Source organism: Sutcliffiella deserti (assembly GCF_020037475.1).
In the GTDB taxonomy this organism is placed as follows: Bacteria; Bacillota; Bacilli; order Bacillales; family Bacillaceae_I; genus Sutcliffiella_A; species Sutcliffiella_A deserti.
Genome location: NZ_JAIQDB010000001.1, coordinates 806,706 through 922,048, shown reverse-complemented (window position 1 = coordinate 922,048; position 115,343 = coordinate 806,706). Strand labels below are relative to the sequence as shown.

At 38.4% G+C, this 115,343-nt stretch carries 97 protein-coding genes and 1 pseudogene (2 of these 98 cut by a window edge); 67 read left to right on the top strand and 31 right to left on the bottom strand.

Features of this window, described 5'->3' with window-relative positions:
* Both hemY and K9B36_RS04450 read left to right on the top strand, forming a co-directional pair.
* Positions 1 to 1,251, top strand: partial view of a protoporphyrinogen oxidase gene (hemY, locus tag K9B36_RS04455; RefSeq protein WP_223700784.1) — the 3' portion only. The gene continues 177 nt to the left of window position 1, outside the view; 1,251 of the gene's 1,428 nt are visible here — the last part of the coding sequence; its start codon lies beyond the left edge, outside the window; its stop codon occupies positions 1,249 to 1,251.
* 280 nt (positions 1,252 to 1,531) lie between these two features.
* On the top strand, positions 1,532 to 2,542 hold the full coding sequence (locus K9B36_RS04450) for a LacI family DNA-binding transcriptional regulator (protein WP_223700783.1): 1,011 nt from the start codon (positions 1,532 to 1,534) through the stop codon (positions 2,540 to 2,542).
* A 156-nt stretch (positions 2,543 to 2,698) separates the two neighbouring features.
* Here K9B36_RS04450 and K9B36_RS04445 read toward each other — a convergent pair whose 3' ends face one another.
* The gene (locus K9B36_RS04445) at positions 2,699 to 4,435 is read right to left on the bottom strand and encodes an ABC transporter ATP-binding protein (RefSeq protein ID WP_223700782.1); all 1,737 of its coding nucleotides are present in this window, start codon (positions 4,433 to 4,435) and stop codon (positions 2,699 to 2,701) included.
* 703 nt (positions 4,436 to 5,138) lie between these two features.
* On the bottom strand, positions 5,139 to 5,273 hold the full coding sequence (yhfH, locus tag K9B36_RS04440) for a protein YhfH (protein ID WP_223700781.1): 135 nt from the start codon (positions 5,271 to 5,273) through the stop codon (positions 5,139 to 5,141).
* 147 nt (positions 5,274 to 5,420) lie between these two features.
* Between yhfH and K9B36_RS04435 the strand changes: the two genes are divergently transcribed.
* The 9 genes from K9B36_RS04435 to aceA all read left to right on the top strand — a co-directional run bounded on the left by K9B36_RS04435 (position 5,421) and on the right by aceA (position 15,767).
* Complete coding sequence (locus K9B36_RS04435; protein WP_223700780.1) at positions 5,421 to 6,164, top strand: MBL fold metallo-hydrolase; 744 nt, start codon at positions 5,421 to 5,423, stop codon at positions 6,162 to 6,164.
* Entirely contained in the window at positions 6,164 to 7,150 is a 987-nt protein-coding gene (locus tag K9B36_RS04430) for a lipoate--protein ligase (RefSeq protein WP_223700997.1), read from the top strand. Before K9B36_RS04435 ends, K9B36_RS04430 begins: the two co-directional genes overlap by 1 nt.
* A gap of 575 nt (positions 7,151 to 7,725) precedes the next feature.
* Entirely contained in the window at positions 7,726 to 9,276 is a 1,551-nt protein-coding gene (locus K9B36_RS04425; protein WP_223700779.1) for a fatty acid--CoA ligase family protein, read from the top strand.
* Between the two features lie 77 nt (positions 9,277 to 9,353).
* Positions 9,354 to 10,133 (top strand): enoyl-CoA hydratase-related protein, encoded by a 780-nt coding sequence (locus tag K9B36_RS04420; RefSeq protein ID WP_223700778.1) that lies wholly within the window; start codon positions 9,354 to 9,356, stop codon positions 10,131 to 10,133.
* Positions 10,134 to 10,264: 131 nt separating this feature from the next.
* Positions 10,265 to 10,996, top strand: coding sequence for an AzlC family ABC transporter permease (locus tag K9B36_RS04415; protein ID WP_223700777.1), 732 nt, complete (start codon positions 10,265 to 10,267; stop codon positions 10,994 to 10,996).
* Entirely contained in the window at positions 10,986 to 11,297 is a 312-nt protein-coding gene (locus tag K9B36_RS04410) for an AzlD domain-containing protein (RefSeq protein ID WP_223700776.1), read from the top strand. The genes K9B36_RS04415 and K9B36_RS04410 overlap by 11 nt, the downstream gene beginning before the upstream one ends.
* Positions 11,298 to 11,420: 123 nt before the next feature.
* On the top strand, positions 11,421 to 12,695 hold the full coding sequence (locus K9B36_RS04405) for a M48 family metallopeptidase (protein WP_223700775.1): 1,275 nt from the start codon (positions 11,421 to 11,423) through the stop codon (positions 12,693 to 12,695).
* A gap of 171 nt (positions 12,696 to 12,866) precedes the next feature.
* Positions 12,867 to 14,462, top strand: a complete 1,596-nt coding sequence (gene aceB, locus K9B36_RS04400) for a malate synthase A (RefSeq protein ID WP_223700774.1) — start codon at positions 12,867 to 12,869, stop codon at positions 14,460 to 14,462.
* 30 nt (positions 14,463 to 14,492) lie between these two features.
* Complete coding sequence (gene aceA / locus K9B36_RS04395; RefSeq protein WP_223700773.1) at positions 14,493 to 15,767, top strand: isocitrate lyase; 1,275 nt, start codon at positions 14,493 to 14,495, stop codon at positions 15,765 to 15,767.
* Between the two features lie 145 nt (positions 15,768 to 15,912).
* Here aceA and K9B36_RS04390 read toward each other — a convergent pair whose 3' ends face one another.
* Complete coding sequence (locus tag K9B36_RS04390; RefSeq protein ID WP_223700772.1) at positions 15,913 to 16,152, bottom strand: IDEAL domain-containing protein; 240 nt, start codon at positions 16,150 to 16,152, stop codon at positions 15,913 to 15,915.
* 199 nt (positions 16,153 to 16,351) lie between these two features.
* Between K9B36_RS04390 and K9B36_RS04385 the strand changes: the two genes are divergently transcribed.
* Positions 16,352 to 16,837: a competence protein ComK gene (locus K9B36_RS04385; protein ID WP_223700771.1), complete on the top strand. Its 486-nt coding sequence runs from the start codon at positions 16,352 to 16,354 to the stop codon at positions 16,835 to 16,837.
* Between the two features lie 368 nt (positions 16,838 to 17,205).
* Positions 17,206 to 17,928 (top strand): DUF421 domain-containing protein, encoded by a 723-nt coding sequence (locus K9B36_RS04380; protein WP_223700770.1) that lies wholly within the window; start codon positions 17,206 to 17,208, stop codon positions 17,926 to 17,928.
* On the opposite strand, the gene K9B36_RS04375 is transcribed toward K9B36_RS04380, so the two are convergent.
* Entirely contained in the window at positions 17,925 to 18,293 is a 369-nt protein-coding gene (locus K9B36_RS04375; RefSeq protein ID WP_399201297.1) for a hypothetical protein, read from the bottom strand. The two genes, K9B36_RS04380 and K9B36_RS04375, sit on opposite strands and share 4 nt — an antisense overlap.
* 513 nt (positions 18,294 to 18,806) lie before the next feature.
* On the opposite strand from K9B36_RS04375, the gene K9B36_RS04370 reads away from it, so the two are divergent.
* From K9B36_RS04370 to K9B36_RS04265, 22 genes and pseudogenes are all read left to right on the top strand, one after another.
* Complete coding sequence (locus K9B36_RS04370; RefSeq protein WP_223700769.1) at positions 18,807 to 20,804, top strand: S9 family peptidase; 1,998 nt, start codon at positions 18,807 to 18,809, stop codon at positions 20,802 to 20,804.
* A gap of 180 nt (positions 20,805 to 20,984) precedes the next feature.
* A pseudogene (locus K9B36_RS04365) lies at positions 20,985 to 22,018 on the top strand (RNA-guided endonuclease TnpB family protein).
* A gap of 812 nt (positions 22,019 to 22,830) precedes the next feature.
* On the top strand, positions 22,831 to 23,436 hold the full coding sequence (locus K9B36_RS04360; RefSeq protein WP_223700768.1) for a TVP38/TMEM64 family protein: 606 nt from the start codon (positions 22,831 to 22,833) through the stop codon (positions 23,434 to 23,436).
* An 83-nt stretch (positions 23,437 to 23,519) separates the two neighbouring features.
* Positions 23,520 to 24,083 (top strand): signal peptidase I, encoded by a 564-nt coding sequence (gene lepB / locus K9B36_RS04355; RefSeq protein ID WP_399201294.1) that lies wholly within the window; start codon positions 23,520 to 23,522, stop codon positions 24,081 to 24,083.
* 249 nt (positions 24,084 to 24,332) lie between these two features.
* Entirely contained in the window at positions 24,333 to 27,557 is a 3,225-nt protein-coding gene (locus tag K9B36_RS04350; protein ID WP_223700767.1) for a BTAD domain-containing putative transcriptional regulator, read from the top strand.
* Positions 27,558 to 27,892: 335 nt separating this feature from the next.
* On the top strand, positions 27,893 to 29,107 hold the full coding sequence (locus K9B36_RS04345; RefSeq protein ID WP_223700766.1) for a substrate-binding domain-containing protein: 1,215 nt from the start codon (positions 27,893 to 27,895) through the stop codon (positions 29,105 to 29,107).
* Between the two features lie 80 nt (positions 29,108 to 29,187).
* Positions 29,188 to 29,955, top strand: coding sequence for an ABC transporter ATP-binding protein (locus K9B36_RS04340; RefSeq protein WP_223700765.1), 768 nt, complete (start codon positions 29,188 to 29,190; stop codon positions 29,953 to 29,955).
* Positions 29,939 to 30,646 carry an ABC transporter ATP-binding protein gene (locus K9B36_RS04335; protein WP_223700994.1) on the top strand — a complete coding sequence of 236 codons (708 nt, stop codon included), beginning with the start codon at positions 29,939 to 29,941 and terminating at the stop codon, positions 30,644 to 30,646. Before K9B36_RS04340 ends, K9B36_RS04335 begins: the two co-directional genes overlap by 17 nt.
* Before the next feature lie 13 nt (positions 30,647 to 30,659).
* A complete protein-coding gene (locus tag K9B36_RS04330; protein WP_223700764.1) occupies positions 30,660 to 31,520 on the top strand; it encodes a branched-chain amino acid ABC transporter permease in 861 nt (286 codons plus the stop codon).
* A gap of 4 nt (positions 31,521 to 31,524) precedes the next feature.
* Positions 31,525 to 32,526, top strand: a complete 1,002-nt coding sequence (locus K9B36_RS04325) for a branched-chain amino acid ABC transporter permease (protein ID WP_223700763.1) — start codon at positions 31,525 to 31,527, stop codon at positions 32,524 to 32,526.
* A gap of 11 nt (positions 32,527 to 32,537) precedes the next feature.
* Positions 32,538 to 32,714, top strand: coding sequence for a hypothetical protein (locus K9B36_RS04320; RefSeq protein WP_223700762.1), 177 nt, complete (start codon positions 32,538 to 32,540; stop codon positions 32,712 to 32,714).
* A 4-nt stretch (positions 32,715 to 32,718) separates the two neighbouring features.
* Complete coding sequence (locus K9B36_RS04315) at positions 32,719 to 33,726, top strand: 3-oxoacyl-ACP synthase (RefSeq protein ID WP_223700761.1); 1,008 nt, start codon at positions 32,719 to 32,721, stop codon at positions 33,724 to 33,726.
* 21 nt (positions 33,727 to 33,747) lie between these two features.
* Positions 33,748 to 34,674: an intracellular short-chain-length polyhydroxyalkanoate depolymerase gene (gene phaZ / locus K9B36_RS04310; RefSeq protein WP_223700760.1), complete on the top strand. Its 927-nt coding sequence runs from the start codon at positions 33,748 to 33,750 to the stop codon at positions 34,672 to 34,674.
* On the top strand, positions 34,658 to 35,395 hold the full coding sequence (locus tag K9B36_RS04305) for an SDR family NAD(P)-dependent oxidoreductase (RefSeq protein WP_223700759.1): 738 nt from the start codon (positions 34,658 to 34,660) through the stop codon (positions 35,393 to 35,395). Before phaZ ends, K9B36_RS04305 begins: the two co-directional genes overlap by 17 nt.
* A gap of 25 nt (positions 35,396 to 35,420) precedes the next feature.
* Positions 35,421 to 36,593: a thiolase family protein gene (locus K9B36_RS04300; RefSeq protein WP_223700758.1), complete on the top strand. Its 1,173-nt coding sequence runs from the start codon at positions 35,421 to 35,423 to the stop codon at positions 36,591 to 36,593.
* A gap of 225 nt (positions 36,594 to 36,818) precedes the next feature.
* Positions 36,819 to 39,872, top strand: coding sequence for an efflux RND transporter permease subunit (locus K9B36_RS04295; protein ID WP_223700757.1), 3,054 nt, complete (start codon positions 36,819 to 36,821; stop codon positions 39,870 to 39,872).
* Between the two features lie 249 nt (positions 39,873 to 40,121).
* On the top strand, positions 40,122 to 41,627 hold the full coding sequence (locus K9B36_RS04290; RefSeq protein WP_223700756.1) for an acyl-CoA synthetase: 1,506 nt from the start codon (positions 40,122 to 40,124) through the stop codon (positions 41,625 to 41,627).
* Between the two features lie 811 nt (positions 41,628 to 42,438).
* Positions 42,439 to 45,948, top strand: coding sequence for a helicase-exonuclease AddAB subunit AddB (addB, locus tag K9B36_RS04285; RefSeq protein ID WP_223700755.1), 3,510 nt, complete (start codon positions 42,439 to 42,441; stop codon positions 45,946 to 45,948).
* Positions 45,949 to 49,722 (top strand): helicase-exonuclease AddAB subunit AddA, encoded by a 3,774-nt coding sequence (gene addA / locus K9B36_RS04280; protein ID WP_223700754.1) that lies wholly within the window; start codon positions 45,949 to 45,951, stop codon positions 49,720 to 49,722.
* Positions 49,723 to 49,800: 78 nt separating this feature from the next.
* Positions 49,801 to 50,979, top strand: coding sequence for an exonuclease SbcCD subunit D (locus K9B36_RS04275; protein ID WP_223700753.1), 1,179 nt, complete (start codon positions 49,801 to 49,803; stop codon positions 50,977 to 50,979).
* Positions 50,976 to 54,401 carry an AAA family ATPase gene (locus tag K9B36_RS04270; RefSeq protein ID WP_223700752.1) on the top strand — a complete coding sequence of 1,142 codons (3,426 nt, stop codon included), beginning with the start codon at positions 50,976 to 50,978 and terminating at the stop codon, positions 54,399 to 54,401. Before K9B36_RS04275 ends, K9B36_RS04270 begins: the two co-directional genes overlap by 4 nt.
* 47 nt (positions 54,402 to 54,448) lie before the next feature.
* Positions 54,449 to 54,757, top strand: a complete 309-nt coding sequence (locus K9B36_RS04265; protein ID WP_223700751.1) for an HNH endonuclease — start codon at positions 54,449 to 54,451, stop codon at positions 54,755 to 54,757.
* A gap of 177 nt (positions 54,758 to 54,934) precedes the next feature.
* Here the strand turns inward: K9B36_RS04265 and K9B36_RS04260 are convergent, their stop codons facing one another.
* From K9B36_RS04260 to K9B36_RS04230, 7 genes are all read right to left on the bottom strand, one after another.
* Complete coding sequence (locus tag K9B36_RS04260; protein WP_223700750.1) at positions 54,935 to 55,153, bottom strand: spore germination protein; 219 nt, start codon at positions 55,151 to 55,153, stop codon at positions 54,935 to 54,937.
* Between the two features lie 64 nt (positions 55,154 to 55,217).
* Complete coding sequence (locus K9B36_RS04255; RefSeq protein ID WP_223700749.1) at positions 55,218 to 55,436, bottom strand: spore germination protein; 219 nt, start codon at positions 55,434 to 55,436, stop codon at positions 55,218 to 55,220.
* A 3-nt stretch (positions 55,437 to 55,439) separates the two neighbouring features.
* Entirely contained in the window at positions 55,440 to 55,841 is a 402-nt protein-coding gene (locus K9B36_RS04250; protein ID WP_223700748.1) for a spore germination protein GerPE, read from the bottom strand.
* A gap of 4 nt (positions 55,842 to 55,845) precedes the next feature.
* Positions 55,846 to 56,022, bottom strand: coding sequence for a spore gernimation protein GerPD (locus K9B36_RS04245; protein WP_223700747.1), 177 nt, complete (start codon positions 56,020 to 56,022; stop codon positions 55,846 to 55,848).
* 15 nt (positions 56,023 to 56,037) lie between these two features.
* Positions 56,038 to 56,664, bottom strand: coding sequence for a spore germination protein GerPC (gene gerPC / locus K9B36_RS04240; RefSeq protein ID WP_223700746.1), 627 nt, complete (start codon positions 56,662 to 56,664; stop codon positions 56,038 to 56,040).
* 107 nt (positions 56,665 to 56,771) lie between these two features.
* The gene (locus K9B36_RS04235; RefSeq protein ID WP_223700745.1) at positions 56,772 to 57,002 is read right to left on the bottom strand and encodes a spore germination protein GerPB; all 231 of its coding nucleotides are present in this window, start codon (positions 57,000 to 57,002) and stop codon (positions 56,772 to 56,774) included.
* A 32-nt stretch (positions 57,003 to 57,034) separates the two neighbouring features.
* Positions 57,035 to 57,256 (bottom strand): spore germination protein, encoded by a 222-nt coding sequence (locus K9B36_RS04230; RefSeq protein WP_223700744.1) that lies wholly within the window; start codon positions 57,254 to 57,256, stop codon positions 57,035 to 57,037.
* Positions 57,257 to 57,448: 192 nt separating this feature from the next.
* Between K9B36_RS04230 and K9B36_RS04225 the strand changes: the two genes are divergently transcribed.
* Positions 57,449 to 58,624 (top strand): DUF418 domain-containing protein, encoded by a 1,176-nt coding sequence (locus K9B36_RS04225; RefSeq protein ID WP_223700743.1) that lies wholly within the window; start codon positions 57,449 to 57,451, stop codon positions 58,622 to 58,624.
* An 83-nt stretch (positions 58,625 to 58,707) separates the two neighbouring features.
* Here K9B36_RS04225 and K9B36_RS04220 read toward each other — a convergent pair whose 3' ends face one another.
* Complete coding sequence (locus tag K9B36_RS04220) at positions 58,708 to 58,884, bottom strand: aspartyl-phosphate phosphatase Spo0E family protein (protein ID WP_223700742.1); 177 nt, start codon at positions 58,882 to 58,884, stop codon at positions 58,708 to 58,710.
* A 143-nt stretch (positions 58,885 to 59,027) separates the two neighbouring features.
* Here K9B36_RS04220 and K9B36_RS04215 point away from each other — a divergent pair, with 143 nt between their 5' ends.
* Complete coding sequence (locus K9B36_RS04215; RefSeq protein ID WP_223700741.1) at positions 59,028 to 59,933, top strand: fumarylacetoacetate hydrolase family protein; 906 nt, start codon at positions 59,028 to 59,030, stop codon at positions 59,931 to 59,933.
* Positions 59,934 to 60,432: 499 nt separating this feature from the next.
* Here K9B36_RS04215 and K9B36_RS04210 read toward each other — a convergent pair whose 3' ends face one another.
* A complete protein-coding gene (locus K9B36_RS04210; RefSeq protein WP_223700740.1) occupies positions 60,433 to 61,629 on the bottom strand; it encodes an ornithine--oxo-acid transaminase in 1,197 nt (398 codons plus the stop codon).
* Between the two features lie 168 nt (positions 61,630 to 61,797).
* Here K9B36_RS04210 and K9B36_RS04205 point away from each other — a divergent pair, with 168 nt between their 5' ends.
* Together K9B36_RS04205 and K9B36_RS04200 are read left to right on the top strand one after the other, a co-directional pair.
* On the top strand, positions 61,798 to 62,151 hold the full coding sequence (locus tag K9B36_RS04205; protein WP_223700739.1) for a YisL family protein: 354 nt from the start codon (positions 61,798 to 61,800) through the stop codon (positions 62,149 to 62,151).
* Positions 62,152 to 62,676: 525 nt separating this feature from the next.
* A complete protein-coding gene (locus tag K9B36_RS04200; RefSeq protein ID WP_223700738.1) occupies positions 62,677 to 65,589 on the top strand; it encodes a bifunctional diguanylate cyclase/phosphodiesterase in 2,913 nt (970 codons plus the stop codon).
* A 254-nt stretch (positions 65,590 to 65,843) separates the two neighbouring features.
* Here the strand turns inward: K9B36_RS04200 and K9B36_RS04195 are convergent, their stop codons facing one another.
* Positions 65,844 to 66,419, bottom strand: a complete 576-nt coding sequence (locus K9B36_RS04195; RefSeq protein WP_223700737.1) for a DUF2777 family protein — start codon at positions 66,417 to 66,419, stop codon at positions 65,844 to 65,846.
* Positions 66,420 to 66,663: 244 nt separating this feature from the next.
* Between K9B36_RS04195 and asnB the strand changes: the two genes are divergently transcribed.
* The 4 genes from asnB (at position 66,664) to K9B36_RS04175 (ending at position 72,722) form a co-directional block, all read left to right on the top strand.
* Positions 66,664 to 68,511: an asparagine synthase (glutamine-hydrolyzing) gene (gene asnB, locus K9B36_RS04190; RefSeq protein WP_223700736.1), complete on the top strand. Its 1,848-nt coding sequence runs from the start codon at positions 66,664 to 66,666 to the stop codon at positions 68,509 to 68,511.
* Between the two features lie 389 nt (positions 68,512 to 68,900).
* Positions 68,901 to 70,427, top strand: a complete 1,527-nt coding sequence (locus K9B36_RS04185; protein WP_223700735.1) for a phytoene desaturase family protein — start codon at positions 68,901 to 68,903, stop codon at positions 70,425 to 70,427.
* Positions 70,424 to 71,923 (top strand): phytoene desaturase family protein, encoded by a 1,500-nt coding sequence (locus tag K9B36_RS04180; RefSeq protein ID WP_223700734.1) that lies wholly within the window; start codon positions 70,424 to 70,426, stop codon positions 71,921 to 71,923. Before K9B36_RS04185 ends, K9B36_RS04180 begins: the two co-directional genes overlap by 4 nt.
* Positions 71,889 to 72,722: a phytoene/squalene synthase family protein gene (locus K9B36_RS04175; protein ID WP_223700733.1), complete on the top strand. Its 834-nt coding sequence runs from the start codon at positions 71,889 to 71,891 to the stop codon at positions 72,720 to 72,722. Before K9B36_RS04180 ends, K9B36_RS04175 begins: the two co-directional genes overlap by 35 nt.
* 523 nt (positions 72,723 to 73,245) lie before the next feature.
* Here the strand turns inward: K9B36_RS04175 and K9B36_RS04170 are convergent.
* The 7 genes from K9B36_RS04170 to K9B36_RS04140 form a co-directional block, all read right to left on the bottom strand.
* Entirely contained in the window at positions 73,246 to 74,736 is a 1,491-nt protein-coding gene (locus K9B36_RS04170) for a phytoene desaturase family protein (RefSeq protein WP_223700732.1), read from the bottom strand.
* A complete protein-coding gene (locus K9B36_RS04165) occupies positions 74,733 to 75,842 on the bottom strand; it encodes a glycosyltransferase (protein WP_223700731.1) in 1,110 nt (369 codons plus the stop codon). Before K9B36_RS04165 ends, K9B36_RS04170 begins: the two co-directional genes overlap by 4 nt.
* An 18-nt stretch (positions 75,843 to 75,860) precedes the next feature.
* Positions 75,861 to 76,529, bottom strand: coding sequence for a lysophospholipid acyltransferase family protein (locus K9B36_RS04160; RefSeq protein WP_223700730.1), 669 nt, complete (start codon positions 76,527 to 76,529; stop codon positions 75,861 to 75,863).
* The gene (locus tag K9B36_RS04155) at positions 76,498 to 77,289 is read right to left on the bottom strand and encodes a carotenoid biosynthesis protein (RefSeq protein WP_223700729.1); all 792 of its coding nucleotides are present in this window, start codon (positions 77,287 to 77,289) and stop codon (positions 76,498 to 76,500) included. The genes K9B36_RS04160 and K9B36_RS04155 overlap by 32 nt, the downstream gene beginning before the upstream one ends.
* Positions 77,290 to 77,397: 108 nt before the next feature.
* Positions 77,398 to 78,774 (bottom strand): ammonium transporter, encoded by a 1,377-nt coding sequence (locus K9B36_RS04150; protein ID WP_223700728.1) that lies wholly within the window; start codon positions 78,772 to 78,774, stop codon positions 77,398 to 77,400.
* A gap of 22 nt (positions 78,775 to 78,796) precedes the next feature.
* Positions 78,797 to 79,138, bottom strand: a complete 342-nt coding sequence (locus tag K9B36_RS04145) for a P-II family nitrogen regulator (protein ID WP_223700727.1) — start codon at positions 79,136 to 79,138, stop codon at positions 78,797 to 78,799.
* A 345-nt stretch (positions 79,139 to 79,483) separates the two neighbouring features.
* Entirely contained in the window at positions 79,484 to 80,848 is a 1,365-nt protein-coding gene (locus K9B36_RS04140; RefSeq protein WP_223700726.1) for an MATE family efflux transporter, read from the bottom strand.
* A gap of 128 nt (positions 80,849 to 80,976) precedes the next feature.
* Between K9B36_RS04140 and K9B36_RS04135 the strand changes: the two genes are divergently transcribed.
* Positions 80,977 to 81,849 carry a helix-turn-helix domain-containing protein gene (locus tag K9B36_RS04135; protein ID WP_223700725.1) on the top strand — a complete coding sequence of 291 codons (873 nt, stop codon included), beginning with the start codon at positions 80,977 to 80,979 and terminating at the stop codon, positions 81,847 to 81,849.
* A gap of 115 nt (positions 81,850 to 81,964) precedes the next feature.
* Here the strand turns inward: K9B36_RS04135 and K9B36_RS04130 are convergent, their stop codons facing one another.
* Complete coding sequence (locus tag K9B36_RS04130) at positions 81,965 to 83,722, bottom strand: alpha-glycosidase (protein WP_223700724.1); 1,758 nt, start codon at positions 83,720 to 83,722, stop codon at positions 81,965 to 81,967.
* Between the two features lie 433 nt (positions 83,723 to 84,155).
* Between K9B36_RS04130 and K9B36_RS04125 the strand changes: the two genes are divergently transcribed.
* The 5 genes from K9B36_RS04125 to K9B36_RS04105 all read left to right on the top strand — a co-directional run bounded on the left by K9B36_RS04125 (position 84,156) and on the right by K9B36_RS04105 (position 90,433).
* Positions 84,156 to 85,451, top strand: coding sequence for a sugar ABC transporter substrate-binding protein (locus K9B36_RS04125; protein WP_223700723.1), 1,296 nt, complete (start codon positions 84,156 to 84,158; stop codon positions 85,449 to 85,451).
* A gap of 81 nt (positions 85,452 to 85,532) precedes the next feature.
* The gene (locus K9B36_RS04120) at positions 85,533 to 86,825 is read left to right on the top strand and encodes a sugar ABC transporter permease (protein ID WP_223700722.1); all 1,293 of its coding nucleotides are present in this window, start codon (positions 85,533 to 85,535) and stop codon (positions 86,823 to 86,825) included.
* Positions 86,825 to 87,667: a sugar ABC transporter permease gene (locus K9B36_RS04115; protein ID WP_223700721.1), complete on the top strand. Its 843-nt coding sequence runs from the start codon at positions 86,825 to 86,827 to the stop codon at positions 87,665 to 87,667. Before K9B36_RS04120 ends, K9B36_RS04115 begins: the two co-directional genes overlap by 1 nt.
* Before the next feature lie 92 nt (positions 87,668 to 87,759).
* Positions 87,760 to 89,310, top strand: a complete 1,551-nt coding sequence (locus K9B36_RS04110) for an alpha-amylase family glycosyl hydrolase (RefSeq protein ID WP_223700993.1) — start codon at positions 87,760 to 87,762, stop codon at positions 89,308 to 89,310.
* A gap of 82 nt (positions 89,311 to 89,392) precedes the next feature.
* Positions 89,393 to 90,433, top strand: a complete 1,041-nt coding sequence (locus K9B36_RS04105; RefSeq protein ID WP_223700720.1) for a LacI family DNA-binding transcriptional regulator — start codon at positions 89,393 to 89,395, stop codon at positions 90,431 to 90,433.
* Positions 90,434 to 91,159: 726 nt separating this feature from the next.
* Here K9B36_RS04105 and K9B36_RS04100 read toward each other — a convergent pair.
* Entirely contained in the window at positions 91,160 to 92,023 is an 864-nt protein-coding gene (locus K9B36_RS04100) for an SDR family oxidoreductase (protein ID WP_223700719.1), read from the bottom strand.
* A gap of 92 nt (positions 92,024 to 92,115) precedes the next feature.
* Here K9B36_RS04100 and K9B36_RS04095 point away from each other — a divergent pair, with 92 nt between their 5' ends.
* On the top strand, positions 92,116 to 92,628 hold the full coding sequence (locus K9B36_RS04095) for a GNAT family N-acetyltransferase (protein ID WP_223700718.1): 513 nt from the start codon (positions 92,116 to 92,118) through the stop codon (positions 92,626 to 92,628).
* Positions 92,629 to 92,689: 61 nt separating this feature from the next.
* On the opposite strand, the gene K9B36_RS04090 is transcribed toward K9B36_RS04095, so the two are convergent.
* Entirely contained in the window at positions 92,690 to 93,181 is a 492-nt protein-coding gene (locus K9B36_RS04090) for a YajQ family cyclic di-GMP-binding protein (RefSeq protein WP_223700717.1), read from the bottom strand.
* A 349-nt stretch (positions 93,182 to 93,530) separates the two neighbouring features.
* On the opposite strand from K9B36_RS04090, the gene K9B36_RS04085 reads away from it, so the two are divergent.
* Positions 93,531 to 94,391 (top strand): CvfB family protein, encoded by an 861-nt coding sequence (locus K9B36_RS04085; RefSeq protein WP_223700992.1) that lies wholly within the window; start codon positions 93,531 to 93,533, stop codon positions 94,389 to 94,391.
* A 57-nt stretch (positions 94,392 to 94,448) separates the two neighbouring features.
* Here K9B36_RS04085 and K9B36_RS04080 read toward each other — a convergent pair whose 3' ends face one another.
* Both K9B36_RS04080 and K9B36_RS04075 read right to left on the bottom strand, forming a co-directional pair.
* Positions 94,449 to 94,580, bottom strand: coding sequence for a DUF3941 domain-containing protein (locus K9B36_RS04080; protein WP_223700716.1), 132 nt, complete (start codon positions 94,578 to 94,580; stop codon positions 94,449 to 94,451).
* A gap of 90 nt (positions 94,581 to 94,670) precedes the next feature.
* Positions 94,671 to 95,534 (bottom strand): DegV family protein, encoded by an 864-nt coding sequence (locus tag K9B36_RS04075; protein WP_223700715.1) that lies wholly within the window; start codon positions 95,532 to 95,534, stop codon positions 94,671 to 94,673.
* A gap of 194 nt (positions 95,535 to 95,728) precedes the next feature.
* Between K9B36_RS04075 and K9B36_RS04070 the strand changes: the two genes are divergently transcribed.
* A complete protein-coding gene (locus K9B36_RS04070) occupies positions 95,729 to 96,574 on the top strand; it encodes a YitT family protein (protein WP_223700714.1) in 846 nt (281 codons plus the stop codon).
* A gap of 127 nt (positions 96,575 to 96,701) precedes the next feature.
* Here K9B36_RS04070 and K9B36_RS04065 read toward each other — a convergent pair whose 3' ends face one another.
* From K9B36_RS04065 to K9B36_RS04055, 3 genes are all read right to left on the bottom strand, one after another.
* Positions 96,702 to 96,893, bottom strand: a complete 192-nt coding sequence (locus tag K9B36_RS04065; protein WP_223700713.1) for a DUF3813 domain-containing protein — start codon at positions 96,891 to 96,893, stop codon at positions 96,702 to 96,704.
* A gap of 3 nt (positions 96,894 to 96,896) precedes the next feature.
* Positions 96,897 to 97,049, bottom strand: coding sequence for a hypothetical protein (locus K9B36_RS04060; protein ID WP_223700712.1), 153 nt, complete (start codon positions 97,047 to 97,049; stop codon positions 96,897 to 96,899).
* Between the two features lie 283 nt (positions 97,050 to 97,332).
* On the bottom strand, positions 97,333 to 98,139 hold the full coding sequence (locus tag K9B36_RS04055; RefSeq protein ID WP_223700711.1) for a Cof-type HAD-IIB family hydrolase: 807 nt from the start codon (positions 98,137 to 98,139) through the stop codon (positions 97,333 to 97,335).
* 134 nt (positions 98,140 to 98,273) lie between these two features.
* On the opposite strand from K9B36_RS04055, the gene K9B36_RS04050 reads away from it, so the two are divergent.
* From K9B36_RS04050 to clpB, 4 genes are all read left to right on the top strand, one after another.
* Positions 98,274 to 99,065, top strand: coding sequence for a prolyl oligopeptidase family serine peptidase (locus K9B36_RS04050; RefSeq protein ID WP_223700710.1), 792 nt, complete (start codon positions 98,274 to 98,276; stop codon positions 99,063 to 99,065).
* Between the two features lie 79 nt (positions 99,066 to 99,144).
* Positions 99,145 to 99,456 (top strand): metal-sulfur cluster assembly factor, encoded by a 312-nt coding sequence (locus tag K9B36_RS04045; protein ID WP_223700709.1) that lies wholly within the window; start codon positions 99,145 to 99,147, stop codon positions 99,454 to 99,456.
* Positions 99,457 to 99,615: 159 nt separating this feature from the next.
* Positions 99,616 to 99,795, top strand: a complete 180-nt coding sequence (locus tag K9B36_RS04040; protein WP_223700708.1) for a YjzC family protein — start codon at positions 99,616 to 99,618, stop codon at positions 99,793 to 99,795.
* A 156-nt stretch (positions 99,796 to 99,951) separates the two neighbouring features.
* On the top strand, positions 99,952 to 102,543 hold the full coding sequence (clpB, locus tag K9B36_RS04035; RefSeq protein ID WP_223700707.1) for an ATP-dependent chaperone ClpB: 2,592 nt from the start codon (positions 99,952 to 99,954) through the stop codon (positions 102,541 to 102,543).
* A 65-nt stretch (positions 102,544 to 102,608) separates the two neighbouring features.
* Here the strand turns inward: clpB and K9B36_RS04030 are convergent, their stop codons facing one another.
* The gene (locus tag K9B36_RS04030) at positions 102,609 to 102,791 is read right to left on the bottom strand and encodes a YjzD family protein (protein WP_223700706.1); all 183 of its coding nucleotides are present in this window, start codon (positions 102,789 to 102,791) and stop codon (positions 102,609 to 102,611) included.
* A 193-nt stretch (positions 102,792 to 102,984) separates the two neighbouring features.
* Here K9B36_RS04030 and K9B36_RS04025 point away from each other — a divergent pair, with 193 nt between their 5' ends.
* The 5 genes from K9B36_RS04025 to K9B36_RS04005 all read left to right on the top strand — a co-directional run bounded on the left by K9B36_RS04025 (position 102,985) and on the right by K9B36_RS04005 (position 107,180).
* The gene (locus tag K9B36_RS04025) at positions 102,985 to 103,122 is read left to right on the top strand and encodes a hypothetical protein (RefSeq protein WP_223700705.1); all 138 of its coding nucleotides are present in this window, start codon (positions 102,985 to 102,987) and stop codon (positions 103,120 to 103,122) included.
* 1,070 nt (positions 103,123 to 104,192) lie between these two features.
* Positions 104,193 to 104,930 (top strand): alpha/beta fold hydrolase, encoded by a 738-nt coding sequence (locus K9B36_RS04020; protein ID WP_223700704.1) that lies wholly within the window; start codon positions 104,193 to 104,195, stop codon positions 104,928 to 104,930.
* Between the two features lie 94 nt (positions 104,931 to 105,024).
* A complete protein-coding gene (locus K9B36_RS04015; protein ID WP_223700703.1) occupies positions 105,025 to 105,807 on the top strand; it encodes a hypothetical protein in 783 nt (260 codons plus the stop codon).
* A 216-nt stretch (positions 105,808 to 106,023) separates the two neighbouring features.
* Positions 106,024 to 106,974 (top strand): BMP family ABC transporter substrate-binding protein, encoded by a 951-nt coding sequence (locus tag K9B36_RS04010; protein ID WP_223700702.1) that lies wholly within the window; start codon positions 106,024 to 106,026, stop codon positions 106,972 to 106,974.
* Positions 106,975 to 106,991: 17 nt separating this feature from the next.
* Positions 106,992 to 107,180, top strand: coding sequence for a ComZ family protein (locus tag K9B36_RS04005; RefSeq protein ID WP_060665200.1), 189 nt, complete (start codon positions 106,992 to 106,994; stop codon positions 107,178 to 107,180).
* 40 nt (positions 107,181 to 107,220) lie between these two features.
* Here the strand turns inward: K9B36_RS04005 and K9B36_RS04000 are convergent, their stop codons facing one another.
* Positions 107,221 to 107,469, bottom strand: coding sequence for a hypothetical protein (locus K9B36_RS04000; protein ID WP_223700701.1), 249 nt, complete (start codon positions 107,467 to 107,469; stop codon positions 107,221 to 107,223).
* A 346-nt stretch (positions 107,470 to 107,815) separates the two neighbouring features.
* Between K9B36_RS04000 and K9B36_RS03995 the strand changes: the two genes are divergently transcribed.
* The 6 genes from K9B36_RS03995 to K9B36_RS03970 form a co-directional block, all read left to right on the top strand.
* Entirely contained in the window at positions 107,816 to 108,748 is a 933-nt protein-coding gene (locus K9B36_RS03995; protein WP_223700700.1) for a beta-ketoacyl-ACP synthase III, read from the top strand.
* A 38-nt stretch (positions 108,749 to 108,786) separates the two neighbouring features.
* Positions 108,787 to 110,028 carry a beta-ketoacyl-ACP synthase II gene (fabF, locus tag K9B36_RS03990; RefSeq protein WP_223700699.1) on the top strand — a complete coding sequence of 414 codons (1,242 nt, stop codon included), beginning with the start codon at positions 108,787 to 108,789 and terminating at the stop codon, positions 110,026 to 110,028.
* Positions 110,029 to 110,613: 585 nt separating this feature from the next.
* Positions 110,614 to 111,396, top strand: a complete 783-nt coding sequence (locus K9B36_RS03985) for a DUF2268 domain-containing protein (protein WP_223700698.1) — start codon at positions 110,614 to 110,616, stop codon at positions 111,394 to 111,396.
* Positions 111,397 to 111,830: 434 nt separating this feature from the next.
* Positions 111,831 to 112,814: an ABC transporter ATP-binding protein gene (locus K9B36_RS03980; protein WP_223700697.1), complete on the top strand. Its 984-nt coding sequence runs from the start codon at positions 111,831 to 111,833 to the stop codon at positions 112,812 to 112,814.
* Positions 112,811 to 113,836 (top strand): ABC transporter ATP-binding protein, encoded by a 1,026-nt coding sequence (locus tag K9B36_RS03975; protein ID WP_223700696.1) that lies wholly within the window; start codon positions 112,811 to 112,813, stop codon positions 113,834 to 113,836. Before K9B36_RS03980 ends, K9B36_RS03975 begins: the two co-directional genes overlap by 4 nt.
* 111 nt (positions 113,837 to 113,947) lie before the next feature.
* On the top strand, positions 113,948 to 115,343 hold the 5' portion of the coding sequence (locus K9B36_RS03970) for a peptide-binding protein (protein ID WP_223700695.1). Its footprint extends 287 nt past the window's final position; 1,396 of the gene's 1,683 nt are visible here — the first part of the coding sequence; it begins with the start codon at positions 113,948 to 113,950; its stop codon lies off the right edge, out of view.

The window sequence follows — 115,343 nt, the reverse complement described above, 5'->3', positions numbered from 1 at the left end:
ATTGAGCGAGGACCAGATTCGTTTCTTGAAAGAAAGACGAGTGCCGCAAAATTAGCCAAAGATGTTGGGCTTGAAAGCCAGCTTACCAATAATGCTACAGGTCAAGCCTACATTCTTTTAAAAGGCCAGCTATACCCTATGCCAGAGGGTGCAGTAATGGGAATTCCTACAAAACTGTCTCCCTTTGTAACAACAGGTTTATTTTCTCCCATGGGGAAAATGAGAGCAGCAGCAGATTTGATTCTACCAGCAAGTGGAAATAAAGATGACCAATCTCTTGGATCCTTCTTCCGTAGAAGATTAGGTGATGAAGTGGTGGAAAACTTAATTGAACCATTGTTATCCGGTATATACGCAGGTGATATTGATAAGTTAAGCTTACAGGCTACCTTTCCCCAATTTCAACAGGTAGAGCAAAAATACCGTAGCCTTATTTTAGGTATGAAACAAACAACCCCAAAGAAACCTGCAGACGCACCTAAGTTAAAAAAGGGGATGTTCCTTACCCTTACAGGAGGGCTACAGTCCTTAGTAGATGCGATGGAAGAGCAGTTAGTTGGAGTAAAGGTACTAAAAGCTGTGAAAGTCGATCACATCGAGAAGTATGGAGATTATAGCTATGGAATTTCTTTAAGTAATGGAGAGATAATGACCGCTGATAATATCATTATTACTACTCCCCATTTTGCAACAGCCAGCATGCTACAAAATTTCAAAGCTGTAGCACCTCTTGAAAAGATGAAGTCCACAACGGTTGCAACCGTTGCTATGGCATTTGACAAATCTGCTATTACAGAAGAGATAGAAGGTACTGGCTTTGTTGTTTCTCGTAATAGTGACTACACCATTACTGCTTGTACATGGACTCATAAAAAATGGCTTCATACTACTCCAAATGGTAAAGTCCTCTTACGCTGCTATGTGGGGAGAGTTGGAGAAGAAGCAATTGTTGAGCAAAGTGATGAAGAAATCAAACAGGTTGTATTGGACGATCTAAATAAAATAATGAACATCAGTGCGTTACCAGAATTCACTATCATTACTCGCTGGAAGCAGGCAATGCCACAGTACGCTGTCGGGCATAAAAAAATGCTAGATGATATAAAGGACCGTTTAACAGAAGAAATGCCAGGAGTTTTCCTTGCAGGAAGTTCTTTTGAAGGAGTCGGTATCCCTGATTGCATCGACCAAGGAGTAGCGGCAGTAACGAAAGTTATAGAACAATACAACAAGCAAATGATCCGTGTCTAAAAAAGGAAGGGGCTTACCTGAAAAAGGTGAGCCCCTATTTATGAGTTTGTGTTTAACAACTCCGGGGTTTTCCCTTGACGGGTTAGTTGACCTTAACAAACTAGTACTTTTTCCATAGAAATATAAAATTCCTATTGAAAACACTTACATTACCTTTTATACTAGTAGTTATGAAAACGATTTCATTATAAGACTATTAATAAGGCTTTTCGTAAAAATGTTGATATAAGACGTAATTAACTTATAAAACAAGAAATCCTAGTAAAAGGTGGGAAGACTCGTGGCGACTATTGAAGACGTAGCAAAATTAGCAGGCTTATCAAGAACGACTGTTTCCCGTGTCATTAATAACCACCCATATGTTTCGGAAAAGAAACGCTCGCTTGTAATGAATGCAATGAGTGAACTGGGGTATGTTCCCAACTCATCTGCTAGAAGTTTACGTAGTCAAAAGACAGAGATGGTTGCATTATTGATTCCTCGTGTAATGAATCCATTCTTTAGTGAACTTATTGAAAGAATGGAAATGGCCGCGGCGGAGAACGGATACCAGCTTATTATTTGTCAGACTAAATATTCGAAGAAAAAGGAACTTGACTACTTGAATTTGTTGAAAACGAAACAAGTGGATGGTATTATTCTTTCTTCTATTCAAAACGATTGGAATGTTATCGAACCATTCTTAGAGTTCGGACCAATTGTACTTTGCAATGAGTTTGAGGAGGATGCTCATGTGCCTTCCGTTCGTTTAGATCAAACTTATGGTGGATATATTTCAACGAAGCACCTCCTTGATCTTGGTCATCGTAAAATTGCTTATTGTACAGGTGGATACAAAAGCAATGTTGCTAAAAGCAGAGAAATAGGGTTTCTCAAAGCATTAGAAGAGTTCGAGGTTTCCTTCCAAGAAGAGTTTTCTTTTCGGAATGCCTTTACAATTGAGGATGGCAGGGAAATCCTACGAGAAATTATCACTCTAAAGGACAGGCCTACAGCCATTTTTACTGGTGGAGATGAAGTAGCAGCCGGCATTATTACAGAGGCCAAGCGTCATGGGATAAAGGTTCCAGAAGATCTTGCTGTGGTTGGATTTGACAATCAAGCAATCACAGAATTGGTCGAACCTTCCATAACAACTGTCTATCAGCCTATTGAAGAAATGGCGCGTAAGACATTTCAAATTATGATGGAAAAAGTAAACTCCAAACGCTATCGTCAAAAAGAAATAGTTGAATATGATTTGGAGCTTATTGTACGAGAATCAACGGTCAAACAAGGGGTTTTAATATAAAGTTAGAAAGAGCACTGTGGGGATGGTGCTCTTTTGTTATGTTTTTATTTTAGTTGTTTTCGCATTAATTGTTGCGTTTACCTAAGTGGGGACCACATTATTCAACAACTGCTCAAGCTGAATAAGTATCGGAACTCTTTATACCCAAAAACTTAATTATGTCAATTGCTGCTCGGCAAATTCGTGATACAATGCGTGGGTTTCAACAAGTTCATGGTGTGTCCCGATACCGGTTATCTCGCCTTTTTCAATAAACACAATCTTATCGGCATGTACAATCGTAGACAAACGGTGTGCTATGACAAAGGTGGTGCGACCTTCCATCAGTCGTGTTAGTGCTTGTTGTACAATGCTTTCAGATTGACTGTCCAGGCTTGCTGTTGCTTCATCCATCATTAAGATCCTAGGGTCTCTTAGAAATGCTCTTGCAATCGCGATGCGCTGTTTTTGGCCACCAGATAGCTTTACTCCACGCTCCCCGACTTCTGTATCTAATTTCATTGGGAACTCCTCGATAAATTGATCTGCATAAGCCATTTTAGCTACTTCCCATAGACGGTCATCCGCAATACTCTCCGGGTGTTTTAGTCCGTAGGTTAGGTTTTCTCGAATAGTACCGGCCATCATCGGACTGTCCTGGGAAACATAACCGATCTGATTTCTCCAGGATTCCATTGATAGATCTTTGATTGACGTGTTTCCTACTAAAATATCGCCTGAGGTTGGTTCATAAAACCTTTCGATAAGACCAAATAATGTAGATTTTCCCCCACCGCTCGGTCCTGCAAAAGCAACCATTGTACCTGGTTGAGCATCAAAAGAAACATTTTTTATTACAGCTTCTTCCTCACTATAGGCAAAAGATACATCTTTCACTCGAACAGGTTGATTAGAAATGTCCATATCTAATCCTTCCTGTCCCTCCTCGACGTGAAGGTCCAGAATATCAATAATTCTTTCGGTAGCTCCCTTCGCTTTTTGAAGTTGAGTAAAGAACATTGTAAAAGAAGTAATCGGAAAAATAATCTGAAATAGATAGAGCAAGAAAGCTACAAGGGCACCAGTGGACATGGAACCTTCAGCTACACGTATCCCTCCATAGCCAATTATTATTACAATTACCACCATTACAATGAGATACATTAAAGGACCTATCAGTGCAATAATACGCGATTCTTTTAAACCAAAGGATAATAGATTGTTAATGCCTGAAGAGCCTTTTTGAGCCTCTGCTTTTTCTGCAGTTGAAGCTTTCATTAAGCGAATTTCACTTAATGTTTGCTGGATGCTGCCGGTAAATGTTGCGGTTTCATCTTGTAACCCACGCGATATCTTAGCCATCTTTCTCCCGAGTGGAACCATGATAATAATTGTAATTGGGACAGAAACTAACATAAGCATGGTCATTTTCCAGTCCATAATTAGCAAGATAATGACTGCTCCGATAATAGAAATAACTCCTGTGATAAATTGTGGAAAGTGCTGTGAAATTAAATCTTTCACAATTCCAGTATCGTTTACAACGCGGCTCACAGACTCTCCACTCTTTTGCTTGTCAAAATAGCTAACTGGCAATCGAATGAGTTTGAACCACATAATCTCACGTAACCTGGATACGATTTTTTGTCCCACGTATGCTAATAAATATGTAGAAAACCCATCAATTAAAGCTTGAACGATGAAAACAACACCGATCGTTAGGATAAGTGCGATACTTATTGACTCTACAGAGAAGCCATCAACCAGTTCTTTTGTTAACAAAGGGATGGCAAGTCCCACTAGGGTAGTTAGTACGCTTCCAATCAATCCTATTGTTAATGCTAGTTTAGGGATTTTTGTAGAAAGAATAAGGTTAAGAAAAGGTTTTAAAGTATTTTTTTGATTTTGTTCCATGTTTGCTTGCTCCTTTTTAGCTATCTTTAGGGGTCTTTTCTTAGAGATTGTTGCTATAAGTCCGTAAAGTTCGACACTCAAGCAGCCTTCTTTAAAGATATAGTTGCATTAAGAAATAATGCTATTATGTAATATCTATTATAGAGCACTTGAATATTCCTGGCATCTTTTGAGGTAGATTCATTTCTGATTTGGTATTTAATAAGCAGGAAGGAGTGCGTTGGGCAGATTGTTAGATAGTTTGGACGGTTTGTAGGTTGAATTGAGGATTTTGTTAGATGGCTTAAGAAGAGTGTTAGATAAATCGTTGTAGTTGTTAGATAATTTTGCGAAGTTGTTAGATGAATTAAGAAAATTGTTAGATAGCTTGGACAAAGTTGTTAGATGAATTCCACTAAGTTGTTAGATAGATTACGGAAAGTGGTTAATAAGAGAACTAAATTCATCCTTTAGATGGCTTAGGAAGGAAAAAAAACAGCTTTAATTTGTCACCTGTCATAAAAAAAACAATCTTCCTATTAAAAAGTCAAAAACACAAAGAAAATCATCTGAAATCTCAATTGCGTTCAAAATAGAGCGGCCCCCGTTCCTCTTGCGGTACCCACCACATGTTTATCCTAGCAAAACATGCTTCAGTGGCTACCCTGATGGACAAATCTAAAAAAGCAGAATCCGAATTGGGCGGATTCTGCTCAATAAAAATTTATTTAAGTTCATTTGACATACAATCCGTACATTGGTTACCGTAGCATTCATGCTGCTCATCCATAGTTTTTTTGCATTCTACACATTTTTTAGGTGGTAAATTTCTGAAAAATTCTGTACTTTTAATCAACATCTTATCACCCTCCGTTTTGTTATTTGTTTTATTGTATTATAACAGAGCTTGTACTGTCAACAACTGTTTTAAAACAACAGGTAAAATAGGAAGTTAAGTTTTTTTATGATATTCTAGAGAGGAAGATTAGGATAAGGAGATGAAGCGATGAAGCTTACTGTAATTGGGTTTTGGGGAGGCTATCCTGCTGTAAATAGTGCAACCTCTGGATATTTAGTTGAACATAATGATTTTCGATTACTAATTGATTGCGGAAGTGGTGTATTAGCACAGCTTCAAAATTACATAGAAGTCACTAATCTTGATGCGGTTATCCTATCTCATTACCACCACGATCACATAGCAGACATTGGTCCTTTGCAGTTTGCAAGGTTAATTTCCTTTTATATGGGTAAATCTGTTAGTCAGCTGCCGATTTATGGTCATCAAGAAGATGAAACTGGTTTTGCAAGTTTGACCCATAAAGAATATACAAAAGGAATAGCTTACGATCCAACGCAAATTTTACAAGTTGGACCCTTCACGATTGAATTCCTGAAAACGAAACATCCAGTCCCCTGCTACGCCATGAAAGTAACAACAGAGGATGGATCATTTGTTTATACAGCAGATACGAGCTATCAGGAATCTTTTATTCCATTTACAGAAGGCACAGATCTATTGATAAGCGAATGCAATTTATATGCACATCAAAATGGACAGGCTGCAGGACATATGAATAGTCATGATGTGGCTAAATTAGCCAAAGGTGCTGGTGTACCAAGGGTATTGCTTACGCATTTACCTCATTTCGGTAAGGTTGAACAGTTGGTAGAGGAATGTTCTGCCATATATAATGGTGAGATAAGGATAGCGCATAAAGGATATACATGGGAGAGTGGGAAACAATGATGCTTTTTATAGATAATAAAGGAATTACAGATCCTAGAATTAATTTAGCCATTGAAGAGTATGCTCTGAAAAAACTGGATATTGAAGATACTTACCTATTGTTTTACATAAACGAACCTTCTATTATTATTGGGAAGAATCAAAACAGTGTAGAAGAGATTAATACAAAGTATGTGGAGGACCAAGGTATACATGTTGTTCGTCGTCTTTCTGGCGGAGGCGCGGTGTACCATGATCATGGTAATTTGAACTTTAGTTTTATTACTAAGGATGATGGAGAGAGTTTTCATAACTTTAAAAAGTTTACAGCGCCTGTTGTAGAAGCATTAGATAGTCTAGGTGTAAAAGCAGAATTGAGTGGCCGCAACGATATAATTGCAGAAGGCAGAAAAATTAGTGGAAATGCACAATTTTCCACAAAGGGCCGTATGTTCAGTCATGGAACTCTATTATTTGATTCGGAAATTGAACATGTGGTATCTGCCTTAAATGTGAAGAAGGATAAAATTGAATCAAAGGGCATTAAATCTATTCGTAGTCGTGTTGCGAACATTAAGGAATTTTTGACAGAAGAAATAACGATTGAACAGTTTCGTCAATTACTATTAGAAGCGATCTTTAAAACGAAAGATATTCCGACATATGAGCTTACGGAAGAGGATTGGAATAATATTCATGAACTTTCAAAAGAGCGTTATCAAAATTGGGATTGGAATTATGGGAAATCTCCTAAGTTTAACCTCCAGCACTCCCATCGTTTTCCAGTTGGACAAATCGATATCCGTTTAAATGTGAACAAAGGTTTGATAGAGGAATGTAAGATTTATGGCGATTTCTTTGGCGTTGGGAACGTGGAAGAGATTGAAAACCTGCTTAAGGGTGTAAGATACGAAAAAGCGGAAGTGGCTAATGCACTTGAAGAAATCGATGTGAAACATTATTTTGGAAATATTACCAAAGATGAATTATTGGAGTTGATATATTAATTAGGTAGATTCTATACCATGTTAAGTTATCAAACAAAGTATAAGTCAGAAAGGCTCTCGTGGAGGAGAAGGTCACTCCTGGGTGCGCGGAGGCCACTGAAAAACTGAAAACATATAGTTTTGGGTGGCTTCTAGCTGTGGATTGGAGCAAATGGCGTAGACGCAAGCGTCGGAGTAGCGACAAGCTTGAGACCCCGCAGGGCATAGCCCGAGGAGGCTCAAGGTCGCCCTCTGGATAAGCGAAGCCATTTGCGGAAAGTAACAGCGGTGATTAACCCAAACCTACTATTATGTACTTCTTCAGTGGCCTCGGTGCGCGCTTAGGGGGTTCCTTGCTGGCCCACAGGAAGCAAAAGACAAGCATAGATTTCGATAGAGGTATCTTGTATAGCTAAAATAAAAATGTGAAGTAAATTACTTCACATTTTTATTTTAGTATACCTTATCTGAATATTTTAATTTTATTGACATAATTTAATGACAGATTCTGCTCAATCTACTATAATTATAATGGGAGATTAATGAATGGTGATTCATTCAATTTTTATCAATTCTAGTAAAGGGGCGATGTACTTTTGAATATTTCTTCACAATTGGCACTGACAGCCAAAATGAACCCAATGAAAGAGGCATATGTGTTTGAAGGGGAATCCAAAACATATACAGAATTAAACGCTGCAATTAACGCTTTTGCTTCAGGATTAGAGGCAATGGGAATTAAAAAGGGAGACCATCTAGCACTAGTAGTCGGGAACTCACCTTATTTTATTATTGGGATGTACGGAGCGGCTCGTTTAGGTGCAACGGTTATTCCAATTAACCCGATATATACACCAGATGAACTAAGCTATATTTTAAAAGATGGTGACGTAAAAGCGATAATTACTTTAGATTTACTTGTGCCACTTTTTGAGAAGCTTCATCCACATTTGTCTGATACAGAAACTTATATCATTTGTGAAACACCGGATGGCAAAGCAAAATCACAAGACTTTCCGATAGAGAAGCTATCAATCTACCCTAAAATGAAATCGTTTACAAGCATAATGGCTGCTGGTACTTTTACATACTCTGGTCCTGAATTACTTGAAGATGATGTGGCGGTTATTCTTTACACTTCCGGTACAACAGGAAAACCTAAGGGTGCCATGCTTACTCATAAAAATCTTTATCGCAATGCGAAGGACGCTGCTGACTTTTTGAAGATCAATGAATCAGACAAAGTTGTTGCAACTCTACCAATGTTTCATGTGTTCTGTTTGACGGTTGCACTGAATGCCCCATTAATGAATGGAGCAACAGTAATTATAGTTCCTAGATTCAGTCCTCAGGTAATTTTTGATATCGTAAAAGAATATGAAGCAACTGTATTTGCCGGTGTGCCAACGATGTATAATTTCTTACTTCAAGCTCAAGGGGAAGTAGAAGACTTAAAGTCATTGCGTTTGTGTATTTCAGGTGGTGCCTCTATGCCGGTCGCATTGCTTCAAAGCTTTGAAAATAAATACAATGTAATTGTTTCAGAAGGTTATGGTTTATCAGAAGCGTCTCCTGTTACATGTTTTAATCCGTTAGATAGACCAAGAAAAGCAGGGTCTATTGGCACAAATATCGTTAATGTTGAAAATAAGGTAGTAAATGAACTTGGAGAAGAAGTTGCTCCTGGTGAGGTTGGGGAACTAGTTGTCCGCGGACCGAATGTGATGAAAGGTTATTATAAAATGCCGGAAGAAACTGCAGCGACCATTAAAGACAACTGGCTTCATACAGGCGACCTTGCGAAAATGGATGAGGAAGGCTACTTTTACATTGTAGATCGCAAAAAAGATATGATCTTAGTTGGAGGATACAATGTTTATCCTCGCGAAGTAGAAGAGGTTCTGTATAACCATGAAAATGTTTCGGAAGTAGCAGTACTAGGCGTGCCTGACCCTCAAGTCGGAGAAGCGGTAAAGTGTTTTGTTGTGGTTAAGGAGAAAGTTTCGGAAGCGGAATTAATTGCATATTGTGCAGAGCACTTAGCAAAATATAAGGTTCCTTCTTCAATCGAGTTCTTAGAAGAGCTCCCGAAAAACACAACAGGAAAAATATTACGAAGAGCCCTTAAAGAAAAGCTTGGAGTTTAAAGGAATTTCAGACTCCTTAGAGAATCTATAAAAATAGCGAATTTTGTAACCGCTAACAATCTCGTGGGAGGTAACAGATGAATTATATTGAGGTAGATATAAAGGACTTTATTGCGACAGTGACACTTAAGCGCCCTGAAGCGATGAATGCGTTTAATTACGATATGCTAGTAGAACTGGGGAATGTCGCGGAGGAACTTCGTACAAATGCGGATGTTCGGGTAGTTGTTGTAACAGCAGCAGGTGATAAAGCTTTCAGTGTAGGAGCGGATCTCAAAGAAAGAAGAGGTTTAACCGAGCAGCAGGTTCGTCGAAATGTATATAAAATTGGAGATGTTTTTAACCGCATCGCAGATCTCCCTCAACCAACGATCGCAGCCATCAATGGCTATGCTTTCGGAGGGGGAATGGAGTTACTGTTAGCCTGCGACTTCCGTGTAACATCACGCCAAACAAAAATGGGTTTGACTGAAACGAGCTTGGCAATTATTCCTGGTGCAGGTGGCACGCAGCGTTTGCCACGAATAATCGGGGAAGCGAAGGCGATGGAATTGATTCTTACCGCTAAACGATTTACTGGTGAAGAGGCCGACAGGTTCGGTTTAATTACCAGATTAGTAGAGGATAGTTCCCAAGTTGTAGACGGTGCGAAAGAGCTTGCTCATGAAATGCTCAAGAATGGGCCAGTTGCCATTCAACAAGCTAAATTTGCTATAAGGCAGGGAATGAGTGTCGATATGCAGACTGGCTTGCAAATAGAGCGCAAAGCATATGAAGTTATTATACCAACAGAAGATCGAGTGGAAGCGCTCGTTGCATTTCAAGAAAAACGAGCACCTGAGTTTAAAGGGAAGTAATATAAAAGTAGTGCCGCTCCTTAATAATGGGGCGGCACTTTTTTTATATGAAAATATCTACCCTTTACAATTGATTATAAAAATTAGTATATTAAGAGATAACTAAAACGCAGGTATGGGAGAAATGCAGTGTGGCATCATCAATTGCAGCAAGAAAAAGTTCGTCCTTTCAAAATGGACTACAAGCAGGAGTTAGTATTGCCATTGGATATATTCCGATCGCCATAACTTTTGGGTTATTAGCTAAATCGGCAGGGCTCACCGTATCAGAAACCGTCTTAATGAGCCTTCTTGTATTTGCAGGAGCAGCGCAATACATGTCCTTGAACATGATTGTGTTAGGCTCAGGGGTGTTTGAAATCGTAATGACCACGTTTATTCTAAATATCCGTCATTTTTTGATGAGTGCATCACTGAATGAAAAAGTTGAGGAACAAAAACTCTGGAAAAAATCCCTTTTTTCATTCGGTATTACTGATGAAACTTTTTCTGTAGCTGCCATCAAAGAGGGCACCCTTCAAACAGGCTATATGTTTGGGGTTATACTAATTTCATATTCAAGCTGGGTTATCAGTTCTGGTGTTGGCTATCTTATAGGAAGCAGCCTGCCTTCCTCTTTACAAGAAAGTATGGCTGTCGCTTTGTATGCTATGTTCGTGGGCTTACTGATACCATCCTTGAAAAAACACCGAAAAGTAGTATTTCTTGCAGTTGTAGCTGCGATTCTTAATACATTATTCACCTCTGTGATTGGAATTGCCCCAGGGTGGTCGATTGTTCTAGCAACAATTATGAGTGCTGTAGGAATAGAGCTTCTCTTTAGAAGTAGTGGAGTAAGGGAGGAAGAAAATAATGGGTCATAATATGATACTCATCATGATTATCGGGATGGCGGTAGTGACTTATTTACCTAGATTAATCCCTTTTGTTATGTTCCAGGGCAAGGAGCTTCCTCCCTTTTTACAATCTGTTTTAAAGAATGTTCCCTATGCTACGCTTGGTGCATTAATCGTACCCGGGATTTTCTTGATTAATGAAGACATTATGTATGGAGTCATAGGTGGCGGGGTAGCTTTGCTTGTTGCTTATTTAGGTGCCAATGTCATTTTAGTTGTCATCAGTTCCATTGCTGCTTTAAGTGTATATTCTTGGATGTTTGGCTAAATCGGTGAAAAGAGCTTAAGAGAATGAGCTCTTTTTTTCATGGAATAATAATAAAGTTATCCTTTTCATACAATAGTGGAATGGAAAGTAATTGAAAAGTACGGAGCAGAGGAGGGAAGGTTGATGAAAAAGCTTGTAGGATGGACGGTGATAGGCTATGTCTTATACGCACTGGCTATGTCCTGTTACATCTGGATTGTAGTCGATACAGCATTGCCATCACACCTGGTTGGTACAAAAGCGGATCCTCACACCTTTTTATCTGTACAAGAAGTAATGCTGGTAGAGGAATATTCGAAAATCCGGAATTTCTTGTACTTTCTTGCCCTTCCATTCGATTGGATTGTATTTTTTTTGTTGCTCCTGTTGGGCGGCGCCAGGGCTATAGAGCGGTGGGCTGAAAATGTAACAAAATATAAATGGCTACAAAGTGGCATTTATGTTTTTTGGCTAACACTTATCATGACGATTGTCAGTTTTCCCTTAAGCTACCTAAGATTTACGTTATCAAGAAGTTATAATATCACCGTTCAAACTTTTGAAAATTGGATGCGGGATCATGTAGTAAGTTTTTGGGAAGAAACACTGCTTATGTGGCTTGTAGTGGCGGTTCTCTATGTTCTCATACGCCAGTTTAAGAAAATGTGGTGGGCAATCTCATGGGTGTTATTTATACCATTTGTCTTTTTCCTCATGTATATCCAACCTGTAGTAATTGATCCTTTGTACAATGACTTTACAGAGCTGCAGGATAAAGAGCTGGAAGAAAAAATACTTGGGTTAGCGGCTATAGCTGAAATCCCTGCCAACAGGGTATACCAAGTGAATATGTCCGAAAAAACGAATAGCATTAACGCCTATGTAACAGGGGTAGGGGCCAATTCACGTATCGTGTTATGGGACACTTTATTAACAACGCTAGATGAGGATGAAATTTTATTTATCATGGCTCATGAAATGGGGCATTTTGTATTAAATCATATTGTAGTTGGGATAACTGGCTATATTGCTTTTTCCTTTTTTGCCTTTTATTTTATCCATTGGAGTGCGACGAGAATTATCAGGAGGTGGGGAACTACTTTTCGAATTACAAACTTAGGTCAATTAGCCTCAATGCCGTTACTGTTGGCCCTATTGTCTTTCGTATTATTCTTGGCAAGCCCCCTAACCAATGCGGTCTCAAGGTACCAAGAACATACTGCAGATCAGTATGCCATTGAATTGACAGGAGAGGTAGACCCGGCCATCGGAGCTTTTCAACAGATAACGAAGTCGAGTTTAAGTGAAGTAAATCCCCCGCTGTTAGTGAAATTCCTTCGATACACTCACCCTCCTATGGTCGATCGTATTTCCTATCTTGAGAATTTTTTGGAGGAAGAAAAGCAGGCAGGTGAATAATCGCCTGCTTTTTGTTTTGTCATCTATAGCTAGTAATAACGTGACTATCATTCTCTTGTCGAAAAAAATTAGTAAAGAAATCCAAAAAAGGGCTTTTTATTTTATAAACTCTGTTATATAATACAAAACAAATAGATTAACTGTTTCATAACAAAGGAGGTATAAGAAAAAGTGAACACAGGCATATCAAGTATTGCGGTAACAGGAGAAATGAAAAATGGCTATGAAACTGTACTAACACAAGGAGCTCTTTCTTTTATAGAAAAACTTCACAATAAGTTTAATCAAGAAAGAAAAGCTCTTTTGGAAACACGGCTTGAAAAACAAAAGCAAATCGATGCAGGAGCAAAACTCAACTTTTTAGAAAACACAGAATCTATTCGAAAGGAAAGCTGGAAGATTAATCCTGTACCGGATGATCTAAGGGATAGAAGAGTAGAAATTACTGGTCCAGTTGACCGAAAGATGATTATTCACGCGCTCAACTCTGGTGCGAAAATATTTATGGCGGACTTTGAAGACGCCACTTCTCCAACTTGGTGTAATATTATGGATGGTCAGATTAACTTAAGAGATGCGAATAAAAGAACAATCGATTTTCAAGGTCCAAATGGCAAAGAATATAAGTTAAAAGAAGATATTGCCACATTACTTGTACGCCCTCGAGGCTGGCATTTAGAAGAAAAGAATGTAACCGTCAATAACGAATCAGTATCAGCTAGTCTGTATGACTTCGGTTTATACTTTTATCACAATGCTGTACAACTGATGGAAAATGGAAGCGGTCCATATTTCTATCTTCCAAAGCTAGAAAATCATTTGGAGGCTAGATTATGGAACAATGTATTTATTTTTGCACAAAAAGAGCTTGGCATTAACCAGGGCACGATCAAAGCAACCGTCCTTATTGAAACGATAACTGCTGCGTTTGAAATGGATGAAATTTTATATGAATTGAAGAACCATGCAGCAGGATTAAATTGCGGCAGATGGGATTATATTTTTAGCTTTATCAAGAAATTCAGAAATGATCCTAGCTATCTACTACCGGACAGAAGCCAAATTACGATGACCGTCCCTTTTATGAGAGCGTATACACAACTGGTGATCCAGACATGTCATAAGCGCGGAGCCCATGCAATAGGGGGTATGGCTGCTCAAATACCGGTGAAAAATGATGAACGTGCAAACGAACTAGCCTTTTCTAAAGTGAGAGAGGATAAACTTCGTGAAGTGAAAGACGGTCATGATGGAACGTGGGTTGCGCATCCAGCCCTGGTGCCAGTCGCATTGGAAGTATTTGATGAACATATGCAAGGTCAAAATCAGTTAACTATAAAAAGAGAAGACGTTATAGCGGATGCTGCAGAATTGGTAAAACTTCCTGAAGGAACAATAACAGAAGAGGGGCTTCGGAAAAATATTCATGTGGGGATTGAATATCTTACTGCCTGGCTTGACGGAAATGGAGCGGTACCAATTTTCAACTTAATGGAGGATGCTGCTACCGCAGAAATTTCTCGTTCTCAAATATGGCAATGGGTGAGGCATCCAGATGCAAAGGTAGAAAATGGAACAGAAATCTCGCTCGAGTTTGTAAAAGAACTTATTGTTGAAGAAAAGCAGGCTATATTGGAAAAAGTAGGGCCGACTCGGTACACCACTGGAAAAATCGATCAAGCTGCAGAACTTTTTAAGAAACTGATTGTAGATGATGAATTTGTAGAGTTTTTAACACTTCCTGCATACAGATTGTTGGAAGATTAATAGATATCAAAATACGAGGAGGAGAAAAGGATGAACAGAGAAGAACGAGTAGCACAGTTAGAAGAAAGTTGGGAACTTGAGCAAAGATGGAATGGAGTGGTTCGATCTTATTGTGCAGAGGAAGTGGTTCGACTTCGGGGATCAATAGACGTGGAGCACACTTTGGCCAAAAGAGGGGCACAAAAACTATGGAACCTTCTGACAAATGAAGAGTATGTGCATGCACTTGGCGCACTGACAGGAAACCAAGCCATTCAGCAAGTAAAAGCAGGCTTAAAGGCTATCTATTTAAGCGGTTGGCAAGTAGCGGCGGATGCAAACCTTTCAGGAAACATGTATCCTGACCAAAGCCTATATCCCGCAAATAGTGTCCCACATGTTGTAAAGCGAATTAATCAGGCCTTACAGCGTGCAGATCAAATTCAGTTCCTTGAAGGAAAAGAAGAAGTGGATTATTTTGCCCCAATCATCGCTGACGCTGAAGCAGGATTTGGTGGACAGTTAAATGTTTATGAACTCATGAAAGGAATGATTGAATCAGGTGCGGCTGGTGTTCACTTTGAGGATCAATTATCCTCTGAAAAGAAATGTGGTCACTTGGGCGGCAAAGTGCTTCTACCAACTCAAGTGGCTGTGAAAAATTTAATTTCTGCCCGCTTAGCATCAGATGTGATGGGCGTTTCTACTGTGTTAATTGCAAGAACAGACGCTGATGCTGCAGATCTGATTACAAGTGATATTGATCAACAGGATCATCAATTTTTAACAGGAGAACGGACAGCAGAAGGGTTTTTTCGAACAAAGCCTGGCCTTGATCAAGCTATTGCTCGCGGGCTTGCCTATGCGCCATATGCAGATGTAATCTGGTGTGAAACGTCAGAACCGAACCTCGAGCAGGCTAGAGCCTTTGCTGATGCCATTCATGAGAAATTTCCTGGCAAACTGCTTGCCTATAATTGCTCTCCTTCGTTTAACTGGAAGTCTAAATTGGATGATGAAACAATTGAGACCTTTCAGCAGCAAATTGCACAGTTCGGCTATAAGTTCCAGTTTGTCACACTTGCTGGTTTTCATGCGCTAAACCATAGCATGTTTGAGCTGGCAAGAGGCTACCGTGATCGTGGAATGGGTGCCTATTCAGAGTTGCAGCAGGCGGAATTTGAAAGTGAACAATATGGCTATACTGCTACACGTCATCAGCGAGAAGTGGGAACTGGTTACTTTGATGAAGTGGCAAAGATCGTTTCTGGTGGGACTTCCTCTACGACCGCATTGACCGGATCAACGGAAGAAGCACAATTTTAAATAAATGATTTGTTAAAGGTTAATTTTAATAACAGCGGCTTTTAACATAGCCTAAAATATAAAAAGAACTAGAGAAGAGCTATTAAGTTGCTCTTCTCTTATTTAATGTTCGCGTTTTAGAGTACTTAACTTTTTCAATAGCTTTTCAAGCACCCCAATCTAAAAGGAATTTTTTGTATTTGTCACATAAGACATTAAACAGGACAGGGTTATGGGTATCGATGGCATAATCAATTTTTTCTTGGAGGAGTTTTTGGTGGTAGTGGAAGAGCGATTCATCAATAATCATTTGTACATAAATATTCATCATATAGGCTTCAACGGAGATCTTTTTGTTCATTTTGCTAGCCTTCATCAGTTCCGTATAAGATTTCTCATTCTTCATGAGTTTTTCACCTCGAGCCTTTTTAATAGTATATTTAGGAATCACGAGAAAATCAACAATAAAAAAAATAATTTTAAAAATTTAATAAAGTATTGCAATTTTTCAAATTTTTTGTAAAATAATACATAAATAGACATTTTTTTAGTTCTTTCGTGCTATTTTAACAAAAATTTTATTTATCTAGGAAAGGGTGAAACAGTTGGAGAAAGTTGTCACATTAGAAAAGGAATATGAGATTAATCGAAACACAATGGCAATTATACCTATGGAAAGCGAAGGGAGGATTTATTCTAAAGTTTTAGAGTTAAAGGGGGTATTATATGTAGACTTGACACCATTAATGATTTTAGAAAATAGTTGCAGTTATTATGGCGCAAGCTTAGAAGGAAGGAGACAGGGAACCAAAGTGATCTCTAGTATCACACATAAACCACCGATTGCTATTGATCCTATGAGTGACCTTTATTTTTTCCCAACTACTTCACCTAAACGGAGCGAATGTATATGGATTTCTCTTCATCATGTTTTAGATTATAATTCAACTTCCATCTCGAACACTCTCGTGATCTTCACCAATAAACAAGAAATGGAATTCCCAATATCTCCAAGTTCCTTTAAGACACAAATCTTGCGAACCTCCTATTTCAGAACAAAGCTACTACAACGGATAAATAGGAAATCCTAGCATAAAGCATGGATAAGATGTTTTTCTGAATCTTCCTGTTTTCAAAGAACTTTCCTTTACGCACAAGACCAAGAGTACTTTTTATAGCACAACTGAAAGTGAGCACAAAAGCAACGATTGGAACGGGTTGTATCAACCTCCGTAAAAGTAACAATCAATGCGATAACAGCTTTTCAAGAATAGTTGTTTAAGGAGAGTATTGTGGAGGCAGGTTAGATTAAAATTAAAATTAATTTTGGACACTGCCCTTTTCAATTATTAGGTGGTGTCTTTTTTTTGATCACTTTTCATGAAAACAAAGTGCTTATTCTATGTATACGATTCTCTTTTTGAAAAACGATAAGATTATGGAAAAAGGAGAGGTGTATATGGAAATTTTTATAGATGTATTTAAGGTGTTAGCAAGAGTGATTACTATTTTGCCTTTAATGCTCATTATTACCCTATTTATGGGGAAGCGGTCTATCGGAGAATTACCTGTATTTGATTTTCTAGTCATTTTGACTCTAGGTTCTGTTGTTGGTGCCGATATTGCTGATCCGGAGATTCATCATTTACCGACTGTAGGAGCTATCATTGCCATAGCCCTTCTTCAAAAGCTGATTGCATGGTGGAAAATAAAGAATCGTAAATTAGGTAGGCTTTTATCTTTTGAACCGACTCTTGTCATTTATGAAGGACAATTTCATATTCAAAACATGCGCAAAATTAGTTACTCAATCGACAACCTTTTGCAGATGCTACGACAGAAGGATGTGTTTCGGGTGGAAGATGTTCACTTTGCATTAGTAGAGGCGAATGGAGAACTTTCCGTAAAACTAAAACCGGAAAAGGAAATAGCTAAAGTTGAACATGTACATACCGCTCCAAAGCCCAATGCTGTAGAGTTCACGGTAATCATTGACGGACAAATACAATTCGAGGCGCTTTCTTATAAGGGATTAAATGAAGCCTGGCTACGTGAAGAACTTTTGAGAAAAAACATTACTAATATTCAGGATGTTTTTTATGCAGCAATTAACGAGCAGAACAAGCTTTATGTAACTTTATGTAAGCCAGGACATACTCAAACAATCCCTATTTTTCATTAAGCAGTATTGTTTTTATTGACTAAATAGTGAATCAGCAATTCATTCACTTTGTTTCTTAGGCGAGGATTAAAATAATTGTGATGTTCTTCATAGCCATTGAACAGAAAGGCGTACATTGTAAAGGATTCATCCTGCTTTAACTTGTGAAGCTTCATCTTTTGCTGCTTCATTTCTATTTTTACTTGTTTGAGCTGGAGCTGAATCTTTTTCATTACTTCATCAATGAGTGTTACATACGGATCTTTTAATTTAATGTTACTTTCCTGTATGATAATTGTATCTTTTTCCAGCACAATAAGTAATAAAGGAAGGTAGATAGCTTTTTCAAACAGTTGTATTTGTTCTTTTGAAAGTCTTGTCATCATTTAATCCTCCCTTATTAAAGGCTGCGTTAAACAACACTGTTGATTTCCTCAAAAGACTACGCTTTCTGCGGGGAAGGAGCCGTCTCGGCCGTGCCTCGGTTACTCCGGCCTACCGCTACTTCCACCTGAGCCTACGCCTTTTGCTCCAATCATCAGCTGGGGAAGTACTTTTATCAACACTCATTTTTAACAAATTCTTTTTTAAACCTGTTTTTACAAAGTTATTGATATTTCATCTTTAGAAGCAGCCTGTTACAATCGTTGGTGTCGGTAGAGATATCGCAAGAACATCTGTTCGTATTTATTTTATACTATTTCGTTAAAAATATGCAAGCAACATTTTTAAGTTCGAAAAATTTTTCGAGCTTTTCTTATTTATGGCTATGTTAACACGCTATTCATTTATGCATGGGGCAGCGACCCGATGAGCGGCGGCGTTGCCATTTTTAAAGGTAATTCCTTTCTATTATCGAAATAGAAAGGAAAGAATCTATACGTAAGGGAGAGTTCATAATGGTAAAACGTAAAATTAAAGCCACTGACTTGTTTCAATTGTCATCTTTAACAGATCCGCAATGGGATAAACATTCTCGTAAATATGCCTTTGTGGAAACTAAGATAAACGAGGAAGAAAATGATTACAGATCCACCATCTTTGTGGGCAGACTTGAAAAAGAAGCTAAGCCTTTTGTGGCTGGAAAAGGAAGAGCGACAAGTCCAAGATGGTCTCCTGATGGCAAGAGGCTGGCGTTTGTTTCCACTCGTAATGATAAAGCTCAAATCTATATTATCCCTGTGGATGGTGGAGAATCGGAGCAGGTAACCTTCTGTAAAAATGGTGCAAGAGGTCCGGTTTGGTCACCTTGTGGAAAAAAGATTCTATTTAGCACTTCCGTGGAATCCGAGGAAGACCTGCAACAGGGGGTGCACGAAGATTCAAATAACCAAAAGCCAGAGCCCGTGGTAGTAGAAAAACTACGTTATAAATCGGATGCAAAAGGCTTTTTGGATGATAAAAATGATCATTTAGCTATTTTAGATATAGATACAAAAAAAATGACACTTTTAACAGAGGGTGATCGAGATTACGGCAACCCATCTTGGTCACCGGATGGTAAGAGTATCGCTTTTGTTACCAATCTGGAGGAAAATCCAGACCTAACGTTAGTTTCTGACGTCTATATTATGAAGCTAGAAACGAAAGAAATGAAAAAAATCACACATAGTAATGGTTTCTTTTCTACGATAACCTGGTCACCAGATGGAAGATATTTAGGTTTTTTAGGACATCAGAAGGAATTTCATAGTGCTACACTAACACGTGTGTGGGCATATGCGTTGCAAACAGAAGAATTGCAATGCCTAACACAAGACTTCGATATTGAGGTAGGCGATGTAGCCATTGGAGATTTGCATTCTGGCAATGTGAATCCCGGATTAATGTGGACAGAAGACAGTGAAGGATTTTATTTTCTCATCAGCGATCAAGGAGGGACTGGCATCTACTATGGTTCTCTTGAAGGTGCCATGTATCCAATCGTACTTCCGGATGAGCATGTGTATGCTATTTCTATGCTGACAGGTACACATGAGGCTATTGTAGGGATAAGCACTATAACAGATCCAGGTGAGCTTTATCACCTTGATTTCAAAACACAGACAAAAAAACAGCTTACAAATGTCAATGGGACATGGAAAGAGGAAGTAGAAATTAGTACAGCGGAGCCAATCAGTTTTAAAGCTCCAGACGGATGGGAAGTACATGGCTGGATTATGAAGCCGACCGGTTTTGAAGAAGGTAAGAAATACCCGACAATACTAGAAGTTCACGGGGGACCTCATGCGATGTATGCCAATTCCTATTTTCATGAATTCCAAACATTGAGTGCACAGGGATTTGCTGTAATGTTCACCAATCCTCGTGGCAGTCATGGATATGGTCAGGAGTTCGTCGATGCCGTACGTGGTGATTATGGAGGAAAGGACTATATAGATGTGATGAGTGCAATGGATTACGCGTTGGAAACTTTTGATTTTATCGATGAAAAGAATCTCGGAATCACAGGGGGCAGTTATGGAGGATTTATGACAAACTGGGTTGTCAGCCATTCCGATCGTTTTAAAGCAGCAGTGACGCAGCGTTCCATTTCCAACTGGCTAAGCTTCTATGGAGTAAGTGATATAGGCTACTTTTTCTCCGAATGGGAGGTAAAAGGAAACATGGAGGATAAGATGGAAAAGCTTTGGGAGCACTCTCCAATTAAATATGTTTCCAATGTGAACACTCCTTTGCTGATTTTGCACGGGGAAAAAGATTATCGCTGTCCGATCGAACAGGGAGAGCAACTATTTGTAGCTTTGAAAAAACAAGGCAAGATAACAAAATTTGTCCGTTTTCCTGATTCCAATCATGAGCTTTCCAGAAGTGGAAATCCTGCATTGAGAGTGCATCGTTTAGATCAGATAAAGAATTGGTTTGTGGAGTATTTGAAAGGAACAAATAAGAAATAAGAAGTTTGTTGATAGAAGTATACATCGGTTCAAAAGAAATCCTTAGGAGGAAAATATAGATATGATTGAAGGTATTGAGCATCTTCACCAGCACTTTCTGAAGGTCAAGGAGAACGGACTCAATCCCAGTGGATTGTCAAAGCGGCAGTGAAGACGTTACCCCAACCGGTCACAAAAAACATGTACAAAAAAATGACGGAAATTAATACTTCTTTTGCTAATTGGCTGCTAGATTTCAGCGAACTTAAGAAGGCGACATCGAAACATTTTAAGTTATTTTCGACTTTAAAATTCGCCTCTGCCGTTAGCAATCAAACCATTCGAGAGGTTAAATCCAAGAAAAAGAACCAAAAAGCAAAACTTTTCCGGTCTTTTTGGTGTGGATTTAATAATCAAAATTTAAAAATCGAAAAAGAAAATGGACTATATAAGGTTTCTTTTCCAACCCTCGAAAAACGTGTTGGAGTCCCTGTTGTGGCTGAAATCTATCAACAACATTGGTTGGATAAAATACTGAAAGGGGAAGCGAAGCAAGGAAAAACGGAACTTTATGAGAAGAATGGACGTTGGTTTGTATCCGTTTCGCTTTCCTTTGTGCCAAGCAAACCGAAGGCTCAACCGAATAAATCTACAACAAAATGGGGATCGATAATGGGTTAAACTATCTTGCAGTTTGTTCTATTGGTACCACTTCTTTGTTCTTTAGGGGGAATGAGGCAGCTTTTGTTCGTCGTAAATTCGCGTCAAGACGGCGTTCTTTAGGACAAAACAAAAAAATTTATGCGATTAAAAAATCAAAAGATAAAGAATCTCGATGGATGAAGAATATGAACCACAAAATAAGCCGTCAAATCGTAGACTTCGCGTTAGAGAACGGTGTTCGTTTAATTCGAATGTAAGATCTGACTGGCATTAGGTATACAGCAAAATCTAAAAAAGAAGCAGGCAGAAACCTACATTCTTGGGCACACTATCAACTTCAACAGTTTATCGAGTATAAAGCAAAAATGGCAGGGATGGAAGTTCAGTATGTAAATCCTCAGAATACATCGAAGACGTGTAAGTGCGGTCATGCTGAAAAAAGCAATCGAAACAGATATAAATTCAAATGTAAAAAGTGTGCATACGTAAGCCATGCTGATTTAAACGCAGGAATCAACATATCTAAAGCTGTAAGTGGCTTATCCAAGAAAAAGAATAAAAAAGCAGCTTAAACTAGTCTTAAGTTAACAGTAACACCGCCTGTTACGAACATGTCTACCGAACGAATATAGAACGAAACAGGACTGGCTGATGACAACGCACTTAACGGAAGGCTAGTTCAAAACAGAAATGGACTGCGACCGCTTTAGCACTTCAGAATCCCATTGCTTTAGCTGTGGGAGTGTCAAGCAACGGGGATAAAGTGCATAATAGTATATAAGAAGCCCGTCTGCTTTAACTAGATGGGCTTTTCTTAGTATAGAAAATATTATCCAACTTCCCTCCATCAAATTGCAAGCGCTCTTCGTATCATTTGGAGCGAACAAAGTACATGAAAAGCAGGGAAATTAGAGAATGATGTATCTTTAGGAGCGAACAAAGTACATGAAGAGCAGGGAACCCAAAAGATGATGTACTAACCCGATCGAACAAAGTACATAAAGAGCAGGAACCCGATGAAGGATGTATCGGACTTTGCGGCTAACACTACAATTGCCCCAATGGTTTCACCAAGCAAAACAGAGGTTTAGTACAAACCAGCAAATTTCTCATCAATATCCTCTTTTGAAATCATATACATCCCAAAAAACCTTTAAACACTTAAACTAATAAAGAAGAGGACGTTTTGCCCGGCTTTTCTATGTGAATAATAGTGATAATTACATAAAAGATTTAATAAGAAAATAATAGGGTATAGAATTATCTTCCCCTCATCTCCTTATATAGATTTTTTCTAAATTTTCATGTAAATTATTCTGTAAATATAGAAATAACTAGTACAATAAGAGATGATAGATATGGAAAGAAGCGGAGATAAAAATATATGGAAATCATAGATTCATTAAAAGAATTTCTTACAGTAGATAATTTATTAGAAATATTGGAGAGTTATAAATCCTTTGGTCCATTACCGGGCTTCTTGCTCGTTGTCTTAGAAGCATTTCTACCATTTTTACCATTAATCGTAATTGTAATGGCGAATGCTGCAGCCTTTGGATTATGGATGGGGTTTTTGATTTCTTGGTCTGGGGCAGTTGTAGGTGCGGCTATCGTATTTCTATTAGTTTCAAAGCTAAAGAAGTACAAGTGGGTACAAAAGCAGCTTCAAAAAGAAAGTGTGCGAAAGACGTTGTCCTGGATTGAAAGGCACGGCTTTGGTCCAATCTTTTTCATGCTTTGCTTTCCGTTTACACCATCTTTCTTAATTAACGTAGTAGCAGGCCTATCAAAGGTTACGTTTTATCAATTTTTTCTTGCACTGACTGCAGGGAAAATGGTGATGATTTTTACAATTAGTTATATAGGTTACGATATAGTATCCTTTATTAAAGCACCAATCAAAACTGCGATTGCACTAACGATAATGCTTGTTTTATGGTATATTGGAAAAAAAGTAGAGTTACGATTACAACTATCAGGAGAAAAGTGAGCACATCGGAATAAAGTCAGTTTATTGTGAAAAAAAGAACAAATTGGTACAATAGACCTAACAGAGACCTCGGGGGTAATGATTTGAAAGAAAAGAAAGCGAGAATAAAGCGTAAATCAATGCTGAAATGGTTAATTGTCTCTTTCCTTTTGGTTATAATGATTCGTGCCCTTTTCTTTTCTAACTACATGGTAGAAGGTCACTCAATGAATCCGACGCTACAAGAAGGAAACTACCTGATGGTAAACAAAATCATCTATACTTTTTCTAAGCCGGAACGCTTTGATGTCATTGTTTTTCATCAAGGGAATGGAGAGGCCGATTATGTTAAAAGGGTTATTGGACTGCCTGGCGAGAAAGTAGAATATAAAAAGGACATGCTCTATATCAATGATACATTTGTTTTAGAACCTTTTATACAATCCGACCACTTAAGAGTATTCGGCGGTAATTTTACTGGTGACTTTTCACTTTCTGAATTAACAGGGGAGGAAACGGTACCTGAAGGCCACTTGTTTGTTATTGGAGATAACCGTCTTAGCAGCTTTGATAGCCGACATTTCGGTTTTATTAGAATTGAAGATATTGTAGGTAAAGTTGACGTAAGGTACTGGCCCGTTGAAGAATTCGGTACAACTTTTAAGTAAGTTCTTTTTGTAAGGCTGTTTTTACATTCTTTGTTGCTTCTGCAACTTGTAACCATTATTGTCGTTGTGCTCTTTTCCTTAGAATACCTTAGAAGCTGTTCGCCTTTTCGGGAAAATTAGTCAGTGAAAAATTCAGATGCACCAAGGAAGTTAATACAGCCTTTTAATTGAAAAGAGTTATAAAATATCTTTCCTATCCATTATAATAGAATAAAAAGAGTTAATATTCAGAATAAAGGAGGGTGGATAATGGCTCCATCTGATACTAGCACAATCCTCCAAACTAAAATCACCCCACCGATTGTAAAGGATAATGTGTTGCGCAGGGCTAAAGTTGCCAGAAAAATGAAAGCGGTTACTAGTTATAGTGTAACAATTGTCCATTCTGGTCCTGGTTTTGGAAAAAGCACCATATTAGCTTCCTTTGTGCCAACATTTGATGCTCCAACTTATTGGTATTCTGCGACACCATTTGATGATGAGCTTATTCCATTTCTCCGGTATATGATACATGCCATACGAAATGAGAGAAGCAATTTTGGCGATAAAATTCTTTCTTACTTGGAAAGAATGGATCGATATATACGTGATGAGGAAATTCAAGATTTATGTTCGTTGTTTATTAATGAGATTTCAATGATTCAATCGCCTATTATTTTTGTTATTGATGACTTTCATCTTGTTCAGTCAAATCCGGAAATAATTATATGGTTCCATTGGCTGCTTCAGCATATCCCCACAAATTTTCATGTTGTTTTAATCACCCGTGAATGCCCGAGTTGGGATGTTCTTACTGCCATGAAAGTGAAAAATGAACTACTAGAGTTTACAGAAGTAGACTTGAAATTTTCTAAAGAAGAAGTAGAGGTTCTCCTTCAGGATATTTACATGTTGGATGTGACCGAAGAACAGGTGCAGCAGATTTTCGATCTATCCGAAGGCTGGGTAATGGCAATAGGGTTACTGAGTCAGAGACTTTTGGAGCAGTCTGTAACGAAAGAAATTGAAACCACTCAAGGAACATTAGATGATCTATTTAAATATCTAGCAACAGAAGTATTTAATAAACAAACACCAATGGTGCAGCAATTTCTTGAACAGACCTCTATATTAGATATGATGTCGGGGGAGATGTGCGATGAAATATTAGGCATAAATGGATCAAATTACATGTTAAAATCTCTGGCTGAACGCCATGTTTTTATAACAGCCACAGGGGAAAACCAATTCCGGTATCATGCTCTATTTAAAGAATTCCTTGAGAGAAGATTGAAAAACCAGCCAGAACAATATATTCTGCTTCAGAAACGGTGTGCTAAGTGGTATATGAAGCAGCGAGAAATACTCTCTGCTATTTCTCATTTTGAAGTAATGAAGGATTATGCCTCGATTGCATCTTTAATACATGAATATGGGTTTAGACTAATTGAACAAGGTCAACTGTCTTACATTTTAGAAAAATTATTGTTAATAAATGATCAGCTTAAAGAAAAATTTTATATGCTTTGGTACATTCAAGGCGAAATCTACCGCTATCGCTGTCAGTATGAAGAAGCAGAAAAAGCGTATAGATTATCTTTGGAAGCATCAAAGGATTCTAAAGATACCCTTGCCTCCATTCGCACTATTATAGGCATTGCGAGGATTTATTTAGATACCATCCAACCAATCAAAGCCGAAAGACTCCTCTCAGAAGCAACTCACTTAATGACAACAACCACTCTCGGAATAAAAGAACAAAATCAACTCTATTCTATCATGGCGGAGAATCTATTAAATGCAGGTCATGCAACAAAGGCCCTGGCTTGGTTTGATAAGGTAGAAACTTCCTACAAAGAGACGGCAGAGATTAATTTGGAACCAAGAATTCTACTCCGTTCAGGAAAATTACAAGCTGCCAAAAAGCTGCTTCTCTCTAACAGAAAAGAGCATGCAGAGGGGATTCTTCCTCAGTCTCATCGGGAAACAGATCTTTTGCTATCCCTTGTGGAAGCTTTTATGGGTAATGCCGATCAGTCTAAAAAGTTGGCAGATGCCGGCATTAAGCAGGGAATTAAATTACAGGCTCCTTTTGTAGAAGCATGCGGCTGGATTCGTATGGGACATGCGGTTCAATTAATGGAGATGTATGATCCAATCCTTGCAAAGCAGTGTTATGAGACAGCACTTACCATAATGGAAGAGTTAAACATTTCAAGGGGCAAAGCGGAAGCGAATATGGGGCTTTGTCTTTTATATGCACATCAAGGAGCATATGAAAAGGCGATTTTATGCGGTAAAGAGGCTCTCAACGAGACTGAAGAAGTAAAGGATAACTGGCTATCCGGACTTATCTATTTAAGTATGCAAATAGCCTCCATAGTTAATAAAAAATGGGATAGAGTCGAGCACTACGGTGTCCGTGCTTCTACACTACTTAACAATTGCGGGGATGCATACGGAGAATTGCTCTTATACTTTTGGCAGTCCATTTATTTTTATGAAAAAGAAGAATGGTCCTCACTTGAAGAGTCGCTTACCCGTTTTTTTACGTTTTTACAAACAGGAAATTATGAATATGTATTGTTTAATAGAACCACATTTGGGCCAAAAGATATTCAAAAATTCACCCCGCTTTTACTGGAAGCACAACAAAGAGATATTCATCGTTCATACGTAACTTCCATTTTAAATGAGTTAGGTCTTTCCAATGCTCAAAATCATCCGGGATATACATTAAAAATCCAAACATTAGGAGCCTTTAGAGTCTGGTTAGGGGATCGAGAACTGGAATCAAAAGACTGGCAGAGGATAAAGGCAAAGGAACTACTGGAGTTCTTTGTAACCAAACGCCAAAAACTATTAGTTAAGGATGAAATCTTTGCAGCACTTTGGCCTAACATGCCTGAAAAATCGATGACAAGGGATTTTAAGGTTGCTTTGAATGCATTAAACAATGCGCTAGAACCAGACCGGAAGGCAAGGATGGAGCCTTTCTTTATTCAGCGAAACGGAAGTTCCTATGGATTAAATCCAAGTAGCGGCTATTCAATAGACTGTATGGAATTCGAGACTTTAGCAAATATTGGTTTAGAAGAAAAAGAGCCAACGAAAGCTTTAGCATTATTAGAAAAGGCCTTGTCCTTGTATAAGGGAGATTTTCTACCCGAACAGAAGTATGCTGATTGGTGTTTAAATGAGAGAGAACGTCTTTTAGTCTACTATTTACGCTGTAGTGAAAAGTTGGCACAGTTGCTAGTGGCTAAAAGGGAATTCGATCAGGTTATCTTGCTTTGCGAAAAAGTAATTGATAAAGATCCAACATGGGAAGAGGCCTATCGTTTGTTGATGTTTTGCTATTATCAAAAAAACAACCGACCACAAGCGATGAAGTGGTATGCAAGATGTACAAGTTATTTGGAAAGTGAACTGGGTGTAGAGCCGATGACGACCACAAAGCAGATGTATCAAATGGTGCTCGGGAAAGCGAACTAATTATAGTATCTCCGTCAAGGACAAGTTTGGCGGAGTTTTTTATGGTTTAGGAAGCTATAAAATGTTTTAGTTTCTTTACTCAGCGTTTAACCATGACCAGCTCCAGAGAGACTATCAAACTTCCCTCGCTTTCTTACGATACGCTTGGATATCGAATCACTAGAGCTCTGTTTTCTTTATCTCATAATAACTCACTCTATTTTTTTACGTTTCTAAGCGGGCGAGTTACGCTTTTGTTTTTGGTTGGTCGCTTTTATTCTTGTAACTCATTTGTAACCCCACCCACTTACGATAAGGGTACAACTTTTACAAATCAAGTTTTAGGGGGAAGGTCAATGAAAAAGTGGAAAACAGGATTTCTGCTTCTTAGTATGATTTTGTTGGTGCTTGCTGGCTGTAACAACAATGCAGGAACAGATTCATCAAGTGAAAACGAAGATGATAAGAAGGTAATCAAAGTAGGGGTGCTTGCTTCTCTAACAGGTGCTTTAGAGACTTACGGTAAACAAACTGTACAAGGTTTTGAACTAGGATTAGACTATGCAACAGATGGAACAATGGAGGTAAACGGTCAGAAGATTGAATTTATAGTAGAAGATACTGAAACAAAACCGGAAATTGCCATTCAGAAAGCTACTAAACTATTAGAAGAGGATGAAGTTGATTTCTTGGTGGGATCATCCAGTTCAGGAGATACGCTGGCAGTTTTACCTTTAGCTGAAGAATACGAAAAAGTAATGATTGTTGAACCGGCAGTAGCAGACAGCATTACCGGTGCAGACTGGAATAAATATATCTTCCGTACTGCAAGAAATTCCTCCCAGGATGCAGTAGCAGGAGCAGCAGCGATTGGAGGAGAGGGTGTGAAAATAGCAACACTGGCACCTGATTATTCCTTTGGTCATGACGGAGTAGCTGCATTTAAAGAAGCCGCGGTTGCACTCGGATCAGAGATTGTACTAGAAGAGTATGCCGATCCAGCAGCAACGGATTTTACTTCCAATATTCAAAAAATATTAGATGCGGACCCAGACTATTTATTTGTAGTATGGGCGGGTGCAAACTCCCCATGGAACCAGATTTCTGACATGAAAGTGCAAGACAGAGGAATTAAGATTTCAACAGGTGCACCTGATATTGCCGCTCTTTACACGATGGAGCAATTAATAGGCATGGAAGGGTTCACTGTGTACCATCATACTTTACCTGATAACCCAATTAATGATTGGTTAGTAGAGAAACATAAAGAGAAATTTGATGGGGAAGTTCCAGATCTATTCACTCCTGGCGGGATGAGTGCCGCCCTCGCCATCGTGGAAGCCTTAAAGAAAACTGATGGAAAAACAGAAGCAGATTTAATCATTGAAACAATGGAAGGTATGACATTTGATACACCAAAAGGTCAAATGACATTCCGTGCTGAAGATCATCAGGCCATGCAGACTTTATACGCTATTCGTTTAGAAAAAATGGATGGATTCGATTATCCTGTTCCAGTATTAATCAGGGAGCTCTCTCCTGAAGAAACAGCTCCTCCAGTTCGAAATTAGTTGTACAGAAGAGGAACTTTGGGGCTGAGCTCTAAAGTTCCTTCGTTCTATATTTTAAACATATAAAGGAGGGAAGCGCTATGAATCCCATATTAGAAACGAAAGACTTAACAATAGCATTTGGCGGGCATGTTGCCGTAGATAGAGTGAACTTCACTGTTGAACCTAATCATTTTAAATCAATTATCGGTCCCAATGGCGCTGGGAAAACAACTTTTTTTAATCTGTTAAGTGGACAGTTGAAACCTACAAAAGGTCAAGTTTTTTTAAAAGGGCAAGATATCACCAAGCTATCCCCCATGATTCGAACAAGAAAAGGAATTGGCCGATCTTTTCAAATTACAAATGTCTTTCCGAACCTTACTGTTCTAGAAAACGTCAGAATTGCGGTGCAATCACAACAAGGAGTAAGGTATAACATGTTTTCTCACTTTTTACATTTTAAACAATTTGAGAAAAAATCCTTAGAGCTTCTTTCAACGGTATTACTAGAAAAGAAAGCGTATTCTCTTGCCAAAAACTTGGCTCATGGAGAAAAACGTAAATTGGAGATAGCTATGCTGCTTGCATTGGACACAGAAATATTACTCCTAGATGAACCAACTGCCGGGATGTCGATTGAGGAGGTACCAGCCATTTTAGAGGTGATTAAACTGATAAAAGACAAGGGAGAACGCACGATTATTTTAATAGAACACAAAATGGATATGATTCTGGATTTATCTGATTCGGTTACCGTACTATTCAATGGAAGATTGTTGGCAGATGGTACTCCAGAGGAAATTATGAAAAATGAAACCGTGCAGTCTGCATATTTAGGAGGTTTGTATGATGACAACGCTTCTTAAAGTTGAGGGCATTCAGACTTATATAGAACAATATCATATTTTGCATGGAGTTAATTTTGAAGCAAGACAAGGGGAAGTGACTGTCCTATTGGGGAGAAATGGAGGAGGGAAAACCACTACTCTCCGAAGTGTAATGGGATTAAATCCACCACAAAAAGGCAGTATTACCTTTGATGGCAAAGATATTACAGGACGCCCTACCTATGAGATTGCTAATCAAGGGATAGGTTATGTACCTGAAGACCAAGGCGTATTCGGAGAACTGACGGTAGAGGAAAACATGAAGGTTGCGATGAGAAAACATGATGATACATCGATGGCTCGTTTAGACTGGATACTTGAACTTTTTCCAGATCTAAAGACATTTTGGAAAAAGCAGGGTGGAAACTTAAGCGGGGGACAAAAACAAATGCTTGCCATATCCCGTGCCTATGTGAACAACAGTAAGCTGCTTCTTATAGATGAACCAAGTAAAGGGTTAGCCCCTATTATGGTCGAAAAAGTGATGAACTCCATACAACAGATGAAAAAGGAAACAACAATCATTCTGGTTGAACAAAACTTTTATATGGCAAGCACCATAGGGGATTGCTTTTATATTTTGGATGATGGAAGAACCGTGCACCAGGGACTGATGCAAGAACTTAAAGAGAATGAAGAGATAAGAAGGCAATACTTAGGGATAGCGTAAAGGGGGGAGCAAAGTGGAAGTTTTCATTAACCTTGCTGTAAATGGATTAGCAACTGGAATGCTGATTTTCTTATTGGCTGCTGGTTTAACTTTAATATTTGGACTAATGGATGTTCTTAATTTTGCCCATGGCGGCTTGTTTGCATGGGGTGCCTTTTCAGGGGTTTGGGTTTATAGCACTACTGGCAGTTTTATACTTGGAATAATGGCAGCGATCTGTACTGGATTGATTCTGGGGTTTGCTTTAGAGAGGTTTATTATTCAACCCGTGTATGGCAACCATGTTCAACAAATTTTGATAACACTAGGCGTGATGCTGGTACTGAGCGAAACAATTAAAGTTGTATTTGGACCAAACCAGTTAAGTGCAAAAACGCCATCATACTTTAGTGGAAGTTGGGAATTTGGAGACATTATCATCATCAAATACCGTTTGTTCATCATCCTGGTAGGTGCTCTAATCTTTGCGGCAATTTATTATGTTTTAAAGAATACGAAGATTGGACTTATTGTTCGTGCAGGGGTTATTAATAAAGAAATGGTTCAGGCATTAGGAATTAATATTAAAAAAGTCTTTATGCTGGTTTTTATGGTAGGTGCAGCGATGGCAGCACTAGGCGGGATGCTTCTCGGACCCTATTCTGGAGTGATTTATGCTGAAATGGGATTGGAGTTTGGGATCCTGGCATTCATTGTTGTAGTTATTGGAGGGATGGGAAGCATCACCGGGTCTGTCTTAGCGGCGATACTGGTGGGATTAAGCGGTTCCTTTATGGCCTACTATGTACCGGATCTGACTTTGGCTGTAAATATGATTTTAATGGCAGTTGTGTTAATATTCCGTCCTCAAGGACTATTCGGTGTAAAGGGGTGAGAGAATGAATAGATATATGACCAAACCAAATATTGTGTATTTACTAATATTTATCATGCTCCTGCTCATTCCATTTATCACTGATTCTCGAACTCTATTAATTATTTTCACTCAAGTTTTCCTTTTTGCGATCTTTGCAATGAGTTATGATATTTTGCTTGGTTACACTGGGATTGTTTCCTTTGGTCATGCGATGTTTTTTGGAATTGGCGCCTACTCTACCGGAGTAATGCTAAAGCAATTTGATAGCACCATACCAACGCTTCTATTAGCGGTTGTGGTGGGGGCTATAATAGCAGCCTTCATCAGTTATCTTGTGGGGATGCTCTCCTTAAGATTAAAAAGTCATTTTTACGCGATGCTGACCCTAGCATTCTCAGGACTTTTTCTAGTGCTTGCAGAAAAATGGAGATCGCTTACCTATGGAAATGATGGTTTTACCTTTTCGATTCCTGAACCGTTAAAGGATCGGTTGACGTTATATCTTCTTGCCCTAATTTTGATGGGGGCTATTTTCCTCTTATTAAGAAGATTCATATCCTCTCCTTTAGGGCGTGTGCTTCAGGCAATTCGCGAGAATGAAAACCGTACAGAATCTCTTGGCTATAATGTCCTTCATTATAAAGTGATTGCAAGTGTCGTAGCAGGAGTAGTTGCAAGCATTGCTGGAAGTTTATATGTATTAACATTGAGATTTGTAAATACCTCCGTTTTTGCAGTAGATGTTACATTGGACGCATTATTAATGACAATTATTGGAGGAGTAGGAACGTTAATTGGAGCAATTATAGGTGCAGGATTAATTGAATTTGCTCATCATTGGATATCGGGACTTTCAAAGGTTCATTGGATTTTTGAGCGATGGATTATACTTTTCGGTGTGCTTTATATCCTTGTCGTCATGTTCTTTCCACAAGGCATTGTTGGAACTGCTAGAGTCTGGTGGGGAAATAGAAAAGAATCAAAAAGAAGCGCAATAAAGAATGATAATAATCTATCAGGATAGGAGGCAATAAGATGATCACTCAGCCCCAAGTTGCATCCTTTGTCGTTCGATGTGCGAGCTCAGTCGATATCAATCAAACAGAGCCCATTTGGAGAATTACTGTTAGCCATGTTCAGGGTGAGGAAGACATAACTGTTACCTCACTTGAGGATGTCTACGAATATATGAAAGGTATATTAAGCAGGTGAGTTCATGAAAAAAATAGGAATTGTAAGTACCGGAATTTATATTCCAGAAAATTTCATGACCAGCAAGGAGATTGCAGAAAAATCTGGAATACCTATATATGTGGTAGAAGAAAAAATGGGGATTAAAAGAAAGCCTATCGCATCGAACGAGGACCATACTTGTGAGATGGGAATAACAGCTGCCAAAAAAGCGCTTGAAAAAGCACAAATTGCTCCTGAAGAGATTGATTTAATTATTTATATAGGAGAGGAGCACAAGGAATATCCGTTATGGACAGCTGCTCTTTATATGCAAGAAAAGCTAGGGGCAATAAATGCAATTGGCTTTGATATGGCCTTGCGCTGCGGAACAACCATCATGGCATTAAAGATAGCGAAAGATATGATGAGTTCAGATGAATCATTAAATACGGTATTACTTGCAGGCGGTTATCGTAATGAAGACTTTATCGATTATGAAAATCCACGAACACGCTTTATGTTCAATTTAGCAGCCGGTGGGGGAGCAATCCTTCTAAAAAAAGACTATGAGAAAAATGAATTACTGTCTTCGCATCTTATTACAGATGGCTCTTTTTCAAAAGATGTTGTAGTGGTGGCTGGAGGTACGAAGCATCCAATCTCGGTGGAAGCTCTCGAAAAAGGCCTAAACAAACTAGATGTCTTGGATCCGGACGGGATGAAAAAAAGACTTGAAGAGAAATCTATGGAAAATTTCTTAAAGGCAATTCGCGGGTCATTACGCAGCAGTGGGTTAAGGGAGAAGGATGTGGATTATCTTGCTATCCTTCATATGAAAAAGTCTGCACATGATTACGTCCTAGGAGAACTCGGTTTATCTGAAGACCAATCCATTTACTTAGAGGACTATGGTCATATTGGTCAAATTGACCAAATTTTATCATTAGAACTTGCCTTAAACAAAGGGAAAATTAAAGATGGTGATATCGCAGTACTTGTTAGTGCAGGAATAGGTTATGCATGGGGAGCAACAACTATTAAATGGGGATAAGCCAATATGGGAGGTTGTATAATGAAAAGAATCGTACAGAAAAAAGTTAAACTTTCCAATGGAGAGGAGCTAGGTTACAGAGAACGCGAAGGCCAAGGCGAAACCATCTTACTTGTTCATGGAAATATGACTTCCTCTAAGCACTGGGACCTTGTCATGGAGAATATCGACCCGTCCTTTCATTTAATTGCTATGGATATGAGAGGGTTTGGAGAGTCTACCTATCATGAAAAATTTTATTCTATTAAAGAGCTCGCTTCCGATGTGAAACTTTTTGTTGATAGTTTAGCTTTGAAGGATTTCATCTTTATTGGTTGGTCAACCGGTGGAGCGGTAGGAATGCAATTTGCAGCTGATTACCCTGAATATTGTAAAAAGCTGATTTTACTTGCTTCTGCATCAACAAGAGGATTTCCAATCTTTCAAACAGATGAAACAGGAAAGCCGGACTTGACGAAAAGACTAACCGATTATGAAGAGATACTACAGGACAAAGCAAGAACTATCACCGTTACACAAGCCTATGAGACTAAAAACAAACCAATTTTGAGGATGATTTGGGATTATGCAATCTACAAGGACAATAAGCCGGAAGAAAGCCGCTATGAACAGTATTTGGAAGATATGATGACGCAGCGTAACTACCCGGAGATTTTACATGCGCTTAATACGTTTAACATAAGCAATCAATCGAATGGTCTACTAGATGGGACTGGAGATGTTACCAAGATAAACATTCCCGTATTGGTTCTGGCAGGGGAAAAAGATCTTGTTATCCCCGAACAAATGACACAAGAGATTGTTGAAGATTTAGGAGAAAAAGCAACACTCATTAAATTAAAAGGGTGCGGACACTCCCCATTAGTAGATGATCTTCCACAATTATTAGAAAGAATTACCGCATTTGTACGAAAACAGGAGGAACAGACAAATGAGACTAGCAGGTAAAGTAGCAATTATTACAGGAGCAGCGAATGGTTTAGGACTTGAAGCTGCAAGAGTATTTTTACGAGAAGGTGCGAAAGTCGCTCTTGTTGATTATGATGCAACAGCAGGAGAACAGCGTACTGCAGAATTGCAATCAGAGGGAGAAGTTGCCTTCTATCAAGTGGATGTCTCCAACCAGGCTCAGGTAGTGGAAATGGTAGGTATGGTAAAGGAAAGATTTGGAAAGATCGATATTTTAATAAATAATGCAGGCATCACTAGAGACAATATGCTTCTTAAAATGAGCAGTGAAGATTTCCAGAAAGTCATGGACATTAATGTGAACGGGGTCTTTAACTGCACACAAGCAGTGGTTCCACATATGCTTGAAAACGGTAAAGGAAAAATCATCAGCACCTCTTCTGTTTCTGGTGTGTATGGAAATGTAGGTCAGACAAACTATGCTGCTTCCAAAGCTGCGGTGGTAGGGATGACAAAATCTTGGGCAAAGGAGTTTGGACGCAAAGGAATCAATGTTAATGCTGTCGTACCAGGTTTTGTGGAAACAAGCATGGTTGCTACTGTTCCTGAAAAAGTGATTCAAGGTTTGCTACAGGTTATCCCGTTACAACGCTTAGGAAAGCCAAGTGATATTGCGAATGCCTATCTATATTTAGCTTCAGATGAGTCGGATTATGTTAATGGAACTGCCTTACATGTTGACGGTGGAATAATGATGTAATTTTTGAGGAGGTGGACTTAAAATCATGAGAAACGTCGTGATTACAGCAGCATTAAGAACGCCAGTGGGTACTTTTGGTGGAGCATACAAAGATCTTCTACCAACGGATTTAATCGTCCCTGTGATAGAAGCTGTTCTAAATGAAAGTTACCTAAAACCAAATGATGTGAACGAAGTGATCTTAGGTCAATGTATTCAGCGAACTGATCAGCCGAACACGGCAAGGACCGCTGCGTTAATGGCGGGACTAGCAGCAGAAACAACCGGTTATACGATTCAACGCCAATGTGCATCAGGTATGCAAGCAATTATTTCCGGTGCAATGCAGGTGCAAACAGGATTATCGGATATAGTCATTGCAGGTGGAGTCGAAGCGATGAGCTCAAGTCCTTACATATTAAAACAGCAAAGGTGGGGTTCACGCCTCCAACATTCTCAAGTCTATGATAGTGTTTGGGAAGTATTAGAGGATCCTCTACATCATGTGATGATGGGGGAAACAGCCGAAAACCTAGCAGATAAATTTGAAATTACAAGAGCGGAACAAGATGAACTCGCATTGTTAAGTCATGAGCGGGCAGTACGAGCAATAAAAGAAGGCTATTTTCAATCACAGATTGTTCCTGTGACCATCAAAAAGAGGAGAAGCGAGGTGGTTATCAGTGAGGATGAAGGTCCAAAACCTGATCTAAGCCTTGCTAAGCTTAGTAGTCTGCGACCGGCATTCCGAGATGACGGGACTGTAACTGCAGGGAATGCATCGAGCCTAAATGATGGAGCAGCGTGTGTCGTATTAATGGCCGAAGAAGTAGCAAAAGAGCGTGGTATCGTGCCGTTAGCTACAATTAAAGGCTATAGCGTAGCTGGAGTAGAGCCTCTGCTGATGGGGAGAGGCCCTGTCCCAGCCATTCAAAAAGGGATGGCTACTACAGGTTGGAGTATGGAGGAAATTGACTTAATGGAAATCAATGAAGCCTTTGCTGCCCAATATCTAGCGGTTGAGAAGGAGCTTGGTTTAGATCGTGAAATCGTGAATGTGAATGGCAGTGGTATAAGTATCGGCCATCCTGTAGGGTGCACTGGAGCCAGACTTGTCGTGAGTTTGGTCCACGAATTGCGAAGAAGAAAGAAATCCCGTGGCTTGGCATCTTTGTGTGTCGGAGGAGGTATGGGAGCTTCGATATTTGTGGAAGTTTAATAGAAAACGGGGATGATCAGATCACACCGGGTGCTTATCGGTAGCACTTGGTGTGTTTTTCTGTTTTCGTGAATTTTGGCTTGGTTAAACCAAAAAAATGTGATCAAATGAATAACCTTCACAAAAAACATATTCAAGCTTGCAGAGACTATCGTTCTACCATTATGATGGAATAATGTAAGCTATATAGTCAAATTTGAATAACATGCATAGGAGGACATCGCCTTGTTTAATGCACTTATAAAAAAACCAAAAGTTACCCTCATTTTTTTACTTTTATTAATTGTGATTGGAGCTATTACTTATTTCCAAATCCCTAAAAGAGAGATTCCAGAAATTTCTCTTAATGTTGGCACCATAACCACCGTTTACCCTGGTGCCGCTCCAAATGTCATAGAAAGAGACATTACGACCCCTCTGGAAAATGAGCTTCTAGATATAAAGGGATTGGATAGTGTAACAAGTGTATCAGGAGTGGGGATATCCAATATTGTATTAGAACTCACAGACAGTGCAGATCGTGATCAAGTTTTTTCCCTTGTTCGTCAAGCAGTATCTGATGTAAGCAGGGAATTTCCGGAAGAGGCAATGGAGCCTATCGTTAACTCAGATATACAAATGGGTGCAATTTCCTCTTACCATTTACTAAATGAAGATCGATCAATCTTATTAGAACAAAAAGAATTAATCAATGACTGGATTCCACAAATTGAAAATATTGAAGGAGTACGTAAGGTTTCAGTTAAAGGTTTAGCAGAATCGAATTATCTTTTAGAGATGAATATGGAAAGAATGCAGCAAAATGACGTTAGATTGCCTGATGTAATTACAGCCATCCAAAATGAGCTAGAAATTACGCCGCTTGGCAGCCAGCAAGAAGGCAATCAAGTTTCCCAGCTAACAATCGAGCATATTCAAAATATAGAAGAGGTAGAAAAAGTATTTGTAAAGAAAAATCAAGATGGCGAATCGATATATATTGGGGATTTTGCAACTCTAACGCAAATATCAACAGACCAAGAGGACTTTATTTCCTTTAATGGAACCCCAGCCCTTTCTCTTACCATTATGCAAGAAAAAGGAGTAGATATACCCGCACTACAAGCAAAGGTCGACACAGAAATGGAGCGACTCTCAAGCGACTTACCAGCAGAAGTGGAATTAAATCTGTACTACACACAAAATGAGATTGTCGGAAAAATATTTACAGATTTAGGATTATCCTTTTTAATCTCCATTTTAGCAGTAGTTTTAATTACTTTCTTTGGGCTAAACGCAGTTTCCGCTCTACTTGTAGCAATCTCTATTCCAATATCGATTGCACTTGGGTTAATTCCATTACCATATGCTTCGGTGGATTTAAACCAGATATCTATTATAGGAATCATTATTGCACTCGGAATATTAGTTGATGATGCGATTGTTGTGAATGATAATATTCAACGACGCTACCAGCTAGGTGATAAGCCGTTGGAAGGTGCTTTAACAGGGACTAAAGAGGTGAGAGTTTCCATTATCACATCGACTCTTGCCATTGTCTTTACTTTTCTTCCTTTGACGTTTATTTCCGGCCCTAATGGCGCCTTTATATCAGCTTTACCGACTATACTTATCTCCACGATCATTGGATCGACTATTGTGGCATTGACCATCGTTCCAATATTCCTGGCATGGCGTCGAAAAAAGAGCAGCAAGAAGTCGAGGGATGGACTATTAGGCAAACAGTTTGAAAACTTAAGTGACTGGTATAGTAAGAAAGTTCTAACCAAGATTGTAAAAAAACCTCTAGTAACAGGGTTTGCTGTCCTTATTTTTTGTACGGCAACTTATGCCCTTGTTCCTTTTATTCCAGTTGTATTTTTTCCAAGTGCTGACAGAGAAGAAGTAACAGTAACAGTGACTCTCCCAGCAGGAACGCCGTTGGAAGAAACCGAAGCAAGACTGCAATTAATCGAAGACAGCTTAAAAGAAGAAGAGGCCATCTATGAAACCACCATTTTTGCTGGAAGTGGAGAGCCAGGGATTTTTGGAAGTACATTATCCAACTCTGGAGAAAATACCGGTCAAATAGTAGTTAGGGTTAACAGGGAAGAACAATCAGCTGCAGCAACGATTGAAGAATGGCAACCAAAGTTGCGAGAAGAATATCCTGATGCAGTTATTATGCTATCAACCATCGAAGCAGGTCCACCTGTGGGTGCACCTATTGCACTTTCTGTTGTGGGTGAAAAAATCGATGAGTTGATGGATACCGTAAATAGGTTAAAAGAAGATATCCAAGGCTTAAAAGGCAGTGGTGCTGTGATTGATGATGTTGGTACACCTTTACCAACCATCCAATATGTTCCCGTTCGTGAGGTAATGGAGGAACATGGAATCACCGCTCAGGAAATAAGCAATCAAATTAGGCTTGTCACAGAAGGTATACCTGTAGGTTCCTATGAAGCTGGTATGGAAAGGGAAACCTTGACAATCTCACAGGATTTCGTAGAGGATGGAGAAACTCTTGAACTAAGTCAACTAGAGCTGCCAAGCAAATATGAAACAACGGAATTTGGTGCTCCGGTTCTTGTTCCGTTATCTGAGCTTGTGACTGTAGAGGAAACGGAAGCATTGCCTTTGATTCCTCATAAAGATGGAGAAAGAACGATTACAGTTAGGGTCTATCCAGGAGAAGAAGACAAACAAAAGCTTGAAGGGGAAGTAATGGAAATTGCTGAGTCTTTAGAAACTGCCACTACGTCTATTTCAGTTGGTGGAGAATCTTCAGCAAGAAGCGATTTCTTTATAGAAATAGGAAAGCTGTTCCTGATTGTCATATTTCTGATTTATATTTTGATGGTCGTACTGTTTAATTCATTAAGATTGCCACTATTAATTATGAGCTCTGTGTATCTGGCCATTTCAGGGGCTTTAATAGGATTATTCCTAACACAAACAGGGCTTGGATTTATGGCGATGATGGGGATTGTATCGTTGGCAGGTATCGTGGTTCGAAATGCGACTGTGTTTATAGAGTTTATGGAACAACGACTACAGAATGGATCATCTTTAAGTGAAGCAGTCATAGATTCAGGGAAAGCAAGACTTAGACCTGTTGTACTTACTGCTTTTACATCCATTGCTGCCTTATTACCGATAGCGTTTAGCGGGGATGTCTTGTTTACACCGCTTGCTATCTCAATTATCTCGGGAATATTCTTCTCGACTTTCTTTACTTTATTGTTTGTACCAGCGTTTTATATTGTGATTAAGAAAAAGCAAGTGAAGGAATTTTGATGAGGCACCGCAAGTTAATATTAGATTTGTAACAATGTAGAAAAGCTCGAGGACATTAAAAGTGCACTTTTTAAAGAGTGTCTTTTAATACTTTCCTCGAGCTTTTTTGTTATTCTAGTAACTAATTTTCAGTTCACTACAACTATGCTATGTGGTTCAAGGACTAGTTTGATGATGACTCTGTAACCCGCTTGTAACCCGACACTCTTATAGTAAATATAACTTGTAATGTGTAAGGGAGAGATGGAAGTGGCTATAGATTGTTCATGGTTGCAGAAACGATCACAACTGTCTCCAAGTAAAGTCGCAGTAATTGATGGCGAATCTGGAGAACGATGGAATTATCAACAATTGTATGCTCGTACGATAGATATGAAAAATAGACTACATTCACTTGGAATAAAAAAAGGGGATAGTGTTGCACTTTTATCTCCGAATGAGATGGTGTATTTTGATTTACTCTTTGCTTGTGGAGAGCTTGGCGCAATTTTTGTTCCATTAAACTGGCGCTTGTCAAACGATGAATTGGTCTATATTTTGCAAGACTGTGATGCAAAGTATTTGCTTGTGCATCCCACTATGATAGGGAAAGTTAGAATAGGACCATGCCCCATAATTTCTATAGATGATTTACCACAGCCAGCTGACTCTCAACAGAATAGGGTGTCTGTTGATTTAAATAATCCTGCTGCAATCATTTACACTGGAGGTACTACTGGTAAGCCAAAAGGTGTAATTCTTACTCATGAGAATATTATAAGCAATGCAATAAATACGATTATAAGCTGGGGACTATCTGAGGATGATGCGACCCTTACATGTTTGCCAATGTTCCATACTGGTGGTTTAAATGCCTTATCATCGCCACTTTTAATGGCAGGCGGGACGGTTGTATTAATGCAAGACTTTGAAGTGGAAAAGGTGATCGATTTTTTATGCATGTACCAATGCACAGTCGTTTTGATGGTTCCGACGATGTACCACATACTAATTGAGCATCCACGGTTTCAGAAAGAAAGCTTTCCTTCTATGAAAACGTTTCTCTCAGGGGGGGCGCCTTGCCCCATTGAAATTTATGAAGCCTTTTACAAAAAAGGTAAACTTTTTAAAGAAGGGTATGGTCTTACAGAGGCGGGCCCAAATAATTTCTATATTGATCCCAAAGAGGCATACGGAAAAAAAGGATCAGTCGGTAAACCGATGATGTTCAACGAAGTGAAGATTATGAAAAATAAGAACGAAGAAGCTTCAGTAAATGAAGTAGGAGAGATCTATTTAAAAGGGCGACATGTTTTTAGAGAATATTGGCTCAAGCCGGAAGAAACGCAAAAAGTGAAGGTTGATGGCTGGCTATGTACTGGTGATTTAGGGCGAATGGACGAGGAGGGGTATTTTTATATCGTTGGAAGGGTAAAGGATATGATTATTTCAGGTGGAGAGAATGTGTATCCATCCGAGGTAGAACAGACGCTTGCAGAGCATACTGCAGTCAAAGAGGTATGCGTTGTAGGAATACCTCATCCGAAATGGGGCGAAGGGGTGTTAGCGGTGGTCTCATTGAAAAGTCCTGCTTCTGAAAAGGAGCTAACTACCTTCTGTTCTCAAAAATTAGGAAAGTATAAAATACCGAAAAAATTTGCTTTTGTGAAAGATATCCCCAAAACGACAGTAGGAAAATTTGATAAAAAAAGCATCATTCAAACCTACAAAGAAATTTTCAAGCTACCTGAAGAAATTCAAGAAATGAAAAATTAACAAAAAGATACACCTAGTTTTTCTGCTTCACTAGGTGTATCTTTTTAATATACAGAAATAGTTAATATGAATCTTTTAGATTGGTTCTTTTCTTACAGATTGTTGCTATAAGTCCTTAATAAATCGGCAATGTACCTTAATGTTTCAAGTATCACTCCTTCTCTCAAGCAACAAAGAACATCCAATAATTAAAACACTTGAATGACTTTAATGGTTCAAGTGTTTTTTGGCTTTATTATAGTTATTACTCAAATAGTAAACAAATGGAGGCCCATGCTAAAATATCTGCTAACTAGTCTGCTTGTGTTATTAAAACATTCACTGGAACCAATCGGTAATACAGAGGAACCAGTATATAGCGATTGCACACAACAAACTACCCCAATAAAGTTAACAGAGTGACAGTAAAATAGTGGTTTTTACAGTATAGCATCCTTTGATCCCCTACCTTACCTACCATATGCAGAGGCAGATTAACTGGTGCCCATCCACTTGAAATATGTGTCTATCAAGTTGGCAATCTGCTCACATTTTCAGTACAATATAAGAGGAACATAGGTACGTATTATGATGAAAGATCTTAATTGAAGTACCGCGAACGCTGCGTCTTTTGCGGAAATTATCAGCGGTGTTTAACATAGCCGTTTGGTATTAGCTGATTGCTTATGCGAAATGGCAATAAGTTGTGAGAAAATGTAACTTGTTGTTTTACAGTGTTCTATATAAAACTCACATGGATATTAAACTTTGAAAAACAGAACGCTACCTGCATTTAAGGTAGTCTAAAAATAAGTAGTTTGGGGGAAATGCTGTGTCGATTCGTTTTTTAATAGGCAGAACAGGCAGTGGAAAAACACAATGGTGTTATGAGCAAATCCTTCAAAAACTGGAGGATAACCCGAAAGGTTCGCCGATTGTATATCTGGTTCCTGAACAAATGACCTTCCAATCAGAATACAAGATTGTCCAATCAAAGGCTGTTCAAGGTATGATTCGGGCACAAGTATTCAGCTTTACCCGTTTGGCATGGCGAATTTTGCAAGAAGTAGGTGGAATAAGCCGTTTTCATATAGATCAATCTGGCATTCATATGCTGCTTAGAAAAGTAATTGAAGAGCATAAAGCACAGTTCCAAGTGTTTGGACGGTCAGCGGAACAGTTTGGCTTTATTGAGCAAATGGAGGGCATGGTAACCGAGTTTAAACGCTATTGTGTTACACCTGATAGTTTGCAAGAGGAAATCATTCGGATTAGCGAGGACGATACAATCTCTGATCATGAAAAGATGCTTTCCAAAAAGTTAACCGATATATTGGTCGTATACCGTCAGCTAGAGCAATTATTAGAAGGGAAATATGTGGATGGAGAGGACTATTTACAGCTTCTAGCTGAAAAGATACCGCACTCTTCCTATATAAAAGAAGCTGATATTTATATTGATGGCTTTCATAGCTATACACCTCAAGAACAGCTTGTTCTCAAAAGGCTAATGGTCCATTCAAAATCAGTAACGATAGCACTTACACTGGACAAGCCATATAACGAAGAAGCACCGTATGATTTGCATCTTTTTAGAGCAACAGGAATCACCTATCAGAAGCTTCGTAAAATGGCTCTTGAAGAAGGGTGTCAGATAGAAGCACCAATTGTGCTTGAAGATGCTAGTCGGTTCTCGAAATCAGATTCCTTATGCCATTTAGAGAAATACTTCGATGTTAGACCAACCGTGGCTTACCCTAATAAAGGGGAAGTAGCGCTGCTTCAAGCAGTGAATAGAAGGGCTGAGATTGAAGGAATTGCAAGAGAGGTTATCTCCCTCGTTCGGGAACAGGGAAATCGGTATAAAGATATAGCGCTGATTGTGAGAAATGCAGAATCCTATATTGACTTGGTAAACACGGTTTTCAAAGACTATGACATACCTTTTTTTGTAGATCAAAAAAGGACAATGCTTCATCATCCTTTAATCGAGCTGTTACGTTCTAGCCTCGAGGTTGTAACCAAAAACTGGCGCTATGAGTCAGTGTTTCGCTGTGTGAAAACAGATTTCTTTTATTCTGTTGCTCAGGATACAGATGAAATGAGGGAGAAAACGGACAAACTAGAGAACTATTGTCTGTCCTATGGAGTACAAGGAAACAAGTGGACTTCTGAGGAACCATGGAAATATCGCCGCTTTTTTACTATTGATTCGGAAGGACCTTATGTACAAACAGATGATGAAATAGCCTATGAAGCTGAAATTAACGAATTAAGAGAGTTGATTGTCACTCCATTGCAAAAGCTCCAAAAACGCTGGAAGCGATCTAATTCAATTGAAGATTACTGTAAAGCGTTGTATCACTATTTGGAAGACCTTGAGATTCCAAAAAAGCTGGAGCTCCGGATGAAAAAGGCGGAAGAGCAAGGAAACTTAACACAGTCTAAAGAAAACGAACAGGTTTGGAAAGCGACTATTGGTCTATTAGATCAGATGGTCGAACTTATTGGAGATCAGCCTATCACTTTAAGTATGTTTACAAAGATGTTGGAAAGTGGATTAGAAAGTTTAAGGTTTAGCCTTGTTCCCCCTGCCATTGATCAGGTTATTGTCGCCAATTTTGATCTCTCCCGCTTAACAGACATTAAACATAGCTTTGTTATCGGAGTAAACGAAGGAGTTATCCCTGCGAAAATAAAGGATGAAGGCTTTGTTTCGGAAGAAGAACGGGAGCTTCTTTCCTCTTACGGTATGGAGCTCGCGCCTACAAGCCTAGAAAGATTACTAGATGATCATTTTCTGGTATATTCTGCATTTTTAAGTCCATCACAGCAACTCTATATTAGCTATGCTTTGGCTGATGAAGAAGGGAAATCCTTATTACCTTCCTCGTATATTAAACGGATAAAAGAAATGTTTCCAGAAATAAAGGAAAAGCTGCTGCTTAATGAACCTTCAGAGCTTCCACAATCGGAACAGTTGAAGTACGTGCATACACCTTCTACTACACTGTCCAACTTAGCTGTACAGCTGCAAACATGGATCAAAAAATATCCAGTAGATCCTATTTGGTGGGACGTCTATAACACACTGTTAGACCATGAAGAATGGCATGACAGAACAGAACAGGTTCTCAAAAGCCTCTTTTATAAAAATGAAGCAAACAAGCTTAAAGGACATGTGAGCAGACAGCTTTATGGTGAGCATATGGAAGCAAGTGTTTCCCGTATGGAGAAATTTAGTGCCTGTGCCTTCTCCCATTTTGCTTCTCATGGATTAAAGCTGAAGGACCGAAAAATTTACCGCTTGGAAGCCCCTGATATTGGACAACTTTTTCATGCAGCTCTTAAACATATTTCCGATACCTTGCGCCAACAGGGAAGTGATTGGAAGTCCTTAACTAAACAGGAGTGTGAAAACCTTGCGAAAGAGGCGGTGAATGTCCTTGCACCTAAGCTGCAAGGGGAGATTCTGCTTAGTTCCAATCGGTTTCAATATATTAAGAGAAAGCTAGAAACAATTATCACAAGAGCATCCCAGATTTTGAGTGAACACTCAAGAGCGAGTAAGTTTACGCCAATCGGACTTGAACTTGGTTTTGGACAAAAAGAAGAGATTCCACCGATAAGGATAGATCTCCCAAATGGTGTGAAAATGGAGCTTGTTGGGCGAATTGACCGTGTAGATAAAGCAGAGGGCAGCAATGGATTATTGCTACGAATTATTGACTATAAATCTAGCAATAAGGCGTTAGATTTAACGGAAGTATATTATGGATTAGCACTGCAGATGTTAACTTACTTAGATCTGGTAATAACCCATTCTAAAGAATGGCTTGGCTCAGAAGCCACACCTGCAGGAGTTCTATATTTTCATGTTCATAATCCAATGATTAAAACAAATGGAATGACCCCGGAAGATCTAATTGAAGAAGAAATTTTTAAAAGCTTCAAAATGAAAGGTCTTCTGTTAGGAGAAGAGGAATCAGTTCGATTTATGGATCAGACGCTTGAGACAGGGCATTCTCAAATCGTATCGGCTGCATTAAAAAAGAATGGTGAATTTCATTCCAATTCATCGGTAGCAAGCGAGCAGGAATTTTCTCACTTAAGAGCTTATGTTAGGAAAACCTTTGAGAATATCGGAATGCAGATCACTGATGGAGAAACTAGTATTGCTCCATACAAGCTGAAAAACCAGACACCTTGTACATTTTGTTCCTTTAAATCGTTTTGTCAATTTGATACTTCCCTTGACGAAAATGATTATAGAAACCTATCGGCATTGCCGAAGAATGAAATTATCGAGTCAATGAAACGGAAAATGGAAGGAGGAGACTAAATGGGGATGGAAATACTACCTAAACCAACAGACGCTCAATGGACAGATGATCAGTGGAAAGCTATTGTTTCAAGCGGAAAGGATATTTTAGTTGCAGCAGCAGCCGGCTCAGGAAAAACGGCGGTTCTCGTGGAGCGGATGATACACAAGATCATTGAAGAGCAAGTAGATGTTGATCGCCTGCTCGTTGTAACCTTTACCAATGCCTCTGCAGCTGAAATGAGACATCGAATTGCTGAAGCGTTAGAGAAACAATTAGAAAAAAGACCAGCCTCTCTTCATTTGCGCAGGCAGTTAAGCCTTTTAAATAGAGCTTCAATCTCCACCATTCACTCCTTTTGTTTAGACGTAGTACGCAAATACTATTATTTAATTGATATTGATCCAAGCTTTCGTATTGCCGACACAACAGAGATACAATTAATGCAAGAGGAAATATTAGAAGCCGTCTTTGAAGAAGAGTATGGGACAGAGGGTAACGACGCATTTTTCGAACTAGTGGATCGTTACACCAATGATCGAACAGATGGGGCACTTCAAAAGCTCGTACTAGACCTGCATGAGTTTTCTAGAGCAAATCCTTCGCCAGAACAATGGCTTGAAGAGATTGTTGAGTTTTATGAGAGTACAAGTCAATCAAACATGGATGACCTTCCATTTATTCCGATGTTAAAGAAGGAAATGGAATTGCAGTTTCTGGGCGCAAAAAGCTTGCTGCAAAAGGCGATGGATATCACGATGGAGCCAGGTGGCCCTGCACCCCGCTCGGTCAATGTTGAACAGGATATGGAACAGCTAGCGAAACTGCAAAGCTCCCTTTATGATAGTTGGGAAGTACTCTATCAAGAAATGCAGAAGGTGGATTTTCCAAGAGCAAAAACGTGTCGTGGTGAGGAGTATGACAAGAACCTGATTGAAAGCTGGACAAAGGCACGTAATAAAGCGAAAGCAATGGTCCAAGGAATTAAGGACGAACTTTTCAGCAGGCGACCGGAGTCTTTTCTAAAAGATCTAGAAGAGCTGGCTCCTGTTATGAAAACCTTGATACATGTTGTAAAAAAATATGGAAACCAGTTTAGCGCTCTGAAACAAGAAAAAGGATTAGTGGACTTTTCCGATTTAGAGCATCTTTGTCTAAGTATTCTTCAACAGCCAACATCATATGGTTTTGAAAGATCAGATGCAGCTTTAAAATACCAATCCACCTTTAAAGAGGTATTAGTGGATGAGTACCAAGATACAAATATGGTGCAGGAAGCTATTCTAAAGCTTGTGACAAAACAATCAGAGAACAGCGGAAATATGTTTATGGTAGGGGATGTAAAACAGTCCATTTACCGTTTCCGTTTAGCAGAACCTTTTCTTTTCTTAAGTAAATATAAGCGGTATGACAAGGATGGTACTGGAGATGGCCTTCGCATCGACTTGAACCGAAACTTCAGGTCTAGAACTGAAGTGTTGGACGCAACCAATTTTATCTTTCAACAAATTATGGGTGAAGCTGTTGGAGAGATAGACTATGATGAAGCAGCAGAGCTGAAGTTCGGAGCAGCCAACTATCCGGATGCTGCAGACCGAGAGACAGAATTATTGGTAATTGATCGTAGTGACAGCAGTAATTCAGCAGATAGTTTCAATGAATATGACACCGAGGAAACTAACTCTACCGGGTTTGATAAAGCTGAGCTTGAAACCGCACAAGTGGAAGCGAAAATGATATCACAAAAAATAAAAAATCTTATTCAATCCGGATACGAAATCTATGACAAAGATGAAAAGCGTATGAGACCTATTACCTACCGCGATTGTGTAATACTTATGCGTTCTATGCCGTGGGCCCCTCAGTTTATCGAAGAGTTTAAGCAAGAAGGGATACCACTGTATGCCAATCTGAGCACTGGTTATTTTGAGGCCACAGAAGTAGCGATTCTCTTGTCCTTATTGAAAATAATCGACAATCCCTATCAGGACGTCCCATTGGCTTCCGTCCTAAGGTCCCCTATAGTTGGATTGGATTCAAATGATTTAGCTTCTATACGAATTCAGCAGAGAAAAGGATCTTATTTTGAGGCATTACTTGCATTTTTACAAAAAACTCCAGATAGCATCGAAGAAAAAGAATTACTGATTAAAGTTAAAAGGTTTTACGATATGCTACAACTATGGCGGACCGCTGCAAGAGAAGGGGCATTATCTGAATTAATATGGCAAATCTACCAGGATACCCATTTTTATGATTTTGTAGGTGGCATGCCAGGAGGAAAGCAACGTCAAGCAAATTTACGAGCACTTTATGATAGAGCAAGGCAATATGAAGCAACGTCCTTCCGTGGGCTGTTCCGCTTTTTGAGGTTTATAGAAAGGATGCAGGATCGCGGCGAAGATTTAGGGGCGGCAAGGGCTCTAGGAGAACAGGAGGATGTTGTTCGTCTAATGACCATTCACTCCAGTAAAGGATTAGAGTTTCCTATTGTGTTTGTTGCAGGCCTATCCAAACAGTTTAATATGATGGACTTAAACAGTAGTTATCTCTTAGACAAAGAGCTTGGCTTTGGACCGAAGTATGTAAATGCACGCTTACGTATAACCTATCCTACGATCCTTCAGCTTGCATTAAAAAGAAAAGCAAAAGCACAGCTCATAGCCGAAGAAATGCGGGTACTTTATGTTGCTTTAACTAGAGCAAAAGAAAAGCTGTATTTAGTTGGCACTGTAAAGGACTTTGAAAAAGCACAGGCGGATTGGAAGGAGCATGCTTCAGTCGAAAATTGGTTACTTCCTAATTACACAAGGGCATCTGCGAAGTCTTATATGGACTGGGTAGCACCAGCTTTGATACGACACAAAACCGCGGAGATATTGCAGGGTGGAGAGTTATCACCACATGTTCCAGAAGAAATAACCAATCATCCGGCTAAATGGAAGATTTCAGTCACAAAGGTCCAGACATTATTAGAAGAAATGACAGCCGCCAAGGAAGAAGAAAATCTTCTGCTTGAGCAAGTGAAGCAAGGTGTGACGGTAGAAATCGAAAGCACACTAAAAGAGGAAGTAAGAAAACAACTTTATTGGCAGTATCCATATAAAGAAGCAAGTAAGCACCGCTCTAAGCAATCTGTTTCCGAAATAAAGAGAATGAGGGAGCAACAGGACCCGTATGCCGATCAGTCGATGATTCAGACAGAACGCAAGTACTTTTTAGATCGCCCTGCTTTTCTACAAAAAAAGGGATTGTCACCATCTGAGATTGGGACTGCCATGCATACGGTAATGCAGAATATTAATTTAGCACAGAAAAGTCTTGATAGAGAAGAAATACAAGCTCAGATTTTGCAAATGGTAACAAATGAACTTCTTACGAGTGAACAGGCAGAAGTTATTCACATCGATGCAATCGAAAGATTTTTCTTGTCTGAAATAGGGCAGCGAATGCTACATGCCGATAAATTATACCGAGAAATTCCTTTTAGTTTTGCGTTACAAGGTAGTGAAATAGGAAATAATACAGAGCTAGCCGATGAAACAGTGCTAATACAAGGTGTTATCGATTGTTTAGTAGAAGATGCGGAAGGACTCGTATTAATTGATTACAAGACGGATACCATCACAACAAGGTTTCCGAATGGATTTGCTGAAGCAGAGCCTGTGCTGATAAACAGGTATCAAGAGCAAATATCCCTGTACGGCAAGGCGGTAGAACAGATTTGGAAGAAAGAGCTTACTGAAAAATATCTTTATTTTTTTGATGGAAGCCATTTATTAAAAATTGATTAATAATTAGATAACACGCAGGCTCAGGCGAAACTTTTTATGAGAGTTTCTGCTTGAGTTTGTTGATATTAGGGGGAAAATATGCGAATTTTACATACTGCTGATTGGCATTTAGGTAAAACGTTAGAAGGACGTAGTAGATTACCAGAACAGGCACAATTTCTAGAAGAGCTTTCGAGAATTGTAGAAGATGAAAAGGTAGATGTCATCTTAATGGCGGGTGATGTCTATGATACGGTGAATCCACCTGCACAGGCTGAGGTGTTATTCTATGAATCTTTACAAAAGCTCTCCAACAAAGGACAGCGACCGGTAGCAGTTATAGCAGGAAATCATGACAATCCAGATCGTTTGTCCGCTTCTCAACCGCTTGCCACCAATCAACATATCTCCTTATTGGGCTATCCGACCATGGATGTTCAAAATATTTATATTCCTACAACCAATGAAACACTTAAGCTCGCATCTTTACCTTATCCTTCCGAATCACGGTTAAATGAGATTTTATCCGACCAATTTGAGGAAAGGGTAATACGGGATCATTATGATGCGCGTATTCGACAACTTTTTGATAAAATGTGTGAACAATTTACCTCTGATACTGTTAATGTCGCAATGAGTCATCTGTTCGTGGCAGGGGGAAGTTCTTCGGATTCTGAGAGGCCGATAGAAGTAGGAGGAGCTTTCACTGTTGCTGCCGAAAGCTTACCAGCTCAAGCTCAATATGTCGCGCTTGGCCATCTGCACCGTCCACAGACAATTAAAAGAGCCAAAACGGCGGCTCGTTATTCTGGCTCTCCTTTAGCCTATAGTTTTTCAGAAGCAGGATATACAAAGAGTGTGACCATTATTGATGCAGAGCCAGGCAAGGAAGTGCAAACGAAAGAAATATTTTTAGCCAGTGGAAAGCCTTTAGTGAAATGGAAAGCAACAGAAGGTATTCAGCAAGTATATAGCTGGTTAGAGGAGAAAAAAGATAAAAGAGCATGGGTAGATTTAGAGATTTATGTAACAAATGCCTTGTCCATGGAAGAAATACATCGGATTCGAAAGCAACATGAAGGAATTTTGCATATCCGCCCAATTTTTCCTGAAATGGCAATAGAGAGAGAAGCTGTGAAAATGGATAGCATGCCAATTGAAGAGTTATTTGTTAAATTTTACGAAAAGCAATCAGGCGGGGCGCAGCCTGAAGAAGAGCTTGTGAATTTATTTTTATCCTTATTAAATGAAGAGTCAGGAAAGGAGGGGGAAGAATGAAACCGATTGAATTAACGGTTGGTGGCTTGCATAGTTTTCGCGAAAAGCAGGTGATTGATTTTGAAGCCTTATGTCAAGGTGGCGTGTTCGGGATCTTTGGACCAACGGGAAGCGGAAAATCCTCTATTTTAGATGCCATGACATTGGCGTTGTATGGAAAAGTAGAGCGGGCCTCCAATAATACACAAGGAATTATGAATCATGCAGAAAATGTGGTAGAAGTCTCTTATATATTTGAATTAGAGAATGCTAAAGGAAAACAACGGTATAAAGTAGAGCGTACCTTTAAGCGTACCGATCCTATTCGCGTGAAATCAGGGATCTGCCGACTAACTGAAATAAAAGAGGAAGAAAATCTGGTACTTGCAGATAAAGCAGGTGAAGTTAATGCGGCCATTCAGGAGATTATTGGGTTAACAATCGATGATTTCACTCGTGCTGTTGTACTGCCTCAAGGGAAGTTTGCGGAATTTCTTTCGTTAAAAGGGGCAGATCGAAGGCAAATGCTCCAACGCTTATTTCAGTTAGAAAAGTATGGCGATGAATTGTCCAGAAAAATAAAAGATGAGTTGCAACAGAAAACGCGCAAACTTGCTGAGATACATGCCGAACAACTTGGGCTTGGAGATGCCTCTGATACAGCGGTCAAAGAAGCTGCATCACAGTATAAGGCAATAGCTGAAACTGTGGAAAAATCAGAAAAGGCATTACAGCAACTAGAACGTATATTTGAGGAAAAAAAGAGAAAATGGGAATGGCAGTCTGAAAGAAAACAAGTGGAAAGATCCCTCCTTCATTATAAAGAAAATGAATCGGAGATAAAGCAACTTGAAGTGAACATCGCACTTGGAGAACAAGCGGAGGTTTTAAAGCCTATTCTTTTGGATCTAACAGAGATAGAAAGCACACTTAAACGTTGGACAGTTAAGCATAAAGAAGATATAAAAAGATTTGAAAGTGCAAAAGAAAAGCTGAAAGAGGCTAAAGCAGTTTATGAAACAGCAAAAAAAGAGAAGGAAACAAATCATCCAGTTCTTCTTTCAAAAAAAGAAAAACTGGAACGCGCCCTTAGGCTAGAAGAAGGAATGAAAGCACATCAAAATAAATTAACCCAGTATGATGTTGCTCTGACGGCTAACAATAAACAATTAAGCATTGCAAAGCAACAAGAAAAACAGATTTTGGAAATTTACGAAAAGGCAATCTCGAAGCAAAAAAGCTTGAAGGATCAATTGGCTCAGAAAACACAAGCGCAAGATCATTTAGAAAAACTCCAATCAGCTTATGATAAAAAACAAGAAGTAAAGTTACTAGAAAAGAACTTAGCGGAAACTAATAAGGAAACTCAAAAGTTACAGGAAAAAGTGCAGCTCTATAAGAGGGAAAACCTAAAAGCAGAAAATGAGCTCGCTACAGTAAAAAAAGAAATTATAGTCTATTTCAACCATACCGAAAAGTATTATACAAAAGCCGCTGAGCTAACACTACAACTTGATTGGTTAGGATCCCAGGTGGATTTATTTCTGCAAGAAGAAAAAAGATTAGCAGAGGATTTAAAACTTCATCAACTTGCATTGGAATTGGCAAAATCGCTTAAAGAAGGGGAAGCTTGTCCTGTTTGTGGATCAACCCACCATCCAAGTCAACCTGTTCATGAAAGCATGAGTGAAATCGCAAGTAGTCGAGAACAAAACGGCATGGAAAAGCTAATTTCATCTGTACAACAAGAAAAACAAGAAAATGTCACCATTAAACTAAAGTTAGAACAGCTAGCTTCTGAGATTTTCCGTGAAATCAACAAAGAACAGTCCGTGCCAAACCCAACTCCATCGACTGAAAAGGTTGATCAGTGGGAAAAGGAATACCATCAAAGTAAGGAAAAACCTGCACTGCTAATTGAAAAATATCATCTCATTGAAACAGAGCAAAAAGCTCTTGTTCAAGATTATATCCACATACAAGAGAAGAAGCTGGAATTTAATCAAACACTTAAAACATGGGAAACTAGACTTAATGAGTCAGAAAAGTTAATGCAGAGCTATGAAGATCAATGGTCTACATGGAATGCAAGGCTTTCAGAAACAAGAGCTGAGCTAGAAGAAAAGCAGAGTTTGTGGAAGAGCGATTTTCCAGAAATCACATATGAGAGTATAGAAGAAGATTTCTATAATGCAAAAGAAGTGGAAAAGCAAAAAAAAGAACTACAAGAACGAATTAACACAAGTGTGGATTTTATAGAAAGAAAAGAGAAAGAATTAAAAAGAGCGCAAGAACTTTTATTAGCAGAAGAAAAAGTTATCTTCCAAAATAACTTAGAACGAGAGCAAGTGTGCTCACGAATCGAAGAGACGAAAGCAGAAATAAAAAACATCACCGAAGAAAACTCGGTTGTGGAAGGTTTAAAAACATTGGGAAAGGAATTAACGAAGCTTCATGAGCAGGAGACGAAGTCTTATCAGGACTGGACAGAGGCTCAAAATCACTTTCATGAAACCGATAAAAACTTGAAGCAAAGTGAGCATATGCTGGATGAAACGACTTCGCGTCAGGAAAGCCTTGGGGATAGATGGAATCTTGCTCTAGAGAAAACCTCATTTTCTTCTAAGGATGAAGTAGAACAAGCCATTAACTTTATAGGACATAAAGATGGTTGGAAAGAGAAAGTGAAGAACTATTGGGAAACTCTTAAATCAATGGAGAATGATTGGAACAGATTAAACTCGTTGATTGGACAAGAAGTATTAGAACAGTCCGATTGGCTGGAACTTCAAGAGCGATTGAACGATAAAAGACAAAAACTTCGGGAAGAAATAGAAGCAAAAAGTGCTTCCTTTCAACATCTGTCCTCCATCAAAGATCGTAACGAAAGGTACAGAGCCTTGGAAGAACATAAAGAAAAACTCTCAAGTGAAATTCAGCAATATCAAAAGCTACAAGCAGTATTTAAAGGAAATGGCTTTGTAGAATATTTGGCAGAAGAACAGCTGCTTCAAATTAGCAGAGATGCCTCAGAGAGACTAGGACATCTTACTCGTCAAAGATATGCGTTAGAAATGGATTCACAAGGTGGTTTTATTATTCGTGATGATGCAAATGGTGGAGTAAGGAGGCCCGTGTCTAGCCTATCTGGTGGTGAGACTTTCTTGACCTCGCTTGCCCTTGCGTTATCATTGTCTGCTCAGATACAGCTAAGAGGGGAATATCCTCTACAGTTCTTCTTCTTGGATGAAGGATTCGGGACTTTGGACCATGAACTGTTAGATGGGGTCGTTACAGCACTTGAAAAACTGCAATCCAATCACTTGGCTGTTGGTGTCATCAGTCATGTTCAGGAATTAAGAGCACGCTTGCCTAGAAGGTTAATGGTAACACCAGCACAATCATCTGGAAAAGGATCGGTTGTCACACTTGAAGATTTATAAGCATGTCCACATTAGAAGATAATACAGTGTAAAAGGAGAGTAGAGGGGTGGCGAAAAAGAGAGTATCTTTCGGTGAGTGTGAACTATGCAACAGAAACGATGTGGAAACAACCGTGCATCATCTTACACCAAAGGAAGTGGGCGGTACATTTCTTCCAACAGCAATGCTATGTATTCCCTGTCATAAGCAAATTCACGCTCTTTACACAAATGACGAACTCGGTCTTCGTTTAAACACTATCCTTCTTTTGCAAGATGATACTAAGGTAGCGTCCTTTATAAAATGGATTCAAAAACAGCCTTCCTCCAAAATACCAGTCACAAGAAAGTCAAACGCACGAAAAAAGAAAAGATAAAATACCATATACCATATTATTATTAAAAAGAGGCCTTGGCTCCGGTGGGAGCCAAGGCCTCTTGCTTCTTAGGATTTGTCCGTATGACGCCTAAGATATAATTCCTGCCGGGGTCTGGCCCCAAACAGAAAAAATATATTTGTAACACCACTGTAATATGAATTGGGTAAGGTTGGTTTAGTTGTTTGCGACGATATCTTGGTCGTTGATGTCAGGGTCGATGGTATTTGTGGCGCTTAATCCATTATTGGTGATGATGAAGTTTCCGGTATTAAAGGAACCGGAGCCTGCTGAGGTCTTAGAGGCACTTTTAGGAGAAATGTAAAACGAATCTCCAAAATTTACAACTCCACCACCTACACTGTTAATTGCTACGGGACCGACTATCGCTGGCATGGAAGACATCCTTTAACTTTGTGATAGTACACTATATGTGGGGAAGGAAAATGTGTTAATATCACTATTCATTCCCAACGACAGTCTGGTCATTGACATCAGGATCAATTGTATTAGTGGCGCTGAGGCCGTTATTAGCATTAATGAAATTTCCGGTATTGAATGCACCGGAACCTGCATGGCTTTTTCCAGTCTCTTTTGGACTGATGTAGAAGGAGTCACCAAAATTAATGGTTCCTCCTCCTACACTATTTACTTGCACCGGTCCTACAATGGCTGGCATGTGTTATTCCTCCTTTTTTTGTGATGTTGGGAAGGATGGTGGAACTTTTCCGATAAGCTGCCGAATATGCTTCACTCGAGCCTCTGCATAGATAGATTGAGAAGAACCGATTTGTAGCACAGAAGAGGAGGATACCCCATTAACGGTTATGTTATCAACACAAATATTTGGATTAGGGTTTTTCACACTCATACAAAGAGGTTCATCGATGACTGTCATAGGTGAAGCGATGGAAAAGATAGAGTAGGCATCAAAACTCCCTTCGTTTCCATAATACCGTGGAAATTCTCTTTTTACTGCCAGTGCTTTGTTCTTGGCATTAATGTGAAAAGAATCCCCAATATGCAAATACGAACTAAATGCTAAAGATAATACATTCACTTCATTAACCCGTGATATTCTCATTAAACTATTCCGTTGTCAGAGGTACAAATGGACCGATTATTAAAGACTCTGGAGGAGTATCAAAATACGAAGTTAAACAAATCGTTTGAGTGTCTCCTACAAGAAGAACAGAAGAGGATGAAACACCTAACACATCTATATTTTGTACTTGAAGACCATGATTAACAACATTAAAATTCATAAAATTCCACCACACTTATTTAGAGTTTGGGAGTGTCTGAATAAAAGCTGTAAAAGCATTCTTCATATCCTCCTGTAATTTCATAACCGTTATTTCTTTTATCTTTTCATCACTATAACCATGTTGAATGGCTTCTGTGGTAAATTGATTTAATGTTTGTTCAATCCGTTTTGGAAGTTGTTTACTAACATCCTGAATCATAAAGTCATAATAATGCTCTTCTATTGACCGATTGTTCCTTTGTGCAATTTCTTTGATGGTATTATGACCGTTTTTGGTTAAATGATCTCTTAGTTCTGTTTCAATCTCCTTGCTGAGCTGCTGATTCCGCTTGGGAACAGGAACCTCTAAATTATTTTTGGTAACAACGAAGTCTTCAATATCGCCCTGGGTACCTGGTCCTGGTGTTAAGCCAATGTTCAGTGTACCTTCTAAAGTTTCTACCTTCAGCTGGTCGAATTTATATTCAATCTTTTCTATATTCATGCTCGGTTTCTCTTTCATCTGGATGATCTCCTGCTGCATTTGCTTGATCATTTCTTCTAATGCTGTAATCTGTTTTGCTTGTTTATCAACAATTTCATTTAGCTTTAACATTTGCTGCTGGGATTCATAAAAATATTGCTGAAAGTTATAGTACATATGATCACCCCTTTCATGAGCACTATTTCCGCTACATTCTTAGACAATGTAATGTATGCAAATAATGTTAGTTGGGTGAATGCCTATATTTTTACATTGAGACCGGTTTATTTTAAAGGTACAAATGGTCCGGTAAAAGAGCTGGTGGAGGTTTGCTCTGATTCCAACTCTGCACTAGACTCAGGAGCGGGGCCAGTAAAGCCTCCTGTGTTGTTTAAGGTCGAGATCGCTTTTATTACTCCGGCACTTCCTATTTGGAAAACAGAGGAGTTAGTGACCCCTCCTATTTTTATCTGATGGATGACAATGTTCTGGTTAACAAAATAATTGGTAGACATTTTTCTACCCCCATATGAATTAAGAAAAATCCTTACATATTCAAAGCTATAGGTTGATCGTTAACATCCTGATCATAGGTATTTGTCTGGCTATTTGAATTGCTTATCGAGATGCGATCGCCGGTATTAAAGCTTCCAGATCCGGCAAATGTTTTGGCGGCACTGTAAGGGGACATCTGAAAAACATCACCAATATGGAAGATACCAGAATTCCCTATACTGTTAACATTTACAGCTCCGACTATAGCAGGCATAACGGTAACTCCTTTAATTTGAAATTTAAAGATTATAAAACTACGCTTTGGTATAGTCATATTCTATGACAATCGCCTGGTATTGTGAGTGTATGAATCCATTATATTAAATATCTGACCGGTATCGATTATAGGAATATTAAGGGAAATAAGCTATAATAAATAGCAGAGAAAATAAAAGGGGGAAGTGGAATGCATGCAGCACCAACCAAGGAAAAAGATAGAATTGTAGCATTAGATATAATTAGAGGGATTGCGATACTGGGAATATTTTTAGTGAATATACCTTCCTTCTTCTCACCAGTGCTGTATATTGAACAACACACTTACTGGTCTAAGACTCTTGATCTATGGACAATAAGTTTTGTTGATATAATAGCTCAGGCAAGCTTCTATACCTTATTCTCCTTTTTATTTGGTTATGGCTTTATCCTTTTTACGAAACGATTAGAAGAGAAAAATCTGTCTGTACCTAAGTACTTTTCAAAAAGATTATTTTTGTTATTAATTTTCGGGTGTTTGCATGCTTTCCTGATATGGCATGGAGATATCTTAATTACATATGCTATTACCGGATTTATTTTATTAATAATGAGAAATATATCTTCAAAAGCGATGGTTTGGACTGGAATTCTCCTAATCGTTCTTCCAACACTTGGACTGACACTTATCCTACTTATGTTGTTGGCTGTAATGGATGGAGATTTGCAAATGTATGAAGAATTGCAGCTCTATGCGATTCAATCGTTGGAAATTTATGCACATGGGTCTTTTATGGACATCACAAAGCAGCGAGTGCAAGATTGGTCGTTTGTTAACCTTGGCAATGGGGTGTTTATCATCTTATCTGTATTGCCCATGTTTTTATTTGGTGCAGCAGCGGCTAAGGGAAACTGGTTACGGAAGGTTGAAGAGAAACTGGGGCTTCTTAAAAAATTGTGGATCGTCACTCTCCTGTTGACTTTAGTATTTAAACTTTTACCATATTACACTGATAAAAATCTCGTTACAGAGTATATTCAGGATTCACTTGGAGGACCTGCAAGTGCCATCTTCTATTTCTTGACGGTAGTGTTAGCTACAAGAAAAGAAATTGGCTTAAGAATTTTGGCTCCATTTAAATACGTAGGTAAGATGAGTTTAACGAATTACATATTCCAGTCAGTAGTATGTACCTTGCTTTTTTATAGCTATGGTTTTGGATTATATGGAGATTTTAATCCGTTCAATGGCTTGATACTAGTATTGGCCGTTTTTGTAGCCCAAATATTATTAAGCAAATGGTGGCTTTCTCATTTTCATTACGGTCCGCTTGAATGGTTATGGAGAATCGGGACCTATGGTAAACGATCTACCTTTAAAAAATAAGGCAGTATTAAACACCGTTGTTGAGCTGCGGCATTAAGATCCAAAACAGAGCAAAAAGAGATGTAAGTCGTATGACTCACATCTCAAGGCGTATAAAAATAATGATTGGTTTGTGAAAGTGGATTTAGTTCTTTCCATTGTTTGTTAAGAAGTGTATCAAGCTCTTGGCTGCATTTTATCGTTTTATAGGAAGTGAATCCATATTTATTAGCATATTGTATCATTTGTTTTCTTTTTACTTCGATTCTTAAAGATAACATGATAATCTTCTCCAATTTATTAGGATGCAATCGTTTGCTTCATTATGCCACGCTGTCGAAGATAAAAAAAGCACTTCGATAAAACAAGTCAAAATACAACAAAATACAACAAACTACTACAGTAAAAGAAGGGGGCATATTCTATGTATTTTGTCACAGGAATCTTCAAAGGAGAAACTTTTATTGGTATAACAGATGAGGCACAACAGTTTATTCTTGATTTACACAAAGCGGCGGAAATGGTAGGGGAGATGATGAATATCCCCAAAACGTTATTAGAATGTATTCAATTAGAAGATAAATTCATAGAAATTTGTATCAATTTACGAAATTGGGTTCAAAAGCAAAATAATTCTTCCCGTTATTTATATAAAATTGAGGATGTAACCTTGCTCGCACCAATTCCTCGGCCAAGTAAAAATGTTCTATGTGTAGGGAAGAATTATAAAGACCATGTGCTTGAAATGGGTAGTGTTGATGATATCCCTGAACATATTATGATTTTCACAAAAGCGCCTACATCTGTAATTGGTGATCAAGAAAATATTCTTCTTCATGCAGATCTAACAAATCAACTTGATTATGAAGGCGAACTGGCAGTGATTATTGGAAAACAAGGTAAAAGCATTAAGGCAGATAATGCAATGGATTATGTGTTTGGATACACAATACTAAATGATATTACCGCAAGAGACCTACAAGCAAAACATAAACAATTTTTTCTAGGAAAAAGCTTGGATGCTTCTTGCCCAATGGGACCGTTCATCGTTCATAAATCAGTTATTACTGATCCGCATAAACTTACAATTAGCACAAAAGTAAATGGGGAAATTAGACAAAAGGCCAATACCGGTTTAATGATTTACCAAATTCCTGAAATTATTGCTACACTCTCTAAAGGAATGACCTTGGAGCCAGGGGACATTATAGCAACAGGAACACCAGCAGGCGTTGGGAAAGGATTTCTACCTCCAAGGTTTTTGAAAAAAGGGGACGTTGTTGAAGTAGAAGTGGAACAGATCGGGCGGTTGGTTAATAGCGTGGAATAGTAAACAGCAAAAAGGCCAGGCACTTTATTGGTGCCTGGCCTTAGACTGTAGATAAACTCGAGGTATTCCGAGGTTGTCTACAGTATTTTTGCATAGTTGTATAATAAAGCCTGTTGATTTCCGTATTTTAGGTTTGGGTTAAACACCGCTGTTACTTTCCGCAAAGGCTTCGCTTTCCGCGGGGCGACCTTGAGCCTCCTCGGGCAATGCCCTGCGGGGTCTCAAGTTTGTCGCTACTCCCCCGCTGGAGTCTACGCCATTTGCTCCAATCCACAGCTAGAAGCCACCCAAAACTATATGTTTTCAGTTTTTCAGTGGCCCCCCTTCACGTGCCTTCCACTCCAATCAACTCAGTTTTCTAAATATTTTGTGGAACTTTGACCAGCTAATAAAATTCTGAAATACTCACCACAACTAAAGTTATAATTTCGAAACCATTTTTTCTATAAACTAAGGCCAGGCACCTATTGGTGCCTGGCCTTAGCGTCCTACAGATATTCTAAACCGATAAAACCTTTTTCACTTTTTCAATGGCCCAATCCAAGTCTTCTTTTGATATAACAAGAGGTGGGGCAAAACGGATAACTGTTTCATGCGTTTCTTTACATAAAAGTCCTTCTTCTTTTAACTTTTCACAGTATGGGCGGGCTGCCTCGGTTAATTCTAAGCCGATAAACAGACCTCTGCCACGGATATCTTTTATAATTGGATTTTTGATTAACCGTAGCTGCTCTTGCATATAGTTTCCTAGCTCATAGGACTTTTCTACAAGATTTTCTTCTTCAATTACCTCCAAAGAGGCGATGGAAACTGCACATGCTAACGGATTGCCGCCGAATGTAGAACCGTGAGATCCTGGATTAAAGACTCCAAGAATTTCCTTGTTTGCCGCAACACAAGAGATAGGAAATACTCCTCCACCAAGTGCTTTACCTAATATGTACATATCAGGTTCGACATTTTCCCAGTCACAAGCGAATAATTTACCTGAGCGCCCTAAGCCTGCTTGGATTTCGTCTGCAACATAGAGAACATTGTTAGCTCTACAGACTTCTAAGGCTTCTTTCAAGAAGCCTTCTTCTGGGATATTAATACCAGCTTCGCCTTGAATAGGTTCGAAAATAAAAGCAGCAGTATTGGGTGTTATAGCATCCTTCAGGGCTTCAATGCTTCCAAATGGAATAACCTTGATGCCAGGTAGCATCGGTCCAAAGCCTTCCTGATATTCTTCACTAGAAGACATTGAAACGGCTGTCATAGTCCGACCATGAAAGTTATCCTCACATACAATGATTTCTGCTTGATTGACAGGTACTTTTTTAACGTCATATGCCCAGCGCCGAACAGCTTTCACGGCAGTTTCGACTGCTTCAGCCCCCGTATTCATCGGTAGAACCATGTCTTTATTTGTTAAACTTGCTACTTTTTCATACCAAGGTCCAAGCTGATCATTATGAAATGCACGAGATGTAAGCGTGATTTTATCAGCTTGCTCTTTTAATGCCTCAATGATCTTCGGGTGTCGATGACCTTGGTTTACGGCTGAATATGCACTTAACATATCCATGTATTTCGTTCCTTCAGGGTCTTCCACCCAAACACCTTCCGCCTTTGAAATAACTATAGGGAGCGGATGATAATTGTTTGCACCAAATTTTTCAGTCTGGCTAATGATATCATGTGTTTTTGTTGTCATATTGAAATACCTCCATCTAATCAATGTTATGGTTTTCAATAAATATTATATCATTGTTAAAATTCAAAATCTTATATAAAGCCCTAAAAGAAGTTTTGTTTAGGTTTTCTAGAGAAACATGGTATGATAATAGTATTGTATTATACATGAAATTAAGGGGGAAAAGACATGACACATGCTCATATTACTACCTGGGCAATCGCACTTATTTTATTTTTAGTTGTCCTTGCTTTGCATAAAAGCGGAAAAGCAAAAGGCGCCAAAATAGTTAGCATGACTCTAAGACTGTTCTACATACTAATTGTTGCTACAGGCATTCTTCTTTTACTAGAAATCAATATCAACGGAGCTTATCTATGGAAGGCACTCGTCGGGATTGTTGTCATTGGTCTAATGGAGATGATTACCGTTCGAACAAGAAAAGCGAAATCCACAACAGTATTTTGGGTACTATTTGTTCTTGCACTTGTATATGTTATCTATTTAGGGTTTAGCATGTCTATGGGTTTTAAGTTTTTTTAATAGGACTCTTTTCATAAGGATTGTTTACTAATCTCTCGTAAAAGATCGGCAATTAGATTTTTTACTGTCCTACCCATGTAAAATTAAAAGTAACTTTTATAATTTAAATAGGAAAAGAGCACGACAAGGACAGTGTTTACAGAGTATATCCAGCAAATGTAAAAGCAACATAAGATGCGAAAACAACCTATAAAGCATACGTTTAGAAGCCTGATTATTGATAAAATGATCAGGCTTTTTTAATTTTTCTGTCTTTTTACTGCGCCAGTCTTCACTTTCTGCAGGCTGTGGGGGCCACACAAGAACTTATAGCTAAAGCAGAAAACAACAGGGAGTGGAACGGAGTACAGCCTATTATCAGGTTGGAGTATTTGTTTGGGTGAAATTCACCACCTATATTCTTCTACGAATGTTTTCATCTTTCCATGTTTTCCACACTATAACTATGGTAAAGTTAAATTAAACAAATTGTCCATAAAACACTTAATATGTAAAAAGATGTAGAACTTATAGGAGCTATTACTTATGAAAATGTACAATCTCGTCTGCTCACATCTAAATGATATAGGTCGATTTATCCAGAAGCATCAAATTGATGATTCTTCTTCGGTGTTTATTCAAATGTATACTAGAATAAAAGACAATGACTTGCTACATGCATGGATAACTGAAATCATTTGCAAGCTCCCACATGCTCATCTTGTAGGTGCAAATACGACCGGAGAGATATGCAACGGAAAGATTTCAACCAATGAAGTTGCGCTATCTTTTGTAGTGTTTGAAAAAACAAGTTTACATACCACCTTCTTTCCTATAGAAGATATTTCACATGGGAGCATGAGAAAAGACATGCTGCATCAATTGTTTACAGATTCTACGAAACTTGTAATCTTTTTAGGAAATGGACTTCATCATGAATATGATCCGATAATAAAAAGTCTGGCAGAACATTCTAGCGGAACTTATATTTTCGGAGCCATAATGGGCGTTGATTCTACCTCTGGAGAAACACTTATGTGGCTCAACGATTACATAATAAGTCGTACAGGACTGATTGCAATAACCTTTGAAAGTGATGAATTAAATGTATATCCTTTTACAAGCAACAGTTGGAAAGAAATTGGTACCTCCTTCTCCATAACTAAATCAACAGGCAACATAATTAAAGAAATAAATAATAAAAAGCCCCTCGATTTTCTAAGAAAATACTTAGGTGAGCATGTTGTGAAAGGTTTGCCGTCCAGTGGTTCATTATTCCCGTTAATGGCAACAAGAAACGGTAAAAAAACACCGCTATTTATTATAAGTGTATTAGAGGATGGTTTGATACAAGTAGACCGAGAAGTGTTCCAAGGGGAAACATTTACTTTTTCATATGCTGATTACCAAGGGATAATTGACAATTCTACAAAGTATGTAAAAAAACTTCAAAACAAACCTGTTGAATCCATATTCACTATTACTAGCATGGCGAGAGCGCGTTATTTTAATGATTTTGTTCAAAAAGAAATAGATATCTACCAACAAATAGCTCCGACATTTGGTTTCTTTTCCTACGGAGAAATTATTAATCCTTCAAGAGGAGAAATTGATTATGTGAGCTTTTCATCCATTCATATTGCTCTTAGTGAATCAAGTGATGTAGGAGTAATTCCTGCTTTAGATATCGATTTCGATATTACGGGTGCTTCTAATGCTGTTCTTGGTCTTTCCCATTTAATCGATGCGTCCTCGCAAGACGTTGTGGAGCTTAATAAAAGCATGGAAAGATCAGAGCAAAGGTATAAATCCTTATTTGATCACAATACAGATATTGTCTTTTCCATAGATCTATTCGGCAGAATTTTGAGTGTGAATCCAAGATTTTCAGAGATATTTGGCTTTACAGAAAAACAACTTTTGAGAAAAAGCGCCCTATCATTTTTAAAACCAAATGACGTAGAACGTGTTACCAATCATTTCTATAAAGCACTGCAAGGTATTGAGCAGACCTATGAAGTAAAACTAGTAGAAAGAGATGGTCAAGAAAGTACGTATTTAATAAAGCATATTCCGATAATTGTGGATGGGCAGAAAGCGGGAATCTATGGTATAGGACGAGATATTACTGCCCAAAAGAAAGCAGAAGAACGAGTAGCATATCTAGCCTATTATGATCCTGAAACAGCTCTTCCAAACAGACAAAATTTCAGTGAACGGTTGTGTAATGAGCTAAGAGAGATTAAATTAAAAAAAGTAAAGCAAAAAATAGCGATTCTATTTATTGATTTTGATCGATTTAAACTTATTAATGATAGCTTGGGGCATTATGTTGGAGATGAATTACTAAAATTAATTATTGAAAGAATGCAAAAGACTATCCCGGCATCAAGCTATTTAGGACGCTTTGGAGGAGACAAATTCACCCTTTTACTCGCTTCAATCAAGTCTATTGACGAAGTAATAAATGTGGCACAAGGGCTTCTGAATGTTATAAAAAAACCGATAGTATATAATGACCAAGAATTTTATGTAACAGCTAGTATCGGCGTGAGTATGTACCCAAATGACGGGATTGATGACGATAGCCTTCTGAAAAATGCGGATGCCGCAATGAACCAAGCAAAAAAGATTGGCGGCAATCGAATCAAATTTTATTCTACCGATATGAACAACCAGGCACTCTATAGAATTGAATTAGAGAGCTATTTAAGAAAAGCTTTGGAGAAAAAAGAGTTTTTCTTATGTTACCAACCGTTTGTTGATATTCAATCAGATAAGGTCATTGGTGCAGAAGCACTTATTCGTTGGAATCATCCGAAGTTAGGGCTTGTTTCTCCTGCAGAATTCATCCCATTAGCAGAGGAAACAGGACTTATTACGGAAATCGGAGCTTGGGTATTGATGACTGCTTGTCAAGATGCTAAAAGATGGCAAGAGAAAGGCCTTGGTTATCTAACCATCTCCGTAAATGTATCAGCACATCAATTTCAACAGTCTTCTTTTATCGACGAGGTAAAGAAAGCTTTGGGAGCGAGTGGACTTGCTCCTTCTTATTTGCAGCTTGAATTAACTGAAAGTGTAATGCTGCGGAATGCAACGTATAGTATTGCTTTAATGCAAGAATTGCAAAATCTTGGTGTGCAAATTTCAGTAGACGACTTTGGAACTGGTTATTCTTCCTTGAGTTACTTAAGGGATTTACCAATTAACAATTTAAAGATTGATCGTTCCTTTATTAAAAATTTACGTTTCGATACGAAGGATGTTGCTATTGTAAACGCAATTGTTACTATGGGAAAAGGTTTGAATTTAAAAGTCATTGCAGAGGGTATTGAAACAGAAGAGCAGTTGCACTTGCTTGATAATCTTTCTTGTGATGTCGCTCAAGGATTTTACTTGTCCAAACCGTGTAAAGTTGATGACTTTGAACATTTTATCGAGAGTCGATTTTATTAGTTTTAAGGTTGTGTTCGCTTTTATGTTGATTTTACGTAAGTTGGTACCACACCACCATTACAATCGTTGCTGTCGTGCTCTTTTTCTGTAAAATTAAAAAAATTACTCTTCATTTTAAGTGAGTTGGGCTTCGAAAAACCCAAATACCGTTTTTAAAAGCTTATAGCAACAACCTTTTAGAAATGCGCCAAATTAAAAAAGCCGCTAATCACTTTGCAAAAAAGCGCAAGGGATTGACGGCTTTTTTTTTGCTATTATTCTGCTTTACGTTGTTCGAGATTTGCAATCATATAGCGTTTCCCTGTTTGAAGGGTATATTCAAATCGGTCGGCACCGTGCTTTTCCCTAGAAAAGTGATGCTGAACACTGCAGATGAGAGTTCCGTTGTCGTAGACCAAGAAATTAACGCCTCTTTGGTTCTTCTCTTCAAGAAATTGCATGGTATTATGGCAGTAAATGCAATCATATAAAGATATTTCATTTGAGTTCAATAGTTTAGTAAACCGATAAAATGCCTCTTCTGGGAGCTCCTCAAGTAATTCCATGTAAGGGTACGGCAGACGCTTCCTTACTCTTACTGCATCCCCATTGTTCAATTCATAAAGGTGTTGTGTTTGCAGCAAAATTTCCCCAGTCTCTAAAAAGACACCAGGCACCCATTCGTTAGAAAGAAGAATTTCAATACCATTTTCCGTTAGTTCCTCAAGTAAAAAGGCTTCATCATCTTCCGCTTCAAAAAAAATCCACTGTTCATTAATATTTTCAACTGTTCCACATGTATAGGAACGTTTTTGACTGTATATGATGTTTCGTCTTTTTTGAAGATTCACAGGTATTCCTCCAGTGATGAACGTATAGTAATGCTTTATCCTTATTCCCAAATTCTGCCCTTCTTTTTATCTCTTTAAACAAAAAATTCCGCTCATAAACCTGGTTTAGATTAACATTAGGCCCAAAAGAAATGGTTGAGAGGAGGACTAACACGGAAAAAGGGATTGAAGCATTCTAAAAATTCATGGTATAAGCCTTATTTGCATAGTATAAAAAAGCCTTGATTAAGGAGTGGATATTTATATGTGTGGAATAACAGGGTGGGTAGACTACCAAAAATCAATAAAGCATGAAGAGCCTATCGTGAAGAAAATGGCAGAAACATTATCACATAGAGGCCCTGATGATACAAATATTTGGCTGGATGATCATGCAGCATTCGGACATAAGCGTCTAGTGGTGGTAGATCCCAAGGGTGGGGTACAACCAATGACAAGAGAGAAAGATGGATATCAGTATACCATCTGCTATAATGGGGAGCTCTATAATACGGAGGATATAAGAAAAGAGTTAGTACAAAAAGGATATACCTTCCAAGGACATTCCGATACAGAGGTTTTACTTACTTCTTATATAGAGTGGAAGGAAGAATGCCTGGATCATTTAAACGGAATTTTTGCTTTTGCTATTTGGGATTCACAAAGAGAACAATTATTTGTCGCAAGAGACCGGCTTGGAGTAAAGCCATTATTTTATCATGAAAAAAATGGAAAGCTTTTATTTGGATCAGAACTTAAAGCCATTCTGGCGCATCCGTCGATTACAAGTGAGGTTTCCTATGATGGCTTAGCGGAAATATTCGGATTAGGTCCATCCAGATCACCAGGGCATGGCTTGTTTAAAGATATCAATGAACTTCGTCCGGCACATCTTTTAATCTATTCGCGTAATGGTTTACGAATAAAACGGTATTGGAATGTAACTAGTAAACCACATACGGATAGTTTTGATGAGACAGTGGAAAAGGTTCGATATTTATTTACAGATGCTGTAACAAGACAATTAGTATCAGATGTACCTGTTTGTACATTTCTCTCTGGAGGTCTTGATTCAAGTGCAATAGCAGCAGTAGCCGCTAATTTCTTTAAAAAGGAAGGAAAATCACCTCTACACACATATTCAATTGATTATGAGGAGAATAATCTATATTTTAAAGCAAATGAATTTCAGCCTAACTCAGATGAGAAATGGATTAGAAAAATGACAGAAACATTTGGAACAGTCCATCACTATTCAGTTATATCTCAGGAAAGTCTTGCTGCCAATTTAAAAGAAGCAGTACTAGTAAGGGACCAACCAGGAATGGCAGATATTGACTCGTCTTTGTTATGGTTCTGTCGTGAGATAAAACAAAATTATGTTGTTGGTTTGTCTGGTGAATGTGCAGATGAAATATTTGGTGGCTATCCATGGTTTCACCGTCCTGAAGATTTGGCTTCAAGAAATTTTCCTTGGATGCGTTCTACAGAAGCGAGGATGGATCTTCTTCGGCCTGAATGGAAGCAGAAATTACAATTGGATGATTATATAACTGCAAGATTTGAAGAAACGATTGCAGAGACTCCCCGTTTAGATGGAGAAAGCAAAAAAGAAGCACATAGAAGAGAGCTTTTTTATCTGAACATGATATGGTTTATGACAACATTGCTTGATCGAAAAGACAGAATGAGCATGGGAGCCAGTTTGGAAGTGCGTGTACCATTTGCCGATCATCGGCTTGTGGAATATGTCTGGAATATCCCTTGGGAAATGAAAATGCATGGTAATCAGGAAAAGGGTATTTTACGTAAAGCTTTAGAGGGTGTTCTACCAGATGAAGTTCTTTATCGAAAAAAGAGTCCTTATCCTAAAACGCATCATCCAGTGTACACAAAACTGGTGAAAAATTGGCTGCAGGAAATCTTGCAAGACAAAAATACTCCGTTGTTGGAATTTTTACAAAAAGAGAAACTGCAGGAGATTGTAAATTCAGAAGGCAAGGCATTTCAAGTTCCGTGGTTTGGGCAACTTATGACCGGCCCACAACTGCTAGCACATCTTGCTCAAATTCACGTATGGTTTACAGAGTATGGTGTTACGATAAAAGAATAGATTGCTATGTTAAGGGTTGGCTTAGCCATGGGTGTTAGGTCGATTCCTTGAGTTATGACTGCGGGGTTTCCTGTCTACGGTGGTAGGGCATTGTAGAGGGGGAACTTTTTTAGTCTATTTAAAGACAAGCTTAGTATACTAGTGGATATTATCTCATAGAAACAAAGTAAGTACATGAAAAGAGGATGAGGCTGCGGATGATGTACGTTCCCGGGCAAAGTAAGTACATGAAAAGAGGCGTTGGAGCAGGATGATGTACATTCCCGAGCAAAGTAAGTACATGAAATACAATAATTCTTGTATCATATAATCATGTTGTGTATAATATTTGTATAATGTTTGTTTAGTTAGAAGGCCAGTTTCTAAAATGCAGATGCGGGGGCATAGGGATGAGTAAAAAAATAATTATAATAGGGGCGGGCCCAGGTGGATTGGCGGCCGCGATGATGCTATCTGCAAATGGATATAACGTGACAGTACTTGAAAAACAATCTTATGTTGGGGGAAGAAACTCTTCCATAAAGTTAGGTGAATTTATCTTTGATATGGGTCCGACTTTCCTAAGTATGCCCCACATTGCAGAAGAAATATTTCATGAATCTAATAGAGATCTTCATGACTACATAAAATTAATAGAACTAAAGGATATGTATGAACTAGTATTTCCGGATAAATCTTTTATGGTTACACGAGATCAGGAAGCTATGATCAATACCATCGAAAAGTATTTTCCTGGTGATGGCGCAGGGTACAGTCGTTTTATGAAGGAAACAGAACAAAAGATGGCAGCATTAACTCCGATTCTTCAAGGGAAAATGGATAAGTTCTATCATTACATGCAATGGAAGGTTCTTAAAGCCTTACCTCAGCTCAACTTAGGAAGCAGTTTATATGATCAGTTAAGCAAATATTTTTCAGCAGAGCAGTTGAAGCTAGCTTTTACCTTTCAGTCGAAATACTTAGGGATGTCTCCTTGGGAGTGCCCTGGTGCTTTTTCCATTCTTTCCTACATGGAGCATGCTTATGGAATTTTTCATCCAATTGGAGGTGTCAATCAACTCTCCGAAGGAATGGCGAAAGTAGTGAAAGAGCATGGCGGTACCATTGTTCTAGACAAGGGTGTCAAAAAACTTTGGCTAGATGGAAGAAAAGTAAAGGGAGTTATTTTAGATGATGGAAGCAAAATGGAAGCAGATGAAGTGGTAGTAAATGGGGATTTTGCTCATATTATGACAAACCTTGTAGATGAGGGTGTGCTGAGGAAATATAGTAGAAAGAAGCTTGAAAAGAAAAAATACTCTTGCTCTACTTTCATGATCTATCTGGGTTTAAATAAAACATATGAGTTGCCGCATCACACCATTGTTTTCGCTGCGGATTATAAGAAAAACGTAGAAGAAATCACTAAAACTAAAAAACTATCAGAGGATCCATCCATCTATGTTCAAAATGCCTCTGTGACAGATCCCACTCTTGCGCCGAAGGGGAAATCGGCTCTTTACATTCTTGCTCCTGTACCGAATAACTTCAGTAAAATAGATTGGGAAAAAAATAAAGAAGCGTTTAGGCAACTTGTGTTTCAGACATTAGAAGAAAAAACAGGCTTTAAAAATTTGGAACAACACATAGAAGAGGAAAAAATATTAACTCCAGATGACTGGGAAAAGGAGATTCTTGTTTACAAAGGTGCCACCTTTAATCTTGGTCATCAATTATCACAAATGATGGTATTAAGACCTCATAATAGATTTGAAGAATTGGAGAACTGTTGGCTGGTTGGCGGCGGTACCCATCCTGGAAGCGGCTTACCAACTATTTTAGAATCAGCAAGAATCACAACACATCTGCTAAGGGAAAAACACGAAAGCTTCTCACTAAAAGAGATTCGTGCTCAAAGATTGGAGAGGGTTCAATGACTATTCCGCATATAGCAATAGCCGGTGCTGGAATAGGTGGCATGATTACTGCTCTTCTTTTAAAAAAGAACGGCTTGGATGTTACTGTTTATGAAAAGAATAACCAAGCTGGTGGTCGTCTCGCCTTTCTTGAAAGAGAGGGGTACCGGGTGGATAAAGGGCCAACGATTGTCCTATTACCTGACATGTTGACTGAAATTCTGGATGAAGCTGGAGTACCTAAAGAATCGTGGAATCTACTAGGATTGGATACTTTATATTCCCTTCATTTTAAAGATGGTACGGTATATACAAAATATAAAAATATTGAAAAACAGAAGAAAGAAATAGAAGCCGTTTTTCCTGGTGAAGGAAAAGGCTTTCAACGATACATGAATGATATGAAGGAGAGTTTCGATTTAGGAAAGGTAGCTTTTCTCGAAAAATCGTTTACAAGAAAACGGGATTTCTGGACTCTGAAAAATACAGCGTCTTTAATAAAACTAAAAGCCTACCAATCTACCAAAAAGCTTGCAAGCAGCTATTTTACCAATCCTAAGTTACAGGAAGCTTATTCTCTACAAACACTTTACATTGGAGGTAATCCTTTATCAGCCCCAGCTATGTATAGTCTGATTCCATATAGCGAGCATGCGCATGGCATTCATTACGTTAAAGGAGGATATGCCACTCTTGTAGAAGTGTTATTAAAGGAGATGAATGAAAAGGGCATTAAAGTTTTCTTTAATAGTAAGGTAGAGGGTATGAGTAAGGAGAAAGACAAGATAACTGCGATAACGGTTAATGGAGAAGAGAAGAAGGTAGATGGATTAGTGTGGAATGGTGATTTTCCTTCTATTGCTAAGATCACTAAGGAAAAGAAAAAATATATACCATCTTCAGGTTGTGTGCTTTTGTACTTCGGTGTTAATCATCAATACCAGTCGAATGTGCATCAATTCTTTATGAGCGAAGACTTTAACATGCATATGAAAGAGGTATTTAGAGATAAGAAAATCCCTACTGATCCTTCCTTTTATACCTTTAATCCCACGAAGATCGACCCAACACTAGCGCCGCCTGGTAAAAGTGTTTTATATGTATTAGTGCCTGTTCCCTCAGGTGGCAATATTGATTGGAGCAAGGAGAAAGTATTTATTGACAAGATGATCAAGCAAATAGAAAAGAGGGCATTCCCTGAGCTAAGAGGGAAAATAGAGTGGATGGAAGTGCGTACACCAAACGATGCAGAAGCAGAAGGGTTATTCCAAGGTGGAAGCTTTGGTATTGCTCCAAAACTGCTTCAGTCAGGGGTGTTTCGTCCCCAAGCAAAGCCTTCTTCGCTGAAAAACGTATACGCAACAGGGGCGTCTGTTCATCCAGGTGGAGGAATACCGATTGTAATGCAAAGTGCTAAGCTTGCAGCAAATCAACTTCTAAAAGATTTTAACGAACCTTCCAAGGTAAAGGATGTGAATTCTCATGAACGAGTTAACAAAGGCTTATCAACATTGTGAAGATATCATAAGAGAACATTCAAAGACATTTTATAAAGCTTTTTTTCTTTTACCTTCTGAAAAGAAAACAGCAGTATGGGCTGTTTACGCATTTTGCCGTCAAGTCGATGATATTGTGGATGAGGGGGTACAGCCTAAAATAGAGCTGCAAAAGTTTAAAGAGCACTTTTTAATGTTTCTCAATGGTTCTTTACCTTCAGATAATCCTATGTGGTTGGCGTTAAATGATGTTTTCTCCCGATACGACATGGATGTTCAGGCTTTTCATGATATGATTTCAGGACAAGAGATGGATCTGTATAAAACAATGTACTATACAGAAGAAGAGGTTCTGCACTATTCCTATCATGTAGCAAGTTCAGTGGGCTTAATGTTGTTACCTATCCTTGCTCCAAGAAATAAGTCAGCCTTGCGTCAGGGCGCAATTGCCTTAGGTCAAGCGATGCAGATTACAAACATACTACGAGATGTAGGTGAAGACCTTGCTCGTGATCGCATATACTTACCGATTAAAAAATTAGAAAAAGCTGGCTACACTATTGAAGAATTAGAAAAACATAGAGTGAATAAAGCATTTATCAAGGTTTGGGAGGAAATGGCCGTAGAAGCTGAGCGTCTTTATGAACTAGCTTTAAACACTATCGATCTTTACCCGGTTGATTCTCGTACACCAGTTAAAGGTGCTGCCTACCTATATCGTGCAATCTTAGGGTCAATTCGTCAAAAAAATTATAGCGTTTTCCACACAAAGCACTATATTACTCGTGAAGAGAAACAGAAGATTTTATTAGAAATGTAGAATAGGATATAAGAGTACCCCCTCTGCTATGCGGAGGGGGCTATTTCCCGTTGGCGTTATTTTACTCAAAGGTAAGTAGCGTCTAGCTTCAGACGCTAGAGACTATCATACTTCCCTCGCTGCTAGCTAGTTCTTCTGTCGGAAAGCATGATGCCACGTGTACTTCCTTGTTTTGGAGGTGGAGCGAACAAAGTACATGAAAATAATAAATCCGAAGAATGATGTACTAACAGTGCATACCAGGTGCCCGAAAAAAAGATAGATGTAGAATTATGTATCGGAGTTTGCATCTAACACACCAAAAGCCAGGACAGATTTATTAAGCTTAACAGAGGGTTTAGTACAAACATGCCTCACCAATATACTCTTTTGATCTCATTTGAATCCAAAAATCCTCTAGGCGTCTAAACTAAAAGGACCGGACAGTTGGTGCCCGGTTTTTCTTCAGGGGATATTAATTTCTGGATATAATGTTACTACTTACAAGGGGGAAATTACGAAAAGTAAGCTATAACCGTACAGCTTAACTGTCAGTATTATTCTCCCAAACCTGAGCTATGGTATTTGCTACATTTATTCCCGATAATGTTACCATAGGCGATCCTCCCCCAGGGTGGGTTGATCCTCCCACAAAATATAAATTTCCAATATCTCTTGCTTTGTTTCGCGGCCGGAAAAATGCATCTCGCTTACGGTTGGATGCTGCACCATAAAGGGAACCTTTAAAAGCTCCAAATTTGGATTGAATATCTTGAGGTGTAATAATCTTTTCCACTTTAAGATTGGCATTTATTGATAGTCCATGACTTTCAAGAGTGGTATATATCTGCTTTTTGTACTCTTCAATAAAAATGCTGTTATCGGCACTACTTGTTACAGCAGGTGCGTTAACAAGAATAAAAAGATTGTCTCCATGTGGACCTTTATCCAGTTCAGTGACAGAGGAATTACTAAGATAGATAGTAGGATTACTAGCGTATTTTCTATCTTTCATAAGTTCGATAAACTCTTTGTGATAATTAGTGGAAAAATAAACGGAATGGTGAAGCAATTGCTCATTTCTTTCTTGAAGGCCTGCAAGGATTACCAGAGCCGAGATAGAAGGTTCATATGAAGCTGCTTTTTGATTTGAAAAGTGTGAACGATCTTTTTCATGAACAAGGTCAGGATATGCTGCTAAAAGATCGGCATTCATTACAAAGATATCCGCATAATAGATTTCCTCATCAGCCACTTCAACAGAAACTGCTTGTTTATTTTTCACCACAATTTTTGTAACAGCACAATCTGTTCGTATTTCTACACCTAATTTTCTTGCAATCTTCTCAAATGCTTCAGCTATCTTCCAATTTCCACCCTTAGCGTAATATACTCCATCTACTAATTCCAAATAGGAGATTAAAGCAAAGGTAGCGGGCGAAATATAAGGAGACGATCCAATATAAGTGGCATATCTATCTAGTGCCTGAATGACGAAGGGATTTGTAAAATAGCGTCGATTAAATTGATGAAGAGAAGTTAAAGGTTTTACTTTTGAAAAAGATGCACCTAAACTTGGTGACAGATAATCTTTGGTGGATGTGAAGGTTCTCCGGAAAAAATGTGTCTGTCCAAGCTTATAAAGCTCTGTTACTTTTGTAAGATATGCATGATAATTCTTTGCGCCAGTTGGATCAAGCCTGCTGAGTTGCTCTAACATTATTTCTCTATCTGTACTAAAATCAAACTTAGTACCATCCGATGAGACATTTCTTGTATGTGAATGTAATTTAATAAAAGTGAGATACTCGTCAGGATTTTCTCCGCTAAGCGCAATTACCTCACGAAATACATCAGGCATGGTAATTGTATTTGGACCAAAATCAAAGTATGTTTCACCTAGCTGAACAGCCATTAATTTTCCGCCAAGGTGACTGTTTTTTTCTAAAATCGTAACTTTAAAGCCTTTAGCCGCTAAGGAAATAGCAGCGGCTAAACCACCAAGCCCTCCACCTATAACAATTACCTTCTTCATTTATAATTCCGCCCTTTCCATGTATAGGCTTGATTTTTTAGCGATTTCCACATCGAGGCGTGCATGATGACGATAAATGCAATAGCGCTAAATGGCATGAATAAGCAAAGAATGAGGCTTTGCTTTGTTTGAAGATCAACATACAGCTTTTGTATCCAAACTAGTAAAAGAGGAAGTGTGTACCAAACCCCGTAGAAAGGAGCGAAAAAGGCTAATAGTAGTGGGAGAATAAAAAAAATGCTGTAATAAAAGGTTAAACCAGCGACCATAACTGAAGACTTCCCGATACCAATGTAAATATTTTTTAAAAAGCCATTCCATACTTCCTCATTTGTTTCATACATATGGCAGGTAACGTATGGAGTAGCGTTAATTAAACAGACGCCATACCCATGACTTTTCACCATACGTGAGATATGTACATCCTCTACGATGGAATCTTTAACAGACTCGTGTCCTCCAATTGAGTGATAAGCATCTCTTTCAAAGAACATAAATGCCCCATGTGCAGCAGTTGCAGGTTTATAACGAGTATAGTTTGCCAAAGCGAGAGGCAGGTGCAGCCAGATGACAAAATGCTGTATCGGAACAAGCAATTTGCTTAACCAGGAAGTAACAGGGAAGTGTGGAAAGCCTGTTACTAATTTAATGTTCTTTCTCTGAAAAAAAGGGAGCATTCTTTCAATTGTATTAGAACGGAGTCTTACATCTGCATCTAAAAATAAAAGGTAGGTACCTTTTGCCTTTTTAGCCAGTTGAGAACAAGCATGAACTTTACCTGCCCAGCCCTTTTTTAGTGGAGCGCCCTTTAAAAGGTGATAACGTGTCTCTCCTTTTATCAAGTTTTCTACTAATTTATAGGTAGCATCAGATGAGTGGTCATCTAGAAAAATATATTCTACATTTGGGTAGGAAAGTTCCTTTAAGTTGGCGATTAAGGGACCTACATTTCTCTCTTCGTCCCTCATTGGGACAAGGACCGAAACAAGAGGTTGTCCTTTAAATTTCTCCCAGCTATTATAGGGAGGATAAAAGAAACCGTTAATTATGATCCAGAGAAAAGACAGCCCAAGCAGAAGGGATAAAAGGTAGATTAAGATTTCCAATAGACGCTCCCTCCAAACCTATAGTATATTTTTATATTGATCTAGACTCTTGGTGATAACTTCCTGTTTTAAGCTGTCTAGAAGAAAGGTGAAATGTGATTCCAGTTCAAGATTTTTTTCCTTTACAAGAGAGCCTTTTAATTCAGCTGAAACGAGTGGTTTTCCTATTTTTATATAAATTTCGGGCTTCCGCTCATTTCCAAAAGTGTAATATAATCCAACAGGAACAATGGGAATATCACTGTTTTTAACGATATGTATCGCGCCAGGAAGAAAAGCGAGCGGCCTGGTTTCAAGATGATGTTCATCTCCTTGAGGAAACAACCATAATGCTTTCCCATCCTTTAACTTTTCTTTGGCATAATTAATCGATTGAACAATATCCTTTGGGTTTTGACGATTTACAGAGAATGCACCAATTTTACGAAAAAAAGGATATTCTTTTATTCCTTTTTCATGCATCATACAATAGCTTTCTTGCTTGATAATATGTCTATTTAAGTGAAAAATAACAAGTGGATCCCACCATGTACTATGATTAGCAATAAATAGAGCAGAGGTGGAGGGGAGCGTTACGATATTTGTTTCTGTTGCCCAATAGATCCCTTTAAATTGAAATGATAAAAAACGTTTATTAAACTGATCAAAAAAGAATTCAAATGCTTTGCTTTTTTTTGCTGGAATCATTAAAAAACTCCTTATGCTTAAAAGTGCCAATATAAAGTAGCAGCGTCGGAACTATGGTAGCAAAGAATGCTAGGAAAAGATTAACAGAAAGTGCAATAACACAGAACATGGCTATCATTAAGCCATATAGGACATACATATTCTTTTCCCAATAGGTATTCTCGTTAGACACCATTCCCTTAGTAAAGTGAAATAAAAGAAGATGAAAAACCAAGGCTAAAGCAAACCAACTAAAAAAGTTGTACAAAGGAATATCATAGTAAAAACTCTCGCCAGTCCAAATCCAATATTCTTTTGCAATAAAAGAAACAGGGTCGATAATTAAGTCCAGAATCACTGTGGCCCCTGCAGCTGTCAAAGATTTGATCAAAATAGATGAATTAGGAAAAATCCTCACAGCCATAACATGAGAAGTTGCAATAACCATTATCCAGGCGAACCCGATGGTGATTGGTACTTCAAACAGTTTTGGCCCAAAATAGGCATTATAATAATAATCACCAAATAAAATTCCGTACTTTACTCCAAAATGCTCTGCGGCCATAGAAACAAAAAAGATAAATAATGCTGCTGCTATACCTATTCGATAATAATTTTTTATTAAGTAAATTGCTCCAAGGGAACCTGAAGTAATAAGAAAAACAACATTTGCCCACTCTAACCAAGGTGGAAGTAGATCGAAGGTTAATAATATGACCCCACATATGTACCAAAAGATAAAAAAACGATAAATACTTCGTTCCCATTTGCTAACTTGCATCTGATTCACCTCCATGAGAAATTATAGCATTTGGGTTGAATGTTTGTATAGGTTTTGTACATATAAAAAAGCGATCCAATAAGTAATGGACCGCTTTTTCTATTGGTTTTAAACTTCTTTGGCTTTTGGTTTAGGTTTACGGCCAATACTATCTAGTCGATGAACAAGTCCTGTGCCGAATTCAGGGGTAGAGCTATTATCAGAATAGAGGGATTCTCTTAGTTCGTAGGCGGATGAACCGTGCTCTGCAAAATCCAGTCCGGCAATTTCTTCTTCCTTTGTCACACGAATGCTGCTGAAACGAGTTACTAAGTAAAGAAAACTTCCTACTGTAAGGACCGTCCAAGCGATAACGGCAACAACTCCAAGAGCTTGAATACCTAGTTGGCTAATACCTTCACCGTAAAATAATCCTGTGGATGTGGAAAACAAACCAACAGCGAGTGTTCCCCAAATTCCGCAAACACCATGTACGGCAATCGCGCCAACTGGGTCATCTAACTTTAACTTTCTATCAATAAAGGAAACTGCCTCCACTAGTATAACGCCAGCGATTAGTCCGATAATAATAGCACCGATTGGAGATACGTCTCCTGTTCCAGCTGTAATACCCACCAGACCAGCTAATGCGCCGTTCAGGGTAAGTGATGCATCAATTCTTTTATAGCGGAGTTGTGAGTAGAACGCAGATGCTATAACCCCGGCAGATGCAGAAAGTAATGTAGTTGTGATTACGTGAGGTATTAACTCTGGATCTGCTGCCAATGTACTACCTCCATTAAAACCAAACCAGCCAAACCATAGGATAAATACACCTAATGCACCAAGTGGGATATTGTGACCTGATATAACATTTACTTTTCCATTAGCATATTTACCTATCCGAGCCCCTAAGAACTTCACTGCAACCACTGCTCCTAAAGCACCAGTTAAGTGAACAACAGTAGAACCAGCGAAATCTGTGAATCCAAGTGTTGCTAACCAACCGCCACCCCAGACCCAATGGCCCACAACAGGGTAAATGAAAGCGGTCATCGCTACTGTCAATAATATATAGCTGCTAAGTTTAATACGTTCAGCAACCGCCCCAGAGATAATAGTTGCACAAGTTGCAGCAAACATAGCTTGGAATACAAAGAATCCAAGTTCTCCTTCATGACCTGATAGCATAAATCCTTCAGTACCGAGGAATCCACCAGCAGAAGAGCCAAACATAATGGCATATCCTACAATTAAATATAGAACCGAACCGATGGAAATGGTTAAAAAGTTCTTCATAAGGATGTTCAGGGAGTTTTTAGATCGTGTGAACCCTGACTCTACCATAGCAAATCCTGCATGCATAAAAAATACTAATAACGCCCCAATCATGATCCATACCATATCCATGGATACGCTCAATGCTTCCACTGTAGGTGCTTGTGCGTGTGCGGTAGATCCAAGTAATAATCCGCCTGTCGATAATAAGCCAATTTTCTTTATCATAATTATCACCCTTTCCTTGTTTTTAAACGATTGCTAATTTTCCAGTCTCGCCTGTACGGATACGAATGGCATTTTCAATAGGATAAATGAAGATCTTACCGTCGCCTACAGTATTGCTACTGCAGGTTTCTTGAATAATTTGGACAATTTCATCCACAAATTCAGATTCCACTACCATTTCCACTTTTACTTTAGGTAGTAATCTGATTTCGAAAGTATTGCCTCTAAAAACACCTTGCTGTCCTTTTTGTTGTCCGCAACCGGCTACTTCGGAGACCGTTAAGCCATTAATTCCTACTTCTTCTAACCGTTCACGAAGGGTACGAAAAGTTTCTGGTCGAATGATTGCTTCTACCTTTTTCATTTCAATCTCTCCTTTTAATTGATGTTATATTTCCTAACATCTTGTGGTATGTTTATTATCATATGGCATTTTGATCTAAGATGCAATACGAATATTCAAAAAATTCCGAGAAAACGTTTACATGTTTGTAAGGAATTCTTACAATACAATGGGAAATTAATAATAGTGATGGTTGCATTAAGGGAATATATTATTTGCATATTTCTTTGATTTGCGATGGAAGGAAGATAATACTGTAGATATGGAGACTTGTTTTTTAAAAATACATAAAAAAACCGCTCTGAATTTTTATTATCAGAGCGGTTTTCATTTGTAAATCTAATCAATGGAGAAAACAGCTTTTTCCTAAGATGCAGATTTCGCTGGTTTTGTGTTTACGAAAGATTTATTAACCCATACTTTTGATCTCCAGCGCCTTAACATAATAAGGCCTCTCAGCCATTCGTCCATGATCATGGCAATCCAGACACCGATTAATCCTAATCCAAAATGGATGCCTAAAATATAGGATAACGTTACACTGACTCCCCACATAGACAATATTCCGATATATACTGGGAATTTCACATCCCCGGCAGCACGCAGCGAGCTGATTACAACTAAATTAAAGGATCGCCCCGGCTCTAAGATGATGGTCAGGAGAATTAATGTACCTCCTAGAGCGATAATGTCAGGGTTTGTGGTAAATATACCTAAAAGTGTATCAGAAAAAATCGCAAACGGGATGGCGGTCAAAATAGAAATTAAAATAGCGAGTTTTAAACTTTTGATGCACCTTTTATAGGCATCTTCTATTTGGCGTGCTCCTATTTGATGACCAATCATAATTTGTGTGCCTTGACCAATTGCGACAGCAAAAAGGAAAATAAACATCATTAAGCTTTGTGCATAAACTTTAGTGGTGAGGGCTTCTGTCCCCATCATAACGATAAAAAAGGTAATAACTATTTGTGAAGTGTTATAAGACAAATGCTCACCAGCTGAAGGGATACCGATTTTTAATAAATTTTTTACATGTTCAACCGGTAAGGTAAATAACTTCTTGAAAGGAAGTGTTTCATCAATTCTTCTAAATAGAAGGACAGTGATTGCGATTAACCCAAGCGCACGACTTGTTACAGTAGATATTGCGACTCCATCTACTCCGAGAACCGGTATACCGAACGGACCGAAAATAAATAAATAATTTCCAATTACGTTAAGAATATTCATGCCGATTGTGACATACATAGCATCCCTCGTAAAACCATAGCTTCTGATGGTTGCTCCCATCGTAATAACTAGTGCTTGAACGAAAGAGAATACACCAACAATTTTTAAGTATGAGTCCGCTTCTGATAATAATTCAATGGGAAGATTCATTAATAATAGTAACTTTGAACTAAAGAGAAAAACGACGATACTGATAATGATACTAAATAGCAGGTTTGCAGCAAGAGAGACGACTGTTACTTCTGCCGCTATGTTTCTATTGTTAGCTCCCAAGTATTGAGCTACTAGAATCGACGTACCTGTTGCAATAAACCCGAACATTACAATAAGCATAAATAATAGTTGATTTGCCACACCGACTGCCGCTACGGAGTCATCAGAATACTGACTGAGCATTAGAATATCTGCATTTCCCATTAGCATGTGTAATAATACTTCTATAAAAATAGGCCATGTTAAGGCAAAGAGAGTTATTTTTTTTGTGCTTACTTCTTTCATAGTGGTACCTCCCTTGCTTGGTTTCTACAATTCCGACATAAAACAATTTATAGTTTATACCGAATTTATTATAATAGAAAGAGATGATTACGATGATTTTTGGATTATTACGACTAGAGGTGTAAAGAATGTCAATGATAGCGCTTTCGGTACCACCTTTCCCGACTTTTATTGCTGGTGGAGAATTTACCTTTTTAAAGGGGGAAAGCCATTTTTCCAGAGTGTTTACCGTATTTGATTTGTTATATGTAAAAAGAGGGACGCTGTATATACAAGAGGATGAAGAAAAATTTGAGGTGAAAGAGGGGCAATATGTCATTTTGGTTCCAGGGAAAAGGCATTTAGGATATAAGGGGTGTGAGGAGGACACGGTTTACTTTTGGTTGCACTTTGTTATTCCAGAAAATAAGTATCAGATTGTGTCTGCAAAAGAATTGGATTGGTCCTTTGTTTATAAAAAAGAGCCTACATTTATCGAACCAGGTCATTATCTTTTTCACATCCCACAATGGGGAGTAGTGAAAAGGAGAGAGATTGTCGAGCAACAGCTTGAAAATATGTTAAGCATAAGGGAGGGAGAGGCTCACGTCCCGGATGACTATTTGAAGCAACAAATTTACTTTTCGGAGTTTTTTCTGCAACTTCAAAAAGAAGCCTTTTCCATTCCAAGTGCGACAGAAAAGGTATGCGAGCTTGCAATGAAAATGATTCAAGAGAATTTCCGAAAGCCTATCAGTATGACCTGGTTAAAAGAAGCGTTGAATTTTCATCCTGATTATATTACTCGATGCATGCAGAAGACGATCGGTATCAGCCCAATTCAATATTTAACGCACTACCGCCTTCTTCAAGCCAAAAGATTGCTAGTGGAAACAGAATACAAAATTTCAAGTGTCTCACAAGAAGTAGGGATTGAAGATGTTACATATTTTTCAAAATTGTTTAAAAAGGTAGAAGGTACAACTCCTATAGAATACAGACGATTGGTGCAACGGAAATGAAGTAGCTTATGTAAACTAATTCAACAACAATAACCGCTAAGATCTATTTAGATCTTAGCGGTTATTGTTTATCTACGTTACACAGTATTACCCAAGCTGTTTACTGGGAAGCGACTTAATAAGAAATAATCTGAAAACCGTATGCAGGCAATTTCGCTTGCAAAGTATCTGCCTCTGCAGCGAATTCCTTCTCGTTCCAGATATCTTGTATAACTTTTCCTTTAATTCCCTCAGGCAGGGTGACAACCAACTCTTGATCACTATTGTTTACTATGAATAAAATAGTTTCTTCTCCAGAAGTCTTTTCATACATAACATGATTGGTTTCATTGTTCGCTTCAACAAAACGAATACTTCCATGGTTTCCGAAAGCTGGTCTTTCTTTTCGAAGTTTAATTAGCTTCTGTACAAAACCAAACATATCTTGATCTTGTTTATCTTTCTCCCACACCATACATTTTCGACAACCTGGATCCTGGTCGCCAGTCATACTAATTTCGTCTCCGTAATAGATGCATGGTGCACCAATAAAGGAAAGTTGAAATAGGAATAATAGTTTCAATTTATTTTTGTCTTCCTCGCAAATGGTTAAGATACGTGGAGTGTCATGACTTCCTAAAAGGTTAAATGCTACTTCATTTACGTTTACAGGATAAGAATTCAATACTTTAGTTATGGAATTCGCGAAGTCCTGTGCCTTGGTTTTGCTTTTAGCCAAATAGTCTAAAGTTGCTGTTGTGAAAGGGTAGTTCATGACTGCATCGAATTGATCCCCTTGTAGCCAAGGCATGGAATCGTGCCATATTTCTCCCAAAATATAGACATCCTCTTTTTCAGATTTAACTGCCTTTCTAAAATCTCTCCAGAACTGGTGATCTACTTCATTTGCAACATCAAGTCTCCAGCCATCAATATTGAATTCTCGTACCCAATAACGACCAACTTCTAATAAGTAGTCTTTTAGTTCTTGATTTTCAGTATTTAATTTTGGCATATCCGACACAAATGCAAAAGCGTCATAATTTGGTTTTGGTTTTGTTTGTACAGGATAATCCCAAATGTGGAACCAATCTTTATATTTGGATGCTTCCCCGTTTTTAAGAACGTCCTGAAAAGGGGCCCAATAATATCCACTATGATTAAATACAGCATCAAGCATTACTTTTATTCCACGTTCATGGCAAACCTCTACCAATTTTTTAAACGTTTCTTTGTCACCAAACTGTGGGTCAATTTCCATATAATCAATTGTGTCGTATTTGTGATTAGAACGAGCTTTGAAGATAGGGGTAAAATAAATTCCTGTAATTCCTAGGTCCACCAGATAATCGATGTGTTCAATTACTCCTTCAAAATCCCCACCGAAAAGGTTCGTTGTGGTAGGTTCTGTGCTCCCCCAAGGTAAAGCGCCTTCTGGATCATTCGCTTTATTACCATTTCCGAAACGTTCAGGAAAGATTTGATACCATACTGTATCTTTAGCCCACTCGGGGGCGCGGAATACGTCAGCATTATTCAAAAAAGGGAAGCAAAAATAAAGACCGCAATCTTTTGGTTCTTCTTTATAAAAGCCTTTTTCAATAAAAGTTAAATTTTCATCGTTTGAGGAGAGTGAAAATCCATAACGTAATCTTCTGAACTCGGGACTTACTTCAGCCAGCCAATAATCAAATAGCTCATCAGAACCGGTTTTCTCCATAGGTTTCTTAGATGAAACCCATTGGCCATCTTCCCATACATAAGGATCACCATGAATTAATTCAACTTTTTCCACGTCATCCTTTTTAGTTTGTAACCGAATGTGCAGTGTAGATTCATTGTAAGCGTAGGCAAAGTTGTTCTTTGGGCGATGATAGATTGCTTCTTTTAGCATTATATTCAACCTCTCCTATATGCAATCGCTTGCATTTTTTATAAGAAAAAAATGGTTGAAATAGTTTCATTGCCATTTTATTCACCATAAGGGTATGTCAAATTGAAAAGGATGTCAATAATAAGCAAAAGGATAAAGAAAGGAATAAGACGATGAAAATAAGCACAAATAAAAAAATATATATAATTAGTAGAAACCTAGATTTGGCAAGCAGTAATTACTAGAATAAGTGGAAGAACGCGATGATTTCTATAAAGTTATAATTAATTTCAAAAAACAGGTTGTCAATTGGGCGATAACATGTATAATAAAAAGTGTGAGTTGTGCAATCGTTTTCACTCTAAATGTAAGCGCTAAATGATTTCGCTTACATGATAATGCAAACGTTTGTGCATTTTAGTAAGAGATAGACTTTAATGACGGAGGGGTCAAAATGAAAAAATTTATAGTAATGTTAATGGTTGCCGTTTTAACGTTAGGTGTATTAGCTGCTTGTGGTCCACAACGTGAGACTAATAATGGCGCTGGTAACGCTAATAACAACAACGAAGGTGAAGGAACAACAACTGAAGGTGCAGAAAAACCTGATAAGCTTACAGTTTGGGTAAATGATCAAGAAGAACAAAAAGCAGCTTTAGAAGAAATTTTCGCAGCTTATACAGAAGAAACTGGAATTGAAGTGGAAGCTACTGGAATTTCTATGCTAGATCAAATCGAAGTATTAGCACTTGATGGACCATCTGGAAAAGGTCCGGATGTTTTCTTCCAACCGCATGATCGTATTGGTGATATCGTACTTCAAGGTTTAGCTGATCCAATCGACTTAGGAGAAGATGCAAATCTATATGGACAAGCTTCAATCGATGCTGTTACTTTTGAAGGAGAAACATACGGAGTACCGCATGTAATCGAAACTTATGGTTTATTCTATAACAAAGATCTAGTATCTGCTGAAGAAGTGGCTACAATGGAAGGTCTTATGACAGTTGCTGAAGAGCAAACAGATCAAGGTCAAGATAAATATGGTTTCTTAATGGAAGCAACTAACTTCTATTTCATCTATCCTTTCTTCGCAGGTAATGGAGGATATGTTTTCAATAACGATGGTACTGGTTTTGATGCTAGTGATATCGGTCTTGCAAACGAAGGAGCAGTTGAAGGTGGAGAATTAGTACAATCATGGTTCACTAATGGTTATATTCCAAAAGAAATCAACGGTGACATCATGAACGGATTATTCACAGATGGTAAAGTAGCATCTGTAATCACAGGTCCTTGGAATATTCCAACTTACAAAGAAGCATTAGGAGACAGTCTAGGTACTGCAACTCTACCTACACTTGACAATGGTGATGTACCAAAATCATTCGTAGGTGTTAAAACTTGGATGCTTAGCTCTTATTCTGAAAATCAAGAATGGGCAATTGACTTAATGAAGTTTACAACTAACTATGATAATGCAATGAAATACTACAGTGCTGCTGGAGAAATGCCTGCATTACAAGAAGCACTTGACAGTGATGAAATTGCAAACGATGAATTAATCGGTGCCTTTGCAGAGCAAACTCAATATGGTGAGCCTATGCCAAACATTCCTCAAATGCAACAAGTTTGGGATCCAATGGGAAGTGCGCTTCAATTTATCGCAAGTGGTGATGATGTTGGAGAAGTATTATCTGAAGCTGTTCAGCAGATCGAAGATAATATTCAAGCAAGTGGAGCTCAATAATAACTAACGACTAGATTTGGTGGATAGATAAAGCTCCAAGCTTATCTATCCACTATTATTCTTTAAGAAGGAGGATCTGCTATGTCTGAGACAGCAACATCCAAAATGCGGAATCATAACCCAACCTTAGCCATGATCCTTTCCATAATTTTTGCAGGGTTAGGGCAACTATATAACCGCAGATATGCGAAAGGTATTACATTTATCATTATTGAAGCAGCATTTTTAATTACATTCTGGAACTTCCTTAACATAGGTTATTGGGGGATATTCACTTTAGGTGAAATACCTAGAGAAGACCATTCCATCTTCTTATTAATACAAGGTTTAATATCCATTATAATTACCATTTTCGCTGCTGCACTTTATTACTTAAATGCTATTGATGCAAAAAATAATGCTATTGATATAAAGAATGGTATAAAAAAGCCTTCTGTAAGAGAAGCGCTAAAGAATTTCTATGATACAGGATTTCCGTATTTTATGGTTATTCCTGGACTGATCATGTTAATTTTCATCGTAGTATTACCATTATTCTTCATGGTTTCATTAGCTTTTACGGATTATAATCTTTATAATTCACCACCAAGAAATTTATTGAGCTGGGTTGGATTTGATAACTTTACCAATCTGGTATCGATTCCACTTTGGAAGTCAACTTTTCTTAGTGTTTTTGCTTGGACAATCGTTTGGACAGTTGTGGCAACCACTGCCCAAATTGCTTTAGGATTATTTTTAGCTTTAATTGTTAACGACCCCCGTGTTAAATATAAACGCTTTATTCGTACGATATTAATTTTACCTTGGGCTGTACCAGCCTTCGTAACTATCTTAATTTTTGCTGCAATGTTTAATGATCGCTTTGGAGCAATTAACCGTGATATTTTAGGAACGATTGGCATGGCACTACCATGGTTAACAGATCCATTCTATACTAAGATCGCAATTATTATGATTCAAACATGGCTCGGGTTTCCGTTTGTGTTTGCACTATTTACAGGAGTACTTCAAAGCATATCAAAAGACTGGTATGAAGCAGCAGACGTAGATGGTGGGACTCGTTTTCAAAAATTCCGTTTCATTACCCTGCCACACATTCTTTTTGCAACTGCACCTTTATTGATAATGCAGTATGCTGGAAACTTTAATAACTTTAACATCATCTATTTATTCAACCAAGGTGGTCCAGCGGTTCGTGGCCAAAATGCTGGTGGATCGGACATCCTTATCTCTTGGGTTTATAAATTAACGTTCGAGACGAATAACTATAATATGGCTGCTGCGATTTCCATTCTCTTGGGCTTAATTGTTGCAGGATTTGCCTTCTTCCAGTTCCGTCGCACTCGTTCGTTCAAAGAGGAGGGTAATATTTAATGAACAATAAAACAAAATCTAAATTAGAGGTTTCCTTGATTTATTTATTCATCGGGTTCATGTTCATCATTATTGCCTACCCGTTGCTTTGGACTATCGGTTTATCACTTAATCCAGGTACAAGTCTTTACTCGGCTAGTATGATTCCTGAAAACTGGTCACTTGTGCATTACAAATGGTTATTTACCTCACCCCAAAGTGATTATCTTCTTTGGTACAAAAATAGTGTGATGGTAGCTGTTGCGAATTCATTCTTTTCTGTAGTCGTAACATCATTTGTAGCATATGCATTCTCACGCTATCGTTTCCGTGGAAGAACTTATGGGTTGTATGCATTTTTACTTCTTCAGATGTTCCCTGCACTAATGGCGATGGTTGCAATCTATATTCTATTAAACATGATTGGGTTAGATGATAGCTTAATCGGACTAACTTTAGTTTATATTGGTGGACAAATACCATTTAATGCTTGGTTAGTTAAAGGGTATTTTGATACCATTCCTAAAGAATTAGATGAAGCAGCACGTATGGACGGAGCTGGACACTTTGGCGTATTCTTTAGAATCATGCTTCCGCTTGCAAAACCAATCTTAGCTGTTGTAGCTCTTTTCAACTTTATGGCACCATTTACGGATTTCCTTTTACCGAGGATTATATTGAGAAGTCCTGAGAAGTTTACGCTTGCTCTTGGTTTGTTTAACTTTATAAGCGATCAGTTTGCCAATAACTTTACTCGTTTTGCGGCAGGTTCGATTCTTATTGCCATTCCAATAGCATTGATGTTCTTATTCTTACAACGTTATTTAATTGCCGGCTTAACGGCGGGTGGTACAAAAGGTTAATAATAGTATATAATCGTTTAGGGAAAGCAATGTTTCTTTTGAAACAAACAGCTAGTATTATAAAAACGATTTAAAGGAGGGAAGCGGAATTGATGAAAAGAGTGATGGGGCTCATTCTCGTTCCGTTTCTTCTTTTTTCTGCATGGTTCACACAACCTGTAAAAGCTGAAAAAGAAGAACACGCATGGCAAGATGAGATGATCTATTTTATAATGATTGACCGCTTTAGTAACGGTGACACATCAAATGACTTTGAAGTTGATCGTGATGATCCGAAAGCTTACCACGGTGGTGATTTTCGGGGAATTATTGATAAGCTAGATTATATTCAAGAGATGGGTTTCACTGCTTTATGGCTTACACCTATAGTGAAAAATGAAGAAAAAGGATATCACGGGTATTGGACGGAAGACTTCTATGATGTAGAAGAGCACTTTGGAACCATAGAAGAGTTCAAAGAGCTGGTCGAGGAAGCCCATAAACGAGACATGAAAGTTATTGTGGATCTGGTTGTAAATCATACCGGATATCAACATGCCTGGTTGGAGGAAAATGAGAAATCTGATTGGTTTCATCCTAACGAGGGAATCAGGGATTGGAATAACCAAGAACAGGTAGAAAACGGCTGGATATATGGCTTACCTGACTTAAATCATGAGAATCCTGAGGTACGCACCTATCTTCTCGATATGGCAAAATGGTGGATAGAAGAAACGAATATTGATGGATACCGACTAGATACCGTTAAGCATGTTCCTAAAGAATTCTGGACGGAATTTACGGAGGAAGTGAAATCTGTTAAAGAAGATTTCTTTCTGATTGGTGAAGTATGGGACGATAATCCAGAGTATGTTGCTCAATATCAGGATACTGGTATAGATTCGCTGGTTGATTTTCCAACATACAATGAATTGACGCGTGTATTTTCCGCACCGGATCAATCATTGGGCCGTTTAGACACGGTATGGGCACATAACCAGAATTTCTATGACAATCCTTATGTGTTAGGGACATTCCTGGACAACCATGATGTAGAACGTTTTACGAGAGTGGTTCTGGAGAAAAAGCAGCACCCTCCAACAAGAATGAAATTGGCATTAACTTATTTGTATACAGCACCTGGAATTCCAATTGTATATTATGGAACAGAGATTGCTTTAGATGGCGGAGCAGATCCGGATAATAGAAGAGATATGAATTTCCGTGCAGATACAGAGATAATTGATTATATAACAAAACTTGGGGAACTAAGAAAAAGCATGCCTAGTTTAACTCATGGATCTTATGAAATGATTTATGAGAATAAAGGAATGGCAGTCATTAAGCGTGAGTATGAAGAAGAAACGACTATTATTGCTATTAATAATACAAGCGGAACGCAGGTTGCTCCAATAGATGTAGAACTGATTGGGGAAGATCTTGAATTACGTGGAACACTAAGTGATGAACTTGTAAGAAACACTGATGGAACCTATAAGGTTGCACTCGATCGTGAAATGGCAGAAATCTATACCGTAAGTGAAGACTCAGGTATTAATGTTCCCTTTGTGGGTGCAATGGCGTTGATTTATGGTGGATTTGTAGCGTTCGTTGTAGCAGTTGTCTTAAGAAACAAAAAAATAAAAAGAAAAAATAAAAGGTAGACGGAATCTTCTATAATGGGGATTTCCTCAAATTTATTGTATCCGTTTACAATGTAATTTATTGGGGGAGGGGGAAAGGTGCATGGCAGTTACAATTAAGGATGTTGCTAAAATAGCGAATGTTGCACCTTCCACAGTTTCTCGCGTTATCGCGAATAGTTCACGCATCAGTGAGAGAACAAAAAAACGTGTAAGAGAAGCAATGGAAGAGCTAGGATATCATCCGAACTTTATCGCTCGAAGTTTAGCCAATCAGTCTACCCAGGTAATTGGACTGGTAATGCCGGCTTCAGCAGATAAAACATTTCAAAATCCGTTCTTTCCTGAAGTGTTAAGGGGAATTAGTACAGCTGCCCATGAAAAGCAGTATGCACTTCAAATGTCCACAGGGGAAACGGAACGAGAGATCTTAGAAGGTGTTATGCAAATGGTACAAGGCCGCAGAGTAGATGGAATTATTCTTTTGTATTCCGCGGTAGATGATAAAATAATTAAATATCTCCAAAAAGAAAGTTTTCCATTTGTTGTTATTGGAAAACCTTACGAAAATGTGGAAGAGATTACGCATGTAGATAATGATAACTATCGTGCAGCAAAAGAAGCTACAGAGCATTTACTTGGATTGGGTCATAAAAGAGTGGCATTTGTCGGCGGAAGTATCCAATTGGTTGTTACGATTGACCGTCTTCTGGGCTATGAAAACGCCCTCCGTACAGCGGGAGTTCCATATAAAGATGAATATATTATTCACGAAGAATTTTTAAAAGAAGGTGGCCAGGAAGCTGTATCAGAGCTCTTGTCATTGAGCGAACCTCCAACAGCCCTGGTGGTAGCAGATGATTTAATGGCCTTAGGTATTTTAAATACCTTGCATGATATAGGTATCGTTGTACCAGATCAAATGTCTATCGTAAGCTTTAATAATGTTCTACTTGCAGAGGTTGCTCGTCCACCGCTCACGTCAGTGGACATTAATATCTTTCAATTAGGTTTTCAAGCTGCTAAAACGTTAACTCAGATGATAAAAGATCCAACAGAACCTACGAAAAGAATTATAATTCCGCATAGCATGGTGAAGCGTCATACTTGTAAGGAATTTGAAGCTGTTGTAGTTAAAAGCTAGTCTCTTGATGGAGGCTGGCTTTTTTTTGTTTTTCTGGAAAATGATTATGCAGCAGGTTAATTGCCTGATACCTTACGTTTAGAAGAACACTAGTTTATATATAAGGGAGCATGGTCGGTTCCGTACGTAAATCTTGAAGTGGTGCGCAAATCGTAGGTTACGTGCGCAAATCTTGAAGTGGTACTCAAATCGTAAGTTTCATGCGCAAATCATGAAGTGGTATGCAAATCGTAAGTTTCGTGCGCAAATCAAGAGAAGTGGTACGCAAATCCTAAGTTCCGTGCGCAAATCTCGAGAAGTGGTACGAAAGAGCGAAATACCCTGCATATTTCCGGAAATTGTGTTATCTCGAAATGTTAAATCTCTATAAAAAGTCGTAAATATGCACACGTTGCTATCTTTACCTGATGCATTAAAGAAAAAAGTACTCACTATTCACATTAATAGACTCACTGGAAACCATCTAGCCGATTTTTTATGGTTTTGCAACAACATTCCTACTAAAAGGAGCCTTACACTTATTGCTTTCCTGAAGTAAGCAGGGCGCAACTCAAACGTTTCAGGTGATCGCTTACCAAGGGGCGGTGCGTGAGCCTCCATCTACCGCAACAACCGCAAAAATCTATCAGGTGCCACTCCAATCCACAGGGGGTGGCACTTGATATGCGATGACGTTATGTTCGATGGTACCCCCTAATCTCCAACAGTGGGGACACACATTATTAACTAACCATTCACAATAGTACCACCATTAACATGAAGCATTTGCCCAGTTATATAGGTGGAATCATCACTTGCTAGGAATACATAACAAGGTGCTACTTCTTCAGGTTGACCTGGCCGCTTCATGGGTGTGTTGGAACCAAAGCTAGCTACCTTCTGGCTTGAGAAGGTAGATGGAATCAAAGGAGTCCATATTGGGCCAGGCGCTACTCCATTGACTCTGATGCCTTTTCCTACTAGCTGCTTGGAAAGGGATCGTGTAAAGGTTACAATCGCCCCTTTCGTTGCAGAGTAATCTAATAGCTGTTCATTTCCTTCATAAGCGGTGATGGAAGCTGTGTTAATAATCGTACTTCCTCCTTTAAGAAAAGGTAGTGCTGCCTTAGTTAAGTGGAAAAAAGAAAATACATTTGTGCGGAACGTTTTTTCGAGCTGTTCCATTGTTATATCCTCTATGCTTTCCTGTGGGTGTTGTTCAGCTGCATTATTAATGAGAATGTCGAGTTTGTTGAAATGAGTTATACATTCTTTCACCAGTTCTTTGCAAACAGTTTCTTGGCCAATATCTCCTGAAATCAAGTGGCATTTTCTACCTTCTTGTTCAACCTGTTTTTTTGTTTCCTTTGCATCAGCATGTTCGTTAAGGTAGGAGATTACTACATCTGCCCCCTCCTTTGCAAAGAGGATAGCAACTGCTCTTCCAATACCACTATCTCCTCCAGTGATAATTGCTACCTTATCTTTGAGTTTTCCGCTGCCCTTATAATTTGGGCTTTCGGATTGCGGTTTAGGAGTCATCTGATCCTCTAAGCCAGGTTGTTGGTTTTGATGTTGTGGTGGTAATGTTTGTTTTGGTTGATTTTTCATAAAAGCACCTCCAATAATCTTTCGTATTATTGGAAAAAAGCTTATAATTTATCCTAGAAATAGCTCATTAAATAAGAAATGGGGTAGGAACCTTGTCTGATATAATTATTCGCGAGGCTCTAACTGAAGATGCACCACTAATTATAAAGCACAGTAAAATCGCATTTTCGGAAAGTAATAATCTACTATCAACTCCTGAGGAATTCACCATTACTGTAGAAGACGAGATTCATTGGTTGAATGAGAACAAATCAAAGAACAATTTGGTTTTGGTTGCAGTAAAAGGTCATAATGTGATTGGTATGTTAAATGCTCAAAGAGGTTCCAGAAAGAGGGTTCAGCATATCTGCCATTTTGGCATAAGCATACAAGAATCCTATTGTAATAGAGGAATAGGAAAAAGGATGATTGAAATCTTACTGAACTGGGCCAAGGAAGATTCTTCTATAGAGAAAGTAAGTTTAGAAGTTTTTTCTCATAATGAGCGGGCTATTCATTTGTACCAAAAGCTTGGTTTTAATATTGAGGGGAAAAAAGAAAAGCACATTAAGTTTGAAGATGGTTCCTACTCGGATGAGTACATTATGGGCAATTTTGTGAAATGAAGTTACATAAAATACAAAATGCCAGGCACACATAGATAAGTGCTTGGCATTTTGTATAAGATTAGCGGTAATTTACGAATTGAAGATCTATATCCAAATCAGCGGCTCTTAAGGCAGCGATTACCTGTTGAAGATCATCACGGTTTTTACCTGTAACACGAACTTGGTCATCTTGAATTTGTGTTTTTACTTTTAGTCCTGCATTTTTAATGATTGTATTAATTTTTTTGGTGTTATCTTTATCGATGCCTTGGACAAGTGTTCCACGTTGCCGAACGGCACCTTTTGAGGCTTCTTCGATTTTCCCATACTGGATGTTTTTAGTAGGGACATTTCTTTTTATCAATTTGCTCACTAGTACATCTTTTACTTGGTCTAGCTTAAATTCACTGTCAGAAAGTAGCACTAATTCTTCTTTTTCCAATTTAATATCACTAACCGATCCTTTAAAATCAAAGCGGTTTTGTATTTCTTTTAAGGCAACGTTAATAGCATTTGAAACTTCTGATAAATCAACTTTGGATACAATATCAAAGGAGCTTTCTTTTGCCATTGGTAATCCCTCCACTTATTAGTATAATAGGTAATGCTCAATAAAGTTTTCTAGTATTAATTATAGTAGAAGATACCCTTTTGGACAACAGAATGAAAATTAGGTAAACTTTATGTCAGCCACAAATCTGGAGGAAAGATGCTCTAGAAGAGTTAGTGTGTTTTAATGGAGATAGTAAGAAAAATAAAATAAGAATAAATTATCTTATATAAAGGCTCTGTTAAAGAAAAAATCAGGATAGCTAGAGCTAGGGGCGAGCGAGCGCTGTGCCTTTACATCGTAAATCAACAGCGAAGTTTAACACAGCCTACATAAAAACAACGAATGAAAAGGAATGGTAAAGTTGGCAATGGAAACAGGAAAAGTATTAGAGTTAACCGTGGATAGAGAAACACCGCTTGGATATATGCTTACTGATGGGGAAGATACAATCCTTCTTCATAAAAACGAGGCAACAAGGGATTTAGAGGTAGATGAAAATGTGGAGGTCTTTCTTTACTCTGATAATAAAAGCAGAATTACCGCTACCATGACTGTACCAAAGGGCTTAGATGGTCATGAATGGATGGAAGTAGTAGAAGTTTTACATGGTCTTGGTGTGTTTATTAATATTGGGATTGCTAAGGATGCCTTAATTCCTGCAGAGGACCTGCCAGTTTATGAAGATGTATGGCCGGATGTGGGATCCCTATTATTCTGTCGCATCAAAACTGATCGACGTGGAAAGTTGATAGGTAAACTCGCTTCTCAGGATGTGATGCTTGACCGTTCCGTGAAAGCACCAGATGCTATTCTAAATCAAAATATCCAAGGAACAGTTTACCGACTATTAAAGGTCGGCAGTTATATGATAACAAATGAAGGGTATGTTGGATTTATTCACAACTCCGAGCGAAAAGAAGAACCAAAATTAGGTGAGGTAGTAGAAGGCAGAATCATTGATGTAAAAGAGGATGGTACCATAAATGTTTCTTTATTACCTCGCAAACAAGATGCCATGGACGATGATTCAAAGGTCATATTGGAGTATTTAGAATCAAGAGGCGGAGCTATGCCTTTTAGCGATAAAAGTGCACCAGAAGATATTAAAGAAACCTTCTTTATAAGCAAAGCTGCCTTCAAACGGGCTTTAGGGAGACTTTTAAAGGAAGGATTAATAACACAAAAGGATGGCTGGACTTATATAAAAAAAGAGGAACAAGACTCTTAATAGGACCGAAAAAGTAAAAAGAGCCGTGCTGGATGATTAGCGCGGCACTTCTTATTGTTACAGATGATCGGTTTTTTTGGAATATTGACGTTCGCCTTTTTGTCGATTCTTTTCTCGTTCCATGTTTTTTTCATGAAGTTTGGCGTTATTATCCTTGGCCTTTTTGTCGTTATCACTAGTATGTGGCATGCTCTTACTCCTTTCAAAACCTGATAGGAATAGGATGTCCCAAAATCATCTTACTATGTGTATCGATGGCTGCAATCGGTATACCTACAATTAAGCTTTTTGGTCATTTAGGAAGAAGAGAGCGATAGTTCCAGGGCCAGCATGAGCTCCCACTGCAGAACCAATATTAGTGATGGTAAAATTGCTGCAATCTGATGATTCTTGTATCATTTCTTGAAGGGCGATTGCTGTTTCCAAATCATCCCCATGACTAATACCAACTCTTTGATTAGCGGCAGAAAAACCGTTTCTTTCTTTCATAACTTCCACCATACGCCGCAATACTTTTTTTCGGCCTCGTATTTTTTCTAGTGGAATTAGTTTTCCATCCTCCATATGTAGAAGAGGCTTGATATTTAATAAACCTCCAACAAATGCGGAAGCTTTACTGACGCGACCACCACGTGCCAAATATTCTAGATTATCTACTGTAAATACATGCTCCATGTGTGTAATGTCGTAGCGAATGGCTTCAATTATCTCTTCTTTAGAAGCTCCATTTTCCACTAGTTCCACAGCATGTTTTATCACTAGTCCTAAACCTAGGGAAGCGCATTTTGAATTTATTATCGTTAAATCCAACTCTGGATAATCTTCCAACACCTCATTTTGCATTAAAACAGCTGTTTGGTAGGTTCCCGATAGTTCAGACGAAAAGGCAATGTAAATGGCTGCATCACCATTTTTCGCGAGATTTGTGAAAACCTCTTTCATCTGGCTTGGAGATGCTTGTGATGTTTTGACCACCTGTCCTTCGCGCATCGCCTCATAAACCGAAGTAGAATCGATTGTTACCATATCGTCGTATTCAGTTTCCCCAAATAAAACCTTGAGAGGCAGGAGTTCAATATTCTTCTCTGTAATTAGTTCTTTTGGTAAGTCGCTTGCACTATCCGCAATGATTTTTATTGCCATACTCTCACCTTCTTTACTATACTAAATAAACATAAGATTGGAATTTTCTGTTGAGGAAGATTCCTCCTTTCCTAAGTTTACCTATTAAAAGATAACTCTTCAAGCATAGAATCCAAGAGAATCGTTTGAAATGGGTAAAAAGAGGCAAAATACATAGAATAAGGCAGTAGGCTTGTAGGGAGGTTGTTAAATATATGATAGTGGAACAGCATGTGAAAAAAGTAATAATTGTTTTAATTGGGGCGTTTTTAAACGCAATCGCGATGAATTTCTTTCTCATACCTGCGGATGTGTATGCAAGCGGATTCACCGGTGTATCTCAGTTGATTTTTCGAATTACAGAAGATTATTTGCCGTTTACTTTGACTACGGGATTTACGTTATTAGTATTAAATATACCTGTTACCATCCTGGCATGGAAAAAGGTAGGAAGATCTTTTACTATTTATAGTTTTTTAAGCGTCTTTTTAATGTCTTTTTTTCTAGAAATAGTACCAATTTACAAAGTGAACGATGATATTCTTTTAAATGCCGTTTTTGGAGGAGTTATCGCTGCTGTAGGTGTAGGATTGACTTTAAAGTGGGGGGCTTCCACTGGTGGTTTGGATATTATCGCAATGATTCTTTCTAGAATGAAGGACAAACCTGTTGGAACGTATTTCTTCGCTTTAAATAGCATCATCATTATAACTGCAGGGCTTGTATTTGGATGGGAAAAGGCGTTATATACACTAGTTACTCTCTATGCCTCTACCCGTGTCATAGACGCTATTCATACTCGTCATGAAAAACTAACAGCAATGATTATTACAAAACAAGGAAAGGCTGTTAAAGAAGCGATTCATGCCAAGATGGTACGTGGAATTACTTCTATGCCAGCGCGCGGCGCATTTTCTGGTGAAGATAAAGAGATGCTCATGATGGTGATAACACGGTATGAGTTATATGATTTGGAAAGAATCCTTAAAGAAGCTGATCCAAAAGCCTTTACGAATGTAGTACAAACCACTGGCATTTTCGGCTCTTTTCGGAAAGATTAAGAATCAATTAGTAAGGCTATTTTTACAATGGTTGGAAAAATAGGCGAAATTGAAAAGCAGCGAAGCTCTTTTTAAAGAGCCCGCTGCTTTGTGCTGTTTTGCGCTTAACCTTCACTGAAACTGCATCTTATTCTAATTTTTGCAAACGATCCTGTAGTTCATGTAGCTGGCGTTGTTCAGCTTCTGTTGAATTTGCGTAGGCGGACGATAATGCGTTTTTTGCAACACTTATATCATTTTGTACGGATGAAGAAATTTGGTTACTTTTTTCCGCTTTTATAACTGCTTCGCGAGCGGATTGAAAAAGCTGATTGCCCATAATTTAAAACCCTCCAAGAGAATTTTGTTCCGCCTTTTTGGCTTTACGTTCTTCTGCTTGTTCCATTGTTAAATGGTAAGGGAATTGTTGATCATGTAGCTGCACAGAGTCTTTACCTTGTTGTACAAAACGTTTTGATTTGCTGCTTCTACCCATTATGAAAGCCCCCCTTTTTCATATAGGACAACAACCGTCCACTATATAGTGTAAGACAATTGAGAGAAATTATTAGGGCAAATATTGGGTAGAGCATTCTAAACGAAAGGCTGTGTTAAACGGCGCTGCTGATTTCCTCAAAAATCTTTCCGTTGGATTCTCCACCTTTTGTTCCAATCTTACCTGAAGTAGCGTAATCAACTTCAACAGAGTCAACCAAAAGCAAACACTTGAAACGAAATATGGGAGGAAGGTACACGATAATCTCAAGGGTAGCTGTAGCTTATAATTTCAAATACTTTTCTAAAAATACACCAATACCATCTTCCTCATTGGAAAGGGTAATTTCATTTGCTTTTCCTTTAAGGCCATCAATCGCATTTCCCATCGCAACCCCTATACCTGCATATTCAATCATTTCATAATCATTATCCTCGTCGCCGAATGCAATAATGTTCTGTTGGGAAATGTTATAATGCTCTGCGATTCTTTTCAACCCGACTGCTTTACTCATTCCAGTTCGAACAATTTCTATAACATGCCATGGAGCTGCCCAGCGGCGGTGATCAATGACCTCTGCATGTACTTCTGTTAAATACTTTCTAATCTTTGCAACTTCGTCCTCACTAGCATGGATGAGTATACACGTTGGGTCACTTTTCAGTACTTGGCGCAGATCTCCAGTTTCCATTTTTGGATTACCAAAACTGAAAATATCTAACAGCTTCTCATCATGAAAATGAAAATAAACATCGTCTATCACTTCAGCTAAAATATTATGTATTTGGTACTTTTCACTAACCTCAATAATTTTCTTCACTGTACTGAGATCTAGCGGTTCATGGTAAACTCCCCAATCATCATTGCCCGGAAAATGTACAAAGGCACCATTAAAATTAACTATGGGTGTAGTTAAGCCTAATTCTTCATAATACATGGCGCTAGCACGGTAAGGACGTCCGGTGGCAATGACAACTTCATGCCCCTGTTCTCTAGCCTTTTTCAATGCTTGCTTGTTTCGTTGGGATATTTTTTTGTCGTCTGTTAATAACGTTCCATCCAGATCAATTGCAATCAAATGTTTTTCCAAAGCACCAAGTCTCCTTTAAAATAATTACTTATACCAAGTGTAACCTTTTTTAATTTTAACTGTCTACATGATACACTAGTTAAAAAGCATAAATAAAAGGAAATCAGTCTCAGAAATAATGAAGGAGGAACCAAATGATTAATATTGTTAAAGGAAAAACGGGGGAAGTTTCATTTTTACATATAAGTGAAGAGACATCTTTTCAACAGCCCAAACCTACCGTTATTTTTATACATGGTTTCCAGAGTGCCAAAGAGCACAACTTGCATTATGCTTATTTGTTAGCAGAAAAAGGATTCCGAGTTATTTTACCCGACTGTATACATCATGGAGATCGAGATAATAACCTTAGCTCGGTGGAAATGATGCAAGCGTTTTGGGAAATTGTGATCCAATCGATCAATGAAATAGAAATTGTAAAAGAATATTTAATAGCAGAGGGTCTTTCAGAAATTGATTCAATTGGTGTGGCAGGAACATCCATGGGAGCGATTGTAACATTTGGTGCTTTAAAGAAATATCCTTGGATTAGAGCAGCCGTAAGTTTGATGGGTTGTCCATATTATCAGGAATTTGCTAAATGGCAGATAGAAAAGGTGGCAAAAACGGGAATTGTCCTACCTTTTAATGAAGCAGAGATTGAACTTTTTGTTGGAAGGCTAGCTGGATATGATCTTTCTAATCATCCGGAGAAAATGAATGAAAGACCTTTATTATGCTGGCATGGTTCAAAAGACCAAGAGGTACCAGCAGGTTATGTAATAGAGTTTGTAAATGAAATAAAAGGTTATTATAAAAAGAAACCGGAAAATATAAAGCTTATGATTGATGAACGGGCAGAGCATAAGGTGTCCCGAGAAGGCGTTTCTGCAACGGTACAATGGTTTGCAACTCATTTAAAGAGCAGATTGGTCAGTTCTTTGTAAAGGGATGGTTTTTATTAAAAGTGATTGTAATCGTCTTAAAAGTAGCAAAAAAGCAATAAAAATTAAAGGAGAGATTAAAATGGAAGAAGCATTAAAAAGCAAGATAATGGAATACTTATCCGAAGTAGAAGACCCTGAACTAGGTGTAGATATTGTTAACTTAGGGCTAGTATACGATGTAGAAATGGAAGAAAACAATGATGTGCTAGTAACCATGACATTAACTTCCATTGGTTGTCCACTTGCAGGCGAAATTGTCGATGATGTTAAGAAAAAGTTATCACCGATCGAAGAAGTGAACGAAGTTAATGTTAACATCACATTTAATCCGCCATGGGGCAAAGAAAGAATGTCAAGACTTGCCAAAATCGCATTAAATGTAACAGACTGACCACCAACACACATACCAACTTGGCTTTTATATTCAGAATTAAAACCATTACATCAAAAAGAGGCTGATTGGGCAGAATAGAGAAAGAGATTAACTGTCTCAAGAAAACTCCAGTACCTACAGTGTTGACAAGAAGTTCTTTTAATAGGAGGTAATCGCGTGGGCCAAAATCAGCAATTTAAACCTGGGCAAAAAGCTCCAAACAATGGAATCTACTTGGAAATAGGTGAAACAGGAAGTATGGTGAAGAACCCAAAAAGGTTAGACATGAAAGCAGGAGACACTTTTCCTGAAACTTCTAACCATAATCGTTTATGGGCAAAAAAACGTAGACCTTAAGTTAGGAAGCAATTTCAGATTGTAACATGCATGATTTTTAAATGCTAAGTCTTGCTTTAAGTAGCTAACGTCATCCTAGTTGATAGGATGACGTTTTTTGGATTATAATAATTACATAGGTCAGAAATGGTCAAACTTTTATCAGGGGGTGTTTGAATGAACGTTAATAACATGACTACCAAATTGCAGGAAGCCCTTGTAAAATCGAAAAACATAGCGGAAAAATTTCATCACCAGCAAATAGAGGCGGAACACCTTATGCTTGCAATAGTGGATCAATCAGACGGTTTAGGCAGAAGAATTTTTGAAAAAATAAATCTTGATATAAATAGCCTCGTAACTGAACTAAACATACTACTGAAAAGAAAAGCAGAAATTAGTGGAAAGGTAGATGTTTTTGTCGGCAGCCAGCTTCAAAAAGTGTTCAATGAGGCAGAAATTTGGAAACAAGAGTGGGAGGATGATTTTTTATCCATTGAACATGTTCTACTGGCCCTACTCCAATCTTCCTCAGCTACTCAAGAGTGGAAAGAACTTTTTAGGAAATTATCATTTTCAGACGCACAGCTTAAAGAAGCTATTTTAGAAATTAGGGGGAATCAAAAGGTGACAAACCAGGAACCGGAAAATACGTATGAAGTATTAAAGAAATACGGTAGGGATTTGGTTGAAGAGGTTAAAACTGGGAAAGTAGATCCTGTTATCGGAAGGGACCAAGAGATAAGAAGAGTAATTCGGATTCTCTCAAGAAAAACGAAAAATAATCCCGTTTTAATAGGTGAGCCTGGGGTCGGAAAAACAGCCATTGTCGAGGGTCTTGCGCAGCGAATTGTAAAAAAAGATGTACCAGAAGGGTTAAAAGATAAAACGATTTTTTCTTTAGATTTAAGCTCGCTAATTGCTGGGGCAAAATTTCGAGGAGAATTTGAAGAAAGATTAAAGGCTGTCCTGCAGGAAATAAAAAAGAGTGAAGGCAGAATTTTATTATTTATTGATGAATTACACACCATTGTAGGTGCTGGCAAAACTGATGGAGCAATGGATGCTGGGAATATGCTGAAACCAATGCTTGCCCGTGGGGAATTACATTGCATAGGTGCCACAACTTTGAATGAACATCGTCAGTATATCGAGAAAGACCCAGCCCTTGAACGCCGTTTTCAACAGGTAATGGTAGAAGAGCCTACTGTCGAAGATACCATCTCAATTTTACGTGGCTTAAAGGAACGATTCGAAATTCACCACGGAGTAAATATTCATGACCGGGCAATCGTATCGTCGGCTGTTCTTTCTGACAGATATATTTCAGAACGATTTTTGCCTGATAAAGCCATAGACCTCGTAGATGAAGCATGTGCGATGATTCGTACTGAGATTGATTCAATGCCATCCGAATTAGATGAAGTTACTAGAAAAATAATGCAATTAGAAATTGAAGAAGCAGCGTTAAAAAAGGAAAAAGATCAAGCAAGTTTGGATCGCTTAGAGCTTCTGCAGAAAGAGTTAGCGGATTTAAAGGAACATTATTCTGGGATGAAGGTACAATGGCAGCTCGAAAAAGATTCCATCCAATACGTTAGGGAAAAACGTGAAGAACTTGAGACAGCTAAAAGAGACTTAGAAGCAGCGGAAGGTAACTATGATCTAAATAAGGCAGCGGAACTTCGTCATGGAAAGATTCCAGCAATAGAAAAAGAGCTATCGGAGCTTGAGGAGCAAGCAAAGCGAGAGAACACATCTAACAGACTTTTAAGAGAAGAAGTAACAGATGAAGAAATAGCAGGAATTGTAGCAAAATGGACGGGTATCCCAGTCACTAAGCTTGTAGAAGGAGAAAGAGAAAAGCTCCTTAAACTAGAATCTATTTTACACAAACGAGTAGTAGGGCAGGAAGAAGCCGTTCAGTTAGTATCAGAAGCTGTGATTCGCGCGAGGGCAGGAATTAAAGATCCTAATCGTCCAATAGGGTCCTTTATTTTCTTAGGACCGACTGGGGTGGGAAAAACAGAGCTTGCAAAAGCGCTTGCACATTCTTTATTCGATAACGAAGACCAAATCATACGTTTGGATATGTCCGAATACATGGAAAAGCATTCTATCTCCAGATTAATTGGAGCACCTCCTGGTTATGTTGGATATGATGAGGGTGGTCAGTTAACAGAAGCAGTAAGAAGAAAGCCGTATTCGGTTGTCTTATTGGATGAAATAGAAAAGGCACATCCGGATGTTTTTAACCTGTTACTTCAGTTGCTTGATGAAGGTAGAGTAACGGATTCTCAAGGGAAAACCGTGGATTTTAAAAATACCGTAATCATCATGACATCGAATCTGGGATCACACTACTTATTAGAGTCCTCAACAGAGGAGCTTTCAGAAGAGACTAAAGACAAGGTAATTCAATTATTAAAAGGACATTTTAGACCAGAACTATTGAACCGTATTGATGACACCGTCATTTTTTCTCCGTTGACAAAAACCAATATTGGAATGATTGTGGAAAAGTTATTAGGAGAACTTCAAAAAAGATTGGCAGATAAGCATTTAACGTTAAATATTACAGAAGAAGCAAAGAAGCATATCGTTGAAAGCGCCTTTGATCCGGTTTATGGAGCAAGGCCGTTAAAAAGGTATATCCAAAAACATGTCGAGACCTTAATTGCGAAAGAGATTATTAAAGGGACAATCTGTGATTTTCAAAAAATAATTATTGATTTAAAAGCAGGAAAATTAGACCTAGTGACTAATTAATTAATGGGGAAAGAAAAAGAACTTGTCCAATGAACAAGTTCTTTTCTGTATAAAATATTCTACGATTAGTGTTTCTCTACTGGTTCGTTTGGCAACGCTTTCCCTACTAGCATAACTACAATAGCAAAGACTACAGCAACTGCTGAAGACAAAAGGTAGTTGTATGTATCACCTTGCATGTTAGCGACAACATAAGAAACCATGTTTATTAGAAGAAGTGACCAGAAAATAGTCCAAAATGCACGCATCTTGACTTCCCCTCCATTCTTTTGATATGAAGTTTAAAGTTTAGTGATTTATTGTGATAGGCTTTGACGATTCATCCGTTTTCTAAGCGGAGAAGGACAATCGCTTATCTATACAGAGGATATTTTACCACAAGTAGCGCATATAATAAATGTAAAATTATTATAATTGTCCATAAAAGGAGATGTTAAATTGATGAGCAGTGAGGATAAGAGCCAGGAGAGGGTAATCCAGGAGCTGGAGATGCTGCAAGCTCAAGAGGAGAGTAATTTAACAGAGCTTGGGGTGGAAACGTTAAATCGTTTGAGGCAGGAGCTACCTGAAAATAGTTAGTTTTCGGTTAAACACCATGTTCCTTTTCGTTTCACAGGGGGGAGCACTTTATAGCTGTTGACTTTATTTTTAGGTTTTGGAAGTTTTCACTTGAAACTTCCCTGAAAATAGATAAGGTTTCGGATAACACCCTGTTCCTTTTCGTGCAGGTGATCGCTTTCCGCGGGGCGGTGCGGGAGCCTCTTCGGCTGCGCCTGTGGGGTCTCCCGTCTACCGCTATCGCCCGCCGGAGTCGATCACCTTCCACACCAATCCACAGGGTGGAATACTTTATAGTTGAGGGCTTTATTTGCAGGCTTAATCGAAGTTTTCACTTAAAAGGCTAACCAGTAGGGTTGCGAGAAAACTCCCTGTTCCTTTTCGTTGCAGGTGATCGCTTTCCGCGGGGCGGTGCGGGAGCCTCCTCGGCTGTGCCTGTGGGGTCTCCCGTCTACCGCTATCGCCCGCAGGAGTCGATCACCTTCCACTCCAATCCACAGGGGGGAGGACTTTGTAGTTGAGGGTTTTATTATCAGCCTTAAGGAAGTTTTCACTTGATTCTATAATGAAATAGATAAGGTTCCGTTAAACTCCCTGTTGTAATTCATTTTAGATGTTCGGCTATCAAATGTATTTGACGCTACTATAATATAATTGTTCAATGGAATCCCTAAATATCCGATTGCTTTAAAGAGTACTCCTATGATTCTCGTTACCCCTAGCAGTTGTTCGGAACGAAAGGCGGAGACTCCAGCGGGAGGTAGTGCTTAGGGAAGACCCCGCAGGCGCTAGCCGAGGAGGCTTCCCAAGCGCCCCGCGGACGCGGAGCCTTGCGTGGAGATCAACAGCGGTGTTTAATGGTATCCCAAAATACCCGATTTCTTTAAAAAGTACCCCTTTGATACTCGTTGCCTCTAGCTGTTGTTCGGAAAGATGGCTGAAACTCTTGCAAGAGATAGTGCATAGGAAAGACAACATTAAACTTTAGGCTGATTCTCATGGAATTTCAGTCTTTTGCCTTTAGCAGCTAGAAGGTGGTTTACATAGCATAGTACTATACAAGTATGTAACTGAAGGCGAGGTGAGTAGAAATGGATGTTAGTGTACGCTTTTTTCAAATGGGCGGAGAATGGAATGCAGTGCATGTACCTGAAAAGCCCAATGGATTTGGGGTTTTGATAATAGGAGATACCAATCATTTTGTTGATGAGTTTAATAGTCTATGGATTCAGCATATAGGAAGGAATCGTATCATCAATGAAATAGTTGAAGCAGGTTATACCGTATTCTACTCTAATCTTTTCGGAGCCCATTGGGGGAGTACCAGATCTGTAAACCAGGCGAGGCAACTTTATCATTATATACAAAAACAAGAAATTCTGAATGAAAAGATTCATATTTTAGCAGAAGGAATGGGAGCGCTCACTGCCCTTCAATTAGCTGATATGATGCCAGGAAACATTCGCTCCATAGCCCTTATTAATCCTTGCATTAATTTACAAGTACAAATGAACCATGAAAAGGATAGAAAGTTTTTCTACAAAAAATTAAAAAAAGAATTGGCTAATGCATATAACATTTCTATAGACCAGATTGATGATTATCGAGATTTCCCTGCTCTTAAAAATTTCCAAAGCGACAAACCAGTTAAAATATGGCAAACGACTACCAACAATACTTTTGACCCTAACCTACATTGCAAAGCATATGAAGAATATAGACGAAAAATGGGAGTTCCTATCATCGTTACTTACCATTTAATTGAAAAAAGATACGCCTATGCAAGCTCAATTTGTCAATTTTTTAGAAAATATGAACAGTATTTATAGCTAGTCTCTATCAGGATGTACATATGATAGGGACTATATTTATTTTTGTATGCATACGATACAATATCTAAACAAATGGTTGGAGTGAAGTAGTATGAAAAATGCTTTAGTGATAGGTGCAACTAACTTTATTGGTTTTTCACTTTGTCAGAAACTGATTAGCATGGAAGTAGAGGTCTTCGGCTTAGAATTTAGTGAAAAGGAAAACGATCAAGCGGAAAAAAAGCTAATGGAAATTGGACGGAATGCCTATTTTAACTATTTTAATCTTGATAGCTTAGAGCGTGGTATAGAGTTGAAAGATAGGTCTTTTGAAATTGCTTACTTTTGTTTTGAAAGTGAGGAAAGTTTAGAGAGAAATGCTATGGAGAGGCTAAAACCGCTACTTGATAAGACACAAAAGATTCTTCTAGTTTCTCCCATAGCCAACAACCTCGATGTAGCTGAATTCCAAGACATAACCAATCACTCAAATATATTTTCTGTGTATCATCCATCCGCTTATGGCCCTTGGCAGCCGGAAAGTGAGACAATACAGCAGAGAATAATCGAACTATTAAATAATAATCAATTAGAAAAAAGAGAGATATTAAATGATGATATTCTATATGTAGAAGATCTTGTAGAAGCAATTTTTACAATAAGCGAGAACACTCAAGTTAGTACTTCTGTTACATTAGTAAATAGAGATAAAGGTACACTAGCGGAAATTGCTGCAGAATTAGAACTAAAGATAAAAGATAAAGAATTTCCCAAAAAACTTAAGAAAGAAGAGGAAACAAGAAATGTTTATTATGTATCTTCTTCTATAAGTGTAAAAAAAGCTTTAGCAAAGCAAAGAAATACGACAGAGGAAAGTTTAAAGTTAGATTTTTGATTATCTGCATTGTAAAAGGCTTTCTTAGCATTGATTGTTGCTTTTTCACATATTTTTTACAGGCTTATAGAAACAATCTTTAAGAAAAGAGCCTTGTAAAAACATTAACATAAAAATTTAACTTTTCCTTTTACATGTCGACATGTACAATATAAGAGTACTTATATATATGAAAGAATGGGAATTTTTTCCGAGAAACTAAGGTGGTGTTTCATCATGAAAAAACCAATTGGATTACTACTTCTCTTTATTCTCTTATTATCTGCTTGTGGACAACCCAGTCCGGAAAACGAGCTTCAAAAAGTAGGGATGCTGGTTCCTGATTCTATTAGTGACCAGGTATGGGGTACAAAAGGATATAAGGGACTTTTGCGGATACAATCACAATATGAAGTTGATGTCTTTTACCAAGAAGAAATTGTGAGTGAGGAAGCTATAAAGAGGGCTGTAAAAGATTTCGACGAAGAAGGAATCAATCTCATATTCGGCCATGGCAGTGAATATGCACAAGTGTTTAACCGTATAGCAGAAGACTACCCGGATATACATTTTGTATGTTTTAATTCAGACGTCCATGGGAATAATGTTACAAGTTTAAATTTCAAAGCAAATGCGATGGGCTTTTTTGGCGGTATGGTTGCAGCAAAAATGACAGAAACAAATAATATTGGAGTTATCGCTGCTTTTGAATGGCAACCAGAAGTAGATGGTTTTTTTGAAGGGACACTATATGAAAATCCTGATGCCAATATTTACATAGAATACACACATGATTGGAATGATCCAGAAATTGCAGGGTCCATGTTAGAAGGAATGTTGGCTAAAGGTGTAGATGTTGTCTATCCTGCTGGAGATGGGTTTAATATACCTATAATTAACACACTGAAAGATCGAGGACTTTATGCCATCGGTTTTGTATCAGACCAATCAGATTTAGGTGAATACACCGTATTAACAAGTACTGTGCAGCATGTTCCGGAATTATATGAACTTGTAGCTAAACGCTTTCTAGCAGGTGAATTAGAGTCCGGAAATTTATATTTTGATTTTGAAGATGAAGTAATTTCCTTAGGTAAGTTTAGCCCTTTGGTAAGTAAAGAATACCAGCAAGAAATAGCGGAACACATTCATAGATATAAAGAGTCGGGACTTTTACCAAATCAATAAGAAAGGAGGAAAGTTAAATGGAACAGGACAGAACGATGCAGTACATGGCTATTGCGATGAAATATTTACCAGAGGCAAAGCAAATGCTTGATGAAACAGGGTTGGAACTTGAACCCCAACACATCCAACCACTCGTTTCCTTGCTTACAAAAGTAATGGACGAGGCGTACGAGCTGGGAAAGCAAAATGCTTTGGATATTGAATAGGATTTTAAGGCAAGGGACTGAACTATATCAGTCCCTTTTCTTATTTTTTCTTAAAGAAATCGATAATAGGTGAAAATTCTTTTAACATCGGTTTTAATTTATTTACTGATTCCATAATAGAATCAACCTGCTCCATTAGAGCATAATACTCTTCCCCGCGATTTTTTAATAAAGGTTCTTCCTTTTTCGTTTCTTTAGCCTCTCTTTGAACTTGCTGCCCAAACATTAGACGTGTAAAAGGGTCGGTTTCTTTTTCTTCTTCTTTAATTTTGGTTTGTTCTTCGCTCATATTAACTCACCTCACATATTACTAGGTATCACACTATCCTATGCAAGCTACAAAAAATGTGGATAGGCAATTGACTTATAAACAGGTGTGTAAGTAATAAAGAGTATGAATATATATTGTCAATAACAAAAAAATGCTGTAAAATTAGTACCAAGTCATAATAATTGATAATAAAAGCTTTTCCGTAAAAAGGTTGTTTAAGTCCGTAAAGGTTTGGCATTAGGATATTTGTCTTAACTTTTGAAAAGAGCACAATAGCAAAGATTTTTACGGGATGTTACAACTTACGCAGGAGCTACTAATATGCGGAAATAGCTATAATAAAAGAGAGTTAGGTGTTATATCAATGAATGCAGGGATTGTAGGAATTGGAAGATATGTACCTGAAAAGGTACTAACAAATGCCGATCTGGAAAAAATGGTTGATACAACAGACGAATGGATTCGTACACGAACTGGAATAGAAGAAAGAAGAATAGCAAGTGATGATATAGATACTTCAGATATGGCATTCTATGCTGCTGAAAAAGCATTAACCAATGCAGGTGTTTTAGCAGAAGAACTTGATATGATTATAGTGGCCACAGTTACTCCGGATAACCCCTTTCCATCTGTTGCTTGTCTCATTCAAGAACGTTTGGGAGCAAAAAAGGCAAACGCATTTGATATAAGTGCTGCTTGCGCAGGGTTCATGTATGCAACCATCACAGCCAAACAATTTGTAGAGGCAGGGACATACAAAAATGTACTAGTAGTAGGTGTTGAAAAACTCTCAAAAATCACGGATTGGCAGGATCGGAATACAGCAGTGTTGTTTGGTGATGGAGCAGGTGCTGCAGTTATTGGCCCAGTGTCTGAAGGGCGCGGTATCCTATCCTTTGAGCTTGGGGCAGATGGGACGGGAGCTAAGCATCTTTATCAGGATGAAAACATCATTATGAATGGACGAGAAGTATTTAAATTCGCAGTAAGACAAATGGGTGAATCAGCTGTCAATGTATTAGAGAAGGCAGGATTAACAAAAGAAGATGTCGATTATTTAATTCCCCATCAAGCAAACATTCGAATCATGGAAGCGGCTAGAGAACGATTAGGGTTACCCGAAGAAAAAATGTCCATTACCATTAACAAATACGGTAACACATCCGCAGCTTCCATCCCTATATCCCTTGTGGAGGAATTAGAAAACGGGAAAATAAAAGAAGGTGATCTCATCGTTATGGTAGGATTTGGTGGAGGATTAACCTGGGGTGCGATTGCCCTTAGATGGGGAAGATAACATAATCTGATACAACGTTGGAAGGAGTATACATTAAAATGCAAAAGAGAAGAGTAGTAGTTACAGGTCTTGGTGCCATGACACCAATTGGTAAAAACGTAAATGAGGCTTGGGAGAACGCAATTAATGGCGTATCCGGCATTGGCCCCTTAACGAGAGTGGATAGTAGTTTGTTTCCTGCCAAGGTAGCAGCAGAAATCAAGGATTTCCATCCTGAAGATTATATGGACAAAAAAGAAGCAAGAAGAATGGACCGTTTTACACAATATTCCATTGCTGCTTCTTTAATGGCTGTAAAGGATGCGAATTTAACTATCACAGATGAAATCGCACCAAGGGTTGGAGTATGGGTAGGTTCAGGTATCGGTGGAATGGAGACGTTTGAACAACAATATAAAACCTTTTTGGAAAAAGGTCCACGTCGTGTTAGTCCATTCTTTGTACCGATGATGATACCTGATATGGCTACAGGACAGATTTCCATCGCACTTGGAGCAAAAGGGGTAAACTCTTGTACGGTGACAGCATGTGCAACAGGAACGAACTCGATTGGAGACGCTTTTAAAGTCATTCAACGTGGAGATGCAGATGTAATGATATCAGGAGGTACAGAAGCACCATTAACAGATATGGCGTTTGCCGGTTTCAGTTCAGCCAAGGCACTATCCTCCAATCCAGACCCTAAAACAGCAAGCAGACCGTTTGACTTAAATAGAGATGGTTTTGTTATGGGAGAAGGAGCTGGGATCCTAGTGCTAGAAGACTTAGAGCACGCATTAGCGCGTGGAGCACATATCTATGCTGAAATTGTAGGCTATGGCGCGACAGGAGATGCCCATCACATTACTGCACCTGCTCCAGGAGGAGAAGGCGGAGTTCGTGCGATGAGAATGGCAATAAAAGACGCGGGCCTTCAACCGAATGATATTGATTATATCAACGCTCACGGTACAAGTACTGAGTATAACGACAAATACGAAACCATCGCTATTAAAGAGGTGATGGGGGAGCACGCTGGAAAAGTAGCAGTAAGCTCTACAAAGTCCATGACTGGTCATCTCTTAGGAGCTGCAGGCGGTGTGGAAGCTATATTTACAATCAAGGCAATTGAGAACTCCATTCTTCCACCTACAATCAATTTGGAGACTCCTGATCCAGAATGTGATCTTGATTATGTTCCAAATAAAGCTCGCAAACAAGAAGTAAAAGCAGCGATGAGTAATTCATTAGGTTTTGGTGGACATAATGCGACGATTGTTTTTAAAAGGTATGAGCAATAATATACGGATACACCAAATTACGGATACACCAAACTTTCAATGGGAAGTTTGGTGTATTTTTTTTGAGGGGAGAGATGAAAAGGTAGGGGTACCGGTTAAACTCCCTGCGGATATCTTTTTCAGGTGTTCGCTTATCCATGGGCGGTGGTGCGGGGCCTCCTCTAGCCAGAAATTCGAGTTCTTCAAGTTTCATGCACAAATCCTTTGAAATGGTGCATAAAAAAGAGATAGCGTGCGAAAAGCGAGAGAAGTGTTACGAAAAAACTGAATACCGTGCGCAAACTCCGAGAAGTGGTACGAAAAGCTCAAAATGCGATTAAGGGGAAGCTGGTGGAGTTTGCAAAAAAGCGGAAGAACGTGCTGAAAGTCCGAAAAGTAGTACATAAATTCACAAAGCGGGCTAAGCCTTGGGTGGAAATCAACAGCGTGAGTTAACCCTAATGTATTTTATGTTGACCATACCCACACTCTTATTAGTATGGATTGCTCATAATAGGTCCTCAGTTTAATAGATCCTCTTTCAATCACACCAAATCCGACCACCCATCATACAATGGCAAAAAGTGAAGAAAAGGGCTGTATATAATGACTATAATTCATACGGATCGATGGTTGGAGGAGGATTACCATCAACCCTTGAACATTTCTAAAAAACTGCTTAAATATTTTGAAGACGTTACAGAGCGTGAGTTGTATGATTACTTAATCATGCATGGAATGTATCGTCCTGTTCATAATGGCAAAGAAACCGTCAATAAACTAATTGAACTCGACTGCTGGAATATTGTTTTAAAAGAATGGAGAAGATTAAGGAAGGTTTGGAATGGACCAGATATTCCAATTTTTATTTTCCCTTCTGATGATCAAAATCCTCAAATAAGAAGAGACTTTAAAGGCAAATCAGGGGTGGCATTTAAAGATAAACTCTTTTTATTTTTACCGATTGATATAGATATAAATGAGCTAAGAGCGCTTTTCACACATGAATATAATCATATCTGTGTGCTATCTAACAATCGAAAACAAGATGATCATTATACATTAATTGAATCAGTGATTATTGAAGGCCTGGCAGAAAGTGCAGTGAAATATCAGCTTGGAGATAAATATACAGCAAATTGGACCAGTTATTATTCAGATAGAGAGTTAGCTACCTATTTAGAAAGATATATTTTACCAAATAAAGATTTGAAGAAAAATGAGCGAAATCATATGAAGATTTTATATGGCAAAGGATTTTATCCGAAAATGGTCGGCTATTGTGTTGGTTACTATCTTATCCAAAACTTACTAAGTGAGGAGAGTTTAAAATATCCCGATTTGATGAACCAGAATTTATTAGATATAAGAATGCTATTAAAAGTATAATTCTTTGAGGAATACTAGCTAAATAACAAAAAAAACAAAAAAATTAGAAAACTAGCAAAAAAAGCTAGTTTTTTTCTTTTTTATTGTATATAATCAGTTTTTGTAGAAGATTGTTGCAAGTGCTAATAAAAAAAAAATTTAGTTAATTTATAAAATTAACTTGATTCTGTAACGAAACTGTAATAATATACAAACAGACGATAATTATTTTCCGATAATTTAGTTTTTACAGTTAATTTCAATTTACTACTGTAATAAACAGCATGGAAAGCCTCTAATTGTTGAATGCAAACAGATTAGAAAATAGTAGTTTAATAAATTTGTAATATTAACGTTAAGATTAACAGATAATTTTAATGTAGAATTTACAGATTGGAATTACTGATACATCAAACAGACCATGCATCGAAAGAGAAAAGGATGGTGAGGGCTAAATGTCAGCTTTATTAGAGGTGAGAAACCTACAAACTCACTTTTTTAGAAAAAAGCAAGCTATTCCAGCAGTTGATGGTGTAGACATTTCCATTAAAAAGGGAGAAACAGTTGCACTAGTTGGAGAATCAGGATCAGGAAAATCAATCACTTCACTTTCCATAATGGGTCTAGTACCAAGTCCTGGAGGAAAGATTGTTGGTGGAGAAATCATATTTGATGGTCAGGATCTTGTGAAGTTTACAGAGAATCAGCTTTGTAAAGTTCGTGGGAACGACATCTCCATGATATTCCAAGAACCGATGACTTCGCTAAACCCAGTACTTACGATTGGGGAGCAAATAACAGAAGTATTAATACTTCACCAAAAAATGTCCAAAACAGCTGCCGTTAAGAAAGCAATCGAGATGTTAGAAATGGTTGGGTTCTCAAGAGCGGCTCAAATTATAAATGATTACCCTCACCGCCTATCAGGTGGAATGAGACAAAGGGTAATGGTTGCAATGGCAATGAGCTGTAATCCTAAATTGCTTATAGCAGACGAGCCTACAACTGCGTTAGACGTTACCATACAAGCACAGATTTTAGATTTAATGAAAGACTTAAGTCATAAATTTGATACATCCATTCTTCTGATCACTCACGACTTAGGTGTTGTTTCGGAAGTAGCAGATAGAGTAGTTGTTATGTATTGCGGGCAAGTAGTAGAAGAAGCATCTGTTGATGACTTGTTTGATGAAGCATTGCATCCTTATACAGTTGGATTAATGAATTCCATACCAAGTATCGACGGAGATGTTTCAAGACTTGAATCGATAAAAGGCAACGTGCCACCGCCAACAAATTTACCACCTGGGTGTCGTTTTGCACCTCGTTGTCCTCATGCGTTTGACAGATGCTTTGCTGAAATTCCGACGCTTGAAAAGAAAGAAGGAAACCGTTCGGTTCGATGCTTCTTATATGATGGGAAGGAGGCGCAAGCATGATATCAACAGAAACCCAAAATTCAGATCAAGTACAAACAGACAATGCCTCCGAGAACCTTCTTGAAGTCAGAGGATTAAAGAAGTATTTCCCCATAAAGGCAGGCTTGCTGCAAAAAAATGTAGGAAATGTTAAAGCAGTTGATGATATTAGCTTTTATATTAAAAAAGGCGAAACACTCGGGATTGTTGGAGAATCAGGCTGTGGGAAATCAACAGCTGGAAGAACATTGATTCGACTTTATGAACCAACTGAAGGTGAAATCATCTTCAAAGGTCGTGATATTTCGAAAATGAGCGAGAGTGAACTTAGAAAAACCGTAAGAAAAGACATTCAAATGGTCTTCCAAGATCCATTCGCAACACTTAATCCAAGAAAAACCTTACGATCAATTTTGAAAGAACCTTTTAATACTCATAACTTATTTACTCCAAAAGAACGCGAACAGAAGGTGCAAGAACTTTTAGCCAAAGTAGGGCTTGATCCTTCTTATATTAATCGATATCCACATGAGTTCTCTGGTGGACAACGTCAGCGGATTGGAATAGCTCGTGCACTAGCTCTTCAACCGGAATTAATTATTGCGGATGAAGCAGTATCTGCACTGGACGTTTCTATCCAAGCGCAAATTATAAACTTAATGCAGGATCTGCAACAGGAAATGGGATTATCTTATATATTCATCTCCCATGACCTAAGTGTAGTGAAACATATAAGTGATAGAGTTGGAGTTATGTATCTAGGTAAGATGATGGAGTTGTCTAGTAAAACGGACTTGTTCAACGAACCTCTTCATCCTTATACACAAGCACTGCTTTCAGCTGTACCTTCCACACGCCGTAAAGGTCAGGTTAAGCGTGAGCGAATCGTTTTAAAGGGAGAACTCCCGAGTCCGGCAAATCCGCCGCAAGGCTGTGTTTTCCATACAAGATGCCCGGCAGCGATGGATGTTTGTAAGCAGGTCATACCGAAGTTTCAAGAAGTTAAACCTGATCATTATGTTGCTTGCCACCTTTACGAATAGGTGGCAGGTTCATAAAATATATACCCTTTGAAAGGGGGAGATAACCACTAGAGGAAATATTCTTTACCTTTCATTATCAGAACATTTAAAATTTTTAAGGGGGAATTAAACGTGAAGCAAAAATCATTACTATTAATCGCTTTAACATTAGTGCTTTCATTGTTCTTAGCTGCTTGTTCATCTAACAATACAGCAGGTAACAATAATAACACTAATAGCGGAAACAACAATAACAACACTGGTACACCAGCAGAAGAGGAGCCAGCAGACAACAACGAACCACAACAAGGTGGAGATCTTGTAATCGGTTCATCTGGTAGCCCTACACTTTTCAACACTCTTTACTCTGCAGATACTGCAAGTTCTGCAATTGAAGGTTTTATCTATGATTCACTTGTTGGCGGAAACACTGAGTTCGAACCAGAATTATCTATGGCTGAGAGCTGGGATCAAACAGAAGATGGTCTTGTGCACACATTAAAACTTAAAGAGGGTCTTACTTTCCATGATGGTGAGCCTGTAACTTCTGAAGACGTTAAATTCACTTATGATATTCCATTACACGAAGACTATGATGGTCCACGTAAAGGATATTTTGAAAGAATTGAATCTGTAGAAATCGTTGATGAATTAACAGTTAAAATGACTTTAAGTGCTGTTGATCCAGCATTCCATATCACTTTAGGTTACGGAATTCTTCCTCAACATATCTTAGGTGATGTTCCTGTTGCTGAATTGGGTGAGCACGAGTTCAATACTAAATCTCCAATCGGTTCTGGTCCATTCAAATTTGTTGAGTGGGTTGACGGTCAATACGTGAAAGTTGAAGCTTTTGAAGACTACCACGAAGGTCGTCCATACCTTGATACACTTACTTATAAAATCGTAACAGATGCTGACCAATTATTAACTCAGTTAAATACTGGTGATGTTCAGTTCTCAATCGTTCCTTCTACTGACCTTGAAACTGTTCAAGAGTGGGAAGCTCAAGGAGCATTAAAAATCGAATCTGGTTTAGCTCTTTCTTACACTTACTTAGGGTATAACCTACGTAACCCATTATTTGAAGATGTAAAAGTACGTCAAGCATTAACTCATGCTATCGACAGAGAAACTATCGTAGCATCTGTAATGAATGGCGACGGTGAAGTAGCGCACTTCCCAGAATCTCCATTAAGCTGGGCGTATGATGATTCATCAACACCTAAATTTGAGTACGATCCTGAAAAAGCAAAAGCATTACTTGAAGAAGCTGGATGGACTGCTAACGCAGACGGAATGCTTGAAAAAGACGGCGAACTATTTGAGTTCGAATTAAAAACTAACCAAGGTAATAAAGTACGTGAAGATATCGCAGTTGTTGTTCAACAACAACTAAAAGAAATTGGAATCACTGTAACACCTAATATCATGGAATGGTCTGCATTCTTAGCGGATGTTAACCCTCCTGCATGGAAATTCGATGCTATCATCTTAGGATGGAGCCTAGGAATTGATCCAGATCCAA

Excerpts from the sequence above, each read along its gene's own strand:
- fabF (WP_223700699.1), top strand. The coding sequence starts at position 108,787 with ATGCAAAAGAGAAGAGTAGTAGTTACAGGTCTTGGTGCCATGACACCA.
- K9B36_RS04300 (WP_223700758.1), top strand. The coding sequence starts at position 35,421 with ATGAGAAACGTCGTGATTACAGCAGCATTAAGAACGCCAGTGGGTACT.
- K9B36_RS04305 (WP_223700759.1), top strand. The coding sequence starts at position 34,658 with ATGAGACTAGCAGGTAAAGTAGCAATTATTACAGGAGCAGCGAATGGT.
- K9B36_RS04245 (WP_223700747.1), bottom strand. The coding sequence starts at position 56,022 with ATGAATTTTAATGTTGTTAATCATGGTCTTCAAGTACAAAATATAGAT.
- K9B36_RS04030 (WP_223700706.1), bottom strand. The coding sequence starts at position 102,791 with ATGCGTGCATTTTGGACTATTTTCTGGTCACTTCTTCTAATAAACATG.
- K9B36_RS04075 (WP_223700715.1), bottom strand. The coding sequence starts at position 95,534 with ATGGCAATAAAAATCATTGCGGATAGTGCAAGCGACTTACCAAAAGAA.
- K9B36_RS04170 (WP_223700732.1), bottom strand. The coding sequence starts at position 74,736 with ATGAAGAAGGTAATTGTTATAGGTGGAGGGCTTGGTGGTTTAGCCGCT.
- K9B36_RS04420 (WP_223700778.1), top strand. The coding sequence starts at position 9,354 with ATGAATTATATTGAGGTAGATATAAAGGACTTTATTGCGACAGTGACA.
- K9B36_RS04370 (WP_223700769.1), top strand. The coding sequence starts at position 18,807 with ATGGTAAAACGTAAAATTAAAGCCACTGACTTGTTTCAATTGTCATCT.
- K9B36_RS04010 (WP_223700702.1), top strand. The coding sequence starts at position 106,024 with ATGAAAAAACCAATTGGATTACTACTTCTCTTTATTCTCTTATTATCT.
- K9B36_RS04025 (WP_223700705.1), top strand. The coding sequence starts at position 102,985 with ATGAGCAGTGAGGATAAGAGCCAGGAGAGGGTAATCCAGGAGCTGGAG.
- K9B36_RS04145 (WP_223700727.1), bottom strand. The coding sequence starts at position 79,138 with ATGAAAAAGGTAGAAGCAATCATTCGACCAGAAACTTTTCGTACCCTT.
- K9B36_RS04150 (WP_223700728.1), bottom strand. The coding sequence starts at position 78,774 with ATGATAAAGAAAATTGGCTTATTATCGACAGGCGGATTATTACTTGGA.
- K9B36_RS04410 (WP_223700776.1), top strand. The coding sequence starts at position 10,986 with ATGGGTCATAATATGATACTCATCATGATTATCGGGATGGCGGTAGTG.
- asnB (WP_223700736.1), top strand. The coding sequence starts at position 66,664 with ATGTGTGGAATAACAGGGTGGGTAGACTACCAAAAATCAATAAAGCAT.
- K9B36_RS04345 (WP_223700766.1), top strand. The coding sequence starts at position 27,893 with ATGAAAAAGTGGAAAACAGGATTTCTGCTTCTTAGTATGATTTTGTTG.
- K9B36_RS04085 (WP_223700992.1), top strand. The coding sequence starts at position 93,531 with ATGGAAACAGGAAAAGTATTAGAGTTAACCGTGGATAGAGAAACACCG.
- K9B36_RS04125 (WP_223700723.1), top strand. The coding sequence starts at position 84,156 with ATGAAAAAATTTATAGTAATGTTAATGGTTGCCGTTTTAACGTTAGGT.
- K9B36_RS04235 (WP_223700745.1), bottom strand. The coding sequence starts at position 57,002 with ATGTCTACCAATTATTTTGTTAACCAGAACATTGTCATCCATCAGATA.
- K9B36_RS04215 (WP_223700741.1), top strand. The coding sequence starts at position 59,028 with ATGTATTTTGTCACAGGAATCTTCAAAGGAGAAACTTTTATTGGTATA.
- K9B36_RS04340 (WP_223700765.1), top strand. The coding sequence starts at position 29,188 with ATGAATCCCATATTAGAAACGAAAGACTTAACAATAGCATTTGGCGGG.
- K9B36_RS04225 (WP_223700743.1), top strand. The coding sequence starts at position 57,449 with ATGCATGCAGCACCAACCAAGGAAAAAGATAGAATTGTAGCATTAGAT.
- K9B36_RS04090 (WP_223700717.1), bottom strand. The coding sequence starts at position 93,181 with ATGGCAAAAGAAAGCTCCTTTGATATTGTATCCAAAGTTGATTTATCA.
- K9B36_RS04045 (WP_223700709.1), top strand. The coding sequence starts at position 99,145 with ATGGAAGAAGCATTAAAAAGCAAGATAATGGAATACTTATCCGAAGTA.
- K9B36_RS04140 (WP_223700726.1), bottom strand. The coding sequence starts at position 80,848 with ATGAAAGAAGTAAGCACAAAAAAAATAACTCTCTTTGCCTTAACATGG.
- clpB (WP_223700707.1), top strand. The coding sequence starts at position 99,952 with ATGAACGTTAATAACATGACTACCAAATTGCAGGAAGCCCTTGTAAAA.
- K9B36_RS04445 (WP_223700782.1), bottom strand. The coding sequence starts at position 4,435 with ATGGAACAAAATCAAAAAAATACTTTAAAACCTTTTCTTAACCTTATT.
- K9B36_RS04020 (WP_223700704.1), top strand. The coding sequence starts at position 104,193 with ATGGATGTTAGTGTACGCTTTTTTCAAATGGGCGGAGAATGGAATGCA.
- K9B36_RS04185 (WP_223700735.1), top strand. The coding sequence starts at position 68,901 with ATGAGTAAAAAAATAATTATAATAGGGGCGGGCCCAGGTGGATTGGCG.
- K9B36_RS04060 (WP_223700712.1), bottom strand. The coding sequence starts at position 97,049 with ATGGGTAGAAGCAGCAAATCAAAACGTTTTGTACAACAAGGTAAAGAC.
- K9B36_RS04430 (WP_223700997.1), top strand. The coding sequence starts at position 6,164 with ATGCTTTTTATAGATAATAAAGGAATTACAGATCCTAGAATTAATTTA.
- K9B36_RS03975 (WP_223700696.1), top strand. The coding sequence starts at position 112,811 with ATGATATCAACAGAAACCCAAAATTCAGATCAAGTACAAACAGACAAT.
- K9B36_RS04180 (WP_223700734.1), top strand. The coding sequence starts at position 70,424 with ATGACTATTCCGCATATAGCAATAGCCGGTGCTGGAATAGGTGGCATG.
- K9B36_RS04435 (WP_223700780.1), top strand. The coding sequence starts at position 5,421 with ATGAAGCTTACTGTAATTGGGTTTTGGGGAGGCTATCCTGCTGTAAAT.
- yhfH (WP_223700781.1), bottom strand. The coding sequence starts at position 5,273 with ATGTTGATTAAAAGTACAGAATTTTTCAGAAATTTACCACCTAAAAAA.
- K9B36_RS04260 (WP_223700750.1), bottom strand. The coding sequence starts at position 55,153 with ATGCCAGCGATAGTCGGTCCCGTAGCAATTAACAGTGTAGGTGGTGGA.
- K9B36_RS04130 (WP_223700724.1), bottom strand. The coding sequence starts at position 83,722 with ATGCTAAAAGAAGCAATCTATCATCGCCCAAAGAACAACTTTGCCTAC.
- K9B36_RS04270 (WP_223700752.1), top strand. The coding sequence starts at position 50,976 with ATGAAACCGATTGAATTAACGGTTGGTGGCTTGCATAGTTTTCGCGAA.
- K9B36_RS04105 (WP_223700720.1), top strand. The coding sequence starts at position 89,393 with ATGGCAGTTACAATTAAGGATGTTGCTAAAATAGCGAATGTTGCACCT.
- K9B36_RS04135 (WP_223700725.1), top strand. The coding sequence starts at position 80,977 with ATGTCAATGATAGCGCTTTCGGTACCACCTTTCCCGACTTTTATTGCT.
- aceA (WP_223700773.1), top strand. The coding sequence starts at position 14,493 with ATGAACAGAGAAGAACGAGTAGCACAGTTAGAAGAAAGTTGGGAACTT.
- K9B36_RS04315 (WP_223700761.1), top strand. The coding sequence starts at position 32,719 with ATGAAAAAAATAGGAATTGTAAGTACCGGAATTTATATTCCAGAAAAT.
- K9B36_RS04155 (WP_223700729.1), bottom strand. The coding sequence starts at position 77,289 with ATGCAAGTTAGCAAATGGGAACGAAGTATTTATCGTTTTTTTATCTTT.
- K9B36_RS04100 (WP_223700719.1), bottom strand. The coding sequence starts at position 92,023 with ATGAAAAATCAACCAAAACAAACATTACCACCACAACATCAAAACCAA.
- K9B36_RS04250 (WP_223700748.1), bottom strand. The coding sequence starts at position 55,841 with ATGAGAATATCACGGGTTAATGAAGTGAATGTATTATCTTTAGCATTT.
- gerPC (WP_223700746.1), bottom strand. The coding sequence starts at position 56,664 with ATGTACTATAACTTTCAGCAATATTTTTATGAATCCCAGCAGCAAATG.
- phaZ (WP_223700760.1), top strand. The coding sequence starts at position 33,748 with ATGAAAAGAATCGTACAGAAAAAAGTTAAACTTTCCAATGGAGAGGAG.
- K9B36_RS04360 (WP_223700768.1), top strand. The coding sequence starts at position 22,831 with ATGGAAATCATAGATTCATTAAAAGAATTTCTTACAGTAGATAATTTA.
- K9B36_RS04405 (WP_223700775.1), top strand. The coding sequence starts at position 11,421 with ATGAAAAAGCTTGTAGGATGGACGGTGATAGGCTATGTCTTATACGCA.
- K9B36_RS04255 (WP_223700749.1), bottom strand. The coding sequence starts at position 55,436 with ATGCCAGCCATTGTAGGACCGGTGCAAGTAAATAGTGTAGGAGGAGGA.
- K9B36_RS04015 (WP_223700703.1), top strand. The coding sequence starts at position 105,025 with ATGAAAAATGCTTTAGTGATAGGTGCAACTAACTTTATTGGTTTTTCA.
- K9B36_RS04325 (WP_223700763.1), top strand. The coding sequence starts at position 31,525 with ATGAATAGATATATGACCAAACCAAATATTGTGTATTTACTAATATTT.
- K9B36_RS04220 (WP_223700742.1), bottom strand. The coding sequence starts at position 58,884 with ATGTTATCTTTAAGAATCGAAGTAAAAAGAAAACAAATGATACAATAT.
- K9B36_RS04230 (WP_223700744.1), bottom strand. The coding sequence starts at position 57,256 with ATGCCTGCTATAGTCGGAGCTGTAAATGTTAACAGTATAGGGAATTCT.
- K9B36_RS04115 (WP_223700721.1), top strand. The coding sequence starts at position 86,825 with ATGAACAATAAAACAAAATCTAAATTAGAGGTTTCCTTGATTTATTTA.
- K9B36_RS04200 (WP_223700738.1), top strand. The coding sequence starts at position 62,677 with ATGAAAATGTACAATCTCGTCTGCTCACATCTAAATGATATAGGTCGA.
- K9B36_RS04320 (WP_223700762.1), top strand. The coding sequence starts at position 32,538 with ATGATCACTCAGCCCCAAGTTGCATCCTTTGTCGTTCGATGTGCGAGC.
- K9B36_RS04350 (WP_223700767.1), top strand. The coding sequence starts at position 24,333 with ATGGCTCCATCTGATACTAGCACAATCCTCCAAACTAAAATCACCCCA.
- K9B36_RS04175 (WP_223700733.1), top strand. The coding sequence starts at position 71,889 with ATGAACGAGTTAACAAAGGCTTATCAACATTGTGAAGATATCATAAGA.
- K9B36_RS04000 (WP_223700701.1), bottom strand. The coding sequence starts at position 107,469 with ATGAGCGAAGAACAAACCAAAATTAAAGAAGAAGAAAAAGAAACCGAC.
- K9B36_RS04005 (WP_060665200.1), top strand. The coding sequence starts at position 106,992 with ATGGAACAGGACAGAACGATGCAGTACATGGCTATTGCGATGAAATAT.
- K9B36_RS04070 (WP_223700714.1), top strand. The coding sequence starts at position 95,729 with ATGATAGTGGAACAGCATGTGAAAAAAGTAATAATTGTTTTAATTGGG.
- K9B36_RS04120 (WP_223700722.1), top strand. The coding sequence starts at position 85,533 with ATGTCTGAGACAGCAACATCCAAAATGCGGAATCATAACCCAACCTTA.
- K9B36_RS04050 (WP_223700710.1), top strand. The coding sequence starts at position 98,274 with ATGATTAATATTGTTAAAGGAAAAACGGGGGAAGTTTCATTTTTACAT.
- K9B36_RS04205 (WP_223700739.1), top strand. The coding sequence starts at position 61,798 with ATGACACATGCTCATATTACTACCTGGGCAATCGCACTTATTTTATTT.
- K9B36_RS04210 (WP_223700740.1), bottom strand. The coding sequence starts at position 61,629 with ATGACAACAAAAACACATGATATCATTAGCCAGACTGAAAAATTTGGT.
- K9B36_RS03995 (WP_223700700.1), top strand. The coding sequence starts at position 107,816 with ATGAATGCAGGGATTGTAGGAATTGGAAGATATGTACCTGAAAAGGTA.
- K9B36_RS04110 (WP_223700993.1), top strand. The coding sequence starts at position 87,760 with ATGAAAAGAGTGATGGGGCTCATTCTCGTTCCGTTTCTTCTTTTTTCT.
- K9B36_RS04380 (WP_223700770.1), top strand. The coding sequence starts at position 17,206 with ATGGAAATTTTTATAGATGTATTTAAGGTGTTAGCAAGAGTGATTACT.
- K9B36_RS04065 (WP_223700713.1), bottom strand. The coding sequence starts at position 96,893 with ATGGGCAATCAGCTTTTTCAATCCGCTCGCGAAGCAGTTATAAAAGCG.
- K9B36_RS04375 (WP_399201297.1), bottom strand. The coding sequence starts at position 18,293 with ATGATGACAAGACTTTCAAAAGAACAAATACAACTGTTTGAAAAAGCT.
- K9B36_RS04080 (WP_223700716.1), bottom strand. The coding sequence starts at position 94,580 with ATGCCACATACTAGTGATAACGACAAAAAGGCCAAGGATAATAACGCC.
- K9B36_RS03985 (WP_223700698.1), top strand. The coding sequence starts at position 110,614 with ATGACTATAATTCATACGGATCGATGGTTGGAGGAGGATTACCATCAA.
- K9B36_RS04160 (WP_223700730.1), bottom strand. The coding sequence starts at position 76,529 with ATGATTCCAGCAAAAAAAAGCAAAGCATTTGAATTCTTTTTTGATCAG.
- K9B36_RS03980 (WP_223700697.1), top strand. The coding sequence starts at position 111,831 with ATGTCAGCTTTATTAGAGGTGAGAAACCTACAAACTCACTTTTTTAGA.
- K9B36_RS04275 (WP_223700753.1), top strand. The coding sequence starts at position 49,801 with ATGCGAATTTTACATACTGCTGATTGGCATTTAGGTAAAACGTTAGAA.
- addA (WP_223700754.1), top strand. The coding sequence starts at position 45,949 with ATGGGGATGGAAATACTACCTAAACCAACAGACGCTCAATGGACAGAT.
- K9B36_RS04390 (WP_223700772.1), bottom strand. The coding sequence starts at position 16,152 with ATGAAGAATGAGAAATCTTATACGGAACTGATGAAGGCTAGCAAAATG.
- K9B36_RS04335 (WP_223700994.1), top strand. The coding sequence starts at position 29,939 with ATGACAACGCTTCTTAAAGTTGAGGGCATTCAGACTTATATAGAACAA.